Source organism: Aeromonas caviae, assembly GCF_000819785.1.
GTDB classification, from domain to species: domain Bacteria; phylum Pseudomonadota; class Gammaproteobacteria; order Enterobacterales; family Aeromonadaceae; genus Aeromonas; species Aeromonas caviae.
In genome coordinates, this window is the sequence record NZ_CDBK01000088.1 from 62,864 (window position 1) to 172,836 (window position 109,973).

Consider the following 109,973-nt stretch of genomic DNA (forward strand, 5'->3'; position numbering starts at 1 on the left):
CCATTCGCGAAGCCGAGCGGGGCGTGGTGCTGCGCTTTGGCGAATACTCCCACAACGTGGATCCCGGCCTGCGCTGGAAACCGACCTTCATCGACCGGGTGATCCCGGTGGACGTGGAGTCTGTCCGTTCCCTGCCGGCGTCCGGTTTCATGCTGACCCAGGATGAGAACGTGGTGCGGGTCGAGATGGACGTGCAGTATCGCGTGGTCGATCCCGAGCAGTACCTGTTCAGCGTGACCAATGCAGACGAGAGCCTGAGCCAGGCCACGGACAGCGCCCTGCGCTACGTGGTGGGTCACACCCGGATGGACGATGTGCTGACCACGGGTCGTGAGAAGGTGCGTCAGGAAACCTGGCAGGTGATCGACAGCATCATCGAGCCCTATCAGATGGGTCTGCAGATCGTGGACGTCAACTTCCTGCCGGCGCGTCCGCCGGAAGAGGTGAAGGATGCGTTTGATGACGCCATCTCCGCCCAGGAAGATGAGCAGCGTTTCATCCGTGAAGCGGAAGCCTATGCCCGTGAAGTGGAGCCCAAGGCTCGTGGCCAGGTCAAACGTCTGGAGCAGGAGGCCGAAGCCTACAAGTCCCAGATCGTGTTGAAGGCCAAGGGTGAAGTCGCTCGCTTCAACGAGCTGCTGCCCCAGTATCAGGCCGCGCCCGAGCTGACCCGTGATCGTATCTACCTGGAAACCATGGAAGAGCTCTATCAGCAGGCCAACAAGGTGGTGGTCGACATGCCGGCTGGCAACAACAGCATGATCTACCTGCCGCTCGACAAGCTCTCTGGCAAGGCGAATGCCGTGCAACCGGCACGTCCTGCGGGCACCCCGGCAGTCGAGGCGGCCCAGCCGTCCAACGAAGGGGCCAACTCCACTCCGACCCCGCTGCGTGGCGGTGATCGTTTCAGCACAGGGAGAAACTGATAGATGAAAAAGCTAGCTATTGGTGTCATCGCTGTGGCCGCCATGGTCTGCTTCTCTTCCATCTTCATCGTCGATGAGGGACAGAAGGGGATCGTGGTGCAGTTTGGCAAGGTGAAACGGGTCGACTCCGGTGAACCGCGCCTGTACGAGCCGGGCCTGCACTTCAAGGTGCCGCTCATCGACCAGGTACGTAAGATGGATGCCCGCATCCAGACTCTGGAAGGCCAGGCGGATCGCTTCGTTACGTCCGAGAAGAAGGATCTCATCATCGACTCCTACGTGAAGTGGAAGATCGAGGACTTCTCCAAGTACTACCTGGCGACCGGTGGTGGCAACAAGATCCAGGCTGAAGACCTGCTCAAGCGCAAGATCAACAACGGCCTGCGTTCCGAGATCGGTAACCGCACCATCAAGGACATCGTCTCCGGCGAGCGCAGTACCGTGATGGAAGATGCCCTGATGAAGATGGCGCGCTCCTCCGAGCTCGGCATCAAGGTGGTGGATGTGCGCATCAAGCAGATCAACCTGCCGGTGGAAGTTTCCAGCTCCATCTATCAGCGGATGCGTGCCGAGCGGACCGCGGTAGCCCGTGAGCACCGTTCACAGGGCCGCGAGCAGGCCGAGATCCTGCGTGCCGACATCGACCGCAAGGTGACCGTGATGATCGCCGACGCCGAGAGTAATGCCCGTCAGCTGCGTGGTGAAGGGGATGCCGAGGCCGCCAGGATCTATGCCGACAGCTACAAGAAAGACCCCGAGTTTTTCAGCTTCGTGCGCAGCATGGAGGCCTATCGCAAGAGCTTCGCCGGTGGCAACGACCTCATGGTCCTGAAACCGGACAGCGAGTTCTTCCGCTACCTCAAGTCGCCGCACGGCAACAAGCAGTAAACACGTGTTGATATGACCCAAGGGCCTGATGATTCAGGCCCTTTTGTTTGCCAGCCACAGACCGGCAGGGGATAAGGAGAGGTGATGCTGACATCCATGTTGATGGGGCTGGGGTTGCTGCTGCTCTTTGAAGGATTGGGGCCCTTGCTCGCTCCCAGGGCATGGCAGCAGATGCTGCGTCTGCTCGGGGAGTTACCGCCGGAACAGCTGCGCCGCATCGGCGGCTGTCTGGTGGTGGCAGGTGGCGTCATCTTGTGGGCGTTGGCCCGTTAGAGCCTGTGTTGATACGACAGTGGCACGGGGAATTCGGACAATAAAAAAGAGGCCAGAGGGCCTCTTTTTTATTGTCCGCCGGCTGGCATCAGGCGCTGCGCTGCACCGCCATATGTGCCAGAGTGGCCAGCGCCTGCTTGTGCTGGGAGTCCGGCAGGATGGCCAGCGCCGCGATGGCCTTGTCAGCCTCTTCCCGAGCTCGCTGGCGGGAGTATTCGAGAGCTCCGGTGCGATCCAGGATGCCCAGAATACGCTCCAGGTGATCCATCCCGTTGCGGTGCTCGATGGCATCGCGCACCAGTTGACGCTCTTCCGGGGTACCCACTTCCATGGCACGCAACAGCGGCAGGGTCGGCTTGCCTTCGGCCAGATCGTCACCCACGTTCTTGCCCATCTCCTCGCTCTGGGAGCAGTAGTCCATCACGTCGTCGATGATCTGGAACGCGGTACCCAGGTACTTGCCGTAGTCGGTCATGGCCTGCTCGACGGGCTCGGGCTGATGGGTCAGCACGGCGGCGAGTCGGGTCGCGGCTTCAAACAGCTTGGCGGTCTTGCAGTAGATGACCGTCATGTAGCTCTCTTCCGTGGTATCCGGATCGTTGCAGTTCATCAGCTGCAGCACTTCGCCTTCGGCGATGGTGTTGGTGGCATCGGAGAGGATCTCCATCACCTTCAGGTTGGAGAGTTCGCTCATCATCTGGAAGGAGCGGCTGTAGAGGTAGTCACCCACCAGGACGCTGGCGGCGTTGCCAAACAGGGCGTTGGCGGTTTCCCGGCCGCGGCGCAGGTCGGATTCGTCGACCACGTCGTCGTGCAGCAGGGTGGAGGTGTGAATGAACTCGATGATGGCGGCCAGTTTCAGGTGATCTTCACCCTCATAGCCCAGTGCGCGTGCGGCCATCACGGTCAGCATGGGGCGCATCCGTTTTCCGCCTGCACTGACAATATAGAAACCCAGCTGGTTGATCAGGCTGACATCGGACTGGAGTCTCGCCAGGATCAGTTCATTGACCGCCGTCATGTCGGCGGCACAGAGCGCACGGATAGTCTGTTGGTCCATAAGTCTCGTAACGTGACGGCAGCATTTACTGCGTTTTTAGCAATGGCGGGGATTCTACACGATTTCACAATGGGTTACAGTTAGGCGTTTATTCACGGGGGCAGATATGCGCACAAAATAAACTTTTTGCTAAATTGGCCTTGCCTCGGCAAATCGTTCTGCGTAGAATGCCCGCCCATTGTTATAGGTTTTTGTGCGTGTCTGGCCTTGAGCAAAAGACACGCCTTTACGGAGTTAATCAAATGTACGCGGTATTCCAAAGCGGCGGAAAACAACACCGTGTGGCCGAAGGTCAAATCGTTCGTCTGGAAAAGCTGAACGTTGAGACTGGCGCTACCATCGACTTCAACGAAGTGCTGATGGTTGCTGCAGGCGACACTTTCAAAGTAGGTGCTCCTTTCGTTGAAGGTGGCAAGGTTGTGGCTGAAGTTGTGGCTCACGGCCGTGGCGAGAAAGTGACTATCGTCAAGTTCCGTCGTCGTAAGCACCACCGTAAGCAAGCGGGCCACCGTCAGTGGTTCACTGAAGTCAAAATCACTGGCATCAGCGCTTAATTAGAGGAGTCCGATAGATGGCACACAAAAAAGCTGGCGGTTCATCCCGCAACGGTCGCGATTCTGAAGCTAAACGCCTGGGCGTGAAGCGTTTCGGCGGCGAAACAGTTCTGGCTGGCAGCATCATCGTTCGTCAGCGCGGCACCAAGTTCCACGCTGGTGAGAACGTTGGTCTGGGCAAGGACCACACTCTGTTCGCTACCGCGAACGGTAAAGTGCAGTTCGAAGTTAAAGGTCCGCAGAATCGTAAGTACGTCAGCATCGTTGCTGAGTAATTACGGACCGCAAGGATCCGAAGCCCCGCCAACCTGGCGGGGCTTTTGTTTTTCTGATGAGTTTGACGAAAAAACGGCACGCGGATGAGCCGGCGCTGACAGCCCTCATCGGCCAGATGCGCCTCGCCCGAAGGGGCCCGTATCACTATAATTGCGTATCGGTTTTTCGAATTAAGGTGACGGTTACCTATGAAGTTTGTTGATGAAGTCCAGATTCGAGTCGATGCCGGTGACGGTGGTAACGGTTGTGTGAGCTTCCGCCGCGAGAAGTACATCCCGAACGGCGGCCCGGACGGCGGTGACGGCGGTGATGGTGGCGACGTGTATCTGGTGGCCGATGAAAACCTGAACACCCTGATCGACTACCGTTTCGAGCGCTTCCACGCCGCCGAGCGTGGCGAGAACGGCCAGAGTGCCAACTGTACCGGTCGTCGCGGCAAGGACAAGATCCTGCGCGTGCCGGTGGGAACCCGTGCCACCGATGAAGACACCGGCGAACTGCTGGGGGATTTGACCAGTCACGATCAGAAGCTGCTGGTTGCCAAGGGCGGCTTCCACGGCCTTGGCAACACCCGCTTCAAGAGCTCGGTCAACCGGGCGCCGCGCCAGAAGAGCAACGGCACCCCGGGTGAAGTGCGTACCCTGAGGCTGGAGCTGCTGCTGCTGGCAGATGTCGGCATGCTGGGTCTGCCCAACGCAGGCAAGTCCACCTTCATTCGCGCCGTTTCTGCGGCCCGTCCGAAAGTGGCAGACTACCCCTTCACCACCCTGGTACCGAACCTGGGTGTGGTACGCGGTGAAAACTCCCGCTCCTTCGTCATTGCCGACATTCCCGGCCTCATCGAAGGGGCTGCCGAGGGAGCAGGCCTGGGGATCCGCTTCCTCAAGCACCTGGAGCGTTGCCGCGTCCTGATCCACCTGGTGGACATCTGCCCGGTGGATGGCTCCGATCCTGCCGAGAACGCCGTGACCATCGTCCGGGAGCTGGAAAAATACAGCCCCGAGCTGGCGGGCAAGCCGCGCTGGCTGGTCTTCAACAAGATGGACCTGATCCTGGAAGAAGAGGCTCAGGAAGTGATGGACAGAGTCAAGGCAGCCCTCAACCACGAAGGTCCGGTCTACGCTATCACCGCCATCAGCAAGGAAGGCACCAAGAAGGTGTGCTACGACATCCTGGATCTGCTGGACACCATGCCTCGTCAGCTGGCGGAGGATGCCAGAGACGCCATCGAGAAGGTGGAGTTCAAGTGGGACGACTATCACAAGAACCAGCTGGCCAAGGCGGAAGCCGATGCCCTGGCGGCGTCCAAGGCCTTCGATGATGGCCTGGACGATGACGACTGGGACGATGAGGACGACGACGGCGTCGAAGTCATTTACGTTCGCGATTGAGCATCATGTTCGTGACAAGACCGGAGCCAGACAGGCTCCGGTTTTTTTTATGGGAGGATCGACGGGATCACCCTATAGATATATTTTTCATGTCTCTTATTGCCTGACAGTGGCTGCGGATTATACTGCGCACCTGAATGTAACCTGTATGAAACATTATGCTAACCATTCAAATTGAATCGATATGCATGACTGTTTTGGTTTGTTCTTATGGATGGTTCGCCTGATAAAATATTTATGCTTGAAATGATCAATTAACGGCTTGTTTGTGCAGTTTTTTGGGTTATTCTTGCGCCCGTTTTCCGGGCGAGGGCATGAGTATGCAGGCGGCCCGGCTGAAGGAAAAGTCACATTTAAGGCTGTTTATATGTTGGAAAAGACCCTGGAAGCACCGGCAATCCGTACTCGCCGCAACGTGCTGATGTTTTTGATCCCGTCACTGATCGGGATCCTGCTGTTCATGACCCCGGTCATCTATGACGGCAATGTCACCATTCCCGTCGCCGTGTTGGCGAAGCTGGTTCAAACGGTGTTTGCCGATCATCTGGTGGCCATGGTCAGCGCCATCATCACCACCACCATGCTGATGACCCTGATCGCCTGGCTGTTCAAACCGGCGATCCTGGTGAAACGCCCCTTCCTCAACAGCCTGTTCAACGTCTCCCCCTTCTGGGCGTGCGTGCGGGTGCTGGGCGGGGTCTTCGTGCTGTTGACCTTCTTTGAAGCCGGTCCCGAGGTGCTGCGCTCAGGGGCGACCGGCGGCCTGGTGCTGCATGATCTGCTGCCGGTACTGTTCTCCGTCTTCATCTTTGCGGGCCTGCTGCTGCCCTTGCTGCTGGATTTTGGTCTGCTGGAGTTTGTCGGTACCATGATGACCCGCATCATGCGTCCGGTGTTCCGTCTGCCGGGGCGTTCTGCGGTGGACTGTTTCGCCTCCTGGCTCGGTGATGGCAGCGTCGGGATCCTGCTGACCAGCAAGCAGTATGAAGGCAAGTTTTACACCCAGCGGGAAGCGGCCGTCATCGGTACCACCTTCTCCGCCGTCTCCATCACCTTCTGTCTGGTGGTGATCTCCCAGGTGAAGCTGGAGCACATGTTCGTCCCCTTCTACCTGACCGTCTGCCTGGCTGGTGTGGTGGCCGCCATCGTGGTACCGCGCCTGCCGCCGCTCTCCTGGAAGAAGGATGTCTACAGCGACGGTACTCCCCTGTGCCGCAAGCAGGAGGCCATCCCCCATCAGCACAGCGTGCTGAGCTACGGCTACCATCGCGCCCTGACCAAGGCCGACAGCATGACGGATCTCGGCGCCGTGGCGCGTGAAGGGGTGAAAAACGCCCTGGACATGGTATTTGGCGTGCTGCCGGTGGTGATGGCCGTCGGGACCTGTGCCCTGATGCTGGCGGAGCACACCCCGGTGTTCAACTGGCTGGGGGCGCCCTTCGTGCCTTTGCTCGAGCTGCTGCAACTGCCGGAGGCGGAAGCTGCTTCCAAGACCATCATGGTGGGCTTCGCCGACATGTTCATCCCGGCGGTGCTGGCCTCCACTATCGAGAGCGACATCACCCGCTTTGTGATCGCCGCCATGTCGGTCACCCAGCTCATCTACATGTCGGAAGTGGGCGCTCTGTTGCTGGGCAGCAAGATCCCGGTCAAGTTGTGGGAGCTGTTCGTCATCTTCCTGCTGCGCACCCTGGTCACCCTGCCGGTGATTGCCGGTGTGGCGCACCTGCTGTTCTAAGGGGCGAAGTGGAACGAAAAACGGTCAACTTGGGTTGACCGTTTTTTTATGGGCGAGTGTCAGCGGAAGGTCAGTGTGATCCTGCCAGCAGGGCCTGGCATTCGACCTCGTCCAACTGCTCGGGGGCGAGGAAGCGTATGGCGTAGTCCCGCCAGATGCCGCTCTCGATGAAGAGGGCAAACAGGGCCGGGTCTATGTGCTGTTCCTGCACCATCTTCACCATGATGGCCAGGGACTGGGAGACCGTTTTGCCAGACTTGTAGGGGCGATCGCTCGCCGTCAGCGCCTCGAAGATGTCTGCAATGGCCATGATGCGGGCTGGAATGCTCATCTGCCCCCCTTGCAACTGGCGCGGATAGCCCGTGCCGTCCATCCGCTCGTGATGGCCCCCCGCAATCTCCGGCACCTTGCGCAAATGGCGGGGGAAAGGAAGCTTCTCCAGCATGCGTATGGTCTGGATGATGTGATCGTTGATCTTGTAGCGCTCCTCTTCGGTGAGGGTGCCGCGGCCGATGGCGAGATTGTAGCGCTCCCCCCGGTTGTAGAGGTGGGTGGGCACCCGCACCTTGAAGCCCCATGGGTTGTGTCGGGCGAGATTGTCGTGCTCGGGGCGAGGGATGAGATGGACCGCCTTGTCGGCGAGCAGCGACTCGCGGCAGGGGAGGGGAGAGGGGGCCTCCTGGTGGCGCTTGCGCTCCTCCTGACTGATGCCGAGCCGATCGTCCAGAGTGCGCAACCAGGTGCGGCTGGCAATGGTATCCAGCCTGGCGAGCTTCTCCGGCGCCATCCACTCGCCCCCCAGATTGCACTCGGCCACGAAGGCAAACTCCTGATCCAGGGTGTGCCAGAGGGGGATCACGGCCTCGAGGGCGCCCTGCTGCCCGGATGGAGGCAGCAGGGCGCAGAGCGCCTCGATGTGGGCATCCCGCTTGAGCACCTCGAAGCGGGTGCGGATCTCGTGGATCCTGTCGTAGATGGTCTCGAGCTTGGTCGCCTTGTCCACCACGAACTCCGGGGTGGTGACCTTGCCGCAGTCGTGCAGCCAGCTCGCGATATGGATGGCCTCCCACTCCTCTTCGTTGAGCCGGAAATCGGCAAAGGGCCCCGTCTGCTGTGCGCAGGCAGCCTGGGTCAGCATCCTGGCCAGTTCCGGCACCCGCTGGCAGTGGCCGCCGGTGTAGGGGCTCTTGGCATCGATGGCACCGGCGATGAGCTCGATGAAGGCTTCCAGCAGTTGCTTCTGCTCCTCCAGCAGGCGCTGGTTTTCGATAGCGGAAGAGGAGGTGCCCGCCAGCGCCTCGATGAGGCTGATGCGCGAGGCCAGTTCGCGGGCCGAGCAGTCTGGCAGGATCAGCAGCAGGCAGCCGATCAGTTCCTGACGGTGGTTGTGAAGGGGCTCGACCAGCAGTTGGCAGGCACCGGGGAAAGGGCCCCAGTCGGTGAGGAAGCGGGCCCACTGTGCCTCGTCGAGGGGCAGGCAGAGGCGCTCCGTGTGGTAGAGACCGCCGAGCAGCGCCGCCTGCCACTGTACCTGTTCGCACGCCAGCGGCTGCCCCTGCCAGATGGCGTGAACGGCCTGCATCTCGCTATCCTGGGCCAGGAATAGGCAGCCGCCCTCGGCCTGGGCTGCCGCCACCGTCTCGTGCAGGATGCGGCTGAGCAACGAATCGAAGCGATGCTCTGCCGCCAGCGCCCGGCCCATGTTCATGAAATTGCCGAGGGTCAGGCGCATGCTGGACATGGCGCGGGCGAGGTCGTCAATTTCGCGGATCGCCGAATCCGGCCCCGGGCTTTCGCCAAAGTCGAAGTGCTGGATCCGCTCAGCCTCCCCGGTCAATACCAGCAAGGGGGCGGCAGTGCGCCGGGCGGCCAGCCAGATGACGGGCAGCAGGAGCAGCAGACCGGCAAGGGCCCAGGCGAGATTGTGCAGCGCATCCTGGCGCGCCGGGGCGGTGAGCACCTCGGTGGGCACCAGGAGGGCGAGATAAAACGGAGACTCTTCCCCGAGGGAGGAGAGGTTGACCAGCCACTCCTGACCCTGAACCGTTGCCAGGGTCAGCTCGGCGGGGTGATGCAGCAGGGCAGGCCGCGCAGCCATCTCCTGTTGCAGCCTGGTGAGAATGGGGTGATTGAGGGCCGACAGCATGGGCAGGCGGCTCAGTTGCTCGAAGCTTGGAAGGCGCTCGGGATCCGTGGCCAGCAGGGTCCCGACCTCGTCAAACAGCACCAGCTGGCTGTGACCGGGCAGGGGCAACTCGCCGATGAGGGAAGAGAGTCCCTCCACGCCCGCATCGAGCCCGATCACCGCCCGGCGATCGTCGCTCTCCACCGCCAGTGTCATGCCTGGCTCCCGGGTAGTGAAGAAGAGGTAGGGGTGGGTCACTATGATGCCCGTGCTCCAGCGCGCCTCCTTGTACCAGCCCCGATCTCGCGGATCGAAACGGTAGTCCGGCATGGGGCGCCGCTCCAGCAGCCGCAGCCGCTGGTCGAAATAGAGGAACTCTCCCTGTCCCTGATGCAGGCTCTGGACCAGCAGGCGGCTCTCGGGCGGAGGCGCCTCCAGCGCCCCTCTCGCCCGTTCGGTCAGCTTGCGTACCAGAAAGAAATCGCCGTCCTCGTAACCGGCATAGATGGCACCGTAACTGGTGCTGTTGGCCAGCACTTCCGCCAGCTGGGGCAGGAAGGCTAGCCGCGTCTCGAGGTCTGTCATGGCGGACAGCTGGCCGCTGCGCAGCAGATTCAGGGACATGCGGGCCGGTCGCTGGTTCAGCTTGATGGCGAGGGCAAGCTGCTCCCGGTATTGCTGGAAGCTTTGACGTTCGTGCTCCAGTCCCTGCTGCATGCCCTGCTGGAACTGCAGCACGATGAGTGCGCCTCCCAGCAAGGAGAAGAGCAGGATGAAAAGGGTGGCAATGTGTACGTAAAAGGGTCTGCGACTGAGACTTGCGTTTGTCATGGACGGATCCTTGTCCCCTGGCGATCGCCGTATTGGTCACCTAACAGTGTGCTTGCTGGATGACAAAAAGCCTAGGACTCGATCTTGCGCTCTTCGGCCCGAAATCAACAGTCGGCCTCCGGGCTGCGCCCTTGCCCTGTGGTGAGATGATTCGTTCAGATATCTCGTGCTACATTGCTCCCCTGATAAACGCCCTGTGAACCAATGGAGTGTCCCATGTCTGTCGTCCCCTATTCCGTGCTGGATCTGGTGCCCGTTCCCGAAGGTGGTCTGCCGGCCGAGTCGTTTCGCCACTCGCTGGATCTGGCTCGCCATGCGGAGCGCTGGGGTTACCACCGCTACTGGCTGGCGGAGCACCACAACATGCCGGGCATTGCCAGCGCCGCCACAGCGGTGTTGATTGGCCACCTGGCCGGGGGCACCACGACGTTGCGGCTCGGGGCTGGCGGCATCATGTTGCCGAACCACTCCCCCCTGGTCATTGCGGAGCAGTTCGGCACGCTGAGTTCCCTCTATCCGGATCGCATCGATCTCGGCCTGGGCCGCGCCCCTGGCAGCGATCAGCGCACCATGCAGGCGCTTCGCCGCCAGCGCAGCGGCGAGGTGGATGACTTCCCGGCGGATGTGCGCGAACTGATGAGTTATTTTGGCGACGAGGTCGGTGCCGTGCAGGCGGTGCCGGGTCAGGGACTCCATGTGCCCATCTGGCTGCTGGGCTCCAGCCTCTACAGTGCCCAACTGGCCGCGGCCATGGGGTTGCCGTTCGGCTTTGCTTCCCACTTCGCTCCCGCCATGTTGCTGCAGGCGCTGGAGATCTACCGTACCCAATACCGTCCCTCTGCCCGCTGGCCCAAACCCCATGCGGTGGTGTGCGTCAATCTGATCGCCGCCGACACCGATCGTGAGGCCCGCTTCCTGTTCACCACCCTGCAGCAGCAGTTCCTGCGTCTCTACCGGGGGGATGCCGGCAAGCTGCCACTGCCGGTGCAGACGCTGGGGGATGAGTGGTCTCCCCGCGAATTGATGGCGATGGAGCAGACCCTGGCTCGCTCCCTGGTGGGGGAGCCGGATCGGGTACGCCACGGCCTCAAGGCTCTGCTGGCAGAGACTGGAGCGGACGAGCTGATGTTCAACGGCCCCATCGTCGATCATCAGGCGCGCCTGCGCTCCTTCGAGATTGGTGCCGAGCTGATGCAGGGGTTGTAACCCCCCGCGACGCCTGGCCGCCAGCGGCACGCCAAGCCTGGTTGCTCGGGGAGCAAGAGCCACGATTGCGTGGTAGTAAGATTTTGATTTTTAAAGGAAGTCAGGTGAGTGTCGGCCATCTGTCGTGTCGCCTCTCATCCCCTTTCCCTATGCTGGCCCTGTCAATCACCACAAGGAGCGCAAGATGATCGTCAGGAAGTTGAGATTGCAACGGGGATGGTCCCAGGAACAGCTGGCGACCCTCACAGGCCTGAGCGTTCGCACCATTCAGCGAATAGAGCAGGGACAACAACCCGGACTGGAATCCCTCAAGGCCCTGGCCGCCGTCTTCGAGCTCGATGTGACCCAACTGCAGGAGAGCGAGATGAAAGGGAATGAGGGCGAAGATCGGGGACGCGTGCAGGTGGCGCGGGATGAGCGGGAGGCGATGAAGTTCGTGGAGGGGCTCAGGGGCTTCTACGGCCACCTTATGAGCTATGTGCTGGTGATAGGGGGGCTGTTTGTCATCAACTACCTGAGCAACCCGGACTATATCTGGGCCTGGTGGCCCATGCTGGGATGGGGGTTGGGGCTGGCTTCTCACGCCATCAACCTGTTCCAGCCCTTCAAGCTGTTTGGCCCGGAATGGGAGCGGCGCCAGGTCGAGAAACGGCTGGGGCGCAGGCTCTGATCCGCTGATCATGAAAAAACGGGCCCGGCATTGCCGGGCCCGTTCTGTTTTCAGCTCCATTTCGCAGGAGAGGGCATTGCTCTCCTCTCAACGGCGGATCATTCCCTTGTTCCGCAGAGAACCGATCTACTTGGCATAGGCCGGGCAGGGGGTGGCGATCAGGGCGTCGTCCTCGTAGCGCCACAGGGTGAGGCTGTTGCCCCAGACGCACCCGGTGTCGAGTCCCTTGATATCGGATTTGCCGGTGTTGCCCATCAGGGCCGCCCAGTGGCCGAAGACCAGGATGGGGTCATCCACATGGTGCTCGCGCTGTTCGAACCAGGGGCGCAGGCCCGGGGTCGATTCGGTGGGGCCCTTCTTGCATTTGAAGTCGAGGCGCCCGTCGAAATAGCAAAAGCGCATCCGGGTGAAGCTGTTGATGATGTAGCGGTAACGCTCTATGCCCAGCAGGTTGTCGTTCCAGCTGTCGGGCTGATCGCCATACATGTTGTGCAGCAGCCAGCTGTACTGATCCCCGCGCAGCAGACTCTCCACCTCCCGGGCACAACTGCGGGCGGTGTGGGCGTCCCAGGCGGGGGAGAGGCCCGCATGCACCATCATGATGGGCAGGTCGGGGTGTTCTGCCAGCAGGGGACGGTGACGCAGCCACTCCAGCAGCTCGTCCCGATCCGGCGCCTCCATCAGCGCCTGCAACTTGTCTTTCTTCTTGAGCGGGGCGACCCCGTGGGCCACCGCCAGCAGGTGCAGGTCGTGGTTGCCGAGCACGGTGACGGCCTGCTGCCCCAGTGATTTGACGAAACGCAGGGTGTTGAGGGAGTCCGGCCCCCGGGCGACGAGATCGCCGCACAGCCAGAGCGTGTCGTTATCGAAGTCGAACTCGGCAAGATCCAGCAGACGGCGCAAATCGTCGTAGCAGCCCTGGATATCACCGACGAAACAGTTCGCCATGAAACCTCAGTTGATTATGTTGGGGACGGCCAGCGTGAAGGGGGCGATGGGGGCTTCGAATTGTTGCCCCGATTCATCCTGCAGGATGTAGCTGCCTTCCATCACGCCAAGCGGTGTGGCGAGGGGAACGCCACTCTGGTAGGAAAAGGTCTCGCCGGGGGCGATCAGGGGTTGTTCACCGACCACGCCGGGACCTTCCACTTCCATCATCTTGCCATTGGCATCCGTAATGAGCCAGCGTCGATGCAGCAGTTGCACCGTGCCCGGACCCAGGTTCTCAATCTCGATGCGATAGAGAAAATGGTAGGGATCTGCGGTTCCCGCCACATAGCTTGGGTGGGGGCGGACCACTATCCGGGCTTGGGTCATGGGATCAGGCCTGTTGCTGGTCGGCCAGCCAGTTGGCGATCGTGACGAACTGCTCGAGGGAGAGATTCTCCGGGCGCAAGTTGCCATCGATGCCAAGCTCGGTCAGCTGGGCGTCGGTGATGAAGTTGGAGAAGCTGTTGCGAATGGTCTTGCGACGCTGGCCGAAGCCTTCAGTGCAGACCCGGTTCAGGCAACGAATGTCTTTCGCGACGATAGTCGGGTTCTTGTGCGGGATCAGACGCACCACGGCAGAATCCACCTTCGGCGCCGGCTTGAAGGCGCCCGGGCCCACTTCCAGCACCGGCACTACCTGACAGTAGTACTGGGTCATCACGCTCAGACGGCCATAGGCCTTGCTGCCCGGGCCGGCGGCCAGACGCAGCACCACTTCCTTTTGCAGCATGAAGTGCATGTCCTCCACCCGGTCGGCAAATTCGCACAGGTGGAAGATGAGGGGGGTGGAGATGTTGTAGGGCAGGTTGCCGAAGATGCGCAGCGGCCCCTTGCCTTCCCCCATCAGGGTGCTGAAGTCAAAGCGCATGGCATCGGCTTCGATGACGGTCAGCTTCTCTTTCAGGGTCGGGTGTTCGCGCAGACGTGCCGCCAGATCCCGGTCCAGCTCGACCACGGTCATCTTGTCCATCTGGGCAGCGACCGGCTCGGTGAGCGCGGCCAGACCCGGGCCTATCTCCACCAGATTCTGACCCGGTTGCGGGTTGATGGCGGCCACTATCTGGTCGATCACATACCGGTCGTGCAAGAAGTTCTGACCGAAACGCTTACGGGCCGTGTGGCCCATGTGCACCTTACTGCTCATATCTTTTTTTCTCTACCATCTGGATGGCGTGGTTGATCGCGGTGGTGAGGCTGCCGGGGTCTGCCAGGTTCTTGCCTGCCAGATCCAGCGCGGTGCCGTGGTCCACCGAGGTACGGATGAAGGGAAGTCCGAGGGTGATGTTGACCGAGTTGCCAAAGCCCTTGTACTTGAGCACGGGCAGCCCCTGATCGTGGTACATGGCGAGTACCGCATCCGCATCCTTGAGGTATTTGTCCTGGAACAGGGTATCGGCCGGCAGCGGGCCGACCAGATCGATCCCTTCCTGGCGCAGGGCGACCAGGGCGGGTTCGATGACATCGATCTCTTCACGGCCCAGATGACCCCCTTCCCCGGCATGGGGATTGAGGCCGCAGACATAGATCCGGGGCTGTTCGATGCCGAATTTGCGCTTGAGATCCGCATCCAGGATGCGGATCACCTTGCCAAGGCGATCCTCGGTGATGGCCTTGGCCACATAGGCAAGGGGAATATGGGTGGTCGCGAGGGCCACTCTCAGCCCTTCGGTGGCCAGCAGCATCACCACATCGGCGGTGTCGGACTGCTGGGCGAAGAACTCGGTGTGACCGCTGAACGAGACGCCCGCCTGGTTGATGATCCCCTTGTGCACCGGCCCGGTCACCACGGCGGCAAATTCGCCGCTCAGGTTGCCGTCGCAGGCGCGCTGCAAGGTAGCCAGCACATAGGCGCCGTTGCCCTCATCCAGCTTGCCTGGCACCACGGGGGCGCCGAGCGGCACGGGGCAGACGGTCAGAGTCCCCGCCCGCTGCGGACGGGTGGGGGCGCTTTCGTCATAGGGTTCAAGCTCGACGGACAGCCCCAGCAGGGCGGCCCGTTCGCGCAACAGGGCGGGATCGGCGATCACAACCAGCTGATGGGGCCAGGCCCGCTGGGCAATCTGCAGGACCAGATCCGGGCCTATGCCAGCCGGTTCACCCGGGGTGATGGCAAGCCGGTGGCAGCTCAGCTGTGCCTCGGCGTGCCCTGGATGCGCCTTGTTCATCTGCTTGTCGCCCATCAATTGGGTTCGATCTGGATGTAGGCTTCGTCGCGCAGCTCATCCAGCCAGGCCTGGGACTCTTCGGCGAAGCGGCGGTTGAAGATGAGCTGGTAGGCGCGTTGCTCCTGGGCCTTGCCGGTGGCGTCCTGGCTGCGGCGATCCTCGAGCTGCACGATGTGCCAGCCGTGGCTGGTGCGGAAGGGTTCGCTGATCTGGCCCGGTTGCAGGCGACCCAGCATGTCGCGGAATTCCGGCACATAGACGTTGGGATCAGACCAGCCCAGCTCGCCACCCTGCACCGCAGAGCCCGGATCCTCGGAGTATTTCTCTGCCATGCTGGCAAAGCTGGCCTTGCCGCTCTTGATGTCGTGCAGGATGCCGTCCAGGGTGCCCTTGGCCTTCTCCTCGCTCAGGATGATGGAGGGCTTGATCAGGATGTGGCGCGCCTTGACCTCGGTCTGCATCACCTGTTGCTGACCCTTGGTGTCGAAGATCTTGATGATGTGCAGACCGGCGCCGGAGCGCAGCGGGCCGACGATGTCACCCTTGACGGCCCCTTGCACGGCTTCCGCCATCAGGGTGGGCATCTCCTGCGGGCTCAACCAGCCCCAGTCACCCCCTTCCAGCGCCTTGGGACCGTTACTCTCGGCAATGGCCAGCTTGCGGAAGTCGGCACCCTCTTTCAGGGACGCCAGAATGCGCTCGATCTTGGCCTTGGCAGCGTTGAGCTGCTCGGCATTCGGGTTGTCCGGCAGCGCGACCTGGATATGACCGATATGATATGACGTCTGTTGCTGGCCCTGTTTGCTCAGGGCCTCGACCACCTGCTTGACCTCCTGATCGGAGATGTTGATGCGACGGCGGACCTGGCTGCGGCGCACCTCGTTCATCAGGATCTCACGGCGCACCTCCTCACGGTACTGGGCGTAGGTCAGGCCTTCCCGCTCCAGTTGGGCGCGCAGTTGCTCCAGGTTCATCTTGTTGTCGGCGGCGATGCTCTGAATGGCCTGTTCCAGCTGGGTGTCACTGATCTTGAGCCCCTGGCGCTCCGCCAGTTGCAGTTGCAGGCTCTCCTGGATCAGGCGATCCAGCGCCTGCTTGCGCAGGGTGACGTCATCGGGCAGGGACTGGCCGCTCTCCTGGGCGGAGGCCTTGACCTTTTGCACCAGGGCCTCCTGCTGACTGGCCAGCACCACATCCTTGTTGACCACGGCCAGCACCTTGTCCATCAGCTCGGGGGCGGCGAGGGCACCCTGGCTCATGACTCCGAACAGGCCTGCGGTCAGCAGGGAAATCAACGTCTTCTTCATATCCATCTCTCAAGGCGTTTGCCAGACCGGTTACTGGTCTCGCAGGTTAAACGGACGAATGTAAGGCAGTGCTTCGGTGTCCAGGGAGGTGCCCTTGGAGCCGGTACCCACGCTACCCAATCCTTTCATTTCAAATTGAATGCCGAGGCTGCGCTCGGACGTCGGGGTCAGGTTCACGTTGTCTGGCGTGTTGACCCATTCCAGGTTGAAGTTGATGCTCCAGCAGCAGGAGTCGTATTTCAGACCCACCTTGCGGTCCACTTTGACGTTCTGGTTGAGCTCCTGATAGTAGCCGCCATAAAGGTGCCAGCGATCGTCCAGCGGGGTGGTCAGCAGCAGGCCGATCTGGTTGAGATCCGTCACCTGGCCCTTGTGGTCCAGGTCGTAGTTGGCATCCCGTACGAAGCGGTGGTTCAACTGGCTGATCAACTTCTCGTGACGGTATTCCAGTGCGCTGTTGGCAGAGCTTATCTGGCGCTGTTCCATATCATATTGTGCCCCCGCATGGGCATACCACTGCTCGTTGATCTTGGCGTCACCCTCGAACGACAGCGGGGAGCGGGTATTGGTACTCAGCTCATCGCTGCTGTAAAGCTTGACCCTGGGCGCCACGAAGTCGAAGGCTTGGGCAACGGCCAACCGGATTCGTTCATCCCCGGCCGGATCATAAATGCGGGTGGTGACCCCCAAGGAGAGCCGGTTGGAGTCGCTGATGCGGTCCAGACCGGCGAAGCGGCGATCGCTGAAGAGGCTGTAGTAGTCCTGGCGCATGGTGGTGGAGTCATAGACACCGATGTTGTCCTGATCCTTGTAGGGCACATAGAGGTACTGGAATTCAGGCTCCAGGGTCTGGTTGGCACCCTCGCCAAACCACTGCTGATCCCGCTCGAAGGTCATGCCGCCTTTGAGACGGAACGAGGGCAGTACCCGGGTGATGGTCCCCTCTTCCAGGGTGACGTCGCCGCCCTCTCTCGGGGTGAAACGATTGGTGAAGGTGCTGCTCATCTGGTCAGGCACCGTCTGGTCGTAACGGGTGTACATCAGCTTGTACTGGCTGTCGAGGAAGTAACCCGCCTCGTCAACGAGGGGGATGGTCAGGGTGGGGGCCGTGTAGACCCGGGTGCCGGTGTAGGCTTCACCCTTGTTCTGCTCGATGGCCTGATCGTTGTTGTAGCCGAAGTTGGTCAGCTCGGTATTCCAGGCCAGATCGTACCAGCTGCCCTGCTGGTAGTAGTTGTGGTTGATGCGCGGCATCAGCTCGTGGGGCTGCTGGGCGCTGGCCAGCAGGATCTGGTAGGTCCGTACCTCGGCATCGAGGTTCCAGTTCTGCTGGTAGTAACCCGCCTTCAGGGATTGCTGCAACTGGTTGTCGACCTGAGTCCCCACCTTGGGGGTGAAATCGTTGAAGTAGTTGTAGTCCTGGTCCCGTACCTTGGTGTAGTCCACCGACACCCGCATGGCGTTGTCCATGAACATGGAGGTGTGGCGGGCACTGAGCAGGTAACGGTGACCATCAGAGAGATGCTGATTGAGGCTGGCCGTCTCGTCGTACTGCTTGTCGTCCGCCAGGTTCTCGAAGTAGAGGCTCCCCACGTGGGCCGGGTCCGGCATGTAGCGGAACTCGACCTGTTCCATCAGGCCCCGTCTGTCCATGAAGCGGGAGGTGATGGTGGCATCGTAGTTGGGGGCGATGTTCCAGTAGAACGGCTGGGTGATGTCCATACCGTTCTTGGAGCTTTGGGTATAGCCCGGGTAGAGCAGACCGGTCTTGCGCTCATCCTTGATGGGGAAGTTGATATAGGGGAAGTAGAAGACCGGATAGTCATAGAGCCAGAGGCTGGCGTTCCAGGCCTCCCCAAATACCTCGGACTGATCGATGTCGATGCTGCCGGCCTTCAGGGTCCAGGCCTCCTGGCCCGGTGGGCAGGTGGTGTACTGGGCCCCTTCCAGAGTGATGTTCTGGTTGTTGTTGGTCATGGTCACCTTTTCGGCGAAGCCGCGCACCGGTGAGCCATGGACCTGATACTTGCCCTCTTCCAGCTCGGAGTTCTTGGTGTCCAGGTTGGATTTCAGGGTTTTGTCGCTGGTGACCGTGATCTGGCCATCGTTGTAATAGATGTTGCCGATGGCGATGACATCCCGGCTCTTCTGGTCGAGCTGGGCATAGTCGGAGTCGAACTTGCGCACGCCCTGGCGCACCTTGACGTCACCCTCGTAGACGGCGGTACCGCCCTGCTTGGCCTCCAGGCGATCGGCATCCACCTCGACGGGCTGGGCATTGGCGTCCTGGTCCGCACTGGGCTTCTCTATCTTGGGAACATAGTCATAGCAGAGGCTGTCGAGGATCCCGGTAGCGGGTGGCGCATTGAGTGGCGCTGCCTGGGCCATGAGCGGGCTCAGGGCAGGAACAAGGCTGATGGTCAGGGCGATGGGACAGGAGTATCCCAGTGTCCATTTTGTCATGTGAAAGGCTCGCGCAATCCGTAGTAAAAACGGTGGATTCAGGGCATGCATTTTATGTCAGGATCCATCGAGTTGACATTGCATGTCGTAGTTCTGTTGGATTATCTATTTAAAATCAATTGCTTAGATGGCGCGTGTGGTTAGTTTCCATAGCACGAAAAGCACACCATGCAGCCGATAATCTTAACACACAGCGATCATGTTGTCGCTACTCTCGCCAAGCTCCCTTTGTCCACGTTTGGCACTGCCTATACCAAGGAAGTCGCTCTGGTTCTGGCCCGCCACATGAATAAGGCGAAAGGGTGGTCCGCTTGTCTCTACCTCCGAACAATCGCTAAAGCAGCCGGTTGCACGACTAGAACTGTCCGCAATGCCCTACGCCGTCTCGAAGCCCTTGGGTTTATCAAGACTGAACACCGGAAGCACGACCAGATCGACAACTGGAATCTCGCCAGCGTGTATCGCCTAGGATCTGCCCTGCGTTCACTCTTTAACCAATCTTTCCGCACCCCCAGCACCCAGCGTCCGGCTAAGTCTTCGACTTCTTTTAAACAGAAACAAAGTAACAAGGATCACTCCCGCTCTTCGTTGTCTGTGAGTAAGTTCGCCATGTTTGACCCCCAACGTATCGTAAGGACACCCGAGGAATGGGAGGCCAGTAAGCAGGCAGGGATGGAGCACAACAGGAGCGCACTTCAGAAACTCAAAGCGATGCTGGGAGGCCGATGATGAACGGACAGGCAAAACTGGTATGTGTGGAGCCAGGGCTAGGAATTGCTGAAGGCCAGGTATTCCCTGTGTTGGGAGAGAATGGGGGCGTGTGGGAGATACTGCTGGGCGGTGAGTACCGGAAGGTGCACAAGCGGTCGGGCCGTGTGCAGGGCTGGAAGACAGGCCCACGATTTGACCTAGTAGGGTGAGCAGTTCCCTAAGTAAGAGCCTGATTACAAAACAGATTCCCCCAAATTGAACCGACATCAAAACATAGTTATTTTTAGGCGCACGGGCCCATGTGGAGTAGCTAAAATGTACCAACTCAAAGTAATCAAAAAAAACAATGTAGTCCAAGAAACCTTCGAGATAGCCCTTGATACAGCTATTCGCCGCATTGAGAACGAGATAGAAGGCTTTCAGCTACGGGCCATAGTCAAAGGTGACACAGTAACTATTGAGAGTATTGACCCCAAAGAGCTAATCACAGCAAATCAGGAGGAGCTGATGCGCAAAATTGAGACCTGTTTCTGCTATAACGGCAGGTTACTATCTGAAGGTTTTGGCAGCATTGTATGGTTATCATACTGGTCTTAAAGATGTTTCAAATTAGAGCGATTGCAATGAAGAAGGCGCAGCTATTTAAGAATACGAACGGTTGAGAGGAAAGGAAAGATAGAGATGGCGGCATCCGAGAGGGCGAGGAAATGGCTCAGAGGTTCGTCAAGTCTACCCTATGGAGGAAATTAGCTGCCGAGAGTAAGGACTACGGAACAAACGATCTGCCCTTGTACAGGGTTGGAAGAGAGGCCCGGGGTTGAATCCCGCGACTTTCTGCTGAGGGCTGCTTTGCCGATAGTTGCCCACGCCAACGTGTTCACAGAACCTGTAATTGGTCGAATCTCAGGTAAATGATAGTATGCCCTCTTACGAAGTATGTTATTGCTTTAAGGATTGTTTATGAGATTTGCATCTATTTGTTGTGCAGCCCTACTTGGTCTCTCAACTCCTTACGCTATCGCTGACTGTTGGATTGTCACAAACATTAGCGGCTATGGCACTACAGCACATGACCGCTATGACTTCACCGAAGATAAAATAACCGATGGGGTCTTCCAAGTGGCTGTAGATGGCGACAACAGTAAAGTGACAAGCGTGGGCAAGAGCTTGAGTGGGGACGGGTTGGTTTATGTCGCGGTATCAAGCAATACCTTAATTGGGTTTTACCACGATACGAACCTAACAACCGTTGAAACTTGGTCAATTACCAATGATAAGAAAGTGCTCTATACCAAAGTCATAAACTCGCCGGATAATAGCTGGACTACTTCACGATCAATGGTTGGCGACGTAGTGGGACATTGCAATCCCGCACAAACAAACTAAATTCCACCAATCGTACTCCTCCAACGGAGAGATGTTAGTTAGAACCTGCATACATAAAGGAATGTATGTTCTATTGTAACTTGCTGAAATGTTCTTCAGACCAAGCCTGCACCTCTTTCACCTCCTCAGTAGACAAATGGAGAGCAGCCCTATCTCGGAACTCAATACTGGCTGAATTACCGTTAGCTGCGGATAAAGAAAACCATAAGTAGGCAAGCTTATTATCTTTGGGGACTCCTTTTCCTTGGGCGTACAAAGCTCCGAGTAGGAGCTGTGCTCCTGCATCGCCTTGCTCCGCTGCCTTACGAGTCCATACCTCTGCCTGTTTATAATTCTGTGGTACACCTTTCCCTTCAAAGTACAACACCCCGAGCGCTCCTTGTGCTTGCGGATTGTTCTGAAGAGCAGCCTTCCGTGCCCAAAACGCTGATTTTCTATAATCAGGCGGAACTGCTATGCCTTGATAGTAAAAGACACTAAGGGCTAGCTGTGCGTTAACTGCTCCTTGCTCCGCAGCTTCATTTAACCAATACTCGGCTTTCTTAAAATCTCGGCTTACCTTTATTCCTTCAGAATACAACCGACCAAGGGCTATTTGTGCATCAACATCTCCTAATGATGCGTACTGCCTTATGACTTCGACAGGCTTGTTCATCAAATCCCTTGCGTGGGCAGTGACAGCAGAAACAAAAAGGGCTAAAAACAGCAAAACCATTTTATGCATTTCTTAATCATCCGTAATGCTGAGAGCCACGCCATGTTACCACTGACAGCAACATTAGATGAACTTCACCATCTGTAGATTTGATGATCTCCGGTAAATTCTCAAAAAATTCTGAACGTCCTCTTCAGTAATTAGACACCCGTGAGTTCCCCCCGTACCCCCCCACAAGAACCAGCCACCAGACAGCCCTGCCGTCCTCTTTCTCTCACCGCCTGAGCGTCTGTCTGTCCCTCTCCTTCTCCATACCCCAAGCCATCCCATTGCTAACAAATAGGCGAGCCCCTGCGTCTTCCTATTGCCTCCTGCCGTGTCTCTCTGCCTGCCCCTGCGTCCCATTAGGTATACCCTAATGAACTTCTTTCACACGGGGCTATTGACTGTCTCATTTATGTTTCATAATCTAAGTCCCATCGGGCTAAGACCTTAATGTGACAGCGTGATACCGACAAGGACACACGTTGAAGCAATAGGAAGAAGATGAAGGAGATTTCCGCATGAATGACTTGGTTATCAGGCTTCGCCGATTCAAGGACAGGAAGTCACTGGATAGAGTCGCCCCAAGGATGCTTGATAAGGCTGCGGCTACGGGCCTCCAAGAGGAACTGAAGGTCATCGCAGCGATTGACCACCGGCAAGCAGAGATAGCTGCTGGAAAGCATTACGATGCGGGGAAAGTCCCTATGACAGCTTGGGCATTGGTGGATTGAGTTGGAGAGAGTGATGGGACAGGTTATCGGTTATGCGCGTGTGTCTTCTGTCGGTCAGTCGCTGGATGTTCAACTGGATAAGCTGACAAAAGCCGGTTGTGAGCGTGTGTACCAAGAGAAGGTATCAGGGACCAGCACAGATGGCCGTGAGCAACTAGCCGAACTCCTGCGGTATGTCCGAGAGGGGGACGATGTGGTGATCACCAAGCTGGACCGTCTGGGCCGTTCTCTCGCTGACCTGCTGGACATTACGGAACAACTGGAAGCCAAGGGCGTGACCCTGCGTGTACTGGACCAGAACCTAGAGACGACGACTGCCCAAGGGAAGCTGATGTTCACCATGCTGGGCGCCTTTGCTGAGTTCGAGACGGCTCTACGCAAGGAGCGTCAGATGGAAGGGATCGCCAAAGCTAAGGCTGCGGGGAAGTACACAGGCAGGCCCAAGAGTATCGACGAGGATGCAATCAAGGCGACCCTGTTGGAAGGCGGTAAGTCTCTGCGGGAAATTGCTACGCTTCATGGCGTCAGCCGAGCGACTGTCCATCGCCTATCAACAAGGATGCGAGAGGATGGGGAGCTGAGTTGATCGAGTGTGTCTATCGGTTGACCCTGGGACCATCAAAAGGACCGATCACTGGGACTGTCCCAAAGAAAATTAGAGAAAGCTAATTTACCCTGACCAATAGAAAGAACTGATCGAGTAACCCACTTTGATCGGATCTTTCAATCGACCCCCGAGGCTGTTCACTGCGACACCTTGGGGGTTTGTCGTTTGGGAGGCGCTGGGGCCGACTCTGGGCTTGTTCGTCTGAGTGCCCCTGTTTGTTATCCGTGAGTCTGTCCCGACGACCATCATGGTGTTTTCGGAAAATCGGGAATCTCGAAAAACCGAAAGAGCACCCCGACGAGTATCCCGGAGACACTACCGAGACACCTTCCAGGGGCCTCCAGATCAGGGACAAATGAGGCTATCTGAATTTTCCCTGACCATTGAATGAAATGAAAGACCGGTCCCCTCTCTCTCCTTCCCTCCGCCCGTCTCTAAGACTATCTACAAGACATCTACTAGATACCCTAGATACTATCTCTCTATACATTACTAACTACAGGTATCTTTAAGACTACCCACCGACTACCCGAGGACGCCTCAATGGCTGTCCTGTTGTCGCTTCCTCAAGGCTTCCCCCCTGACCATCCCTAGGACAACCGAGTGACGACTTCAGGACAGATAGCTAGTAAGGATGATCAATCGACAGTATCCGTAGGTTGAACATAGTGAGTTCCTTATGAAGCTCTAAGGGATGACCTGTTGCAAAACCCTGAATCAGGAGAATGCAACACCCAGCGACTGACCCGAGGGGTCCAGAAATGTTCCCATAGCAAATCTGGACCACACCCAGCGACTGACCTTGGGACTGTCCGAAAATGCCCCGAGGGCAAATCTGGACACCTCCCCAGCGTCTCCCTCCACTCTCCCCTTTATTGCCTATCAACACTGTCCATCCAAGCAAGGGCAGGAGAGGGAGTTATCTATAAGTAATCTGTAGGTACTTATCCTGTAGCCCCTATGCACAGGGAAATCCGGAAGGGGGTCTGGAGGGGGCTCAAAATCCCAATTTGGGGAAATGTGCCCCCCGAGGTCTGTCTTGGTGAGTGGCGAAAATGGTGGCGTAACAAATCCGCCAGTACCCCGAGGTCCGCCTTGCGATACGCCGAAAATGCCCTTGGGGCAAATCCGGCGTAGTCCCGAGGTCTATCCTTGCGTTTCCGGAAATGGGATCAGCCCAAAACCGGAAGAGGTCCCGAGGTCCATCCTTGCGTTTCCGGAAATGCCCTCGCGGCAAAAAAGGAAGAGGACCCGAGGACGACCGCGAAATGTCCCAACGGCATTTGGCGGTGCCCGAGGACGACCTGAAGCCGTACTGGTAAAAAATCCTGAATCAGGAAAAATTACCACCCCCGAGTCCTCCATCTCCGCCGTCCCGATGGCATCCACTGAAGACCGCTCCGAAACCCGCGAGGACGCCCGTTCCTGAAGATGCTCTGGTCGGAAATCGGGAATCCCGAAAACCGACCACCCTCGAGGACGACCTGAAGACGCACCACTTAGAAAAATGCCCTTGGGACAAATTTCTAAGTCAGACCCGAGGACGGCCTGAAGATGCACTGGTTGAAAATGCGGATTCCGTAAAATCAACCACCCCCGAGGTCAGTCCCTCTGTTGTCCCGAGGATGGCCCTGCGTTTGCCTTACCGAAAATGTTAGCGCAACAAATCCGGTAGCCCCATGTGACCCTGAGCGAAAATGGCCCGAGGGCAAAACCGCTCACCCCAGCGTATGTCTGCGCGAAAATGGCCCAAGGACAAATCTGCGCACACCAAGAGTTGATGACACTGCCTTTATGGGTGTCATCAAGTATTGCGTCGCACATGCCACTTTGGTTTAATTTAAAACAATAGATGTCACAACCATAAGGAGAAGTCATCAAATGACCAAAAAGCAATCACGTCTTCTGCCCGCTGGCACTGTGCTCACCACCGAGGGGAAAGACAAGATCCTGACCGGAAAGCTCCAGCGCGACATCGTGTGGTTCCTATCCGATAACTGGCAGCCCTCGATGAAAGACTTGCTCGATTTCATGCGCCGAGTACACGGGACGCCACGCCAGAACGTATACCGTACAGTGAAAGCCCTTGAGGAAAAAGGAGTGTTGCTGACAGTGCAAGGTGCGAAAGGATCGACGGAGATTTACCACGCCATTGAGGTCAGCGACGACGGGAGCTTTGTAGTACATGAAGAGGTAGAAGAAAGCTTCAGGCCCGAGAGCAAGGCCCCAGGTGGTGCCGTCGTAAGTAACCTTGATTTCGTGGCGGCAATCCGGAAAGCCTTCGACGAAAAGAACCCTTCAGCGGTATTCAAGACGCTGAAAAAGGCACGAAGCGATTCTGGCCGCTGGTTCATCGTGTCGTTTAACAAGCCGTCGCTCTTCACACTCGCAGCAAATGCCTTCCACCGTCGCGTCGATCTTCTAGGGCTGTTGATCGCCATGGAAATCAGCGGCATCTATGACTTGGTGGAGCAGGCAGCCCGTGGCGCTTGGCAGCCATTCTTCGACACCCTGAAGAAGAACAAGGTGATCAGCTACCACGACCTACCAGAAGGCCGTGTGATGGCCTGGGACGCCCGTCGCTGGGCAGTCTATAGCGCCCGTGTGATGCAGCAGCGGGAAGCGATCATTCATTCCTGGGCGACCGAGTGATTAACAGAGGGGCCCGAAAAGAGAGCTTGTCTTTTGGGGACCACCAGCGTCAGACCCGAGGATGTCCTTGCTAACTACTCCAAAAATCGGGATTCCCGAGAAATGGAGTACCCAGTGCCACCCAGCCGAAAATGCCCTCGGGGCAAAAATCGGCACCTTCTGCATCCCCAGCCCGAAAATGCGGATTCCGTAAAATCGGGCACCCTCTCTCTCCCCCTGTCCGTAAATCGGGAATCCCGAAATCCGGTAGCCCCGCCCCCAGCGTCCCCCTGTAAGGAAATGCGGAATCCGCAGAATCGTACACCCTCTCGATCCCCTCTCGCCTCCCTCCGGATTTCCCTGACCTAAGAACGTAGGAAGACGCTCAAAAGTGCGCAATTCAAGGACCAGCCCGTGGGGAAACCTGCGGGCTCCCTTTTTCTACGTCCTGACTCCCTTTCCCTTTTTCTCTTTGGCCGAAGGGCCATCCACCTATCAACAAGGAAAAACAACTATGTCTGCTTACGGCACTTTCCCGACTTTTCAAAACGTAACCCATCTAGGTCAGAACAACGGTCAAGGCGATACCCGAGCCCTCTTCATGAAGCTGTTCGCTGGTGAAGTCCTGACGATGTTCCGCAATCAATGCGTCTCCTTGGGCACCACCCGAGTGATGACCCTGAAGGGCGGCAAAGCATTCGATTTCCCTGTACTTGGCATGAGCCACAATGCGAAGTACCACAAGCCCGGCGAACTGATCCGAGCTGGCGGCATCAAGAACGTCCTGCGCACTGTCACCGTCGATGACGTCGCCGTGGCTGCTGTGTTCGTGGCAGAACAAGACGAAGACCTGAGCAGCTTTGAGGTTCGATCTCACTATGCCCGTGAGCTGGCCTATGAGCTGTCGAACATGATCGACAAGAACGTCTTCCGGACCATCGCAAACGCTGCCTTCATTACCAACAAAGAGCTGGCTATCGCTCGCTTCGGTGAGAACGGCGTACTGGAGGACGAGACCTTCACCGACAACATTACCCTGCGAGCAACCGATGCGGCAGGCCGTCCGATGACCCGTGGTCAGCAAATCGTGGACGCCATCTTCCGTGCCCGTACCGAGTTCCGTAAGGCAAGCGTCCCAGGTATCCCTGTGTGTGTCCTGAAGCCGGACGACTACGAGGCCCTGACCAATGCAGCAGGCGACCTTGGCAACATGGCATGGCTGGATAAACGCTTCTTGGGTCAGACTGGCGAGGACAAGTCCAACGGTAACGCTGACACCGGCCTTCGCATTGCCGGTATGAAGATCTTCGAGTCCAACAACCTGCCGGACCAAGACGAAAGCAACGGACTGATCGGCTCACCGGAACCCCTGAGCGTGGAAGAAGGTGGCTCTGGCCGTACCGCTGCGTACCGTGGGAACTTCTCCAAGCTGCTGGGCTTGGTCTACACGAAGGACTGCGCGGCTACCGTGAAGGTACGCGACATTGCGACCAAGTGGGTCCCCGAGCCCCTGCGCGTCGGTAACACCGTGCTGGCTAAGATGTTCGTCGGTCACAACATCCTGCGTCCGGCCTGTGCGGTCGCTCTGCTGGAAGCGTAAGGGGATTTCCCTGACCAAAGGATGGAGAGAGGTTCCTGTCAGGGTCCTCTCTTCCTCTGCTGCCTTACTCGAAACCGATGGTCATGGTTGTGTTTCCTTAGACCCCCATGCGTAGCTCCTGTGTTCTTCACGGGGGCTGCCCTTGGGGGTTCTTTTTTGAATAACGTTACTCTGACCTATTACTTCCCAACTTCAAGGAGACCTTATGTCTACTCAAACTCAACACCCGAATCTGCAACGAAAGAAGCCGCAAGCCCGTACCACTGCAATCCTGTGGGAAGACGTTATCCCGAAGGCTGACGCTCTGACCCTCCACTTCTCCAAACAGGCAGGCTTTGCCCTGACCCGCACCCAGATGCTCAACGCACTGGTTAACCGCGAGTTCGACAAGCTGCGCTCTCAAGGTGAACTGGCTGGGGAGGTGCAGTGATGGACTACCAGACCGCCGACTACGGCTTCAGCGTGGAGACCTGCGACCTGCCCTCCTACTCCAGCGGCGTGAACGACCAAGGGGAAGCCCTCTATGAACTGGATGGGATCGAAATGACCAAGGCACAGGCCGAGGACTTCAAGGACTACTTCTTCGACGACGAGGACGATCACGCGCTCTCCCAGGACAACGACACCGAGTCCCTACCGGACGCCATTCTTTCAGGCTTGAACGCTGTGAATGACGCGCTGGGAGGCGGTGGAGTCGCTGAGTTCTACGCTGACGAGCTGCTGGGTCTAGGCGAAAGCCGAATGGACTCTGTGGTCTCTTCTTCCGGTATGAGTCGGGAGGAAATCCAGTCCCATGCAACAGCGGTAATGATCGACATGGCCGCACAGGTAGGAATGCCCAGCGACTACCTGATGAACGAGCTTCAGAACGACATCAACCGCGTCCGCTCGTTTAACTCCCAGTCTGGCTTGAAGCTGCTGCGAGAGGCTATCGCTGACGGTATCGCTGGGGAATACGACTCCGCGATGACCAAATGGGATCGCCTGCGTCGCGCCCTGCAATCCGTCAAATAACCCACTTTCTCTAACCCCTAGTTACCCCATACCACAGCCATCCGGAAAGCCTCTGCGGCCTTCTGGAGGGGCCACTGTGCCCGTCTCAACACACACATAAGGAAACCGACATGAACAAAATCACCATTGCTGACCTGTCCGAAGAACTGCTGGACGTAATCAACGGCCAACGCGCCCTTATCAACGAACTGGCCGAACGTGCAGGGCTGACCTCTGCGCAAGTCCAAACGATTCAGATGGACGCCTCCCAACGACACCAGCGAGCCAAAGTGGCAGCAGCAAAGGCCAAGGCCAACCGTGAAGCCTACGAAGAAGACTCCCGCCAGATGGCCGCTTGGGTCTACGCCACCCGCTTCGACTTCAACAATGCGAAGGAATGGGGCAAAGCAGCAGCGACCGAGTGGCTGGTTATCTGTGACCGTAGCGGCTCCGAGCATGGCCGTGATCACACCTTTAAGTACCACGAGCCGACCCAAGACGAACTGCTGGAAGCCCTGAAGGATCTGGGGCGGTGGAGTCGTGCGACTGAAGAACACAACAAGGACCGCCGCGAACATGCCCAGCGGACCCTTCCGAAGGTCAAGGCCAAGCTGGCCGCCCTGCTGACCGCTTAATGCAACCCACAGGGGAGGCCCAGCGTCTCCCCTGCTCTACCGAAGGAACCTATCAACATGACCGCTAATGAAACCTTTCTTGTCCATCCCAGCGACTTCGTGAAGCGCCTTCAAGCCTTCGCCACTCTGAGCCTTGGCCGCCGTCCGTCTACTGGTCAGGTGCAGAACGCAATCAACCGGTACGTCATGCAATCCCACGGGACAGACCAAGAGTCGATGCTTGCGCTTGTCCGTGAGCTGTTCCCGACAGCCGAACAGGAGGCCGCCTGATGATCACCAAACGCAAGATCACCATTGAGGACTGGAGCCACATACGCAAAGCCAAAGTCCGTCATGCCCTCTTCTGCGTGGCCTATCGGAGGCTCCAAGGGGACAGTTTCAGGACTGCCTGTCGGACTACCGCAAAGCGTCTGAAGCTCCATGAACCGACCCTGCGTCTTCTCGCAAGGCGTTACATCAAGACCACCGGAGACAACACCAAATGACCCAACCGTACACCTACACACTCGCCACTGATGGCGCTTGCAACACCAACCACACCAAAGCGTCAGTCCGTGTGGCTGGCTGGGGCTTCCTTGCTGTCCGTAGCGATGGCCGCAAAGTTGAACGCTGCGGCTACTGCGTGGGCGCTGGGGAGTCCAACCAGACCGGAGAACTGGAAGCAGTCATTCAAGGGCTGTCACTCCTTAAACCTGGCTCTGTCGTCGAGGTCCTGACGGACTCCGCCTATGTGATCAATGGGGCGACCCAGTGGTTAGCCGGATGGAAGGCGAAGGGCTGGAAGAGGGCCGACAACAAGCCAGTCCAGAACAGGGACCGCTGGGAACAGTTGGATGACCTGCTGAACACCCGCCAAGTGACCTTCAAGAAAGTGAAGGGACACAGCGGCCACCCGATGAACGAACGAGCGGATCAACTGGCCGTGACCGGTATGAATCGCGCTGGAATGTAAAACCGATCAACACACTCAACTATGTGCACTCCTACGTGAAATTTCAGGAAGAGACAGGGGGATTGACCCCGAGATTTCACGCAGCGATGCCTCCCCAAGGTCACTTCTCCCTGACCTAAGCAATACATCCGGTCACTCCCCGACCGTCAATCAACCAATTGCGTCTTTATGTCGTGCTTCTTCTGCTGCTCCAGCTTGCCTATGGGTTAAGCGATTGGGGGCTTGCTGGAGGGGGAACGGCATGAGAGGCACAACATAAGGAACCCATTCAATGAAACAAGTCGAATCTATCTCCCTGCACTTCATGGGCAACACGGTGACCGTCAACCAGAAGGACGGCTTGTTCTGTCTCAACGACCTGCACCGTGCGTACACTGGTGGTATGAGCCGTAAACAGAAGCCGCACGACTGGTGCAAAGGGATTCTTAATGGCGAGAAAAGTCGCCATTACAATTTGACCACCTTCAAGGGCAAGCACGGCGGCACCTATGCGAATGAGCAAGGGGTCTATGCCTACGCTTCATGGCTAGACGATGATTTCCACAACGCTGTCCTCCAGACCTTCTCCTCTGCTGCCCGTGGTGATGCTGAAGGGGCTGTGAAGATCGCTCAATCCTCTGTCACTCTGACATGGCGTGAAACCCTTCGTGAAGGCAATAAGGCTTTCTGTCACGCTATCTACACTGCACAAAAAGAAGGGAACGTGAAAGGCAACCTGAACCACGTCATGGCTAACATACAGTCTCTTGTCTGCAAGGCAGTGACTGGTCTGGACGGTACGGCATTCAAGAAGCGCTATGGTATGTCCGCGCGTGACTTCTTGGTGTCTCAAGATGATGGCAAGCGGCTTGGAGTGATGGCCCGCATTGAAGGCAAGGTGGAAGCGCTGCTGGAAGCGGGGATGGACTACATGATGATCAAAACAGCCCTTGCTAAAGATGTTATGAAGGCAATCGAAAGCTGGAAGTATGATGATCTTACTGTAAGCAATGGATGATGAGTGGCCAATGCAAGCGATTAGTGTTAATCAGCATGATTAACTCATTCTCGATGAGTGAACCGCGAAGATGATTACTCCATTGAATTTTGTCACTCAAGCTATTCATGAGAAAAAGGGAACCTTGCGGTTCCCTCTTCATCATTACTTGCCGCCGATCTTAAACCGGAAACATTCTGCCGTCTTAGGGTATACATACTCACCACTGCGCCAATGCTTGAAGCGCTTGCAGTAGACGTAGCCATCTTCTACGTAAGGGTATGTTTTATCGCTCATTGTAGCATTCCTCATGTCCAGAACTACTCATAGAACACCACAAGCAAAGCTGATGGTTTCTACATTGGCACACAGGGTTAGTTGCGACTTTGTCGAACTTAAACCTGTTTTTTAAAGCACCTGCGTTCAGCATCTTTGCCTCCCATAATGCAGGTGAACCAATTGAGTAGGATTGATTTCCAGGCGTTGACGGCATACTATCCAAGTCGAAAGTAACTGTGGGTTGTAGCCACTCCAGCATTGCAGTGCTGGTCAACGTGGTTCAATCTTACTCTCCTCAGAAGGCACCCCAACGGGTGCCTTTTGTCTTTCTAGAGCTCCTCTTCTTCCGAATCGACGAGGTCTAGCTGAAAGGTCAAGCAACCATCTTTGAACTCAATCAAATCATCTTTGTGCAGATACTTGACTCGACAGAACTGCTTGCGCGCTACCTTGCTCTCTTGAGTTAAGAAATCAGGCAATCCAGGGCGAAAAGAAAGTCGAATGATTGCAGGAGATGCCTCACTCTTCTTCGACTGCTGGCTCAAAGTAACGCAGCCTGGCTTATCCGATTTCTGAATGCGACAAACAGTGTTATCGCTGGCAAAGAGAATTTGTACTTTGTCCTGATACTGGAAGTTGCACTGCCCCATCACTTCGCTACTAATTCTAAAGAGCAACTCATTTTTCTTTGTCTTGAAGCTGTGGGTGATGCTGACCGGCTCAGATGTCGATTTGCCAGTTGTTGTCACGGCCTTAAATTTTAGGTTGTCGAACATAGGGCCTCCCTCTGTTGAGCTATGTGTACAATCCTACCCCCACTCAACAGGAAGATCAACACCGATCATTGCTTTGAAATCCAAAATCACGAAAATGTTTTTTAATTTGCGTTTTACAAACCAGTTTTTCCATTTTAAAAAAATAAGCGCAACTCATTACAACCAAAGACTCACCCCATCTCTCATCTCATGTTGCGATTAGCAACGTAATCACTTTTATTAAAAAATGAGTCAGTGATCATTGGCACATGCAAATTGGATAGCCTTCAGTCATTGGATAAGCGCGCTGGCGCCGGCAACATCATGTATTGGAGCGTTAACGACAAAGCCCCCTTGGCGGACTTCAGGACTGCCTGGGGTTCACCGAGGGGGCTTTTTATCGAGGTGGTTACTTATCGAACAACTTGAGGAACTGGGACATGTTTTCCTCTGCCAGCATCTTCTCGACAGCTTCAAGCTGATGGGCATAGTTGTAGCCGGAAGAGTAGAGCCCGTAGGACAACGTTAAGCCTTGCTTGCTGTGCCCGACGATCTGTGAGGTCATTCCCTCTTGTATCCCTGCGTTTTGGTAGGCGGTGATCGCCATTCCACGGAAGCTATGGAAGCACTGTCGCTTCTCTCGCTCGCCCGTTATCTTCCCTTTGAAAACACTGAATTTCGAAGACCACCCTGAAGGCGACGTTTTGCCGTGCCGGTCTAGCCATAGGCCGGAGCAGACGTGCCCTTTAAGCTCTTCCCAAAGGTATCGCGGCAGAGGGATCCCACGGACAGCATTGGCCGTCTTACCGTCTTTTATCCGTATGAGCGTAATGTTGCCCTTCACCTCGAAGTCTTCTGGAGTAAGAGAGACCAGCTCTCCAATACGGCATCCCGTCACCAGTCCGAACTTTATAAGCTGGTGCAAGGGGAGGGAGGCGGTCTCAGCCATGACCTTGAGCTGTTCGAAGGTAAATGGCTTGTACTTCTGTGGGGCTATTCCAGACTTGAAACGAGCGGCAATGAATGGGTTCGTCCCATCCACTTCTTTGTGCAGATAGCACCACTCCCAGCAGGAGGACAAGGCAGAGCGGTAGCCCTTGCGTGTCCAGTCGCTTTTCTCTGTGCTGATCGCCTGGAGCCACCTTGTGACGTCGCGAGGCTCGATCTGGGACAGATCAATGTCCTTCACCTTCAAGATGCTCAGAAGGCTTTTTGCTCCCTGACGTGCTTTGCTGATAACCGCCTTGTTGACGGAGTGGCTGTGCTCATTGGCAAACCCATCGACTGCTTCGAGCAGGGTCATTGCATAGTCTTGGGCGAGTGAGCTGTCACCGTGCAAGGCCACCCTGATTGCGTCGGCCTTCACGAGGTCCCCTGATGCGACTGCTGCTTCCACGTCATACGCATGGAAGAGGTGTTCGTCGTCATCATTAGGGCTGCTGTAGCGGTTGCTTTCTTCGACGGCTGCACGGATCTCGGCAAGGAGGTGATTGAAGCGGTGGCGGCGAGGTGCTGCCCTGACACGCTCTAGCAGCTCATTGAACTCTGCCACGATTGCATCACGCATTCGGCGGGCTTGCTGCAGGTCGCTGGTTTCGAGGGTTTTGGTGTAGATGGCACGACCACCGAAGAAGGGGTGATCCCTTAGTTCGGCGGGGACATTCCAGTGGAGGTAATAGCGTCGGCGGCGAAGTTGGAGATGTTTCATCATGTGATCCCTATGTGTTATCTTAGGGTCAGTAAAAATGACCCAATCCATAGCACACTTCGCATCACAAGCTATTGATTTATAGGGGATTCAACAACTTACCTACCGGCTGATTTGACATTGCATGTCATTGCTTTATGTTAGCCGGCAATGATAAAGCATTATTGCGGCCAGGGCTAACAGCCAAGTGCTGCTTTCCAATTTGGTTCCCGACTCATGCACGATCGCGCTTCCCTGCTTTTGCAATGGGCTCGCCGGATTTCCGGTGACGCCAACCTCTCGTTGACGCTTATTTCCGGTGACGCCAGTTTCCGCCGCTACTTCCGGGGCGGCGGTCTGGTGTGGGTGGATGCTAATCCGAAAACCGAAAAAAATCATGAATTCGTTCGCAATGCGGCCGCCCTGCACGATGCGGGGCTGCTGGCCCCCGAGGTAAAGGGGGTCGACTACGAGCAGGGATTGCTGGCGGTGACGGATCTGGGGGATACCCAGCTTATCGGCTGCCTGAACGAAGAGAGCGTACTGGCCTGGTATGGCAAGGCCATCGCCCTGCTGCCAAGGCTCGGCGCCGTGGCGCTCGAGCTCGAGCCCTTCGATGAGGCCTTCATGGCCCGGGAAAATGCCATCTTCCCCGAGTGGTTGCTGGGACATCACCTGCAACTGGCCCTGAGCGATGAAGAGCAGCAGTTGCTGGCGGAGACCTTCGCCTGCCTCACGGCGAGCAACCTGGCCCAGCCACAAGGAGTGATGCACCGGGACTTCCACAGCCGCAACCTGATGGTGTGCGGCGGGACGAACCCGAAGGAGAGCGACCTCGCCCTTATCGACTTCCAGGACATGGTCATCGGGCCGCTGAGCTATGACCTGGTCTCCCTGCTCAAAGATTGCTACGTGCGCTGGCCGGACGCGGTGATCGAGCAGGGCATGCGACTTGGCTTCGACACCCTGCAAGGGGCCGGTCTGCTCGGCAATCTGGACTATGCCGCGTTTCGTCGCGCAGCCGATCTCACCGGCATGCAGCGCCACCTCAAGGCGGCGGGGATCTTCACCCGCCTCTATCACCGCGATGGCAAGGCCGGCTACCTCAAGGACATTCCCCGTACCCTGGGCTACGTCGTTGATGTCTGTCGCAGCCATGGCGCCGCCTATCCGGTGCTGGCCCGCTTCGGCCAGTGGCTGGAGCAGGTGGTGCTGCCCGGATTGGCGCGCACCGGGGTGACACCATGAAGGCGATGATCCTGGCCGCCGGGCGCGGCGAGCGGATGCGTCCGCTCACCGATCTGCTGCCCAAGCCGCTGCTGGCGGCGGGGGGCAAGCCGCTCATCGTGCACCATATCGAAAAACTCAAGGCAGCCGGCGTGACCACACTTGTCATCAACCACGCCTGGCTCGGACACAAGCTGGTGGCGGCCCTCGGCGATGGCAGTGCACTCGGGGTCTCCATCCACTGGTCGGCCGAAGAGAGCGCGCTCGAGACCGCCGGCGGCATCGTGCAGGCGCTGCCCCTGCTGGGCTGCGAACCCTTTCTGGTGATCAACGGCGATACCTGGCTCGACCTGGATTATCGCGCTCTGGTGAACCAGCCGCTTGGGGAGGATCTCGCCCACCTCTGGCTGGTGCCCAACCCTCCCCAGCATCCGCAAGGGGACTTCTCCCTGCAAGCGGGTCGGGTGCTGGACACCCCGGCCCTCACCTTCAGCGGCGTCGGCCTCTATCAGCCCGCCGCCTTTGCCGGCTTGCCCTGCGGGGCGCGCAAGCTGGCCCCCCTGCTGCGCGACTGGATGGCGCAGGGACGGGTGGGTGGCAGCCTGCTGGCAGGCGAGTGGCGCGACATCGGCACAGTGGATCGGCTGCGCGAGCTGGACGAGCAACTGCTCGCCGGCACCCATTAACATCACGAGGTCTTGAACCATGCGTATTTGGGGCAAGGTGCTTGGCACCTTCTTCGGTTTTCTGCTCGGCAACATCTTCGGTGCCCTGCTGGGCCTGTGGATCGGCCATCGCTTCGATCGGGGCATGGGGATCCGCGGGGCCTTCCAGCGGGCGCCCAGCCAGCAGCAGCAGGCCGTCTTCTTCCATGCCACCTTCGCCGTCATGGGCCACATCGCCAAGGCGAGCGGCCAGGTCACCGAGCATGAAATACGGGTCGCGTCCAACCTGATGGACAGGATGCGGCTGGCCGGAGAGCAGCGAGTACGGGCCCAGGAGTCATTCCGCCAGGGCAAGGAGAGTGACTTCCCCCTGCGCGAGACCCTGGCGGAGTTTCGCCAGGCGAGCCTGGGGCAGCGTGACATCCTACGCTTCTTCCTCGAGGTCCAGCTGCAGGCCGCCTTCGCCGACGGTCAGGTGGAGGCGAACGAGCGGGCCATCCTGCAAACCATCGCCGACGAGCTGGGGTTCAGTCGCATCGAGCTTGCCCGCATTCTGGCCATGGCCGAGGCCCAGATGAACTTCTTCCACCGCCAGCAACAGCAGGGCAGTGGCCAGGGGCAGCAATACCGCCAGGAGCCCCCCTCCCGGGATCGCCTCAAGGATGCCTATCAGTTGCTCGGGGTGAGCGAGAGCGACAGCGATCAGGAGATCAAGCGCGCCTATCGCAAGGAGATGAGCAAGCATCACCCTGACAAGCTGGCCGCCAAGGGATTGCCCCCCGAGATGATGGAGATGGCCAAAGAGAAGACCCAGGAGATCCAGCAGGCGTGGGAGTGGATCCGCGAGGCCCGCGGCATTCGCTGAGCCCTGTACCCGCCATAAAAAAATGCCCGTCGATGACGGGCATTTTTGTTTTCAGAGTCTGGTTTTTCTTTTCATGGAAGAAAAATCAGTGGGCATCGACCCAGACAAACTTGAGGACGAAGAGCAGGGCCACCACCAGCACGCAGGGGTTGATCTCGCGCCAGCGGCCGGTGCCCGCCTTCATCACGCAGTAGGAGATGAAGCCCACGGCGATCCCCTCGGTGATGGAGAAGCTGAACGGCATCATCACCGCGGTCATGAAGGCCGGCACCGCTTCGGTCAGGTCTTCCCACTTCACCCGGGTCAGCTCGGAGCACATCAGCACGCCCACGTAGATGAGGGCCCCCGCTGCGGCATATGCCGGCACCATGGCGGCGACCGGAGAGAAGAAGATGGCCAGCAGGAACAGGATGCCCACCACGATGGCGGTCAGACCGGTGCGACCGCCGACGGCGACGCCGGAGCTGCTCTCGATGTAGGCCGTCACGGACGAGGTCCCCATGAAGGCGCCGCCGACGGAGCTGACGCTATCCACCACCAGGGCCTGCTTCATGCGCGGGAAGTGCCCCTTGTCATCGGCCAGCTTGGCGCGGTTGGTCACGCCGATCAGGGTGCCGGAAGAGTCGAACAGGTTGACCAGCATGAAGGAGAAGATGATCCCGGCGAGGCTGATGTCCAGCGATCCCATCAGATCCAGCTGGCCGAAGACCGGGGCAATGCTCGGCGGCACGGAGACGAAGCCCTTGAAGGTGACGTCGCCAAATAGCCAGCCCAGGGTGGTGGTCACCACGATGGCGATGAGCACGGCGGAGTGGACGCCGCGGGCGGAGAAGATGCAGATGAGGAAGAAGCCGAGCAGCCCCAGCAGGCAGGGCAGGGAGGTGAGGTTGCCCACGGTCACCATGGTGGCGGGGCTCGCGACCACGATGCCGGCATTGTGCAGGCCGAGCAGGGCGATGAGCAGACCGATGCCGGCGGTGATGCCGACCCGAAGTGTCAGGGGAATGTTGGCGATGAGCCAGTAGCGTACCCGCAGCAGGGTCAGGATCAGCAGGCCCAGCGCACCCCAGAAGATGGTGCCCATGCCCACTTGCCAGGAGTAGCCCATGCCGGCCACCACCACGAAGGCGAAGAAGGCGTTGAGGCCCATGGCGGGAGCCAGGGCGATGGGCAGGTTCGCCAGCAGACCCATCAGGATGCTGCCGACACCGGCGATGAGGCAGGTGGTAACGAACACGGCCTGGGTGTCCATGCCTGCAGCAGAGAGGATCTGCGGGTTGACGAAGACGATGTAGACCATGGTCAGGAAGGTGGTGATGCCGGCGATCACCTCGGTGCGGGCCGTGGTGCCATGACCGCGCAGGGCAAACAGGCGCTCGAGCAATCCCTGCCCGGCAGCCGGGCTGGCGGTCTGCCCGGTAGCGTGATGTGGTTGATTCATGTTGGATTCCAATGGGTGACGTGAAATAGGCAGCAGGAGGCCCGGCCCATCCATGCGGGGCTACGGACCCTGATTCTGGCGGTGAAGTGACCAGACTCGTCCTGATACCGTGACAGCGCGCACATTTTCACACAGGCGGCCAGGTTTACAAACCCCGGATGTGCGAGGCGGATCAATGAATAGAGTAAAAATTCAAACGTTTTCCCTCGGAGGCAGGAAAAAGGGGACCAATAGAGCCCCGTTTCCACATCGGGATCAACGGTTTTTCTGGTAGCGTTCGATAAGCTGGCTCAGCACGGCATCGCTCTGCTCCAGCAAGGGAGCGAGGGCCAACCCCATGCGTTGTAGCAGCAGGGTGGCCTGGGTTTCGCTCAAGGGACGGCCATCGAGGAAGTAGGCCTGCTCGGCCAGTTGCTTGTCATGGCGGGGCAGCAGCACCCAGTGCACCCGTTGGGGTTCGATGGCGGCGAGGATCCGGTTGGCGGCCGCGCAGAAGGTATCGATGTGCTGCTTGCCATCCGGCCCCAGACAGCCGGGTTCGAGCCGGATCTGGATGGTGAGTCTGGTGGTGGAGGCTTGGGTCATGGGTCGCTATCGCTGGGGTAGAGGTGGAGATTGTAAGTCAGAAGAGGCAAAAAAGGGGAGCCCCGGCTCCCCTTGTGACGTCATGCCTGGCGGCGCGGCTGTTGCCTCGCCTTACTTGGCAATGCGCTTGTACTTGGCGCGGCGCGGCTGGATAGCCTCGGCACCGTAAGTCTTCTTCTTCCACTCTTCGTATTCGGTGAAGTTGCCTTCAAAGAATTCGATCTTGCCCTCGTCCTGGTAGTCCAGGATGTGGGTGGCGATGCGGTCGAGGAACCAGCGGTCGTGGGAGATGACCATGGCGCAACCCGGGAACTCCAGCAAGGCGTTCTCGAGGGCGCGCAGGGTTTCGATGTCCAGATCGTTGGTCGGTTCATCCAGCAGCAGCACGTTGCCGCCGGTCTGCAGCAGCTTGGCCAGATGCAGACGGCCACGTTCACCACCGGAGAGCTCGCCGACCCGCTTCTGCTGGTCGGAACCCTTGAAGTTGAAGCGGCCGATGTAGGCGCGGCTCGGGAACTCGTAGTTGCCGATGCGCAGGATGTCCTGGCCGTCGGCGACTTCCTCGAACACCGTCTTCTTGTCGTTCATCTGGTCGCGGAACTGATCCACGGAAGCCAGCACCACGGTGTCACCCAGGGTGATGGAACCGGAATCCGGCTGCTCCTGACCCGACATCATGCGGAACAGGGTCGATTTACCGGCACCGTTCGGACCGATGATGCCGACGATGGCACCCTTCGGAATGGAGAAGGAGAGATCGTCGATCAGCTGGCGGTCGCCATAGGACTTGCAGAGGTTGGCCACCTCCACCACCTTGTCGCCCAGGCGCGGTCCGGGCGGAATGAACAGCTCGTTGGTCTCGTTGCGCTTCTGGTAGTCGTTGGTGTTGAGCTCTTCGAAGCGAGCCATACGAGCCTTGGATTTGGCCTGACGGCCTTTCGGGTTCTGACGGACCCACTCCAGTTCCTTCTCGATGGACTTGCGACGGGCGGCTTCGGAACTCGCTTCCTGGGCCAGACGGGCATCTTTTTGCTCCAGCCAGGAGGAGTAGTTGCCCTCCCAGGGGATGCCTTCGCCGCGGTCCAGCTCCAGGATCCAGCCCGCCACGTTGTCGAGGAAGTAGCGGTCGTGGGTGATGGCCACGACGGTGCCTTCGTAGTCGTGCAGGAAGCGCTCCAGCCAGGCCACGGATTCCGCATCCAGGTGGTTGGTCGGTTCGTCCAGCAGCAGCATGTCCGGCTTTTCCAGCAGCAGACGGCACAGGGCCACGCGGCGGCGCTCACCACCGGAGAGGTGCTTGATCTGGGCATCCCAGGCCGGCAGGCGCAGGGCGTCGGCCGCGCGCTCCAGCTGGTTTTCCATGTTGTGGCCGCCCTGGGCGGCGATGATGGCTTCCAGCTCGCCCTGTTCGCGGGCCAGCTTGTCAAAATCCGCATCCGGGTCGGCGTAGGCTGCATAGACCTCGTCGAGGCGCGCCATGGCGCGTTTGACGTCGCCGACCGCCTCTTCGACCGCTTCGCGTACGGTCTGCTCCGGATCCAGCTTCGGCTCCTGGGGCAGGTAGCCGATCTTGATGCCGGGCTGCGGACGGGCTTCCCCTTCGATCTCGGTGTCGATGCCCGCCATGATGCGCAGCAGGGTCGATTTCCCGGCGCCGTTCAGACCCAGCACGCCTATCTTGGCCCCCGGGAAGAAGGAGAGGGAGATGTTCTTGAGAATATGACGCTTGGGCGGCACGACCTTGCCAACCCTGTTCATGGTGTAAATAAATTGAGCCATTGGCTAATTCTCTTTAATTTACAGGTTGTTATTGTGTTGCTTTGAAATCTTGGGGCTGTATTGGGGCCAAATCTGAAAAGTTGGCTCCAAGCCTGCCCCAAACCCTGTCCGCTTCGTCGCGGTCTTGTTCGGGGATCCATTTGCCATAGACTGTTCGCACCATGGTGCTGTCCTCGTGCCCAAGGTAAGACGCAACCCATTCAGGGTTTGCGCCAGCGGTCAGCATCCAGCAAGCAAATGTATGGCGCATATGGTATTGGGTTCGGCGGCGAATGCCAGCCCTCTTTATCAACCTGTCCCATTTGTCACCCAAGGTGAAGGCCGTGTAGCAGATGCTGAGCCCGGGTGTCTTGCTGGTTACATCGGGGCTGAACACGAACGTGACCTTTTCATCTACCTGCCGGCGGTCCCGCAGCGTCTTCTTGATGTAGTGGGATTGGCGCATGGCTGTCATTGGCCGCATGCGTCTTAGTGCCTCAATTGCCGGTGGGAGGAGCACAATCGTTCGCTCATGACCTGTCTTCGGCACCTTGAAGTTGCGGGCCTGGGTGATGTTGCGGCGGATCTGCAATTCCCCGCGCTCCAGGTCAACATCCTCCCATGCCAAGGAGCAGAGCTCCCCAGTACGCATGCCTGTCCAGCAGGCGAGCTGGACCCACATTGCGTCCATGTCGTGCCTGGCAGACTCCTGCAGGCGACGAAACTCATCTTGATCAAATGGGTCTGGTTTATCCCGGATCACTTCCACCTTGGTCAGCACTGAAGAAAGGTCCTGATGGGTGTAGCCGTTCTGCTTGGCGAAGTTGAACAGCCCAGCGGCGACCATCATGTAGTAGTTGACCGATCTCGGAGCCAAGGGCTTGCTGGTTCTGTTACGCGGCTCGGTCATCAGGTACCGGCGCCATTGCTGCAGGTCTTCGGTCCGGAAGGTGCTGACGACCCGGGTGTGGTCCAGGTCAGATGCCAGCATCCCCAGGATTGAGCGATATCGGCCACGGGCGTTATCGCCTATGTCCACATCCTTGATCTTCAGGTAGTGCTCTACCAGGTCGCCCAGAGAGATGTCCCGGCTTGCGGTCGTGCCGGCGAACCGGTGGGCGTTCTTACTGTCTGGGAAGTGTTTGGCGTAGTCGAAGACACCGATGGCGATTTCATGCAGGATAGCCTCCCGCTTGCGGGAGGCGTGCTTGATGTTGGCTTTGGTGGCCGGCATGTTGAGCGTTTCCCGGCATCGCTTGCCGTGGAATCGGAAGTCGATGCGAAGACTCTTGCCGTGCAGTTCGACACCTGGTGTTTCAGCAACGATGTCGATCAGTTCTTGGTTCCGGTCAGCCAATCCTCATATCTCCGCCAGTGATAGACATACTTCCCATCCGGGGCCAACTTGTAGTGGACCCCCTCTATAAGCTGGCCCTTCTTCCGCTTCTCGCTGATGGCCTTCTCAGTGTACCCGAACATCTCTCCCAAAACTCGAGGCAGAACCCAGCTGGGGCGTTCCATCACAACCACTTTCTGATGCATATTCATGTCTCCTTTACGCCTCACGGCGAGAAGAGCGGCCCCATGGGGCCACTGTCTTTCGTTACGCTAGAACGGCAGATCGTCGTCATAAGCGATCGGTTGTTCGGTGTAGGCCGGTGATTGCGCCGGCTGTGGCGTTGGCCTTTGCTGGCTGCCTGCCGCTTGCTGTTTCCCTCCTCCGTTTTGCCCGCTTCCTCCAAGCATCTGCATCACCCCTGTGAAGCTGTCCACGAGCACCTCGGTGGTGTAGCGCTCCTGGCCGCTCTGGTCCTGCCATTTGCGAGTCCGCAGTTTGCCCTCCACATAGACCTGAGAGCCCTTCTTCAGGTGCTTCCCTGCCACCTCAGCCAACATTCCCATGAACACGACACGATGCCACTCGGTGCGCTCCTTGGCCTCGCCGGTCTGCTTATCGCGCCAGGTGTCGGAGGTCGCCAAAGTGATGCTGGTGACAGCGTTCCCGCCGGGCATGTAGCGCACTTCGGGATCCTGGCCGAGGTTGCCGATCAGGATGACCTTGTTGATACCGCGGCTGGCCATCAGCGATGCTCCTGGGTTTGATAGAGCTGCTGGAACTTGGTGTTGACCTGCCTCCATTGGGGGTCCTTTGCCTGCTTGAGGCAGTGGATACGGCGAGCCATCGCGAACTTGGCCTTTTCCAACATATTGGCGCTGGTGGCGTGGTGCTGGGCTTTCTTGTAGGAGAGGGCCGCATCCTGATGGTTGCCGGCATGCTCCTGCTGGATGGCCTGCTTGAGATCATCCCGGTAATTGCGCTGGTAAAGTTTGATATGCATCGTGTCCTCCCGGACAGTCGTGGTTCGTTACATCCAGGCCTGCATGGCCGGGCATTCAATTCAGGGGGCATTCAATCTCCTGGTACTCCAGTTCGTTGAAATTCAGATACTGGGCCGGGGCCTTGTCGATGGCGGCCAGCCGGATCTGTTGGTGGGTCATCGGGTGGTGCGCCTCGATGGTCCCGGTCAGGCGATCCGGCGCAGCCCCCAACTCTGTGGCCGCATTCAGGGTGTAGGTGTAACGGTGCATTGGCCTGCTCCTTTGGTTGTGTCGATTTGCCAGCGATAACCGCCGTGTTGTTTCTGCTGGCCGGCAAGACAGCGGGTGATGCCGACCCTGACAAAACCGCCTTTGGTCTCTGCATCAGTGACACTGTCGAACCGGACGACCTGATCCCCATTGATGCCGATCACCGGGGTCTTGCGCCATTGCGGCGGTTTGACTGCATCAACGAAGAGGCGGCGGGTATGGCGCCCGCGACCGTTGTCCCCAACCATGCAGAAGTGTTCAATCCGGGTGGTGAAGCGGGCCTCCCTGTGGATCTGGCCCATCACGATGCTGGCCTCACTGACAGTGAGGGAGAACTCGGCGGCTACATCGGCACTGATGGCGCCGCCGGTGCGGGCATGAATCCACTCGGCAACGTCCTGAACAACGCTCATGCTGCCCTCCTGGCTTGCAGCTGCTTGTACGGGTTATTGGCTCTGGCGATGGCCGCCATCGGCGGCGGGCTGACGCTGTTGCCCACCATCAACACTTGATCGGTGATGGAGAGCGGGGTGCCGTCGTGGCCGCGGTCATGGATGTAGTGGCGCGGCATGCCCTGGCAGCCATAGAGCTCTTTCGGTACCAGCATGCGCAGGCCGATATCCACGATCACCCAGGTGTTGCCGCACCAGGTCACGGTCACCAGTGCCAGCCGGTCCTTGGTGGTGATGGTGTGCATCGGCTCGGTGACAGCACCCCACTGCCCGCCGCTCGAGTAGTAGCGCATCAGGAAGGCGCTGACCCGCAGGGCTCCGGCCTCTTGCTCCGGTGTCAGGCCGCACTCACCCGGGCTCGCCATCACGGTCTGCACCAGGGCGTGGTGCTGGCCCGCTGAGACGATGGTGGGGAGCTGGCTTTCTGGAGTGCTCGGTGGCAGGTTCTTGCGCAGGTGCACCATGAAGGCTGAGGCCAGTTGCTGCTGGCTGCCGCTCGAGGTGATGGTGCTGCATGGGTCAGTCACGGATCTGGCGGGCACGGTGTTGAACCCACCATTGGCCTGCACCATCAAGGGAGCCGCCAGCATGGACTTGCCACCGCCGCCGGCCATGATGGCTGCTGCAGGTTCATCCACCCCGTGCTCACCCCCTTTTCCGAAGTGGCGCACCACCAGAGGGGCCAGACTCGGGTTGCACACGGCGAACGCGCCACCCTTGGGCCAGCCTGTAATAGTGCGCAATGGGGCATCAACCGAATCGACACCGCGCCCTGACCAGTTGGCCAGCTCGATGACGAAGGGCTTGGGATTGGTCAGCACCTCGCGGATCACCCCGATTGCCACGCGCTCCAGGGTGGCATCGGCCAGTGGGCGTTTGACGTTCAGCCCCTGTGCCCGGGCTTCTTCCTTGGTGAGGAAGATGCTGGGGCAGGGGATAGACCAGTCGATGTGATCCGCCGTTACCCGATAGGGCTTGAGGTGGCTGCCTGGTGCCGGGGCCTTGCAATGCGTCGGGGCGGGCCAGCAAACGGGTTCCCCGTCCCGGCGGGCAACGAGGTAGAGGCGCTGGCGGCTGGTGGCCGCACCGTAATCGGCTGCATTCTTCACGGTATGGTCAAGCTCATACCCCATGCGCTCGATGCTGGCCAGAAAGCGGCGCCAAGTCTGGCCTGCCCGCTTGGGATCCGGCACAAGGTATTGCTGCTGGCGTGGCACCCGCTCCCCGGGCTCGGCGATATGCTGCTCGATCTTGGTCTTCTTGCCGCGCTGAACCTCGACCAGCTTGATGACCCGGCCAGTGGCCTTGTCCCGCTTGGCGATGAGGGGCCCCCAGGTGCGCATCTGCTTGACGTTCTCCATGGAAAGCACGGCAGGTTTGCTCAGGGCAAGCCATTTGGTGATCACCCATGCCAGGCTGCGGATCTCCTGCTTGCGCGGCTGACCGCCGGCGGCCTGTGAGTGGTGGGTGCAATCCGGGCTGGCGTGCAGCCAACCGACCGAGCGCCCTGCCAGCACAGCAACCGGGTCCACGGCCCAGATATCCTCCTGCAGGTGCAGGGCCTCCGGGTGGTTTGCCTGGTGCATGGAAAGAGCCTTCGAGTTGTGGTTGATGGCGATGTGCACCGGGCGCCCCAGCCCACGCTCGATCCCGGTGCTGGCACCGCCGCCGCCGGCGAACAAGTCCACGTTGATGGCAGAGTCCAGGTTAAGCGGGGCCCCGGTCACCTTGGCCCTGACGGCGCGGGAGCGGCGAAGTGATTTGCTCATGCCATCACCTCATTCACTCGGGTAATGGCGTTGATCATCACGCTCTTTTGCGTGACGGGGCTGAGGGTCGGCTCGTTATGCAGGGCGTTCAGCAAGGCGATGACGGCCTCCTGGCGGTGCAGGTCGAGCATGGTGAAGGCCTCTGTGAAGTTGTATCCCTCAACCTGCTTCAGAGTGGAGACAGTCTTGCGCAGCAGCGCTTTGGTTTCCTCGTCCAGAGTGGTGTATTCGTCCATGAGCTGCTCGTCGCTGACCGAGATGGCGATCGCTACCTCCCGGGCGGTGTAGTGCTCCTTGGCGCCGTAGAGCACGGTCAGCACGGCGACGAAGCACGACCACTCGGCGCCACCCAGATTGAGCTCGTCGTTCTGGTAGTCGAAGGCCCAGTCTTCCAGCGGCTTGATGTTGGGGGCCTCGTCTTGCTGGTGGCTATCCGGTTCTGGCTCAGACAACAGCTCGAGCTGCAGTTCGCTCTGCACAGGTTCGGCACTCTGCGCCAACAGCTCGGCGGCTTTGGCGGTGGCCTGTGCCAGCAGATCGCCGGGGGCCGTCAGGTTGTCGATGATCCAGGCGGCCAGCTCGGCGGTCCTGGCCGGGGTCAGGATGTCCGCATCGTCGATCTGGTAGATAACCCCCTTCACTGCGGGGTGGCGCTGCCAGTGGGGCAGGGCGGGTGATCGATTATCTTCTGCGACAAAGCCCTGATGGATAGGCTTACCGGCCAGCAGGTTGGCGACGGCCAGATCAAGCCGATAGAAGATCTCGGAGAGTGGATAGGGCTCGTCCAGCCAACCCTGCACATAGCCCCTGACCGTGGCCAGCTGCTCTTCGCTCAGGTCGCTGCACTCGAGCTGTTTGCCCATGATGCTGCCAGCATCGGAATAGCCCTGCTCGGCCAGCATGGTGCTGTCCGTGATGGGCAATACCAGCTCCAGCATTGCCAGCTCGTCAGCCGCAGCGGCGTTGGTCGTGTCATCGCTGGCCACTGGCGGTTCCCACGCTGTCGGCTTGGCGACGGCAGGTTCGTCCAGCAGCATGGCTGGCTCGGTAGAAGTGGCCTTGGCGATGGCCTGGCTGGCTTCTTCGTTGAGGGCAACCGCCTGGCGGTGGATCATGTCGAGGATGATCTGGCCGGTGGTGATGAGGTCATCCCGGCGCAGGCGTGCCTCGGGTCGACGCTCGCCCTGCCAGCTTGCATCGAAGATCGCCACGGCAGAGGCAAAGCCGCTGGCGCTGGGTTTGTCCTGCTTCGGATCGCGGGGCACGTACCAGCTCGGGACTTCAAAGCCGATGCGGCCGCTGATGAACTGGATGAAGTCGGCATCCTCCGGCCACCAGGTCTCGCTGGTGGCTGCCTTGATGAGCAGCATGATCTTGGCGCCCTGTGCCCGCTGCTCGCGGCAGTAGTTGAGGATGGCCTCCATCCCGGTGATGGGGTTGCCCTCGCTATCCGTGCAAGGGCGGGAGTAGGGCGGGTTGCCGAAGGCGGCACCACCGAAGCAGCGCAGGTCGGCGGCCAGCTCCTGGGTGAGGGCATTGTCTTCGGCGTCGTAGTAGTGCGGCACCAGAGCGTTGCAGTCATCGGCGAACATGTCGAGCACTACCGGCCCCAGGGTGGGGGCGAACTGGTGGAACAGGCCCCAGGCCAATGCCTTGGGGGTCTGCCATTGGTCGCCAATCTGCTTGAGCTCGTGGTCAGGCTGGGCCTGCAGTTCTGCCAGCGCTTGGGCGTAGTGGTTCATCGTTGCCTCTTCGTTGAGATATGACCCGCTCCCCGGATCAGGGCTTGGCCTTCTTTGCGACCCTGGCTACTGCGCGGGCCGCCTTGAGGCACTCATCGAACACCTTCCCCTTGGCGAAGCTGGGCGTCCGGTCAAAATAGAAGGTGGCTTCTTTCACCCCCAGCGAGACCGCATGGGGGGGGAATTCCTCCTTCTCCAGCGTTGCCTTGATGTGCTTGGCAATGAACTCGCGTGGGTGCATGGCTGCCTCCGCTATGTCTGAAATTGGTCTCATCACGCAAGCGACAGGCAATAGGAGGCCGTGACCCGCTGTTGGGCCGCTATCGCTTGTGGGATAAGGGCCCCGTTGCCGGGGCCAGGAGAGAACAACTCGGGCTGATTGGTCAGGGCCCGGAGCCCTGTGCCAGCATGGGCAGTGGTGCTGCCCTTGATGGCGCCGTCAGGTGGGTGACGGCTGGTATTGCAAGTTGGTCAGCTGCCAGCCCGAGCAGCCAGATCAACATCAGGAGTAGTAACCACATGCGTTGCACCTGTGGTGGTGGCTTGAGCACTTCACAGTGAGTCAGCCGTTCTTGCTATTGGTACCGGTGCGCCCTCACGGGCAGACCTACCTATCGAAACTGTCGCCTCTCGGCGAGGGCCTGGGTGGCGCTTCACAGCGGGACCAGGCGACCGCGTAACCCTGCGGTGGGAGATATGATCACCTCCTTGGGGTGGTCAAATCGGTTGGCTGTGGAGGCCGGTGATGTCTTCTCATGCACCATCTCGTCATTCGCGTGTGTTTCCACCCCAACAGGGTCTTGTTGTCACACGGTTTCGTCCGGCAGCTGCGCTCGCCATCACCACAACTGCGGATTGCACTGGCATCATTGCGGTGTACCGAAAGAACCGGCAGGCCTACCATTTCCAATGCAATCCCAGTTGTGTCCCGGCCTTTCACCGGGGGGTGGCTGGGGAGTCAGACCCGCCACTCGCTTCGTTCGCTATCACTTCAACAACGCTGTCTTTCCAGCTGCCAGCCGGTCACTGACTGTGTTTTCCGGTCACCTTGGTCGGCACGCATACCAGCCTTGCCAAGGGAGAGCGGGGAGGTGAGTCAGCCCGGTTGCCGGTGTTATGTCCCCAAGCGGTTTGTTGCCACCGCTGCCAGTGTTGTTCTGGCCCTCCGGCTGGGGTCGTCTTTCGCACTGAATTCAATTCCTAACTTTTGGTTAGCATATATCAGGTTTGTTTTCGATCAATACCCGAAAGTTAGGTTTTTTAGTTTTTTTTCATTCAGGCTCATTCGGTGCAAAACTGGGACGTGCTGAAGGGAGGGATGCCGAGTGAGCAGGTTGATGGAGTGCCAAGCGTGTCATGCGCTGATTGAGGAAGGAGAGAGCCCGTGCCCGCAATGCGGGTCCACGCTGCTTGGCGGGGTGGGGGCCGACCTGGCCCATCAGTTGGCGGTGAAGCAGCAGCAAGAGGCGTTTGTGGCCACGTACCACACCTGGTCTGATGGGGGCTGGGAGGGGATAGGGATAGACATGGTCCGCCACCGGTTGGCGGTGCGCTTTTTTGATGGGCATATCCGTGCCCGCAAGATCATCCAGGGTACGCAGGTGATCGGGGTCAAGGTCAGGGAGACGGCCGGCGCCACGCACACCAAGACGCAGGGCGGCAGTCAGCTAGGTCGGGCGTTGGTTGGCGGTGTGTTGATGGGCGGTGTCGGCGCATTGCTGGGCGGCCTGAGCGCCAAGCAAACCAGCACGGGGACCGTGTCGTTGGTGCAGGTGTTGATCACCACCCAGGAGCCCGATTATCAACTGCTGAGCATCACCCTGCTGGCCGGGGAGTTCAGGGCAGATTCGGCTGCGGTGGCGCAGGCCAGACGGTCTGCAGAGGTGTGGGTGGCGCGAGTAGAGGGATTGATCCATCAGTGCGCCGCTCAGGCGGTGAGGCCTGAGCACGGCGGCAGTGTGGCAGATGAACTGGGCAAACTGGTGTGGCTGCGTGAGCACGGTGAGATCACCATGCAGGAGTTCGACCTGCTCAAGCGGCAGTTGCTTGCAAATCGCGATGCAGATTCATAACCCGATTGCGGATTGGCGTTACTCGACCATCACCGAGCAGACCAGTACGGCGCAGATCTGCACGTCTTCATTGACCGGCAGCAGGGGGTATTGCGGGTTGAGGGGTTTTAACCACCAGGAACCGGAATCCATCACCAGCTCTTTGAAGGTCATGTCGCTGCCATAGCGGGCTATCACCTTCTTGCCATGGGCAGGTTCCACTTCTGGATCCACGATGATGATAGTGCCGTCAGGGTATGACTTTCCCCCCATGGGCGCGACCATGGAGTCACCCTTCACCCGCACGGCATAGGCCCGGGTGCTGACGCGAACTGGGCTGATGGTGACCTCTTCTGCCTCTTCCAGACTCGGGATGTCGCCGCAGTCCTTAAACTCCCCGGCACTAACCCACGAAATCAAGGGCACCTGGTAGATAGGGAACGGTTGTGGCTCGATATTGCCGTCACCCGGATCGGTGCCTGTCAGCAACCACTGCACACTCTTGCCAGTGATGCGCGAGAGCTCTCCCAGGCGCTTTACTTCAGGCAACCCCTCACCTTTGAGCCATTTGCGTACAGAGATTTCAGACAGGCTTTCCCTCAACGTGCGTTTAAGTCGAACTATCCGGCCTCGAGCAGGCCAGCCCAATTCATCGAGAGCGGCATTAAGTCGCTGCGAGAATGCAATTTTGTCGGCTTCAAAACGCGCCATTGGTGTCTGTTTCTCATCCATTTCCTAACGTCCAGTTATTGTTTGTCAATTTCGCCTAACTTTAACCTCTTGCGAATTTTACTAACCAAGAGTTATGATTTGGTGTGTGTTAAACGCCAGAGGACGCCATGCATACCCTGTTAACTCGATTCGGTACCAAGAGTGCCATCGCGGCTGCGCTCGGCATCACCCCGGAGGGGGTAAGCAACGCCTTCAGGCGTGGCAAAGTGCCAAGCACCTGGGTGGCCAAGCTCAAGCAGCAAGGTTTGAGCCAATCTGAGCTTGCTGAATTGCCTCTGACCGACGAAGGGCGGGCGATTGTATCAGCATTCACCGGGCATTTATAACCAACCGTTAGGGATCACTATGACAGAGCAACGGAATGACACCACGGCAAAAGTCAGTGCGGTTTTCCGGTCATCGGACGTGATGGCGGCGGCTTATGGCATTGGCCATCGCTTCAACGCCAGCGAACTGGCGCGGCTGATGGGGCGCAAACCGGCGGAGTTTTGCAAGAAGCTCAACCCGGATTGCGACGACCGCCATCTCACCCTGGCCGAGGCGGTTGCCGTCACCGAGATCACCGGTGATAACGCCATCCTCGATGCCTGGGCCGTCAGTCGGGGCAAGGTGCTGGTGGACTTACCAGCGGGGGTCGTGAGCGATGACGACCTGGTAGAGCAGGTGCTGCTGGCGCAGGCGGTGTTCGGCAAGTTGATGCAGGCCATTCACGACGCTCGGGCAGACGGGGTGATCGACAGGATAGAGCAGGGACAAATCGAGCGCATCGGTACCCAGGCCGCCGAGCATGTGCTGGGGCTGATCAGCAGCACTGGCGCAAATGTGCGGCAACTGCCGACGACTTCCAGCAAGTAGATACAAGGCGGCCCCGCGCTGCGTCAACAGCCGAGGCCATGGTTCAGTCATCGATTGGGGATGAGAACATGGAAAAGCATACGGTTAACAATGCCTTTGAGCAAGGTGCCAATAGCATGTCTTTGGTCGGGCATCAGCGGCCAGAGCTGCCTCGGCCTTCACTTCCGCGTCAGCGTCGACCCAGTGTCATTCCCAGCATGCTGCCACGACTGGTTTGTAGCCAGTGCGGCACATTCCTGGTTTATGGCGGGTTCCGTGGCGGAATCAAGATCCCCGTTTCCCCGGAGCAGGCAAGGCGCCACCTTGACTGCCTGATGCAGCATCTACGGGAGGTGGGCCATGGGTGAGGTGATCAGACTGGCGGCCCCGGTGGCCGCCTCAACGCAACGAGGTTGCAACGTGGACGACAATGCCCGCACCGGTTTTCGCCTGTTCTACCGCAGCATGAAGAACGCGGCCTGGTACCGGGATGTCGCCAAGAAGGCGGTGATGTTTCACCTGATCCTCGAGGTGGCGCACGAGCAGCGCACCGTGGTGTTTGGCGGCAAGCGGGTGCAGCTTTCCCGCGGGCAGTTGGTGTGCTCGGCCAAGAGCCTGGGGCAGGAGTGCGGCATTTCGGAAGATCAGGCCCGCCGGGCGCTGGAGTTCTTCAAGGCAGAGGGGGCAATCAGCTGTGTGGGGGCCCGTGGCAAGGGGGGCTATACCGTGGTGAGCCTGCTCAATTTCGATGCCTATCAGCGCGGATTATCGCAAATATTTAGCGCGGAATATGGCGCGGATTCTGAGGCCGCGCCAGCACTGGGGTTGGAGGCTGGTTCGCAAAGTGGCGGCGCGGATTTACCCGCCGAACAACACGCCGAAGACTATATCAGTAAGAACATAAAGACAGATCTTAAAGACTCTTCGTCTCAACTCGCTGTCGCGACTTTCGACCAGCAGAGTGAACAGCCTATCGCTGATGAGCCTGTCACTGCTGACCCCCTCCCTGATGAGCCCACTGTTGCCGAGCCCAAGACCAGGGTTATCCCAGGGGCTGCGATCCAGACGCCCAATGGCAAAGCCTGGGGTACGGCGGAAGACCTGACGACCGCCCAGTGGATGTTCAAACGGGTGCAAGTGATCGCGCCCACCGCGCTTGAACCGAACTGGGCACAGTGGGCAAATGTGATCCGCCTGATGCGCGAGCTCGACCAGCGCAGCCACCGGGATATCTGCGAGCTGTATGACTGGGTGAGCCGGGATGCATTCTGGTGCACCAATGTGCTGTCCCCGCAGAAGCTGCGCCAGCAGTGGACCCCGTTGACGGTGAGACGCAACGCCCCCACCCATCGGCCCGTCAGTGGACAGCATACCGACCTGACCCAATCCATGACCGCCGACGAGCTGAATCGCCGGATGCAGGAGGGCTTCTGATGAGCATGAAACCACTGAGCGCAGTGCTCGAGGACATGACGAGTTGTGGTCTTGCTGCACATGTCGGAGAGCAGCAGCAGCGGGTTTTGACCGACCACGACTCGCAGATGGTGTCGATGTTGTTCGAACAGTTGAAGATCGTGTTCCCTGCCTGGAAGCATGCTTTCCCGACCGATGACGCCCAGCGCCGAGCCCTGGCCGAATGGACCCGAGCTCTGGTGGATGCTGAGTGCACCAGTCGCGAGCAGCTGCAGCTGGGCATGCGGGTGGCTCGCGAGCAGGAGATCCCGTTCTTCCCCAGTACCGGGATGTTCATCAAGTGGTGCCAGATCACGCCGGAGTCGCTTGGACTGCCGACGGTCGATCAGGCGTTGGCCGATGTGGTACGCCACCGTAAGAGCCACCCGGCCGTGGTGATTGCCGCTCGCGCTACCCGCTTCGAACGCCAGACGCTGACCGCTGACGAGTACCGCAAGGTGTTCGCTCAAGCCTATGACCAGGTCGTGCGCCGTGTGATGGCCGGGGAGGATATCGAGGCGGAGGTGCTGAAGGGGTTGCCCACTCGTGAGCAGATCCGCCACAGCCCCGAGTTCTACCAGCAAGCTGGGCAGCGCGGCGTCGCCAGCTTGAAGGCGTTGTTCAAACGCGGGGGTGGTGCGTGATGGCCAGTCAATTCAATGCGAACGTCGAGCGCGATGTCCGTGAGGCGCAGTTCTGCCGGGTGGCCATCTATCCACCGGTGCGGGGCTGGGTGGGGGAGCGGGTGCACCTGGAGGTGTCGAATTCGCTGGATACCCTGGGCAAGACCGATGCCGCCACCGGCGCCGGTTATTACCTGGTGTGGGATGGGGCCGAGGAGGCACGGGCAGAGGCTGCGCGGATCCGGGGCCAGGCGGTGGAGCTGGTGAGGGTAGGGGGATGATGCACTACTACGCCCAGCACACCCCGACCCGGGATTGGCAAGCGCCGCTGCTGGGCATCGAGGAGCTGGCGAAGGCCCAAGAGGGTGGCATCTGTGTGTCGATCGGGATGTGGGTGATCCACGATATCGGGTTTGGTGCCTGGAGCACCGAGATAGGCGTGATTGTCGGGGCTGCCATGCACAAGGCAGCCCTTCAAGCCACCACCGGGAGGGGGAGGAAGGGATGAACATAGGCATGCTGTTTGGGATGTTGATCGTCGGCTGGGCGCTGCTGCTGGCCGTGTTGCTGGTGCTGATATGGGTAGCGCTGCGGGCATGGCGGGAAGAAGTGCAAGAGGACGAGGCGGCGTTACTGGATGAACCACGGCTGGTGTCGGCGTGCCGTGAGCTCTCAGAGCTGGCGGCGAAGACCAAGGAGGCCAGCCATGGCTAAGGCCTTCTTCGTGCTGATGTACCTGTTCGTGGCGCTGTTTGTGCTGGCCATGGTGCCCTATGAGGGGGGTATGGGCTGGCAGATGCTGCAGGCGCCGGTGGTGTGGGTGATCCTCGCGGGCTGGGTGTTGGTGATGTTCCCGTGCCCTGTGGTGCGCCTGCTGCTGGCACCGCTGCGGGCCATCCTGTTGCTGCTGGTGTGGTTGGGCACTCTGCTGCTGGCGATCACCAAGGTGGTGCTGGTGGCGCTCAACCGTGTGAATCGCGATCTGGCCGGGGAGGCCCATCATGACAGTTAAACCGAAGGAACTGAATGAACGTGGCCTGATCGACCTGGCCGGGGTGAAGGTGTATGTGGCAGGGCCCATGACTGGCCTGCCACAGTTCAACCGGCCTGCGTTCTTTGCCGCCGAGGCCTACCTGCAAGGGCAGGGGGCCAGGGTGATGAACCCCGCCGTGCTGCCGGATGGCTGGGATCATGATGCCTATATGCGGATCGCCATCCCGATGCTGATGGAGTGTGAGGCGGTGGCGTTTCTGCCCGGCTGGCAGCAGAGCAAGGGGGCGCGGCAGGAGTTCACCCGGGCTCACGCCTTCGGCTTGGTGCTGCTGCAGCTGGACGTCGAGGAGATCCCCCTGGGGTTGCTGGTCAGGCAGCATCTGCCGTTGATGGTGTAGGTCATATCCCGCCGTGAGAACATAACAAACGGTGATTGATGGCTGTATAAATACACAGTATCTTTTGGGGCTATGCCAAGGACATGACAATCGGGAGAGTGACATGCAGGTGTTGAGTTTTGACAGTATGGAGTTTGGCAAGGTGCGCCTGATCGATGAAGCCGGGCGCGTGCTGTTCTGTGCCGTCGATGTGTGCAAGGCGCTGGGCTACAGCAACCCGAGGGATGCGGTGAAGCGCCATGTGGACGAGGGGGATGTCGTGAAACGCGACACCCCCACGACCAGCGGGATGCAGGAGGTCAGCTTCCTGTGCGAGAGCGGGGTCTATGCCCTGATCTTCGGCAGTAAGCTGCCCGCGGCCAAGGGGTTCAAGCAGTGGGTCACCGGTGAGGTGCTGCCCAGCATTCGCAAGACGGGGCAGTACGCGATCGGCCAGTCCCCGGTCATCAACGTGGAGGCGGTACAGGTCGAGCTGCTGTTCGTTGAGACCGCGGCCCGCATGCTGAACGTCAGCAATTCCGGCAAGCTGGGCATGCTGCAGACCATCCAGCGCCAACACGGTCTGCCTAACCTGCTGCCAGCCTACGCCATCGACGCGCCGAGCGATGCCACCGATGGCAGTTCGCGGCCGACCTTCTCGGCTACCGAGGGGCTGAAGCAGCACGGGGTGAGCATGGGGGTGCGCTACTTCAACGCCCTGCTCGAGTCGAACGGGTTGCTGACCAAGATGCGGCGCCCCTCCACCAAGTCACCGGATAAGCAGAAGGAGTTCTGGGCGATAACACCCAAGGGGCTGCTGTACGGCAAGAACATCGTGGATCCGCGCTGCCAGCGCGAGACGCAGCCGCACTGGTACCAGAGCAGGTTCGCCGAGCTGCTGGCCAAGGTCGGGTTGGGGAAGGTGGCGGCATGAAGACAACCATATCAACCAAGGAACATGCAGTATGAATAACCCCAAAAAGGTCGCCGTCGTGGATATCGAGACTCTCGGCCAGGGTGTGGATGCGGTGATCGGCACCATCGGAGTGGTCATTGTCGATGTGGGGCAACTGCGTGCTGTGGATGAGTTCTACTGCCGGGTCGATCTGGCACAGGGCCGCCAGCGTGACGACGACACCCTGGCTTTCTGGGAACGGCAGAAGGTGGATAGCCCGGCCGCCTGGGAGGAGATGTTCGGCAATGCCGGTCGCCTGTTCCTGGTGGATGCGCTGCAGGCGTTGGCCAACTTCCTCGGACGCCATTTTGAGAAGGTGGCAGCAGTCGAGTTGATGGGCAATGGCAGTGAGTTCGACAACGTGCTGTTGACGCATGCCTATCAGCAGTGGGGAGTTGAGCAGCCCTGGTGGTTTCGTGGCAACCAGAGCCTACGCACTGTGGTCTGGATGGGGCGGCAACTGCTGGGTATTGACCCCAAGTATCAGCTGTCTTTCGAGGGGACCCGCCACCACGCTCTGCACGATGCCCGCCATGAAGCGGCATACCTGATCCACATACTGAACGCCTTCAAGCAGGGGCTGGCAGGGGTAGTGAGCGCTGGTCATGACATTCAATCTGGCGCTGCTACCTGATCAGGAGCGTCAGCGGATAGAGTTGAATAAGCAGGCGGCTTTGCTGGTTTGGCAGTGCCGCCGCAACCTGGCGACCCGAGAGGATGTTGCCAGGGCAATCATCAATCAGCCCGTGGATAACCAGGAGTATTTTCGCGATCGGCTGAACCACTACCGTGAGGTAAAGGGGTCACATGAGCAAGTTTACTAGCCGCAGTGCGGCCAGAGTGCAGCACCTGCAGCAGCAGGCCAGCAACCCGGTCGGGGCTGCCATCAATGCCAGCGCCGAGCTGTTCCGTTCTATCGACACCGCCTGCCCGGGCATGACTGCCGCGGAGGCTGCCCGTCGGATCATTGCCTCAGAGTCCCTCTCCGTGCGCCGCACCGCCAGCTATCAGCTGCTTGCCCGCCTGGGCCCGCTGCTCGACAAGCTGGAGATGGTGGAGAAGCTGGGATGATGCCGACCCATCCGGTCTTTGTGCCAGAGATGGGGATGGTGCTGCTGAAGGTAGGGGAGGGGCTGGCACAGCTTCGCACCTCCCTGGCCAACCGCCCGGCGGTACTGGTTCCTGCACCAGACGGTGGCGACCTGCTGACCCAGTTCCCGGAGCTGGCCATTGCCCTGCTCAACCCTTCCATCGTCAACGCCGCCGGCGGCGAGCTGGCCTTGCGCAGCGTGGGCCAGTGCCTGATCGGCCATGGCTGTATCGGGGAGTCGGTCACCACCGAGATGGGGGGCCTGCCGCTCCCATTGTGCTGGCACCATGACAACGCATACCGGGATGGCCAGTTGCCGTTCAACCAGGGTGAGTACGCCGCGGCGATCGCCCGGGCACTGCTGACCCGGGTGGCTGGCTGGTGTGGGGTTGCCCTTGCCCAGTTGCAGGCACGGGATCTCTGCTGGTGGGCCAGCGTGTTCAAGGTGCAGCAGCATCTGCCGATCGCCGTGGTGCGCCACGCCTGCCGTTTGCCGCCGCTGGAGCCGGAGCGGTTGCTGGTGCCAGGACGCGGCTATCGCGAGACGGATGCCCGCTATCGGGTGAATCGCATCGAGCTGCTGGAGCAGGATCCGCTGGCCGAGCTGCGCGGCCGGCTGCGTATCAAGCCAGCGGTAAAGGCCATCGACCCGGAGCCGCCGATGCTGCATATCCCCCGCCCCAAGATGCGGCGCTGGGAGTCGGCCAACTATCTGGCGTTCGTCCGCCAGTTGCCGTGCGTGGTGACCGGCCAGACCGATGGCATCGAGGCGCACCACGTGGTGGGGCACGGGCTCAGCGTGATGGGCAGCAAGGCCCATGACCTGATGACCTTTCCGCTCTGCCACCAGGCACACATGGAATTGCACAACAAGGGCTGGCAGCAGTGGGAGCAAGCCCACGGCAGCCAGCTGGATCACGTCGTGATGACGTTGAACAAGGCCGCCGGCCTGGGAGTGTTTGGATGACGCCATATAGTGGAAGTGGGGTGAAGGCGCGGGCCCGCCCGCAGCCGGTACCGGGATCCATGAACAAGACCGAGGAAGCCTATGCCGCCCACCTGCGCACTCTGATGCTGGCGGGCGAGGTGCTGCACTACGAGTTTGAGCCGCTCAAGCTGCGGTTGGCCGACAAGACCTTCTACACCCCGGACTTCATGGTGGTGCGCCGGGATGGGCTGATCGAGCTGCACGAGGTGAAGGGGTTCTGGGAGGACGATGCTAGGGTGAAGATCAAGGTGGCCGCCAAGCAGCACTGGATGTTCACCTTCGTCGGGGTTCAGCGCAAAGGCGCCCACTGGTCACTGGAGGCATTCTGATGCGACTCGAATATGCGCTTTCGATAGGGGAACCCCGTTCGGCGATGATCCAGGCCATCCAGTCCCGCTCTACCGGGCCTTCTCACTTGACGCAGGCCGATGTGCTGGGGGCGCTGGGGCTGGTGCAGAAATATGAAGGGGTGGGGTTGGCACTGATGATGGCCCGCTACACCAAGGACAAATCCAGCCACCACAAGGCTGTGATCGGGGTGATGGCCCAGTGCAGCAAGCTGGCACCCAAGTATGTGGGGGCCATCAAGGAGCGTGGCCAGGGGATGGCCCTGAAGGCGATCGCCGCGCTGGCGGTGCAGCACTATTGTCGCACGGTGGATACCCCAGGGGCGGCCTGTCACCCGCAGTTCTGCCATGGGCGGGGGGTGATCCGCGACCTGGAGCTGAGCCGCCTGCACGGCAAGGCCGTCGACAAGGTGTGTCCGCGCTGCGGTGGTACCGGGCTGCGGCCCATCCCCGGCACCCAAGTGCGCCGTGCCATCGAACCCTTGCTGGGGACGCTTAGCCGCGGCGAGTGGGAACGGCAGTGGTACCCGCTCTATCAAGCGGTGCTGGCCTGGTGCCATGTGCAGGAGAGTGAGGTGGATACACTTTATAAGAAAATGATTGATTTAAGAGAAGAATCAATGATTTAGGCGCAAAAAAAGGAGGCGTAGCCTCCTTTTTTTAGCAATCTACTCGTGCATTAGCACGCGACATCTTGCCAGGCAGTGTGCTCTGTACCGAGATATCGGAACAGACTTTTGTTTTCTGATACCAATTTGATAATAGCTTCATTTTGCTTTTCAAATTTTACCAGAGGACCGCGGCCATTTGCATACTCCGAAACCACAGCTTCCAGTGCTTTCATGAGCTCACGATTTGCCATAGCATACTCCAAATAGTCCACACTATTGGTGGTAAAAGTGTACACCCTGTTAAGCTAACGTGTTAACAACGTGTGCGTAAAAAATTTTAAAAATTAAGGGGGAGTAATCATACCGATGGAAAAGCCGATGGTCAATTTATAAACCATTATTCCTGTAGGTTACCACAGCGGGGATTCCTTTCGTGTAGTTATCTACATGGTTAAATCCAACGGCTTTGAAGGCGATGATGTCACATGGAGCTGGTGATGTAAATGCGAACTGTTGTACCTGGATCTCATTTTGAGTAATGCGCTCCATACCTAAAGATAGGTCGTCAAGTGAGGCTGTTAAGATGGGGAGCCAGTACACAACAATCTCATCTGGAGCCATTCGGCTGACTTCCCAGAAAGTGAGGTCGATGCTGACATTTGTCATATACCCTACGGCATAAGCAACAGGAGCACGATCGTAGTAGACAACGAGACGAACTGGCATTCCGAGGCCAGAGGTCATCTCGATAGGCATGATGTCAACTGGGTTGAATGTGAAGTGGCCAGCACCTCGGAATGCCGCAATGTCCTTCATTGCTTGTTCGTCACCAACGCCAATAGCCAGTTGCTTCGGCAACTCTAGTTGCCCTCCAAGGATCGTACCAGTGAAACCGAAGACAGATCGTTGAATATCAATAAAATCAGCATTTCGAATATTACTTGGATTCATTGTCGTCCTCGATTTTCCTAGTCCTGTCATTGAGATTCATGCATTCTAATCAGGTACATCTGAGTCGGCAATACGCCATGGTTTTTATATTTATACTCAACGATGTATGGTGTCATATGAGGTTGAGTTTGGCGGTGGTGAACCATGTATGAAATCAAACATCAGGTGACTATTTATGCATGATTTAATTGTTTACACTCGATTGATCGAGGCTGTGAATCGTTTACTGTCAACCTACCCAGTTGATGGTGTCGGAGTATTGGCGTGGTTGGAGGCTGCTGATGTCGAGGTTCAACAGAAAGGAGGTGACATCACTGACGTACTAGTTGCGTGGTCTGAATCTTCAAGCCTAACTGTATGTTTTGACTGCGAGTCTAGGTTGGTTGTGTCTAGTTGAGGTTGGTGGCTTTGTGTGGTGGGCATATTGGCGGAATTGCCTATGCCCAGTAATTTGACATCCTCGCAACTTAAGGTTTCTGGCTGGGGTTCTCACACGGTCATTTTTCTACCACTGTGCTGTAACTTAGACATTTGAAATCCCGCTTCAGGGCTCGGCGCCCCCCTTTTGCGGAGCTTTAAACCTGAACAGCCTTCATCGGGTACAATGTGGGTCCCATATCGTCCAGGAGCGTCCCAATGTCAGCTCTTATTCCTGAACTGATCGCCATGGCCAGTGATCCCGCAGTGGCCACTTCTGATCTGCTACGCCGCGCTTTTGTGGCTGCTCACCGCTTAAATCTGCCAGAGTGGATCGATTGGATAACACATGAGTTGCAGGGCTACCCTGAGGGGGTGCCGTTGCCCCCATATAGGCAGCTTCAGGGAGAAATAGTGGCTGACCACCCTATGCGAGGTTTGACACAGGTATCATTCTCATCTGCGCAGAGTGCAAGCGAATGGGGGTTTTGCAACCTGGACACTCCTGTGGAAGAGATCGAGGGGTGGATTAATGAGGGGGATGATGTGGTGATGACGTTTCCCCCTGGGGCTGAAGATGCTTTGAGGAAGGCTATACGCCCTTCTTGTCGTCCCCTTCGTCGTTTCCACCTGAGCATGTTTAAAGCGCTGATCGGCGCAGTCAGAAACAAGGTGCTGGACTGGGCTCTGAAACTGGAAGGTCAAGGCATCCTGGGTGAGGGATTGAGTTTTACCGCTCGAGAACAGGCTCAGGCCCAACAGCTGACACCGGTGACCCACATACACATCGGCCGGGATTTCACCGGTGGCCAACTGATGGTGAGCTCACCTGGTGCTCAGCAGCAACAGACCATCACAGACGAACAGAAAAAGGCGGCCTTAGCGGCCCTGTTGCCGTGGCTGCAGCAGGTGATCGCACATGGGCAACTGCAGCAGGAGGTCTGTGCAGAACTGCAAGCAGAATTGGACACGCTCAAGGCACAGGCCGCCTCTCCAAAACCCAAGTGGCCGGTGATCAGTGCCGTGGCCAGCAGTGTGCGGGAGATTCTGGTAGGGGCAGGTGGTGAAGTGTTGGCTGCAAATGCGTTGGGCTTGTTGGCGACCTTATCTGCGGGTTAAGCAAGGCCGTGATGATTAAGAGTTTCTGTTGGTACATGTAAGAGGTTATTACTGAAGGGATGGGTAGCAAATTGGAAACGCCAGCTCTGAGGATGGCGGGCTGGGGGCTACTGTACGGCGATTTCTTCGACCTGTACGACGTTGTCGAAGTGCTTGAGATTCCCAGTGGCCTGGCGGGCCAACTCATGATTTACCTGCGCACGATGCGCTGTGTGGAGCTGGTGGCCGAAGTTCGTGTAGGGCTTAAAGAGGAGGGGAGAGCCCACAAACGGATTTTCATCAAGGTGCTCTGCATCCATCCAGAACCCCCCAGTAAAGCCCCCCCTGCCAAACTAAACGTCCTGCGCTCTAAGTTGGTTCATCTATCCAAGGTCATGCCTTCACCGCGGGGAGTTCGCTGATTCAGTTGATGCGGCGGGAGGATGGCCAAGGGCCATTTGGGGAGCTAGGCGAACGACCAAAGTAGGGCCGATCCCCCTCCTTTCAGGGCTGACGGGATCCTCCCCTTTGCAGCACTGCAAACTACACGGCCCAAAACGAGTACAATGGGGCCCTATTTCACTTAGGAGTGCCTCAATGCCCGACCTTATCCCTGAACTCATCGTCATGGCCAGTGATCCGACCGTCAAGACTCCCGATCTGCTACGTCGTGCCTTAGTGGCTGCACGACGGCTGAAGTTACACGAGTGGGTAAAGTGGATCGGTTATGAGCTCAGAGGATACCCCAATGAGCAGGAACTCCCACCGTACCGCGAAGTTAGTGTACCGTTAATGGGGCAAGACAATCTTGGGCAGCTCTGGCCGATCACCAACCCTGCATTATGGAATCTAGGTAAGTACCAGTCTGTTGCTATCAAGCAGCCGATCGGTGAGATCGAGGCGTGGGCTATTGGAGGCATGGATATAAAGTTGAGATTTCCCGATAGGGTAGAGCAACAGCTTTTGGACTGCATTGGTCATGCTGCCCTCCCTGTCCGTGTACTAACGATAGGGAGCATCAGCAGCATCCTCGACATGGTGCGTAATGAGGTTCTGGAGTGGTCACTTGCATTAGAGGCAGAAGGAATCTTGGGAGAAGAGATGAGTTTTACAACGCAGGAACAGGACCAGGCCAAGCAGTTGGCACCGGTGACAATTCACATCGAAGGGGGGATTCACGGTGGCCAACTGATGGTGAGCTCGCCCGGCAGCCAGCAACAGCAGACGGTGACCAGTGAACAGAAGGTCGAGGCACTGGAAGCCTTGCTGCCTTGGCTACAGCAGGTGATTGAACAAGGGCAACTGCAGAAGGATGCCTGTGGTGAGTTGCAGGCTGAGCTTGCGACCCTCCAAGCTCAGGCCGCCTCACCCAAGCCGAAATGGCCGGTGATCGGCGCTGTGGCTGGCAGTGTGCGGGCGATCCTGGAAGGGGCCAGCGGCGGGGTGCTGGCTGCAGAGGCGTTGGGCTGGTTGGCTACCTTGGCTACAAGCTGAGTGATAGGTTTTCTGCATGCCACCTGCCTTTATACCTTTACTCTCGGAAGCTCGTTAATGCAGGTGGTATAGCGGGGACTGAGCTGATCTCGCTTCATCATCCACTCGCTGGCGTCCCGGCCCCTGGCGGCAAAGTAGACCTTTCCCAACCTTCCCTGATTTATCTGGTCAATCACCTTCATCAGAGCCTCGCTGCGGGGATCCTGCTGCTGGTCAGCGAAAAGGTCTCCCTGGTGCATGCTGGCCGGGGTGAAATCGGCCAACATGACGCCCCCCTTCATATAGCGGACATCATCTCGCCAGATCCGGCGCAGCAGCGGCTCAACCAGGGCCAGCAGGTCACGGGTATCTGAGGTGGGTGTCTGCAACCGGGTCGATACCTGGTTGCTGTAATAGGTCTCTCGCTCCGAGAAGGGGCTGCTCCTTATAAAGAGGGTGACGTGCTGGCAGCACATGCCCTCCGCTCTGAGCTTTTCCGCGGCCCGCTCCATGTAGCCGGCCAGCGCCTCCAGCATGGGGCCAAACGCGGTGATGCGCTCACCAAAACTCCGGCTGCAGATGATCTGCTGCTTGGCCTGGGCCATCGGCTCCAGCTCGGCACAGGGGATCCCCCGTAGCTCCTGCACTGTGCGCTCGACGACGACCCCATACTGTCGACGCAGGCTCTTGGGGTCGGCCGCCACCAAGTCGGCCACGGTGTTGATGCCCTGTTTGTTGAGCTTGGCTGTCAGTTTGCGCCCTATCCCCCAGACTTCCTCAACCGGGGTGATGGCCATCAGCTTGGCGCGGCGCCCCTCATCGCGCAGATCCACTACACCGCCGGTGGCGGGCCACTTCTTGGCGGCGTAGTTCGCCAGCTTGGCCAGGGTCTTGGTCGGTGCAATGCCCACCCCGACGGTGAGGCCGGTCCACTGCTGCACCCGCTCGCGGATCTGGCGGCCATAGGCCAGCAGGTCACCGGCCCAGCTTTCGCTGAGCTCGACGAACGCTTCATCAATGCTGTAGACCTCGACGGTTGGGGCCATGCTCTCCAGGGTGGTCATCACCCGGTTTGACATGTCGCCGTAGAGGGCGTAGTTGGAGCTGAACCAGATACCGCCCTGTTCCTCATAGAGCTCGCGGATCTGGAAGTAGGGCACCCCCATCTTGACCCCCAACCGCTTGGCCTCTGCCGATCTGGCGACGACACAGCCATCGTTGTTGGAGAGCACCACGATCGGCACCCCCTTGAGGTCGGGGCGGAACAGACGCTCACAGGAGGCATAGAAGTTGTTCACGTCGACCAGGGCAATGGCGGTTGGCATGGCTACCCTCGCCGGGTTTTGTGCAGAACGAAGGTGACGACGCCGAATATATCCAGCTCCTGCCCTTCTTGCAGAATGATGGGGGCGAAATCCGGGTTGGACGGTAGTAGCGCGGGTGGGTCGGACTGCAAGATCTTGACGGTGAACTCGCCATCCAGGCAGGCGAGCACGATGTCGCCGTGGCGAGCCGTGATGGCGCGGTCGATGATCAGCATATCGCCGTCGTTGATGCCTTCTCCGACCATGCTGTGTCCGCTGGCCCGCACATAGAAGGTGGCCGCCGGGTGGGGGACACAGTGTTGATTGAGGTCGATGGACTGTTCCACATAGTCCTGAGCCGGGGAGGGGAATCCGCAGGCGGCAGGGGTGAGGAATAATGGGATCTCTATGATAGGTGCATTGGTTGCGTGGGGGAGCATGGTAAAGGTCACTGTATGAACATACAGTGATTCTAACCGAGGGATCCGGAAAGATCACTGGTCGTCGTTCGGGTCTTGGCATGGCAAGGGGGACGCGGCCAATTATGCTTGGCAGAGACTGACCAGGTGAGTTTGAGCTCTCATACGACGGAGGGGCAGCGCATGTGCATCAACTACATCCCGACCACCAAGGCGGTGCTGGTGGAATACTTCGGAGTTGATGATCCCGGGTTCGGCTGGAAGGAGGAGGTGTGGCAGGACTACCTGGCCCCGATCCTGATCCAGCGAGACGGACGGCGGCAGGCGCTGATCGCCAGTTATGGGATGGTGCCCAAGAGGAAGGTTCAGCCAGGCAACAAGCACTACACCACGATGAACGCCAGGGCTGAGACGGTGGGTGAAAAGCCGACCTACCGCCACGCCTGGCAGCAAGGGCATCTCTGCCTGGTGCCCATGTCCGGTTTCTTCGAGCCCTGCTACGAGAGCGGCAAGGCTGAGCGCTGGCGGATCAGCATGGCCGACGGCAGGCCCTTCGCGGTGGCCGGCATCTGGCGGGCATGGCAGGAGGAGCAGGGCTACACCTTCAGCTTCTCCCAGCTCACCATCAATGCCGACACGCACCCGCTACTGCGGCGAATGCACAAGCCCGGAGACGAGAAGCGTAGCCTGGTCATCGTGTCGCCGGATGACTACGACACCTGGCTGGGGTGCAAGGACCCTGAACTGGCGCGAACCTACCTGGTGCAGCAGGATATCTGTCAACTGAAGGGAATATCTATGCCGATCCCGTAGAGTCATTGAACAGGGTCTTGTTCTGGGTAGCAGATATCTTACAGGTAAGCTGTCGCCTACAGCTTTACTAGAAGTCTAGGTTGGCGGACTGACTGGAGTACGATGAATATCAGTACTATCCAATGATATTGGCTAGATGCTATCAGCGGGAGGTGGTTGGGTATTCTACGAGCAGATGATGGCTCAAGTGGTTTAGGCCAGGCTTCACTTGCTCAAACAACTGTAAAGGAGGAGAGAGGGGACAAAGCCCCTCTCTCTGATTACTACGTCTTCCTTTTCGGAAAAGGCAAGAACATTGGCGTCGTTCCTATACTGCCATCTTCCGCTTCGCACTTAACAAAGCCCAGTTTTTCGTAAAATCCGATGGCCCCAGGGAGTGCATCGACAAAGACTCCAAACGACCCAACCTGCTCTGCTGATGCTAATGCTATCTCGACAAGATGCCCTATAAAAAACGAGCCAACACCTTGTCCAGCATAGTCTTTGTCAACTGCGAAGCGTCCTATTAGAACAAAAGACACTTCTCGGTACGGAAGACCTTTACCAAATGCACCTAGCTTCGATTTTTCAATCTTGGTTGCGGACATGGTAGCGAATGCAATTACTCCGTCGCTGTCACTAACAACCTCGTGCCCTGCTAGTACATTTTTTTGCCACTGCTTTACAAATTTCTTGTGGTAGAAGTCATCCAAAGATGGCTCACCACTGGAAAAATCAGCATCAATCTTGCCTGAAAACGGCTGTACTCTTACTTCTAGTTCTTCGTTCAATCTTCAGTACTCCACTACGGGAGCTTTCGATAGCCGCGGTCATTCTTGTGTTGAACTCTGGCGGATTTGTCAGAAGCTCGATCATCTTGGCATAGGACTGAGTGGTTAACCTCAAAGTCCGTTCGCTTTCGATAATCTCTTCGGCAACCTTGCGTCCTGCCATCTTGACGAAAGCCGACACACTGACACCGCTGATGCTTGCTGCTTGCTCGAACAGCTCTTTTATTTCATCAGTTACCCGAAACTCGAATCGCTCTTGTTTCGGCCTCTTCATTGCCGAACTCGCTACTGCGTTAGCGGCATTTTTCATAACGTCCTACCTCTAAATCGTCTTATTCACCTCGATGGGCGATGCGATGATATTTGTATTTATCTATGCGTATAAAACTCCTTATTCAGGGCTCATATAGGACCCTATTCTGGTGTGTTTTCATCAGTTTCTCCCTACTTGCAATGACTGGTTTCTAGTTAGATGGACGTTCCTAGAGGCTTTGGGTCACCCTATGAACGCCTCATTTTGTCCGTAAATTTACCGGACACAATGATGCTATCATCGACTTCAAAAATCGTCAACTAAATTGTTGACATGTGAGTTTATGTATGAATTTTTGTCTCAGAATGTCCCCGGATTTGGTCCATAGCCTAGGTTTTAGCCTGCTCAGAGCTTCTTGAGCTACTCGGTTACTGATATGGAGAAGTTGGGGTGGCGTGGGGACAAGTATTTCCATCACAAAGTACAGTGTGTTGACAGGGGATTGCACAATTGTGTAAGTTAAAAGCTAATGATGGAGGACTGCACCCGAAAGGGTTCAGTCCTTTTTTATTCCCCTTTCAAACCTCGGCCTTGCCGGGGTTTTTTCATTTCTGAGTCCCTGCGGGGTGGTGGGTATGCAGATGCCTGATAAAGACCTTGGTCTGTTGGCCTGGCTGCTGGCGTGGGCCGATTCTCACTGGCCCGCGCTGTATGGCTTCATTCTGTCCGTGGTGATCTCCTGGTTGCGGGTGACTTACTCCGGCGGCGGTGTTCGACAGCGGCTGCTCGAGTCGCTGCTGTGTGGCGCCATTTCTCTCTCAGTGATGTCTGGGATGGAGTTGTTTGGGATTGCGGCCACCGCATCTGGGTTTGTAGGCGGTTCGATCGGGTTCCTCGGGGTCGAGAAGATCCGTGAGTTTGCCGGTCGCGTGCTGGATAGGAGGTTTGGCAATGGTCCGAGTTGAGCGCACATCACCGCACGGCATCAGCCTTATGCACTACTTCGAGACCTGCAAGTTGAGGGCCTACCCAGACCCTGGCAGCAAGAATGGGGAGCCGTGGACTATCGGGTGGGGGCACACAGGGCCAGAGGTGAAGCCCGGGCTGGAGTGGTCGCAGCAACAGGCTGACAGCGCGTTCGTTGATGACCTCCGCCGCTTTGAGCGTGATGTGTTGTCGCTGGTCAAAGTGCCACTGACTCAAGGCCAGTTCGATGCACTGGTGTCGTTCGCCTACAACGTCGGTTCTGATATCGATGCCGACACCATCCCGGAAGGGTTGGGAGATTCCACGCTGCTGCGCAAGCTGAACACCGGTGATTACGATGGTGCAGCCCGTGAGTTTCGGAAGTGGAACAAGAACGATGGCAAGGTGATGCGCGGGCTGACCCGCCGGCGTGTCGCAGAGGAATGCCTGTTCAGGGGAATGGATGCCGCTGCGGCCATCAAAAATGGGGTAGCTGCAGCATGAACCCCGTCAGGCAGTTCCTCAATGCGTATCCCGTGGTGTGGTTCTTCGCTCGCCTGACCGCGGTAGCGCTGCTGGCGTGGTGGATTCACCACTCAGGCTACAGCTCCGGAGCTCATGACAAGGGGCTTGAGTGGTCAGAGAAGTGGAACAAACAGGCGGCCGAGCTGGCCACTGCACGAGCGGATGCGGTAACCGCTGCGCGAGAGGTTGAGCAGCGTCGCCAAGCGGACATAGAGAAGGTGAGACAGGATGCAGAACAAGAGATTGCCCGGGCTGAGAGTGACGCTGCTGCTGCCAGTGCTGTTGCTGCTGGGTTGCACGAGCAAGCCCGCCGCTTGGCAGCACGAGCAAATCAGTGCGCCAGCCATACCGGTGCTGCCCAGCCAGGCGAAACAGCCAGACAGCCCGCCGTGGTGCTCGCCGACCTGCTCAGCCGGGCTGATGCGCGAGCGGGAGAGCTGGCAAGAGCGTATGACCGAGCTCGAGCCTCCGGTCTGGCCTGTGAAAGAGCCTACCACTCACTGATTTCCCAGCAGTAACCGAATCGCCGCACCGGGTCACTCTCCCACCTGGCGGGTCGTCCCGCGTTAATGTGTGCCGGTGCGGCACCAACCAGGTAGCAGCCATGCCTCTACGAGTTCCCAAGGTGTGCAGAGAGCGCACCTGTCACCAGTTGACCACCGAGCGGCATGGCTACTGCCCAGCCCATATACATCTGCTCGATGGGTGGAAGACGGTGGCCAAAGTCAGCGCCGATGAGCGCGGCTATGACTGGGCGTGGCGCAAGCGACGCAAGCGGATACTGGAGAGGGACAAGTACCTGTGCCAGGTGTGCCTTGCCTTGGGCATCGTGACACCAGCGACTCAGGTCGATCACATCGTCAACAAGGCCGCTGGCGGCACCGATGATGACGATAACTTGCAGAGCATCTGCGACCCTTGCCACGCCACCAAGACGCGGGCAGAGGCGCTGGCAGCCCGCCGGGCGGGGCGGGGTAGGGGGTAGGGGGGATCAAATCCTCCCAGCTTTGCGACCTCACCACTGCTCCGCCCCGCGAAATTTTTATACCCGCGAAATTAAAAATTTAAATGGAGGGCGCGATGGCCGGTGCAGCTGCCGTGCCCGGGCGCGGCAGAAAGCCCAAGCCGACCGCACTGAAGCGCCTGGGAGGCAATGCCGGCAAGCGGGCACTGAATAAAGACGAACCCATCTTCACCCCTCTCATCGGGGTCGCCTGCCCTGAGTGGCTGGCAGAGGATCCATGGGCTCCCACGCTGTGGGATATGGTCATCAAAGAACTGTGCGCCGCCGAGGTGCTGTGCATCACCGATCTGCACAACCTGGAGGCGTTCTGCGCCGCTTACTCCCGCTGGCGCAGAGCCGAGATTGAGATCACCAAGCACGGCCTGGTGGTTGAAGGGGCCACTGGTGGTCCAGTCAAGAATCCGGCCTGTACCGTCGCCAACGAATCACTCAAGCAAATGACCACATACGGGGCCATGCTCGGGCTGGACCCTTCCAGCCGCTCGCGCTTGATCGGCGGCAACAAGAAGAAGGGAGGCGGCAACCCGTTCGCTGCTTTGTAGGGATAGACCATGGCCGCACGCAAAAGCTATCCCTACGTCAACGTGGCCAATGGCTACGCCCGCGACATAGTGCGCGGCAAGATCCCTGCCTGCCGCTATGTGATCCAGGCATGCCAGCGTCATCTCGATGATCTGGCCAAGGAGAAGTCGGCCAAGTTTCGCTACCGCTTCGACAAGGACAAAGCCGAGCGGGCCGCCAAGTTCGTCCAGCTCATGCCCCACACCAAGGGGGAGTGGGCCTTCAAGCGCCAGACCCTGAACCTTGAGCCGTGGCAGCTGTTCATCATCTGCTGCGTGTTCGGATGGGTGCGCAAAGGAAGCGGCCTGCGGCGCTTTCGCGAGGTTTACAACGAGATCCCCCGCAAGAATGGTAAGTCGGCGCTCTCCGCCCCGGTTGGCCTCTACTGCTTCGCGGCGGATAACGAATTTGGCGCCGAGGTTTACTCCGGCGCCACGACAGAGAAACAGGCGTGGGAGGTATTCCGCCCGGCCCGCCTGATGGCCAAGCGTACCCCGGCGCTGCTCGATCATTACGGCATCGAGGTCAACGCCAGCAACATGAACATCCCTGCTGACGGCGCCCGTTTCGAGCCGCTGATCGGCAACCCTGGTGACGGCCAGTCACCATCCTGCGCCATCGTGGACGAATACCACGAGCACGACAGCGACGATCTCTATACCACCATGATCACCGGTATGGGGGCCCGCAAGCAGCCCCTGATGTGGATCATCACCACCGCGGGCTACAACATCGACGTGCCCTGTTACGACAAGCGGCGGGAGGTCATCGAGATGCTGGCCGGCACAGTGCCGGACGATGAGCTGTTCGGGATCATCTACACCATCGACGAAGGTGATGACTGGGCAGATCCTGCGGTGCTGGCCAAGGCCAACCCCAATATGGGGATCTCGGTCTACTCAGATCACCTGCTGGCGCAGCAGGCCAAGGCAATTAAGTCGGCCCGCTTTGCCAACATCTTCAAGACCAAACACCTCAACGTCTGGGTCTCGGCCAAGACGGCGTTCTACAACATGCAGCGCTGGGCGGCCTGCGAGGACAAGAGCCTCACCCTTGAGCAGTTTGCCGGTGACGAGTGCATTCTCGGCTTCGACCTGGCACGCAAGCTCGACATGAACTCCATGGCGCGGTTGTTCTGGCGCGATATTGACGGCAAGCGCCACTACTACTCGGTCGCCCCCCGATTCTGGGTGCCGGAAGATACCGTATTCGATAACGATAACCGGCGTCTGGCGGAGCGATACCAGAAGTGGGTCAACCTGGGTGAGCTCAGCACCACCGATGGGGCAGAGATCGACTATCGCGAGATCTTCGAAGAGGCCAAAGAGGCCAACCTAACCAATAAGGTGCTGGAGACTCCACTCGACCCGGCAGGGGCAATTGCCCTGTCTCACTCGCTGGCAGATGAGGGGATGACCCCCATCACCATCACCCAGAACTATCAGAACATGTCCGCCGGGATGAAGGAACTGGAGGCTGCGATCCAGGCCGGCCGCTTCCACCATGACGGCAACAGCTTGATGACCTGGTGTATCGGCAATGTGATCGGCAAATACCTGCCCGGAAACGATGACATGGTGCGCCCGATCAAGGAGAGCGCGGATCAGAAGATAGACGGCGCGGTGGCGCTGATCATGACCATCGCCCGCGCCATGGTGCCGGATCGCGGCGATGACCGCTCCATCTACGAAACCTCGGACGTTTTATGCTGACACAACTTTTCATTTTCATCGTGGGCCTGCTGGGGGCTGCGGCGCTGGCCTATGGCGCCAGCCTCTACGCCCCGCCGCTCGGCTGGATAGTGGGCGGTCTGCTCTGCCTGATCTGGTCATTAATGATGAGTCGAGCAGTGGCTGCCGCCGAGTTCGCCAAACGCCACAAGGGGGATAGCTAATGTTCCTGCCAATGATGTTCGGCAGCGGGCGCAAGGGCGGCAACTTCAGTCAGTGGATCAGCAGCATGGCGGGTAAGACGACCAAGGCCGGAGTGCTGGTAACGCCGGAGACTGCCCTGGCGCAAGGGGTAGTGCGTGCCTGTGTCACCCTGCTGGCCGAGTCCGTGGCGCAGCTCCCCTGTGAGCTCTACCGTCGAGATGATGACCAGCGGCTGCGTGCAACTGACCACCCGCTGTACGACCTCATCCATAACCAGCCGAACCAGAAAGACACAGCGTTTGAATTCAATGAGCAGCGCATGGGCCACCTGGGCCTGCGTGGCAACAGTTACAGCTTGATCGACCGGGATGGGCGAGGCTTCATCACCGAGCTCATTCCCATCAACCCGGACAAGGTAGCTGTGCTCAAGGGGCCGGATGGGTTGCCCTATTACCAGTTGCTGGATGGCAGCAACCAGATCTTGCCGATGCGGATGGTGCACCACGTCAAGGCGTTCAGTCTTGACGGCTACCTGGGGCTGTCACCAATCCAGACCAACCCTGACACCATCGGACTTGCGATGGCGGTGGATGAGCATGCGGGAAGGGTGTTTGCCAATGGCACGACTCTCTCGGGCGTCATCGAGAGCCCGAAGGATGGAGCCAAGTTTGACACACAGGCCAAGGTGGATGCGTTCCTCGGCAAGTTTGTAGAGCGCCACTCTGGGCTGCGCAACGCCTTCTCAGTCGCATTACTGCAGGAGGGGATGCAGTACAAGCAGCTCGCCATGAACAACGAGCAGGCGCAGCTGCTGGAGTCCCGCAAGTATGGCGCAAACGAGATCTGCCGGCTCTACAAGGTGCCGCCGCACATGATCGGCGAACTGGAGCGGGCGACCAACAACAACATCGAGCACCAGGGGCTGCAGTTTGTCATCTACACCCTGCTGGCCTGGGTCAAGCGGATCGAAGGCGCCATGATGCGCGACCTGCTGTTACCAGCGGAGCGCAAGAACCTCTACATCGAGTTCAACGTCTCCGGGTTGCTACGGGCAGATCAGAAGTCCCGCTACGAGGCCTATGCCCTCGGTCGCCAGTGGGGCTGGATGAGTGTCAACGATATCCGCCGGCTGGAGAACCTACCGCCGGTAGCAGGTGGAGATATCTACCTGACTCCGCTCAACATGGTGAGCACCGGCTCCCTCCCGCCAGGCATCACCAAAGCCAGCGCCGAACAACTCAACGATATCGAGGCCATCCTATGCCGAAGCTGATCAATTACCCCCATCTGGCCAGCATGGCGTTTGGCCAACCACTCTATGCCACTCAGGATGTTCTGGCTGGAGTGAAGAGCCTGCTGCTACCACGCATGCTGGGCAACCATCGAGACATCATGGCGGCCGACGAGTTGCCGGACGGGTTCGAGCCTGCTCCGCTGGAGGCCAAGGGCGAGTTCAAGAACCGCATCGGCGGGCTGGCTGTGATCCCTGTACACGGCATCCTGATGGCGCGGCGTGGTCACATCGATGCCACCTGCACCGAGCTGACCAGCTACGAGTGGGTGAGGATGCAGATCGCCACCGCGCTGGCTGACGAACGGGTCAAGGAGATCGTGCTCGACATCAACTCTGGCGGCGGCATGGCGGTGGGCTGCAAGGAGCTGGCGGAATACATCTATTCCAAGCGCAGCGTCAAACCGATTACCGCCCTGGTCAATTTCGCCGCCTACTCGGCCGCCTACTTCATCGCTGCTGCTTGCACCAGGGTGGTGGTGAGCGAGACCGGCGGCTGCGGCTCGGTGGGCGTCATCATGGAGCACATGGAGGTAAGCAAGTGGGAGCAAGAGGTGGGGCTTACCTTCACCACCTTCTACCGCGGCGAGCGCAAGAAAGACGGCACCCCGCACGAGCCTCTCTCCGAGGGGGCGATGGCCGCCATTGACCACCGGATGGATCAGGCCTACGAGCTGTTCGTGAGTTCGGTCGCTCGATATCGCAGCTTGTCAGCAGAGCAAGTGCAGGCCACTGAAGCTGCCCTCTTCAGCGGCAGTGAAGCCGTGGCCAACGGCCTAGCAGACGAACTGGCCAATCCCCAGGATTATCTCAACGCCCTTGCCGCCAGCGTGGCCAACCAGGGTAAACCTCAACAGTCCGTAGGCCTGCGGGCCAGGGCCATCGAATTGCAGAACCAGCTCTAGCCCTGCGGCGGAGCCCATCCCAATAAGCCCCTTTTGGGGCTTTTTTTATACCCAAAGGAAACCACTCGATGAAAACTATCGAAACCCTCCGCCGCGAGCGTGGCGAAATCGTCGCCCAGATCACCGTCCTGGCTGATATCGAAAAGCAGGGCGGGACTCTGAGTGCTGAGCAGTTGGCCGAGTTCACTTCACTCGAGAGCAAAGTCGCGGAAATCAGTGCCCAGATCACCCGACTGGAAACTGCAGAGCGGCTGGCAGCTCAGCAGGCAGTGCCAGTCACGGCCTCTGCATCAATGATTGGCTCGCCTGCCGTTCATGTGAAGCAGGAGCTGAAGCAGTACCCCGGTGCTGGCATGGCTCGTATCGCCATGGCCATTGCTGCAGGCGAGGGGGACATGGAGCTGGCAGAGCAGTTTGCCGCCAACGAGATTGGTGATGCCGGGATTGCCATGGCTATCAGCACCGCGGCTGGTTCCGGCGGTGCTCTCATCCCTGAGAACCTGCACTCCGAGGTGATCGAGTTGCTGCGCCCCCGCACCATCGTTCGCAAACTCGGGGCCCGGCCGGTGCCGCTGCCCAACGGCAATCTGAGCATGCCGCGCATGTCCGGTGGGGCCACCTCCAGCTACGTGGGGGAAGGCGTTGATGCCAAGGCTACCGGTGGCAGCTTCGATGACGTGAAGCTGGCGGCCAAGACCATGATCACCCTGGTGCCGATTAGCAACCAGCTGATCGGGCGTGCCGGGTACAACGTCGAACAGCTGGTGCTGGGTGACATGCTCGCGGCCATGGGCGGTCGTGAAGACAAGGCGTTCCTGCGCGATGACGGCAGCAACAATACCCCGATCGGCTTCAAGAAAGTGGCCACCGACGCGGGCCGTACTGTTGCCTGGACCGGCACGGCGGATCTGGACACCATCGATGCTTACCTCGACTTGCTCATCCTGAAACTGATGAGCTCCGACTCCATGATGATCAACCCGGGTTGGGGCATGAGCCCGCGCTCCTGGATGAAGCTGTTTGGCCTGCGCGATGGCAACGGTAATAAGGTCTATCCGGAAATGGCCCAAGGCCTGCTGAAGGGCTACCCGGTTGCCCATACCAACACCATCCCGGTGAACCTCGGCGCGGGTACCAACCAGACCGAGATCTACTTCGCCGACTGGAACGACGTGGTGATCGGCGAGCAGGACAACATGACCATCGACTTCAGCCGCGAAGCCACCTATGTGGATGCTGCCGGCGAGCTGGTCAGCTCCTTTGCCCGCAACCAGTCCCTGATCCGTCTGGTCGGTAACCACGACGTGGGCTTCCGTCACGTAGAGGGGCTGGTGCTGGGGACTGCCGTTACCTGGTAAACCCTGCCATGGGGCTGCTTCGCGGCCCCTTCCATTTCCCTATCAAGACCGTTCAGGAGAGCCATCATGGCCAAACCAGACAAGGCGGGGAGCGAACCCACCGTAATGCTTATCAAGGTGATCCGCCCCTTCAAGAACTACAGCCCCGGCGACATCACCGGATTTGACGCAGCCAAGGCGCAGGCCTTGATCGACGGTGGCGTGGCTGAGGCCTACACCGCAGCCGAGGGTGAGGAGTAAACATGTTGCTGATCACCGTGGTTGAAGCCAAGGCTCAGTGCCGAATCGAACCGGAGATGACCGACGAAGATGCGCTTCTGACCGGTTTGATTGAAGCGGCGATCAGCCACATCCAGTCCGACATCAACAAGCCGCTGGTGGCAGCAGGGGAGGAGGGACAGCCCCTCACTCCTGCGCTCAAGCTGGCGGCCTTGCTACTGATCGGTCATTGGTACACCAACCGGGAGGCCGTGGTGACGGGCACCATTGCCACGACTCTGCCGCTGGCGTATGACTCGCTGATCCACCCCTACCGTGACATCGTGGTGGGCTAGGGGGACGCATGCTTAAAAGTGGCGAACTCGACACCCGGCTGACGCGCTTTGGCGCCGCAACCGGCACGCCCCCAGAATGGCCGCTGCTTGGCAAACTGTGGGCGAAGATCATTGACCCGAAGGCGGCAGGTCGCGAGGCCCAGGCCAGTATCTATGCAACCGGTTCGACTTTGATCACGGTGCGGGCTCGGGGCGATATCCTGCCCGGGCAGTTGCTGAAGGGAAATGCCTGCTGGTACTTGATCGAAGACACCGCCAGCGAGCCTGGCGCCTTGCAGATCTCGGCCCGCAAGCTCTCCGGCGAGCCAGCGACCTACACCCCGAAGCAGGGGGATCCTTATCCGGTCACCGCCTTCTTGGCGGCTGAGAACGTGATGGTGGGGGCCCGCAGCGAACCGCGACACCAGATAGACCTGATCCTGCCTGAACTCGTCCCCCCCTTTGCACGACAGGGTGACCAGATCACCTTGCGGGGACGGCAATATCGTATCGATGGGCTGATTGAGGGCAGTGACAACGGCACCACGCTCCGAGTTATGGTGGTCTGATGCCGGGCGGACTTAGCCGCAAGCGCAGGGCCAGGGCGATCAACGTCACCGGCCTGAGCGAGAGTATTGATGCATTCAAGGCGCTCCCTGCCACGATCCGCAAGCAGCTGGTGGCCGTGGTCAATGAAGTGGCTTCCAACACCCGTGGTGACATCGTGAACCGGATCTCAGCGGATGGTTTCAATACAGCCTCGGTCAGGGCGCGGATCCGGCTCGACAAGGCGAACGCCAGCAACGACGTTGCCACTATCAGCCTGGACCTGAAGAAGATCCCGTTCAGCCGAGTCAAATTTGCCAGTCAGCGTACCGATGGTACCGGCACCCGGGCCAGCGTCTGGGTGCTGCGGGGCGGCAAGCGAGTGCAGGTCTACGGCTTTATCAACCCCTACGGCAAGAAGCGACGCCCGATGATCCGCTATGCGAAAGCCGGTAAGCCTCGGCTGGTGATGGCGGGTGGTGTGGGCCTGCGGGGCTGGTGGAACGACATCATCACCGAGCAGTTCCTCGATGAGCTGCAAGCCAACCTTGCCAGCACCTTCAGCAGGAGAGTGACATGAACGAAGCGACCGTCATCATCGATGCGCTGCTGGCCAAATTGCGCAGCGTGCCAGCACTGTCGCCAGAAGACAGGGTATGCGACAGCGACCCGCAGATCGACCAGCACACCCCGCTGCCGCTGGCCCATTTTCGGGAACTGACCGAGGGTAAACCGGACCGCCGGGGGCGGGAGTGGAAGCGCACCCGCAACATTCAGGTGGACCTCTATCAGTCCGTGAGTGACGGGCGGGCAGGGCGTGACCAGTTGCTGTCCGAGGTGCTGGCGGCGCTGGTGCCCTCGACGGCGGGGATCCCCCTGCCTGGCACGACGCTGCTCGCTATCTCTGTTGGCACCATCAATCTGGAACCCGAAGAAATCGGCAGCGACACCCTGCTGACCTCCATCCAATTCAGCCTCACTTACACCGCCAGCCTCTAGGTTGGCACCACCATCTGGATACCATAGGAGCATCCAAGCATGTCATTTACCGACAAAGGCCTGCTGCTGGCCGGTGATGTCTACATCGCCGAAATCACCAATGGCGTGAAAGGGCCCCTGATTGGACCCATCAACGTCAACGAGATCACCGTCACCCCGCCGACCACCGAGGAGAAGTCGCGCATCTCCAAGAAGCGCAGCACCTTCGGGCAAGCGCTGGACTCGGTCCAACTGCCGAAAGACCCGGCCAAGCTCTCCCTGAAATGGGACTCCATGACCAAGCAACTGCTGGCCGATGCCATCGCCGGCAAGCAGGTGGCCTTCACCCAGACCGAGGCCGCGGTCGTGGATGAACCTGTGACCCTCAGTAAAGAGGGATGGGTCGAGTTGGGCAACGCCTACATCAAGCCCGGCACCATCGTCGTGAAACTCGCCAGCGGCAGCACCACGCTGGTGCTCGACACCGATTACAAGGTGAATGGCAACATGGTGATGGCGCTGAACGACACGGCGGCTGTCGCTTGCAAGGTGAGCTACACCAAGGCGGCCGTGACCGGCACCACTTACACCGGCACCACCGAGACTCTCAAGCCGCGCTACTTCCTGATCGACGGCGAGAACCTGGCCAACCCCGGCCAGCGGGTGCGCGTCACCATCGATCAGGCCATGCTGGCCGCACAGGGCGCCCTGGCGCTGATGAGTGGCGAGTTTATGGAAGGGGAACTGGAAGGCTCGCTGGTCACCCAGCCCGGCAAGTCCGAGCCGTATCGGATGGAGATCCTTAACTGAAGATATCTAGCTGAGTCTCAGTTACGCCGAGACTCAGCTCCGAAATTCCCTTACTATAACGCCATATTGAATTTCTAAGGGAATAAAGATGAGCGTAAAGAATAATTATATTTTGGCGGATAGGATTCCGTTTATTATTTCATTTTTGACTGTGTATATGTTGATCGCAGGTGCAGCATATACTTTGGGGTTCTGGGCTTTATTTCCGGTTAATATATTTGATTTTATAGGGGTGGTCGACATTGCTAAATCATCCGTACCCGGATTGATGGTTTCAGTTTTAGTGATTTTTAGCGTCTATGTTCACCATTCCTTTAAGAGTGAGTTTCGAAAGGAAATCACTCCAACAGCTGATAACAAATATGCTGATTTCTTAATAAATAACAAGAATATATTTGTCTCTATTTTCATGCTGATGCCAATAACCCTATATGCATTTATGTCCTACACTCCTAGTTTCGTAATTGAGTACTCGAGTATCTTTGAGTATTTGTTATGGGCATTTGTTTTGCTTAGTTGTGTAGTGGTATATATTTATTTTGTTTCAAATGGTTATGTGCGTAGGTTGAACAATCGAAAATACATGACGGGTGTGACCATCATTACTATGATCTTCGTTCCATTAGCTAGTTTTACGATTGGCTTTGGACAGGCTAAAAATTTAATACTGGGTGTTAAATATAACTATGTACTTTCAACTTTGAACGCTGTTGAAGTAAATGTTAGCGGAAGCGATAGGTATCTCGGATACTACGGTGGTAAATATTTCACTTGGGATCCTAATGTCGGATTGGTGAAAATCAACTCTGATAAAAATATGTTGTATGTTAAATCATTTGAATATAAGCCTCGAGAATAAAATTCAAAATAAACAATAACATTTGAAATAATTGTAAAAAACCGCTTCGGCGGTTTTTTCATTTCTGAGGATACCCCATGGCCAGCAATGATACCGATATCCAGCTGCGGATCCGTGCCGCCGTTGAGGGGCTGGCCGAGATCAGCAAGCTCATCACCGAGGTGGATACCCTGGGTGGGGAGACCGAATCGAGCAGCGAACAGGTCAGCGGCTTGGGCGATGAGCTGCAACGTCTCGGTGAACAGAACGCCACCCTGACCCAGTTCGCCAACCTCAAGCGCAGCACCGCCGATCTGGGGGAGGGGCTGGAGGATGCTCGCTCCCGGGCCACCGGCATGGGCAAAGCACTGGCGGATGCCAAGAAAGAACTGACGGCGTCCAATGCTGCCTACAGCACCAGTCGGCAGGAGACCGAGCGGCTGGCGAGCGCTCATGCGGAAGCCAAGGCCAAGGTGGATCTGCTGCGCCAGGCCAACAGTGAGGCAACCAGCGTCACCAAGGAGCAGCGCCAGGCGCTCAAGGATGCGCGGGATCAGGTTCGTCTGCTGGGGGACCAGTACAAAGAGAGCGCGGGGCAAACCAATGCCCTCAAGAACGGATTGGATGCCAGCGAGAAGGCGCTGCGTCAGCAAGCTCGGGAGTTCAACGCTGCTCGCCGGGAAGTGCAATCCCTCGATAGTCAGTATCAGCGGCAGAACAGCACGCTCAATGGGCTGCGCCGCGCCCTGACCGAAGCAGGGGTCGACACCCGCAAGCTGGCCAGCGAGCAGAAGCGGATTGAAACGGCCAGCCAACAGGCCGGAACCCAGGTGGCTTATCTGAAAAGCCAGCTTGCAGGACAGGCAGGGCAATTGCGTTCCAATGCCGCCGGGATGGAGGCATACAGCAAGAAAGCCAAGCAGGCGGAGCAGAACACCGAACAGCTGCATGAAGCGGTTCAGAGTGGCGAGCAAGGATGGGCAGCTCTGGCGGGCAAGATCACCGGCGTTGCAGCAGCCTTTCTCAGTTTTGATCAACTGGCTGCCCGCACTACCGGGATGGTCAGAACAGCGGATGAGATTGAGCGCCTTGGCGTCTCGCTCAAGAGCGTGGAAGGGAGTGCCGCCGGCGGTGAAAAGGCACTGGCCTGGTTACGGGAGTTCAACGAGAAGACCCCGTTCCAACTCAACGAGATTACCACTGCCTTTATCAAGGCCAAGAACTTCGGATTGGATCCCTATAACGGGGTGCTGCAGGCCACGGCTAACTACACCGCCAAGACGGCCGGCACCTATCAGGATCTTGAAGGGATCATCACCGCCCTCGGGCAAGCCTATGTCAAAGGCAAGCTGCAAGCCGAGGAGATGAACCAGCTCAATGAGCGCTCGGTGGCAGCGGCCAAACTGCTGGCGAAAGCCATGGGCAAGACCACTGACGAGATCATCGCCATGGCCACGGCAGGCAAGCTGGGTCGAAACGAGATCGAGTTGCTGATCAAGGCGATGGGTGAGGATGCGGCCGGTGCGTCGGAGGAGATGGCGCAGACTTTCAGTGGGATATGGTCGAACTTTCTCGAGCAGCTCAACCAGGTCGAGCTGGCCGTGGCCGATGCAGGCATCTTTGCCTTCATCAAATCCGAGTTGGCAGAGGTCACTGCCCAGATCAAAGCCGCGGCGGCAGATGGCAGTCTGGCAACCTGGGCGCAAGGTGTGTCCGATGGCATGAGATCTGGTGCCATCGCCATTCGTGGGATCACCGAAACCCTTGTCGAGATGAGAGACGGGATCGGACTGGTGGTGAAGGTCTGGGGCACCATGAAGGTGATCCAGTGGAGCTCCCAATTGCTCGGCTTCGGGCAGGCGATGAAAACCGGGGTGGTCCAGCCGACAGCAGAAGCCGGCAAAGAGCTCGACAAGACGACCAAGAAAGCGGTCAAGCTCAATGGGGTGCTGGGGGCGCTTACCCTGGGTAATGGTGCCGTTGCGGCTGGCCTCTCTGTTCTTGTCTACGAGGGTGGAAAAGGGCTGGCCAAGCTGGCCGAAGACGCCGGGGTCTGGGCGGCCAAGATGGGCGAGGCTGGGGAGGTTGAGCAGCGAGTGGCCGAGCAGTCTCGCGCCTTCTTCGCCCAACTGCAGCGACAGGGCATGACCACCATGGCGCAGTTTGACGAGTTCAAGAATGTGCAGATCCTCACTGCACAGGAGGTCGCCAACCTCTCTGCCGTCGAGCGGGCAGCCTACGAGCAGCGGCTCAAAGGCCATCGCGAGTACCTGACGGGCCAGTTGCAGGTGCAAAAGGCGCTTGAAGCCTCCGGGCTCAAGGCAGAGTCCATGCAGTATCAGGCCGATGCTGCACTGGCCAGCATGCGACAGGGATTTCTCGATCTGGCGGCTGGCGCCGACATGGCTGGCCAGGCCATTGACGCCAAGACTCGGCCAGCCGTGCTGAAGCTGGTGGCCGACTTTGACTTGCTCAAGGCAAAAGGGAAGGAAACGGCTACCGGGATCAGCGAGATGTTCAAGGGGCTGCAATTGGGGGATCCCACCTCCCTGCAGAACATTACCCTGGCGCTCGAGTCGCTGCGTGAGCAGGGCAAGGTCACCCAGACCGAGATTGATGCGGGGCTGCGCAAGAGTCTGCAGGACATGAGCCTACAGGATCTCGAGGTACTGAAGGCCCAGTCAATGGCGGCTTTTGACACCATGAAGAATGGTGCCATCAGCACGGCCCAGATCACCGAGTCGGTGCTGTCAGAAAAGCTGCGCCGCTTGGGCGTGGATTATCAAGCGCTCCATACCGGAATTGATGCCGTAGGCCGCCAGACCATCGACACCTTCCGCGCTGTTGCTACCGATGTGAATGCCACCTCGCAAGACATTGCCGCCGCCATGAAGGCGGCCGTCAACAAGGCAGACACGGTGCAAGAGCTGGAGGAGCTGAGAGAGGTCTGGTTATCGGTAGGGCAGGCGGGAAAGGTCTCTGCACAGGAGCAAGGACGCGGGCTTACCTATCTGGATGATCATATCCGCCAAACCAAAGCGAAAGCAGCAGAGATTGGTGATGGCTTCAACACCGCGGCGGATAAGTCGAAGAAGGCCACCGACACCATGAGGGAGAACCTCAAAGGGGTGCAAGAAGAGGCCAAAAAGACCAAAGCCGATGTGGAAGACGCCATCAGCAGTACGAGTGGTGGCAGCTCTGCCCTGTCGGGGGCGGGGCGAGGGGATGTGACTCGCACGGTTGGTGCTGGCTCCTTCTTCTACAAAACGGTGGATATCAACCAGCTCCGCGGCAACGCCGATGCCCTGGCCAACACCCTAGCCGGAGTGGAGGACGAGCTGGCCCGCTACAGCCAGAAGGTCAGGGACATCCCCGCCTACAGCGAGTGGAGCAAGTGGTACGCAGAGAAATTCCAGAAGGAGATGGAGGCCATGCGTGCCCAGCTCCAGAAGGAGTTGAATAAGGCGCAGCAGAAGGAAGCGGAGAAAGCGACGACTCAGCCGACTGTAGGGACCACGCAGCCACAACAACAGAGTGCACCGACGCCATCAGGCAGTAATAAAACGGTCACCATCTATCTCAAATCCGACACTCACAGCGCAGAACTCCAGTCCGATGAGGAAAACCTGGATGCGTTGCTGCGTCTGTTGAAACAGCAAGGACTCAGAAGCTGATGATCACATTAGCGGGTATCGAATTGCCAGATGACCTGGATTGGGAAGATGAGTTCGCGTGGGAGCCTGTTGGACAGGTCATAACCCCAACGCTTTCAGGGGCCATCATCGTCGAAGAGTCCGTCCAATCCGAGGGGCGCCCCATCACTCTTCGCTCTGATGGTGAGGCATGGGTAAGGCGTTCGACCGTGTTGGCATTGCAGTCATTGGCTGCGGCCCCGTCTACTCGGATGCAGCTCTTCCTCAACGGGCGCATCTTCACCGTCATATGGCGTCGAGAAAACAGCGGTGGGCTGGAGGCAAAGCAACTCTACCGGATCGCGGATCCGGATGCCCAGACCCCTTATGAAATCACCCTTCGCCTTCTTGAGGTAACCCCATGACCATTCATTCCGGCGACATCAAACTGATGGCCAGTCAGCGGTTGACTGACACCACGGACGGCGGCGGCCGCATCACCGGTCAGGAGATCGTGAGCGGCGAGCACAATGGCCTGTTTCAGGACATCAGCGATCTCGACCGCACTTATGGGGTGGTCAGCATGCGCAAGGCGTTTCTGGCGGTGCAGACGGATGACACGGACACCTATCGGGGTGCCCATATCATCGTGCAGGTGCCCCCGGCTGACCCGAACGTGGGGCTATGCCTCATCAACACCCGGGATCATCACGACACCCGCGCCAATGCCCGCGACGTGCTGGAGCGCTATCTGGCCCGTGGTCCCAAGTGGCGCGGCTTCCTGTACGACACCCAGCTCGAAGGCCAGCGGGCGATCCGCTTCTTCCAGCGCGTCGAAGTGCGCCTGCCGGAAGTGGGGGAGACCCTGGTGCTGGTCGGCAACGAGGGCAAGGCAGGGGAGTTCGAGCAGTATGTGCGGGTGCTGGAAGTCACCCAGCAGCTTGCCAAGTTCCAGGTGCCAGGAGTGCCCGAGTTCACCCGCAACGTGGTGACCTGCAAGCTGGCTGACCCGCTGCGCTACACCTTCGAGGGGGAGCAGCCGACCCCCTACGATGTGGTGACCAACGTCAAAACCGCCCTGCGGGAAACCGTGGTGGCCGATGCCGCCAACTACTTCGCCACCACCAAGCTGGCGGAGGCGGTGAACCTGGGCGCCATGCAGGTGCGGGCCAAGACGATCTTTACCCAGATCGTGCCGTCTGCCCGCACCGAGACCCCAGCGGTGGATCTGACAGCGGCTGGCGAAATGGCCAGCCTGGTGGATTCGGGCAAGGGCCTGGTCAGCTTTTCGACCGTGGTCAGCATTGCCCCCAGCCGGGGCCTGTTCCTCGGCACGGGCGTGAAACCCGGCACCCTGACCATCACCATCGGTGCGGCCGTCATCATCGACAAGGGGGGCGAGCTGGTTGTGGCCGGGTCCGTGGTGGGTGCTATCGACTATGGCCGTGGTCAGCTGGAGTTCAACGCCCAGTGCCCGAACTACGGGGCCGCCAGCAAAACCATCAGCTTCTGGCCAGCGTCTCGCCCGTCCCGTATCGCTGACACGGCCAGGATCGACATCAAGGCCAACAATCGGGGCTATGCCTACACCATCACCCTGCTGCCGACTCCGGCACCGGGCACCCTCACGGTGTCGTTTATGGCGCAGGGGAAATGGTACGACTTGAAGGACAACGGGCGCGGCGAGCTGTTCGGCGCGGATCGCTCGTTCGGCACCGGGATCGTCAACCTGGCCACCGGGTCGGTCATGCTGACCCTGGGGGCCCTGCCGGACGTGGACACCGCAATCCTGTTCAGCTGGGCGACCCCGGTCAACTACACCAACCGCAGCAACCAGCCCATCAGCATCAGCAAGTCGGCATGGCAACTGCCCCACACCGGGATCACCCCCAAGAGCGTGATCCTGACCTGGGGCAGCGGCCAAACGGCCAACGATGCGGTGGGGGATGGGAGCCTGCGCGGCGACATCACCGGCACCATCAACTATGCCGAGGGGGTGATCATCCTCGATCACATCACCCTGCCGGCGCTGGGCCAGGAGTACATCGCCCAGTACCAGTACGGTGAGCCGGTGGCCGAGCGCCACGTTGAACCGGGGCGCCTGAGTACCCCCGGCCAGGTGGGGCACCTCTCCATCACCCTGGACGGGGCAGGGGGCGGGGCCACCAACCTGACCCCCGGGTCGGTGCATGTCAAATTCAACGCGCTCTATCACAAGTTCGATGTGGACGATCAGGAGCTGGTGATCCAGACCCGCGACCCGGTGATCACCCTGCTGGATGACGGCCAGGGCAACCTCAAGGACGCCAGCGGCAACACCCTGGGGGCCATTAACTACGCCGCCGGCACCCTGCATTTCATGCCGGATGGCAGTGCCCCCTTGCCCAAGCCGACCTATGCCTGGGTGACCGTGGGCACCAAATGGGTGGGCAACAACCAGGTGGCGGTGCAGCGCTGGACCATGACCGGCATCGAGTACCACAACACGGCGTACACCTTCCCCGATGGCGAGGGGGGCTGGGTCGAGGTGACCTACCGCAACAACAACAGTGCCCTGGCGCAAAACGCCACCCTGACCGCCCAGGCGCTGCGCATTGATGTCACCCCCGGGTTTGCGGAGGCCATTCTGGAAGGGTCGCTGCGCTTCACCCTGGGGGGGGCGGTCTATGTAGACCGCCAAGGCTTGCTCTACCGCAACCCGGACCCGGAGACGGGATCCGGTATCCAGGCAGGGACCATCGACTACTCGAACGGGTTGGCGGTGCTGTCTGACTGGGCGGCCGGGCAGACGGCGCAGCCGTCGCTGCAGTCCCTGGCCACCTCGTTCAGTGCCCAGTCGGTGGATGAGGTGACCTTCCGCACCCCGGGGGCGCCGGTGGCGCCGGGTAGCCTCTACATCAGCGCCAACACCGCGAGTGGGCGGCGCATCGAGGCCACGGCGGACGGGGACGGCTATTTCACCACCACCGACATGGATGGCCGGGTGAACTACCAGACCGGGGTGGTGACGGTGCGCTTTGGTCGGTTCGTCACCGCTGCGGGCAACGAAAACCAGCCCTGGTATGACATTGACCAGGTGGGGCTGGACGGCAAGATCTGGCGGCCCATCAGCGTGGTGGCCGACACCATCCTGTTTAACTGTGTGGTGTTCAGCTATCTGCCCCTCGATGCCGACATCATCGGGCTGGATCCGGTGCGCCTGCCGTCCGATGGCAGGGTGCCCTTCATCCGCAAGGGGACCACGGTGGTGGTTCACAGCACCCGCAAGTCGGCGTTCCCGCTGGGGGTCAGTGCAGGGCAGCAGCTCAGCACCGGCCGCACCCGCCTGGCGCATGCCCATGTGGAGGACAAGAACGGCAAAGCGCTGGCGACCACCCTCTACAGCGTCAACCTGGATAGCGGCGTGGTGACGCTCGGCACCCCATTAGACCTGACCGGCTATGTCGAACCCCTCTATGCCGTGCATCGCATCGAGGACATGAGCCTGGTCAGCGACGTGGAGATCTCGGGCCGCCTGCTGCTGACCAAGGCGCTGTCCCATGCCTATGACCCGGCAGATACCTATGTCTCCAGCGCCCTCATCATCGGCGACCTGTGGGCCAGGTATACCAACCTGTTCGATCAGAAGGCGTGGACCAATGTCTGGTCTGATTTCCTCATCGGCGACCAGTCAACGGCGCAATACAACGACACGGTTTACCCGCTCCTGGTCACCAACCGGGGCGCCCTGCAGGAGCGCTGGGCGGTGATATTCACCTCCAGCACCAACTTTGTGCTGGTTGGGGAGCATGTGGGCCAGATCGCGGTGGGGGACGTGAACACCGACCTGGCGCCCATCAACCCCAACAACGGCCAGCCCTATTTCCGGCTGGACGCGAGGGGCTGGGGGGCAGGATGGGCTAGTGGCAACGTGCTGCGTTTCACCACCGAGGCAGCCGGCGCCCCCTTCTGGCCGATCCGTACCGTGTTGCAGTCGGTGGCGTCACAGGATACCGACAAGTTCGAGCTGGCCCTGCGCGGCAACATCAACACCCCATAAGGGACCAACCAGGTGGGGCAATCTGCCCCACTCCATAGGAGATCATCATGGCGTTTCCGGTGAAATGGTACAGCAATGCAATGCAGGGGGCCCCGAGTCTGGGGGATACCGCTCCCGGCGCCTTGGCCGCTCTGCTCAAGGCGTGTCTCATCACGGGGTTTGGCAATCTGACGGTCAGCAGCCTGGCATGGGATGCCGCCATGGGGTGCGCGGTGGCCACCATCGACAGCGGGCACAGCTACCTGCCTGAATCGGTGATCGCTATCAGTGGCGCCAGCCCGGCCGCCTACAACGGCGAGCACCGGGTCAAACAGGTGAATGCGACCAAGGTGTGGTTTGAGCTGGACGGCGGCAACCCGGGCAGCAGCGCCACCGGCACCATCAGCATCAAGATCCCGGGGTTGGGATGGACGCTGCTGGCGGAAAGCGCTGATGGACAGACCATGATCATCCGCAGCCCGGAGTCGGTGGATCAGTACCCGGTGTGCTACCACATCGACAACACGGCATTCAGCGGGTGGACAAATGGCACCCTCAACTACTATTTTGCCAAAGTCAGCATGGTGGAGGATGTGCAGGATCTGACGACCTACACCCAAATCAGTATGCAGGCTTGGCCGGCTACCAAACGTTACTCTGATGGTCGCTGGGATTTTATCGGGGATAACCTGTTTTTTTATTTTATCCCTGCGTTCACGGCGAGAAACGGCCGTGCTTGCCTCCCTGCGGGGTATATCAATTCGGTCAGACCGGGGGATCGCTATCACGCGGTGCTTGGGGGGATCCCGAATGCCATCGGTGCCACCAGTGGTATGAGTTGGTCGATTCCTGCGAATTACGCCCCCTGTAACGCCTTTAATGACTTCCTCACTCATGGTGCAACGGGTCAGCGCACCCTGGCCAGGCCGCATAGCCAGCTTTTTGGCGCCATGAGCTGGCAAACTCTGGGTATCTTCTCAAGGATGGGGAGTGGCTTTGCTGTGCCCAACCCCGCCGACAACGGTTTTTATCTGGCCAAGGAACCCACCATGGTGTTGGAAAACGGCAATACCCTGCGCGGTTCATTGCCTGGGCTCATCAACCCCTACGGCGACATTTCCGACTACGACAGCAAGACGTTCAGCTCGCTGCCGTTGCTGGGAGGGAAAGGGGTGCGCTTTATCCGGGCCAGTTATAACGCCAATATCAACACCTCATTCCTCGCCACCTTGGTGGGGTTTGATATTACCGGTCCCTGGAGGTAGCGATGGACCCGCTCTATCCGTTCGCTGTCATTGGTCCTGGGCTGGTGTGGGGCAATCAGGAAACCCCGACCGAGGCATTTCCCCTGCTTGAAACTCGGCATCTGCCGCTGACCTGCCAACCTGGTCTGGGGGCTTACGATGCCTTGATGATGGTGACACAATATGGCCGTTCCCGCGCCATGGGCTACATCGAGAGCACCGTCACCATCAACGGTGAAGGGGTCGCTCGCCGTGTGCTCTGCTTCACCCAGTCGGGGGATCTGATCGCCGAAACCATGAGCCGGGAAGGAGATGGCAAATATCGGTTCGACAGTCTTTGGCTGGCCCAACGTTACATGCTGGTCGCCCAGGACGATCCGGCGTTCGGCCCGGCCGATTACAACGCCGTGGCGGCCGACTACCAGCTCCCCACCCCCTACGCCCCCGGTGAGGGGGTCGGCCTGTCAGGAGGTTGATATGTTCACCTACTCCGATACGTTGCGCACCGCTCGCGCCGATCTGCTGGCCACGGCCATCGACTCAGGCAGTGCGGGGCCGGCGACCCTCACCATTTACACCGGGCCACGGCCCGCCCCGGGGGCCGCCGTCACCAGTCAGGTGCTGCTGGTCACCATGCAGTTTACCCACCCCTGCGCCCAGAGCGTGACGGGCGGGGTGCTGACCCTCAAGCCGCTTGCCGAGAAGATGGTCACCGGCAACGGAGTCCAGGCGTGGGGGCGGTTGGCCAACCGCGATGGGGTCTTTATCGCAGACCTGGATGTGGGGCCACCGGGCAGCGGGGCCGACATCGAGATCCCGGCCAACGAGCTGTATGCGGGCGCCTTGGTGCGCATCAACAATGCCACCTTCACCGAACCCTAACCGCTCTGCGTGAGCCAAGAGGTCAGCATGGCCAGAACCGACGCCCGCCTGGAGCTGCAGAAGGCCCGCAAGTCGTCCGCTGCCCTGGAGCTGAACCCGGCCATGGTGGTGCGCTATGTGGCCGTGCTGCAGGGCACCTGTCTGCCGCCCACCTTCGCCAGCTCCCCCGGGCTGGTGCTGCCTGCCGTCTTGCAGGGGCAGGGGCAGGCACTGCTGACAGATGTCACGATCACGCCCATCCATCCGGCTACCCTGGCCAGCACGGCCCCTGCCACGGTCACGGACATCACCGCCAGCGTGGTGATCGATGCGACGTTGGCTGTGACGGCGCGGGCCGCGCTCAACCAGATTGAGGCGGGCTATGACATCAACGTGTTTAGGGGGCCGAGCCACACCAGCCGGGGGCAATGGCAGCAAGCCCAGGATGTAGTGACCAGCGTCACCAGCCACTGGGAGCGGCCCGGGGTGGCCCAGGCGCACCATCAGCAGTCCTGGCAAGAGGGCACGGTGCTGGAGAGCACCCTGGTGGGTGTCGCGGCCCCGATGCCGCGCTGCGATAACCTGGTGCAGGATCGCTTTGAAGAAGGCCCGGCACTGGGCACGACCCACGGCACCGGCTTTACCAGCCTTCCGCGCTGCGATGTCACTCCGCGCTCGCCGTGGCGTGAGGCCACCAGGGCGGGGTGCTGGCAGGTGAGCGGTTATCGTGACCTGCCGCGCCTGGACAACGAGTGGCAGGGCGGCTGGTCCCAGGGTATCGGGCTGGGGTTCACCCTGACCGGCCAGCGCTGGCAGTGGGGCCTGCCTCTTCGCAAAAGCTGGCGGGATGGGTGGGACGAGGCGATACAGCCCCCCTGGGGCATCACGCCGCCCCCCAAGCCCCCCATCACCCCGGAGCGCCCGGACAAGCGCAGCCGCAAGCTGGTGTTCGGCCGCCCCCGGGGGGATGCCTCCCTGGAGTTTGTCTGGTTCGGGCAAGCCCACATCGTTATTCCAACCCGGAGGGTTTACCTGGTGAGCAACGCAGCACAGATAGTGCGAGTCAGGGACGGGCTCGACATTCCCGCCACCTCGCTGAGCATCGAGCTCGACACCGACTCCTGGGCCTGGCAGTTCACGGCCCAGATCCCCCGCATCGCGGCAGCCGAGATGACGGACGAGGAGGAGGTAAGCATCTTCGTCAACGGCCAGCAGTGGGATTGTGTGTGCGATGGTTGGCAATCAAGCCAGAGTTTCGCCCGAGAGTCGGCGACCCTCACCGGGCGCTCTCGCACCGCCTATTTGTCACCGACCCATGTCTTACCCCAGGCAGTGAGCGAGATCGGTGCTGCGACCATGGCCCAGCTCGCAGAGGCGCTGCTGCCGTTCGGCTGGACCCTGGACTGGCAGGCGCCGGATTGGCTGGTACCTGGCGGCTTCTTCAGCCTCGATAGCCAGACTCCCATCGAGGCGATCAAGTACCTGGCCGAGGCGGCAGGTGGGTTCGTGTTGCCGCACCAGTGCGATCGGCACCTGGTCATCAAGCCGCGCTATCCGACCGTGCCCTGGCAGCTTGATGGGGCGCTGGCCGACGTGGCCATCCCCCGCGCCATCATTACGACGCTGGGCAGCGACTTCCAGCCGGGGCAGCCGGCAAACGGCATCTATGTCAGCGGTGGCCATCAGGGCATCAATGCCCGGGTGCTGCGCCAAGGCACAGCAGGGGAGCGGCAGGCTTTGGCCATCACCCACCCGCTGGTGTGCGATGTGGTGGCGGCCCGCGCCCAGGGTGTGGTGGGGCTGGCCAAGACCATGCCGAAGCGCACCCAGACCATCCAGCTGCCGTTGTCTGCCGATACGGGGCTTATTCTGCCCGGGGCGTTGCTCGCGGTGGATGGCTGGAAGGGATACAACCGGGGCGTCAGGGTCTCTGCTGAGCTACAGAACAAGGCCATGACGGTGCGCCAGCAACTGAGTGTGGAGCGATTTGTATGAACCTGTTCAAGCAGTTCCGGGAGCTGATACCCGGTGCCGACCCGTTGCTGGTCGGTACCGTCACCGCAACGACGGGTACCAGTACCACGCTTGAGACCCCGGGCGGGGGCGTGGTGATTGTGCGTGGGGGAGGTGTGGCCATCGGCCAGAAGGCGTTTTATCAGGGAGGCGCCATCATTGGGCCCGCACCTGATTTACCAACCTATGAAATCGAGGTTTAAACCCCTGTTAAACGTTGGCTTTTTCTGGCGATATGGCAATCAGTGGTTAGGCTTTATTTGTTCAAGGAGGATATCGCTATGAAGAATGTGAAAGGATTCACATTGCTTGAACTGATGATAGCGGTCAGTTTGGGCGTCATTTTACTCGGTATTGGGGCCCCGGCTTTATCCAGCTTGCTCAGCGGAAACGCTCTGCATTTCGAGTCCCGTAACATACTGAAAAACATGATATTCGCTCGTAGCCAAGCAATTGACAATCAGACGGTAGTGACTGCGTGTTTGGCTGATGCCAACGACAATTGCGTAACGGCAGACCCCTCGCATTTCTTGGTGTTCATTGACGACAATGCAAATGACGTCTTGAACAATGGAGAGCAGGTTTTGGTAAGAAGTGCAGATTTCCCCAGCTCACTGACAGCAACCAACAGCATCACCTCTAGCACTTTCAGCCCGGATGGTACTCGGGATATCGATGATGAAGATGAACATGTCATCAGCCTCTGTATCTCAGGTAATGCACAGGTCAATCTTGTGACGCCGCCAAGTGGCCGAACCCGTCAAGAAACTCAAGCATTCATCTGCCAATAGCATCTTTCATTCTCGGCGGAATCTGCATCGCCGAGAATGATAAATACCATGCTCCAGTCGATAGTCATTTTCCCCGTAAGAATTTCGCATTTTTCGCGGCGGGCTACACGGGCGGGGACGTGGTGATCGTGCGAGGGGGGAGGGGTGGCCATCGGCCAGAAGGCGTTTTACCGAAGTAGTGAGATGGCAGGATGGGCCCCTGATCTACCAACATTTGAGATGGAAGTTTGAGTCCATGTCTTTGAGGTCGGACTACAATTGATGCCTGAAATTGACCAATACACCTCTGACAAGGAATGGCTATGAAACAATGGATGCTGTTGTGTGTGATTGCTCTTGTGCCACTGACATCTCATGCAGGAGCAATGCGTTGTAAGAACGCGCTCATCAGTGAGGGAGATTCATCTTTCAACGTGCAGAAGAAGTGCGGTCAACCGCAGATGAAAGAGGACATCATTGATGAACGCCTTCTGGATGCCCCGAAGATTGGGGAACGTTGGACCTATCAGGCCCGCGAAAGTGACATCCCTCAGGCCGTGACCATCATCAATGGCAAGGTGACCCAGATAGAAGACCTCACCCGCTGATGTGACAATGGCCACGCAATGTGGCCATTCCTGCCTCAGGTAAATCAATGAGCCATTCACTCACGGCACACTTCCCCCCTCTTTCCATCTTGGCAACTGTCAGATCTAACAGTGCTGTATCTCATGGTAATTGGAGCCATCATCTCCAGCAAAAGGCCTAAAAAAATGGGGCCATCCTGGGGCCAAAAAATACAGAACTGATGGGTTTGGGGCCAAAATGGGGCCACGAAAAGAGCTGTGGAAAGCCGAGGTTAGCTGATGGGGAGTGAGCCTAAGATTATGAATTAGCCAGCTTTATGCGGCTCTTGGTAGCTCTATCTAGCTTTCGTTCTGCCTCAATGGTTCATCGTGTAAATAAATTGAGCCATTGGCTAATTCTCTTCCTTTCAGCAGTTTAATGTCTTGGCATTAACAAACTGATGTCGTGGTGGGGCCGGGTCGACGGGTCGTCAACCCGGTTCCAAAAAACCCGTCGATTGTAAACCAATGGGAGAGGGGCGGCAAAGCCGGGCGCCGCAGGCCGGGACGGTCGACAGGCGCGAGGGAAGAGGGGCAACCGGGCAAGCTCAGCGCGGTGAGCTGCGACGGGCAGGTTTGTCAGGATCCTGCCCCGAGTAGTAGAGCACCCGCTGCACATACTCCTGGGTTTCCTGATAGGGAGGCACACCGCCGTGGCGCAGCACGGCTTGCTCCCCGGCGTTGTAGGCGGCGCTGATCCTCACCCAGTCCGGACCGAACTGCTTCTCCAGCCACTTCAGGTAGATCATGGCACCACGGATGTTCTGCTGGGCATCGAACGGCCGGGTCACGCCGAAGCGGGCCTGGGTTTCGGGAATGAGCTGCATGACGCCCTGCGCCTGCTTGGGGGAGACGGCGGTACTGTTCAGATTGGATTCGGCGATGGCGATGGCCAGGGCGAGTTGAGGGTCCACTTTGTGACGCTGGGCGGCCTGGCGGATCATGACGGCCAGCTTTTGCTTGGCCTGTGACTGTCTGGCCAGGTAGCGCTCCTGATCGAAGGGGGCACTGGGGCGCACCCAGGGGGCTCCGCCACCGCCTCCAATGCCGCAGGTACCCAGGGGCGCATTGCCGACCCGCTCGTTGTAGTAACGGGCGGCTTGCTGGTTGCCAAGGCGCATGGCCATGGCCAGGTAGGCGTTGGCGCTGCGGGCATTGCGGATCCCCTGGGGGCCGCGGGCCAGCAGGCGGCCGATGCGGTAATAGGCTTCCGGGTTGCCAAGGTTGGCGGCGGTGCAGTAGTGGGCGATGGCCTGCCGCGGGTTTCCCTGTTCCATGGCGGCACCCTGGCGCAGTGCGCTCATGGCCTTGGGGGCCTGACGAAAGGGATCTGCGTGGGAAGTGGTGGCGAGCAGTATCAGGAGTCCCCAGCCCCAGAGTCGTTTTTTCATGGAAACCTCGTCGTTGGTATCCGCAACATATAGGCCCGATCCGGGGAGGGACGCCAGCCAGCAGATGGAACATCTGGTTATGTGGGTGAGCGGCAGAGATGAAAACGGTATGGAACTTTTGGTGCAGGGGAGGAGCGGCAGGCTCCCGGGTCAGTGACTGCTTTGATAGATTTGTTAATTGAAGTTCAATATGCTGACAGAGTTGTTTTCTAACGCCTTGTATTTGCATGATGTCAGCCAGGCCATCGATGCAATGTCGTCGGGTCTGCCGGGTGAATCGATAGCGCCTCTGATGAGGGCAGGATGTGCATATGGTCGAATCGGTCGATATCTCTGTCGTGGTGCCTGCCAAGGATGAGCGGGACAATCTGGCCCCGCTTGTCGGCGAAATAGATGCCGCCCTTGGGGGCAGGTTCGAGTACGAACTGATCTATGTGGACGATGGCAGTGTGGACGACAGCCATGTGGTACTGCGCGATTTGCAGACGCGTTTCACCAGGCTGAAGGTGCTACGCCATGTCCATGCCGTGGGCCAGAGCATGGCGGTGCTGAGCGGAGTGCGCCACGGGCGTGGCGACTGGCTGGTGGTACTCGACGGCGATGGTCAGAACGATCCCGCCGACATTCCCGCCATGCTGGAGGAGGCGATGCGCCGCTACCAGAGCGATCCATACCAGGTGGGCCTCATCGGCCACCGGGTCAACCGCCGTGACGACTGGGTCAAGCGCCTCTCTTCAAAGCTGGCCAACGGCTTTCGCGATCTGCTGCTGCGCGACGGCATTCCGGATACCGGCTGCGGGCTCAAGGTGGTGCGTCGCGACTGGTATCTGAAACTGCCCGCCTTCAATCACATGCACCGCTACATCCCCGCGCTGATCCAGGCACAAGGGGGGCGCATGGCGCCCTGGCCGGTCAACCACAGGCCACGCCAGGCGGGCATCTCCAAATACGGGGTCTGGAACCGGCTCTGGGTCGGGCTGGTGGACGTGGTCGGGGTCTGGTGGTTGCAGCGCCGATCCAAGGTGGTTGAAATCCGGGAGATGCTGGAGTGATGGACGCCTGGCTGTCTGCCCCCATCGACTGGCTGGACTGGACCGGGGTGCATGTCACTGGCTGGAAGCTGATCGGCTATACAGGGGCGCTGATGTTCGGCGGACGCTGGCTGGTGCAGTTTCTGGCGTCCAGGCGGGCGGGACGACCCGTCATCCCGCGCCTGTTCTGGTACATGAGCGTGATCGGCAGCCTGATGACGCTCAGCTACTTCACCTTCTCTCCCAAGCAGGACTCTGTCGGCGTGCTGCAAAACCTCTTCCCCACCTTCACCGCGCTCTACAGCCTCTATCTCGATATCCAGCATCGGGGCTGGCGGCGGGACAAGGCAGTGACCGGGGAGGCCCGTCATGGTGAGTGATCGCACCCTGCTCAATCAGACGTCCCTTGGCTGGTTGCTGCTGATCGCGCTGGTGGTGCTGGGGGCCGGGCTGGGTCTGCGGGATCCCTGGCCGGCGGACGAGCCGCGCTTCGCCCTGATCGCCCGGGAGATGGTGGAGAGCGGCCAGTGGCTCTTCCCCATGCGCGGCGGGGAGCTCTATCCGGACAAGCCGCCGCTATTTATGTGGGGGATCGCGATCGGTTATGTGTTGACTGGCTCCATCAAGGTGGCCTTTCTGCTACCCTCCCTGCTGGCGGGGTTGCTGACCCTGGTACTGGTGTGGGATCTGGGGCGCCGCCTGTGGGATCCGGCGACGGGATTTCTGGCGGGCTTGCTGCTGCTCTTTACCGTCCAGTTTACCCTGCAGGCCAAGACGGCGCAGATCGACGGCCTGGTCACCTTCTTCATCACCCTCGGTCTCTATGGTTTTCTGCGCTTCCTCCTCTGCGGTGGCGGGTGGCGCTGGTACTGGCTCGGCTGGTTTGCCGCAGGGCTTGGCGTCATCACCAAGGGGGTGGGAGTACTGGCCCTGCTGGTGCTGCTTCCCGCGCTCTGGACCCACAGGGCACAAATCCGCGCCGCGCCTTTGTCAGCCTGGCTGAAGGCCCTGCTCGGGCCGCTGGCCATGGCCCTGGCGATGGGCCTCTGGCTGGTCCCCATGCTGGAGGCCGTGACCCGAAGCGGGGATCCCCTCCTGCTGGCCTACAGAGACAACATACTGCTGCGCCAGACGGTGACTCGCTATACCAGCGCCTGGCACCACGTCAAACCCTTCTGGTACTACATCACCTCGGTGATCCCGCCGTTCTGGCTGCCGCTCTCCCTGCTGCTGCCCTGGCTGGTGGTGGCCTGGCGGCGCGCCATCCGGGCGCAGGACAGGCGTATCCTGCTGCTGCTGGGTTATCTGGTGCTGGTGGTGCTGTTTTTCTCCTGCTCGCCGGGCAAGCGGGGCGTCTACATCACACCCGGTACGCCCGCCCTGGCGCTCCTTACCGCACCCTTCATCGGCACCCTGCTGGTCCGGGTCTGGCCGGGGCGACTGCTGGCCGGGCTCGGCTGGCTGCTGGGGGAGGCAGGGCTGGTGGGGGCTCTGGTGCTGGCATTTAGCGACAGAGTGGCCAGCCGTCTGGGGGAACTGGGGCCGGATCCCTGGCTTCCCCTGCTGGTGCTGGGGGGATCCTTGCTGCTGATCAATGCCTGGCTTCGCCGGGCGCCACTGACCGCCATTCTCAGCTCCCTGGCAGTGGGGTGGCTGATCTACTCCTGCTGGATCAGCGTGCGCCTCAACGAGGTGCGCACCCCTCAGGCAGTCATGGCATTGGCGGCGCAGAAGGTGCCTGTGGGGGATGAACTGCTGCTGGCGGGCTTCAAAGAGCAACATCTGCTGTTTAGCCTGCAACCAGTGAAACATTACCCTTATCTGATGGGAGACGGGGAGCAGGCCCGGGAAGCTGCCGCCTGGATAGGGGCTGCCCCCGGGCGCTGGGTACTGGGGAGCGCCGACCTGATGGTGAGGTGTTTTGACTCCGCGAAGATGGAAAACCTCGGCAACCGTCACCGCACCGACTGGCTGCTGGCAGGCCCGCAGGCCCTCAAACCCGCCTGTCGTGGGCTCTCCCCCACCATGGTGCCCTTCAGCTATACCCCTTCATCCTGAGCGCAGGGTCTGAGCCAGGGGACCCTGCCACCTCGTTTGGCTCAGACCCGGTAGTAGTCCCGATACCAGCGGACAAAGCTGTCGACCCCTTCCTTGAGTCCGATACGGGGGCGATAGCCCGTGGCGTCGAACAGCGAGCGGGTGTCGGCCCAGGTGGCGAGCACGTCGCCGGGCTGCATGGGCAGCATGTTGCGGATGGCCCGTTTGCCGAGGGCCGACTCGATGGCATTCACGAAGTCCAGCAGCCTGACCGGGCTGCCGTTGCCGATGTTGAAGAGGCGATAGGGGGCCGGGCTGGCATCCGGGGCCCCCTGCCAGTGGGCATCGCCCGCGGGGGGGCTGTCTGATATGCGCACTATCCCCTCGACGATGTCGTCGACATGGGTGAAATCCCGGCTGAGCTGGCCCTGGTTGTAGAGGTCGATGGGGTCGCCGTTCAGGATGGCGTGCACGAACTTGAACAGGGCCATGTCGGGCCGGCCCCAGGGGCCGTAGACGGTGAAAAAGCGCAGCCCGGTGGTGGGCAGGCCGTAGAGATGGGAGTAGGAGTGGGCCATCAGCTCCCCCGCCTTCTTGCTCGCCGCATAGAGGGAGACGGGATGATCCGCCCCATCGGACGGTTTGAACGGCATCTGTTCGTTCAGCCCGTAGACCGAGCTGGAGGAGGCATAGACCAGATGCTGCACCCGGGTCTGGCGACACCCCTCCAGCACTGTAAGGTGGCCGGTGAGGTTGCTGTCGGCGTAGGCGAAGGGGTTGTCCAGGGAGTAGCGCACCCCGGCCTGGGCCCCCAGATGGATCACCCGGTCAAACTGCTCGCGGGCAAAGAGCGAGGCCATGGCCGCGCGGTCCGCGAGATCGGTGCGCTCGAAGCGAAAGCCGGGTAGAGGCGTGAGCAGGGCGAGGCGCGCCTCCTTGAGGCTCACCGCGTAGTAGTCGTTGAGGTTGTCTATCCCCACCACCTGATGGCCGTCGCCACAAAGCCTGCGCGCCACATGAAATCCGATAAACCCGGCGGCGCCGGTGACGAGGTACTTCATCGCTCCTCCTGATGAGCCAGGCTGTCGCCACGGCCGATGGCATAGTAGGTGAAACCGCGCTGGCGCAGACGGGCCGGATCATAGAGGTTGCGGCCGTCGAAGATGATGGCCTGCTTCAGGGTCTGGCGAAGCAGGTCGAAATCCGGTGCGCGGAACTGTTGCCACTCTGTGCAGACGAGCAGGGCATCGGCCCCCTGAAGGGCGGCTTCCTGGGTGTCGCACAGGGTCAAGTCCGCCCGCTGGCCATAGAGGCGGGCGGCCTCGGTCATGGCCTCGGGGTCGAACGCCTGCACCTTGCCTCCTGCCGCCCAGATCGCCTCCATCAGCACCCTGCTCGGGGCTTCGCGCATGTCGTCGGTATTGGGTTTGAAGGCGAGTCCCCATAACGCGAAGGTGCGCCCCGACAGACTGGCACCAAAATGGTGGTGCAGCCGGGTCATGAGCCTGTGCTTCTGCGCCTCGTTGACCTGCTCCACCGAGCGCAGCAGGGGGGTCTCGCACCCCGCCTCCTTCGCGGTGTGGATCAGCGCCCTGACATCCTTGGGGAAGCAGGATCCGCCATAACCGCAGCCCGGGTAGATGAAGTGGTGGCCGATGCGCGGATCGGCACCAATGCCCTTGCGCACCTCCTCGATGTCGGCGCCCAGGGCTTCGGCCAGGGTGGCCATCTCGTTCATGAAGGAGATGCGGGTCGCCAGCATGGCGTTGGCGGCGTACTTGGTCAGTTCGGCGCTGCGTGCATCCATCCGCAGGATGCGGTCTCGCTTGCGGTTGAAGGGGGCGTAGAGCTCCTCCAACAGAGAGAAGGCGTGATCGGAGTCGGTGCCGATGATGATGCGATCCGGCCGCAGGCAGTCGGCGACGGCGGCGCCCTCCTTGAGAAATTCGGGGTTGGAAACCACGTCGAGCGGAAGGTCGAGACCACGGTCGGCGAGGCGCTCCGCAATGTGTCGCTGTACCCGGCTGGCGGTGCCGACAGGCACAGTGCTCTTGTTGACCACCACCTTGCCCCCTTGCATCAGGCGGCCTATGGTGTCCGCCACCGTCATCACCTGATGGAGGTCGGCGGACCCGTCCTCGTCCGGCGGCGTTCCGACCGCGATGAAGATAAGCTCGGCAAACTCCACCGCCCGGGCCGGGTCTGTGGTGAAGATCAGGCGACCGGCCTGATGGTTGCGCTGCACCAGGGGGGCGAGACCGGGCTCGAAGAGGGGAATGCGCCCCTCTTTCAGGCCCGCGACCTTGTCGGCATCCACATCCACGCAGGCCACCTTGTGACCCATCTCCGCCAGTACGGCGGCCTGAACCAACCCGACATAACCTATTCCGAATACGGTGACTCTCATCCGCTGTTGTTCCGCTGGCAGTGACAAGCGACTCATTCTAGAACGATTCGGGCGCAGGGGCAGCGGCCCGTTTCAGGTTTTTCAGCATCAGGCCGGCGGTGAGCGTGGGACATTTTGGTGCAAGGATTGTAACGCCTGGATGACGCGCACCATTTTGGCGCGTGAAGGGCGGGACTTGTGATCCATCTCACTCAAAATGGAGACTGTCGGCAGAACGAAGCCCCGGTTCACGGGGCTCGCTCCGCCCGACGGGCGGCCAATACTCTCTTGCTTCGCGACTGGATACCTGGTTATGGACAACACTTCACGCTCTGCGCATCCACTATATGAGGATGTGCTCGCCTTGCTGACCGCAGCAGGCTTCGTTTCCCTCGGCATCTTCCTGTTCCATCAGGTCGGCCTGCTCACCGGTGGCACCGCCGGCCTGGCGCTGCTGCTGCAGCAGGTGACCGGCATCAGCTTCGGCCTGCTGTTCTTCGCCATGAACCTGCCTTTCTATGCCCTGGCCTGGCTCAGAATGGGGCCGCGTTTCACCCTCAATACCTTTGCCGCCGTGGCCACCGTCTCCTTCATGACGGATCACCTCAACGCCGTGCTGCAAATCGGCAAGATCGAACCCGTCTATGCGGCGCTGATCGGCGGCACCCTGATCGGCATGGGGCTGCTCATCATGTTCCGCCACAAGGCGAGCCTGGGGGGCTTCAACATCCTGGCGCTCTTCATTCAGGACAGATGGGGTGTGCGGGCAGGCAAGCTGCAAATGGGGCTGGATTGCGCCATCGTGGTCGCCTCTTTCTTCGTGGTCTCCCCCTGGCTGCTGGTGCTTTCCGTGGTGGCAGCCATCATCTGTAACCTAGTGTTGACACTCAATCACAAGCCGGGGCGCTACCAGATAGCCTGATGTGCCCAGGGGAGTTGCCCAGCAGGTCAGCCCAGGGCTGGATACCGAAAAAAGACAGAGCGCCTGATGGCGCTCTGTTGCTATCTGCCCCTGGGGGTCACACCACCATGGGGACGCCGCTCTCGGGGTGGTGGATCACCTGTGCGGGGTAGTCGTAGAGTCGCGCGATGAGCGCCGGGGTCAGCACCTCGCCTGCGCTGCCGTCAGCCATCAGCCTGCCCTGCTCCAGCATCACCAGCCTATCGGCGTAGCGGGCTGCCAGATTGAGGTCGTGCAACACCACCAGCACGGCGGTGTTGCGACCGGCCAGCGCCCGGGCCATGGCGAGCAACTGGTGCTGGTATTTGAGATCCAGCGCCGAGGTGGGCTCGTCCAGCAGCAGCAGCCGCGCTTGCTGCGGTTCCTCCGGGGCCTGCCAGATCTGGGCCAGCACCCGGGCGAACTGCACCCGTTGACGCTCCCCGCCGGAGAGGCCGGGATAGAGGCGGTTCGCCAGATGGTCGACTCCGGCGTGGGTCATGGCGGCGCGGACAATCTCGTCGCGCCGGCTGGCAGGCTCGCTGTGGGGCAGCCGGCCCATGGCCACCACCTCTTCGCACAGGAAGGGGAAGCTCAAGGAGGAGCTTTGCGGCAGCACACCGACCCGGTGGGCCAGAGCGTTGTCGGCCCACCCCCTGCGGGTCTGGCCGAACAGGTGGATCTCCCCTTCATGTTCCAGCTCGCCGGTCAGGCACTTGAGCAGCGAGCTTTTGCCCGCCCCGTTGGGGCCGAGCAGGGCGGTCAGGCTGCCGGCATGCAGGTCGAGATCCAGGCTGTCCAGGATAAGTCGGTTGCCACGACTGAGGCGAAGGCCCCGGCAACTGAGCAGGGGGGAGGGGGATCCGGGCAAGGTGGCGATCTCCTGTTACAGGGTTCGGCGGCTCTTGACCAAGAGCCAGATGAAGAAGGGGGCACCCAGCAGAGCGGTGATGATGCCGACCGGCAGCTCGGCCGGTGCGAGCAGGGTACGCGCCAGCATGTCGGCCCCCAGCAGCAGGCCAGCCCCCAGCAGGGCAGACAGCGGCAACAGGCGGACATGGTTGGGTCCGGCCAGCAGCCGTACCAGATGGGGAACCACCAGGCCGACAAAGCCGATCATGCCGGCCACCGCCACCGCCACGCCGACACCGGCAGCGGTGAGCAGGATGAGGCGACGCTTCAGCGTCTGCACGTTCACCCCCAGGTGCCGTGCCTCTCCCTCTCCCAGCAGCAGGGCGTTGAGGGGATTGGCATCGCGCATGAACAGCAGCAGCAAAGCGGCCAGGGTCAGCAGCGCCAGTGTCACATCGACCGGCTTGCCTGCCGCCAGGGAGCCCATCTGCCACAGGCTCAAGTTGCGCAGCATCTGATCGTCGGCGAGATAGGTGAGCAGTCCGATGACGGCACCGGAGAGCGCCGTGATGGCCACCCCGGCCAGCAGCATCACGGTGACCGAGGTGCCCCCTTCCCGGGTACCCAGCAGATAGACGAGGGTGGTGGTGAGGGCTCCGCCGAGAAAGGCGAGCAGGGGCAGCAACCCCAGGCCGAGCAGGCTCTGCAGGTGCGAGCCCAACGGGGCGAGCAGCACGATGGCCAGGGCCGCGCCGAGTGCCGCCCCACCCGACACCCCTATGATGCCGGGGTCTGCCAGGGGGTTGCGAAACAGTCCCTGCATGACGGCGCCGCAGAGGCCGAGAATGCCCCCCACGGCGATGCAGAGCAGGGTTCGTGGCAGACGGATCTCCTGCACGATCAATAATTTGTGAGCCTCAATCCCGCTCTGTGGTCCGGCAAACAGGGCGCGCAGGCTCTCGCCAAGGGAGAGGGACATGGGGCCGGTCGCGAGGGACCCGACCAGCAGCAACGCCAGCGCGCAGCCGGTCAGGGCGAGCAGCCAGGGCAGAGGCAGGCGCATCAGGAACCCTGCTTGATCCACTGGGCGATCTGGTTCGCCTGTTGCAGGGAACGAAGGCTGAGGCCCCCTTGCAGGGCATGTCCGTCGATGGCGTGGATGGCCTTGTTCTTGCCTGCCGGGGTGGCTGACAGGGCGGGCACCTGGCTCAGAACGGCGTCAGGATCCTGATACTGCTGCCAGTCGCGGCCGCTCACCAGCACCAGATCAGGTTGCAGCTCGATGAGGGATTCGGTGGAAACGGGCTTGTAGTCGTGGAGCCCAGCCACCGGATTGACGCCGCCCGCCAGGGTGACGAGGGCGCTGGCGGTGGTGTTGCCACCGGCGATGCTGGTGGGCTGACCCTTGTGCAACAGCAGGAAGGCGACCTTGAGGGGCTTGTTCTGCTTCGCCTGCGCCGCCAGGGTGTCGCTCTGGGCGGCAATCTCCTCCTTGAGCTTGCTCCCTGCCGCCTGGTCACCCAGGAGATGGGCCAGGGTGTCGATACGCTCGTTGAGGTTGGCCAGCGTAGGGGCTGTGGCCATGACCTCGACCTTGACGTTGGCACGGCGCAACTGATCAAGCGTGCTGTTCGGGCCCATCTCGTCGCTGCCGACCACCAGGGTCGGAGAGAGGCTCAGGATCCCTTCGGCGGCGAGGGCGCGGTGATAGCCGACCTTGGGCACGCCTCTGGGCTCCGGACTGCTGACATCGGTGGCGACCAGGCTCTGCTCGCCCCCCAGCGCCAGGATGAGTTCCGTGGTGGCGGGGCCTATGCTGACGATACGCTCCCCCGCCATGACGGATGGGGAAGAGAGGGAAAGGGCACAGCCGAGCAGGCTGAATGTGAGGGCAATACGACGGCCCATGCGAACCTCCGAAGGGTGAATGAAATAGGGTTGCCGCCGAGAATATCAAGTCGTCCATCAAAATGCACTGAGAATGAAAGCGATTATCAATTGCGTTACTTGGGGCGCTTTATTACAGTATCCGCCGCGACACCGAGCACCATCGCCAGATCATCCAGGGAGAACCGATGAGCATTGCACAACGCATTCACGCGCTGCTGGAGCAAGACCCCAGCGCCCACCCGTCCACCCTCGCCACCGAGCTGGCCGTCAGCGAATGGGAGGTGGTACGCCATCTGCCTGCCGCCCTGATGGCGCAAGTGCCGGCCGGGGAGGCCGAAGCCCTGCTGGCGGACCTGGCCAGTTGGGGTCAGGTGACCACCATCGTCGAATCCGATGGCTCCATCTTCGAGGTGAAGGCTCCCTTCCCCAAGGGCAAGAACGCGCGCGGCTACTACAACCTGATGGGGCGGGACGGGGAGCTGCACGGCCACCTCAAGCTCGACAACGTGGCAGGCATCGCCCTGGTCAGCAAGCTCTTCATGGGCAAGGAGGGGCACTCCTTCCAGTTCTTCGGCCACAGTGGCCGCTGCATTTTCAAGATCTACCTGGGCCGGGACGAGCAGCGTCAACTGCTGCCTGAGCAGGTGGAGCGTTTCATGGCCCTGCGCCGTCAGTATCAAGAGGAAGTGAAAGCATGAGTGAACGTCAGGAGCGCCTGCAAAACCGCCTGCAACCGGAGATCCGCGAGTTCCGCGACGGTTGCCGTACCCTGCAGCTCGCCACTGTGGATGGCGAAGGCAACCCCAATGCCAGCTATGCCCCCTTCGTGCTGCAGGAAGATGGATACTATGTGCTCATCTCCGAGATAGCTCGCCACGCCCGCAACCTGCAACAGGTGCCCAAGGTATCGCTGATGCTGATTGAGGACGAAACCGGTGCCCGCGAGCTGTTTGCCCGCAAGCGTCTGACCTTCGATGCGGTCGCCGAGGTGGTGGCCCGCGACGACGCACGCTGGGAGAAGGCCGTTGCGGCGCTGGAAGGGCGCTTCGGCGAGATAGTCAAAGGGCTCTCCAACCTCAAGGACTTCGTGCTGTTTAGGCTCAAGCCCGAGCAGGGATTGTTCGTCAAGGGATTCGGTCAGGCGTTCCGTGTCTCCGGCGACGAACTGGTGGACTTCGTTCACCTGGTGGAAGGGCACAAACGCATCGACAATGGCGCCGAGCTGACCAGCCCGGCGGATGAACCCGTTTGAGGGGACAGTTAGCGAGATGAGAAAACGGGCAGCCTGGGCTGCCCATTTTGTTGTTATGTCCCGGGTTACTCTTGCCAGCCTGCCTGGTTGGGGAAGGCATCGCGATCGGCCTGGGTGGCGCTCTCGTTGCATTCCCCGCGGATCTTCCAGGAGGTCTGGCTGAGGACGATATAGCCGCTTCGGCAATACTTGCGCGTGGCCAGCATCTGGGTGAGCTGCTCGTCCTGCAGGGCTTCCCGGCGTTCCAGCAGGCTCTTGTCGCGGCGGCTCAGCCGGTTGTCATCTCCCTCCTGCAACCGGGTTGGCAGGACGTCGAGAGGGGCGGCCTCAAAGGTGAAGCGCTTGCTCCCGTCGTCGCTGATATGGGTGTGGAACAGGGGGGCCGGGCCATCGGGGGCCGCCCCCGGCAATCCGGAGCAGGCGGTGAGCGCCGGTAACAGCAGCGTGAGGGCAACGGCAGAGAGTAGACGCACACAAGACTCCAATCGGGTGTTCACATCAGGACGGGCAGCTTAACACGCCCGCTCGGGTTGAATGGTGGCCAGCAGCTCATCCGTCGTGAGCAGGGTCACGCTTCTGCCCTGAGGCAGGCTCAGATGCCGCCACATGAAGTGGTGGTGCTGGATGATCTGCTCCGCACTCAGGTGCGGCCTGTCCGCCGTGGTATGGGCGTCGGTCACCGCAAAGGCGTCAAAGCCCCTGGCGGCGGCGCTGCGCAACGTGGTATCGACGCAAAAGTCGGTGGCACAGCCGCAGATGAGCAGTCTGTCTACCGACTGCTCTGCCAGCAGGAAGCCGAGCTCGGTGTCGAGGAAGCTGTCACAGGCGGTCTTGCGCACCCGGCTGTCGTGGGGAGACGGGGCCAGATCGGCGTGCAATTGCCAGCCCGCACTGCCAGGTTCCAGCTCGGAACCCGGTTCGTCGTGTTGCACATAGATGACCCGTCCGTGTTGGCCCCGCACGCGATCGGCCAGACGATTGATGTTGGCGATGACCTGGGCATCCTGATGGCGGGGGTTATCGAACAACCCCTGTTGCATGTCGATGACGAGTAACACATCCATATGAAATCCTTGGGCTATTTTGAGGGTTGCAACCATTGGCTGCAGTCACGGCTTCGGGATTGATGCAGTGCGCCCATATCTTGCTTCATTTCCTTTGCATTTAGCCAGCGTTCCGGCAGGGGAGCTATGTGGACCCTGACGTCTGCGTCTCTCCCGGGGGCTGTCTCGTCACCGGTTTGCGGCACGATGAGTGCCACCTTGAGTGCCGGATTGCGGCTGGCGATGCGACTGGCGATCCCGAGTCCCCCCTCCACGTGGAAGTTGCCTGCGATATGCATGATGCGCCTGCCGGGATGCTTGCCCAGATAATCCACCATGCTTTCGGCCATGGTGTCGTCCCAGCTGGTCTGGGCGGCGAAGCGACGGGCGTTGCCGTCCGCATCCCCATGGTGCATGGAGGCCATGAACTTCTGGCGGTAGCCGTCATCCCCCAGAGTCAGCTCGCGGGCAAGCTGGCTGCGGCGATTGGCCGGCAGTTTGTCGAGCCAGGCCGGTCCCTCCTGACCGACGCAGCTCACCAGGGGTTTGGGGGCATTGGCGGCGATCACTGGCAGGTGCTGCGCCTTGGCGAACTCCACCAGAGGGCGGTAATCACTCTGGTAGTTGGGCCAGGCATGGCCATCTCGAATGAGGGCCGATTCGCCGATGCGTCCGGCCAGGTAGGCATCCAGCACCGGCTGATCGGCGCGGCTGAACTGCTCCATTGAGAGCACCAGGGCCCGGCCATCTGCCTGCGACGTCTCGTCAAGCCCCGCCAGCAGACGGGCCTGCAACAGATGGATGGCCGGGTGAGTGTGAAGTTCCCCCACCAGCACGATGTCGGCATCCGCCACCCGCGCCACCGCCTGCTCGAGGGTCAGTGCATGCCCCTGGGCCGTATCGAGCCGAGCGTGATAGAGGGTCTCGGGTGGGGTGTTCTGCGGCGTGGTGGCGCAGGCGGCCAGCAGCAGGGGCAGGGCGAGCAGGGGGAGTCGTCGGATCATGGTTACTCACTCACGAAACAGGGGATGGGAAAAGGCTGCACCATGGGATGGCGGCATGGCGAGCGAAAAAGTGGCGCCAGTGTAAGGGGGAATGACGATAAAGTGAAATGAGAATGATTCACTTTATTATTGATCTTTGTCTCTGGCGGGGTAATATGCCTTCCGCTTGATAATAATTCTCAATAAGGACTTTGCAGTGGCGCACAACAACACCCCCTCCCTGATAGCCCTCGCCGTGGCGGCCGGGCTGATCTCCCCCGCTTTCGCCGCAGACAAGAAAGCCGATGAAGTCATGGTCGTCAGCGGCTCACGGATGGAACAGAAGCTGGAAGATGTTTCCGGTCCCATCGCTGTCATTACCTCGGAGCAGATTGAAGAGCAGGTCGTCAGCAACGTCGCCGATCTGTTCCGCTATGAGCCCGGGGTGAGCGTGCAGGGAGGCGCAGGAGATGCCCAGACCTTCACCATTCGCGGCATGAGCGAAAACCGGGTCAAGGTGGTGCAGGACGGTGTGCGCCAGAACGATGCCTACAAGAATGGCGGCGTGGGTCAGACCTACTTCGACACCGACATGATCAAGCAGGTGGAAGTGGCCAAAGGGCCGGCCTCTGCTGCTTACGGTTCCGATGCTCTGGGAGGCGTCATTGCCATCACCACCAAGGATGCTGGCGACTTCCTCAAGGGCCGCGACAGCTATCTGGATGCGACCACGGGTTATGCCTCCAGCAGCCACCAGAGAATGGTCGGCATCACGGGGGCGCTGCGCACCGGGGAAGTCGAGAACCTGCTGCGCTACACCTGGCGCGATGGCGGTGTCACCCAGAATTATGACGGCGACAAGAACGAGTTCGACATCGTCAGCCAGGCCGTGCTGTTCAAGAGCAAGTGGAATCTCTCCGATGATCAGTTCCTGAAACTGACGGTGGATTACTTCACCGAGGGGCAGGATCCGGATGCCATCGATCTGACCAAGGCGGGCTCCGTCTTCAACCAGCCCATTACCGACAAGGAGACCGACAACCTCTCCCTGATACTGGATCATGGCCTCGCCCTGAACGCCCCCTGGGCGGATCGCGTGGACAGCAAGATCTACTACAGCCGCGCCAAGCAGACCCTGGATCAGTACGCTTCGTCCAAGTATCCGGTCATGCCGGGCAACCCCTATGTGACCAAGAACTCCCTGGATCACAACGGTTTCGAGCAGGAGAGCCTGGGCGCCCAGGTGAAGTTCAACAAGGCGCTCGCCAGCCAGCGTCTGGCCTGGGGCCTGGAATACGAGCATACCGACAACGAGCGCACCCGCTTCAAGGGGCCGACCGTTCCGGGTGACTTCGTCGGCTACAACGAGCTGAGCTTCCCCTCCACCACCAGCGAGCGCAGTGCGCTCTGGGCCTTTGACGAGATCAAGTTCGGCGAGCGTTGGGTGCTGACCCCGGGCGTGCGTTACGACTACTACAAGATGACCCCGGACGAGGATCCCGCCTACACCGGCGAGAACATGAAGAAGATCTCCGAAGGGGAGTTCTCTCCCAAGCTGGGGCTGGTGTTCAAGGCGCACGAGGCGGCGAACCTGTTCGCCCAGTACAGCCACGGCTTCAAGGCGCCCATGTATGACAACGCCTTCTCCACCCTGAACCACCAGGCGTATGGCTATCGCATCGAGCCCAACCCGAACCTCAAGCCAGAGAGCAGCGACGGCATCGATCTGGGGGTGCGCGGCAGCCGTGGCGGGTTCAGCTATGAAGTGGCCACCTTCTACAACAAGTTCGACGACTTCATCGAGCTGACGGCCGTGGGCACCGAAGGCCGTACCGCCCTCTATCAGTACCAGAACCTGGACAAGGCGACCACCAAGGGGGCCGAGGCCAAGGCGGACTACTGGTTGAACGAGCTGGTCAACGTCTGGGGCAACCTGGCCTACATCGAGGGCAAGGATGGCGAGGGCAACTACATCAACAGCCTGAGCCCCCTGAACGGCAGCGTCGGGGTGCGTCTGGAGCAGCCGAACTGGAACATCAACACCGCATTGCGCTTTGCCGACGACATGGACAAGGTGGGCAAGGATGCGCGAGGCAACGACAACATCAAGAGCGCAGGCTGGGGCGTGGTGGATCTCTATGCCCAGTTCAAGCCGGTGCAGGACCTGCAGCTCAACGTGGGGGTATTCAACCTGTTTGACAAGGAGTACGTGAGCTACGAGAGCATCACCGGCCTTGCCGCCACCGCGGATACCAGCAAGCAGACCGAGCCTGGCCGCAACCTCAGTGCACGGGTCAAGTACGTGTTCTGATGGTCGTCGACCAGCATGAAGGAAAAGGGGCCCTCGGGCCCCTTTTGACATGAAGGTCGGCGTCTGCAAAAAAGAAACCCGCCAGGGGCGGGTGGAAGGATTGCAACACTCATCAGGAAGCGGTGTTACCCAATAGACAGGGGGATGTGACAAAGGTTCAACTTTATTGATATTTATGGTTTTTATCTGTCATGCCGCCTGGGGATCCCCGTCCCGAAATCGGTTATCATTTGTGCCCCTTGTCATGCAGCCCGAGCCTCTATGCCCGCGTTCTCCTGGTTAGCCCTGTTTTTTGGCGCCTTCTACTTCGTTTATGGCGCCTATCTGCCGTTCTGGTCGCTCTGGCTGGAAGGCATCGGGGTGAGTACTGAACAGATAGGGTTGTTGCTGGGGGTGGGCATGGCCATCCGCTTTGCCGGCAACCTGATGGTGATGGGGCGAGTCAAGGGGGCCGGCCAGTTGCTGCCCGTCACCCGGCTGCTCTGTCTGCTGAGTCTGCTGGCCTTCCTCGGTTTCTATCTGGGCCACAGCCTCTGGTGGCTGGTGGTGCTGACCCTGGCGGCCAACTTCATCTACCCGACCCTGATGCCCATGGGAGAGGCGCTTGCCACCCGCATGGTGGTGCAGACCCACCTCGACTACGGCAAGGTGCGGCTGTGCGGCTCCTTTGCCTTTATCGTCGCCTCCACCCTGGTGGGGGCCCTGGTGGGCAACTTTGGCAGCGACTGGGTGCTGCACACCATGGTGGCCGGGCTGCTGATCATGCTGGGGCTCAGCCTGCTGCCGCTGCGACCCGCCCCTCGGGAGCTGCAAGGGGAGCGGGCCAAGGCCTCGCTGCTCGTCACGCTCAGGTCGGCCCCGGTGCGCCGCTTCCTGCTCATCACCGCCCTGCTGCAGGGGAGCCACGCGGCCTACTACGGTTTCAGCGCCATCTACTGGAAAAGCGCCGGCTACAGCGGCACCCTGATCGGGTATCTCTGGGCTCTGGGAGTGGTGGCGGAGATCGCCATGTTCGCCGCGGACAAGCGCTTCCTCCAGCGCTTTGGCGCCCAGACCCTGTTTCTGGTGGGGGCCCTTGGCTGCGTGGTGCGCTGGGTGCTGCTCGGCAGTTCTACCGACCTGGCGGTGCTGGTGCTCGGCCAGCTGCTGCACGGGGTCACCTTCTGCGTCAGTCACCTCGGCGCCATCCGCTTCATGACCCGCCAGTTGCCCGCGGAGCAGCAGATCCCCACCCAGGCGCTCTATGCGGCCCTGGGCCTTGGCATGACGGTGGCGGCCCTGATGGCGATCTGCGGCGTGCTGTTCGAGCCGCTGGGAGGCGGCATCTTCTTTATCATGGTGCTGGTAGTGCTGCCGGTCTTCGTGTTGCGGCTGCGTGAAGAGAGCCCTGAACAGGGCCGATGACACAGGTCTGCCGGTCTCTGGCGCGGCAGGCCTCCGACTTATCTGGACAAGGGAAGTAGAGAGATGCACCAAGGATGGCTGCTGATCGGGTTGTCGCTCGCCTATCTGGGCTTGCTGTTCCTCATCGCCTATGTGGCGGACAAGAACAAGCGCCGTCGCCCCAAGGGGCAGCCTCTGCTCTACAGCCTGTCGCTGGCGGTCTATTGCACCTCCTGGACCTTCTTCGGCACCGTGGGCCAGGCCAGCGAATCCCCCTGGTCGCCGGTGCCCATCTACCTGGGCCCCATGCTGGTGTTTCTGTTTGGCTGGCGCCTGCTGGCCCGCCTCATCCTGGTGGCCAAGCGCGAGCACATCACCTCCATCGCCGATTTCATTGCCGCCCGTTATGGCAAGTCCCAGCGCCTGGCCATGGTGATCAGCCTCATCGCCGTCATGGGGATACTTCCCTATCTGGTGCTACAGCTCAAGGCGATCGTCACCGGGCTCGATCTGCTGATGGCCAACAGCACGGGGGTCAGTCCCACCAGCAACATGGCGGAGCTGGCGCTGGGGGTCACCCTGCTGCTGGCCCTGTTCAGCATTCTATTCGGCACCCGCAACCTGGATGCCACCGAGCACCACAGGGGCATGGTGGTGGCCATCGCCTTCGAGTCCGTGGTCAAGCTGCTCGCCTTCATGGCGGTGGGGGGCTTTGCGCTCTGGCTCATCATCGCCAGACCGAGCGAGGCGCGTACTCTGGTGGCGGGCGACTTCCTCGATGCGGTGGTGGCGGTGACGCCGGGCAGTCTGCTGGAGCTCGCCATCTACACCCTGATCGCCATGTGCGCCGTCATCTGCCTGCCGCGCCAGTTTCACGTGACCGTGGTGGAGAACAACCAGGGGCAGGATCTGCACTGGGCCCGCTGGATCTTCCCCCTCTATCTCTTCCTGATGGGGCTCTTCATCTGGCCGCTGGCGCTGGCAGGCAAGCAGTGGGTCGGGGCAGACATGGCCTCGGACACCTATGTGATAAGCCTCCCCATGTCCCTCGGATTCGACGGCATGGCGATGCTGGCATTTCTCGGCGGTACCTCGGCGGCCACCGGCATGGTGATCGTCTGCACCATCGCCCTGGCCATCATGGTGAGCAACGATCTGGTGTTGCCGGTCCTGCTGCGCCGGGTCTGGCAACAGGGGCGGGACGAGCGTCTGATGCGGTTGCTGCTGCAGGTGCGTCGGGGTGCCATCTTGCTGATTTTGCTGGCGGCCTGGGCGCTCTATCTCTGGCTCGGGGATCTCACCAGTCTGTCGCGCATCGGCTATCTCTCGTTCGGGGCCGTGGCCCAGTTCGCACCGGCCCTGCTGCTCGGCCTGTACTGGCGTCATGGCAATCGCAAGGGCGTCTATCTCGGGCTCGCCCTCGGGGTCAGCCTCTGGTTCGTGACCCTGCTGGCGGAGAGCGGACTGCTGGCTGGCTCCCCCCTCGAAGCCCTGCTGGCGCCCCCAGACTGGCCGGCGGTGCGGGATCTGAGCCTGGGGGCCTGGTGCCTCTTCCTGAGTCTTCTGCTCAACCTCGCCGGCTATGTGGCGGGCTCCCTGCTGTCACGGGCGGCGGTGAGTGAGCGGCTGCAGGCAGCCAACTTCGTCGGCAAGACGAGCCGGGATACCTCGGCGCTTTATCATGCGCGGGTCTCGGTGAAGGAGCTGGAGATGCTGGCGGCCCGCTTCGTCGGTTCCAGCCGCGTCAAGCGGGCCTTCGGTCGTTTCGCCGGCGAGCGGGGAGGCACCCTGGCGCCCCAGATGCAGGCCTCCGCCGAGCTCATCGCCCACACGGAGCGACTGCTGGCCGGGGTGTTCGGTACCTCGTCCGCCCGCCTGGTGCTAGCCTCCGCCCTGCAGGGACGCAACATGCAGCTCGAGGAGATCGCCACCATAGTGGACGAGGCCTCCG

Annotated in this window: 122 protein-coding genes (2 of these 122 running past the window's edge); 83 read left to right on the plus strand and 39 right to left on the minus strand. The window is 59.9% G+C overall.

Translation table 11 applies throughout. From position 1 onward, the window contains the following. The 3 genes from hflK to BN1120_RS15105 all read left to right on the plus strand — a co-directional run. Positions 1-926, plus strand: partial view of an FtsH protease activity modulator HflK gene (hflK, locus tag BN1120_RS15095; protein WP_010673195.1) — the 3' portion only. It extends 226 nt beyond the left edge of the window; the window shows 926 of its 1,152 coding nt (coding positions 227-1,152); the start codon falls outside the window, past its left edge; it ends in the stop codon at positions 924-926. A gap of 3 nt (positions 927-929) precedes the next feature. Beyond that, complete coding sequence (hflC, locus tag BN1120_RS15100; RefSeq protein WP_010673196.1) at positions 930-1,814, plus strand: protease modulator HflC; 885 nt, start codon at positions 930-932, stop codon at positions 1,812-1,814. An 84-nt stretch (positions 1,815-1,898) separates the two neighbouring features. Beyond that, a complete protein-coding gene (locus tag BN1120_RS15105) occupies positions 1,899-2,087 on the plus strand; it encodes a DUF2065 domain-containing protein (RefSeq protein WP_010673197.1) in 189 nt (62 codons plus the stop codon). Positions 2,088-2,175: 88 nt separating this feature from the next. On the opposite strand, the gene ispB is transcribed toward BN1120_RS15105, so the two are convergent. Then, the gene (gene ispB, locus BN1120_RS15110; RefSeq protein WP_042016694.1) at positions 2,176-3,147 is read right to left on the minus strand and encodes an octaprenyl diphosphate synthase; all 972 of its coding nucleotides are present in this window, start codon (positions 3,145-3,147) and stop codon (positions 2,176-2,178) included. Between the two features lie 242 nt (positions 3,148-3,389). On the opposite strand from ispB, the gene rplU reads away from it, so the two are divergent. The 4 genes from rplU to BN1120_RS15130 all read left to right on the plus strand — a co-directional run bounded on the left by rplU (position 3,390) and on the right by BN1120_RS15130 (position 7,106). Beyond that, entirely contained in the window at positions 3,390-3,701 is a 312-nt protein-coding gene (gene rplU, locus BN1120_RS15115) for a 50S ribosomal protein L21 (protein WP_005304210.1), read from the plus strand. Positions 3,702-3,718: 17 nt separating this feature from the next. Continuing rightward, a complete protein-coding gene (rpmA, locus tag BN1120_RS15120) occupies positions 3,719-3,976 on the plus strand; it encodes a 50S ribosomal protein L27 (protein WP_010673199.1) in 258 nt (85 codons plus the stop codon). A 189-nt stretch (positions 3,977-4,165) separates the two neighbouring features. Continuing rightward, complete coding sequence (gene cgtA, locus BN1120_RS15125; protein ID WP_010673200.1) at positions 4,166-5,368, plus strand: Obg family GTPase CgtA; 1,203 nt, start codon at positions 4,166-4,168, stop codon at positions 5,366-5,368. Positions 5,369-5,735: 367 nt separating this feature from the next. Beyond that, positions 5,736-7,106, plus strand: a complete 1,371-nt coding sequence (locus BN1120_RS15130; RefSeq protein WP_010673201.1) for a YjiH family protein — start codon at positions 5,736-5,738, stop codon at positions 7,104-7,106. A gap of 70 nt (positions 7,107-7,176) precedes the next feature. Here the strand turns inward: BN1120_RS15130 and BN1120_RS15135 are convergent, their stop codons facing one another. After that, positions 7,177-10,062, minus strand: a complete 2,886-nt coding sequence (locus BN1120_RS15135) for an HD domain-containing phosphohydrolase (RefSeq protein WP_042016695.1) — start codon at positions 10,060-10,062, stop codon at positions 7,177-7,179. 216 nt (positions 10,063-10,278) lie between these two features. On the opposite strand from BN1120_RS15135, the gene BN1120_RS15140 reads away from it, so the two are divergent. Both BN1120_RS15140 and BN1120_RS15145 read left to right on the plus strand, forming a co-directional pair. Then, a complete protein-coding gene (locus BN1120_RS15140; protein ID WP_010673203.1) occupies positions 10,279-11,268 on the plus strand; it encodes a luciferase-like monooxygenase in 990 nt (329 codons plus the stop codon). Between the two features lie 184 nt (positions 11,269-11,452). Beyond that, positions 11,453-11,938, plus strand: coding sequence for a 2TM domain-containing protein (locus BN1120_RS15145; protein WP_041211140.1), 486 nt, complete (start codon positions 11,453-11,455; stop codon positions 11,936-11,938). 126 nt (positions 11,939-12,064) lie between these two features. Here BN1120_RS15145 and BN1120_RS15150 read toward each other — a convergent pair whose 3' ends face one another. From BN1120_RS15150 to lptD, 6 genes are read right to left on the minus strand one after another with little or no spacing between them, the layout of a single operon-like run. Then, positions 12,065-12,886: a symmetrical bis(5'-nucleosyl)-tetraphosphatase gene (locus BN1120_RS15150; protein WP_039040022.1), complete on the minus strand. Its 822-nt coding sequence runs from the start codon at positions 12,884-12,886 to the stop codon at positions 12,065-12,067. Positions 12,887-12,892: 6 nt separating this feature from the next. Then, the gene (gene apaG / locus BN1120_RS15155; RefSeq protein ID WP_042016696.1) at positions 12,893-13,255 is read right to left on the minus strand and encodes a Co2+/Mg2+ efflux protein ApaG; all 363 of its coding nucleotides are present in this window, start codon (positions 13,253-13,255) and stop codon (positions 12,893-12,895) included. A gap of 4 nt (positions 13,256-13,259) precedes the next feature. Next, positions 13,260-14,072 carry a 16S rRNA (adenine(1518)-N(6)/adenine(1519)-N(6))-dimethyltransferase RsmA gene (rsmA, locus tag BN1120_RS15160; protein ID WP_010673207.1) on the minus strand — a complete coding sequence of 271 codons (813 nt, stop codon included), beginning with the start codon at positions 14,070-14,072 and terminating at the stop codon, positions 13,260-13,262. Then, positions 14,062-15,057, minus strand: a complete 996-nt coding sequence (gene pdxA, locus BN1120_RS15165; protein WP_042881321.1) for a 4-hydroxythreonine-4-phosphate dehydrogenase PdxA — start codon at positions 15,055-15,057, stop codon at positions 14,062-14,064. Before pdxA ends, rsmA begins: the two co-directional genes overlap by 11 nt. A gap of 50 nt (positions 15,058-15,107) precedes the next feature. Beyond that, positions 15,108-16,400: a peptidylprolyl isomerase SurA gene (surA, locus tag BN1120_RS15170; RefSeq protein ID WP_042016698.1), complete on the minus strand. Its 1,293-nt coding sequence runs from the start codon at positions 16,398-16,400 to the stop codon at positions 15,108-15,110. A 30-nt stretch (positions 16,401-16,430) separates the two neighbouring features. Continuing rightward, entirely contained in the window at positions 16,431-18,863 is a 2,433-nt protein-coding gene (gene lptD / locus BN1120_RS15175) for an LPS assembly protein LptD (protein ID WP_039040025.1), read from the minus strand. A gap of 168 nt (positions 18,864-19,031) precedes the next feature. Here lptD and BN1120_RS21775 point away from each other — a divergent pair, with 168 nt between their 5' ends. From BN1120_RS21775 to BN1120_RS20930, 3 genes are all read left to right on the plus strand, one after another. Continuing rightward, positions 19,032-19,592 carry a helix-turn-helix domain-containing protein gene (locus BN1120_RS21775; RefSeq protein WP_042016699.1) on the plus strand — a complete coding sequence of 187 codons (561 nt, stop codon included), beginning with the start codon at positions 19,032-19,034 and terminating at the stop codon, positions 19,590-19,592. A gap of 297 nt (positions 19,593-19,889) precedes the next feature. Continuing rightward, entirely contained in the window at positions 19,890-20,171 is a 282-nt protein-coding gene (locus tag BN1120_RS15185; protein ID WP_042016700.1) for a hypothetical protein, read from the plus strand. Between the two features lie 363 nt (positions 20,172-20,534). After that, positions 20,535-20,960: a hypothetical protein gene (locus tag BN1120_RS20930; protein WP_080768055.1), complete on the plus strand. Its 426-nt coding sequence runs from the start codon at positions 20,535-20,537 to the stop codon at positions 20,958-20,960. Between the two features lie 70 nt (positions 20,961-21,030). Here BN1120_RS20930 and BN1120_RS20935 read toward each other — a convergent pair whose 3' ends face one another. Further along, positions 21,031-21,684, minus strand: a complete 654-nt coding sequence (locus BN1120_RS20935; protein WP_080768056.1) for a tetratricopeptide repeat protein — start codon at positions 21,682-21,684, stop codon at positions 21,031-21,033. A 494-nt stretch (positions 21,685-22,178) separates the two neighbouring features. Between BN1120_RS20935 and BN1120_RS15195 the strand changes: the two genes are divergently transcribed. The 11 genes from BN1120_RS15195 to BN1120_RS15245 all read left to right on the plus strand — a co-directional run bounded on the left by BN1120_RS15195 (position 22,179) and on the right by BN1120_RS15245 (position 30,806). Beyond that, on the plus strand, positions 22,179-22,391 hold the full coding sequence (locus tag BN1120_RS15195) for an Hha/YmoA family nucleoid-associated regulatory protein (protein WP_024946490.1): 213 nt from the start codon (positions 22,179-22,181) through the stop codon (positions 22,389-22,391). A gap of 13 nt (positions 22,392-22,404) precedes the next feature. Further along, positions 22,405-22,977 carry a recombinase family protein gene (locus BN1120_RS15200; RefSeq protein ID WP_017779893.1) on the plus strand — a complete coding sequence of 191 codons (573 nt, stop codon included), beginning with the start codon at positions 22,405-22,407 and terminating at the stop codon, positions 22,975-22,977. Positions 22,978-24,879: 1,902 nt separating this feature from the next. Beyond that, positions 24,880-25,650 (plus strand): hypothetical protein, encoded by a 771-nt coding sequence (locus BN1120_RS15205; protein ID WP_042016702.1) that lies wholly within the window; start codon positions 24,880-24,882, stop codon positions 25,648-25,650. Positions 25,651-26,143: 493 nt separating this feature from the next. Beyond that, complete coding sequence (locus BN1120_RS15210) at positions 26,144-27,229, plus strand: major capsid protein (protein WP_042016704.1); 1,086 nt, start codon at positions 26,144-26,146, stop codon at positions 27,227-27,229. A gap of 205 nt (positions 27,230-27,434) precedes the next feature. After that, positions 27,435-27,659 (plus strand): hypothetical protein, encoded by a 225-nt coding sequence (locus tag BN1120_RS15215; protein WP_042016706.1) that lies wholly within the window; start codon positions 27,435-27,437, stop codon positions 27,657-27,659. Continuing rightward, positions 27,659-28,243: a hypothetical protein gene (locus BN1120_RS15220; protein ID WP_042016708.1), complete on the plus strand. Its 585-nt coding sequence runs from the start codon at positions 27,659-27,661 to the stop codon at positions 28,241-28,243. The genes BN1120_RS15215 and BN1120_RS15220 overlap by 1 nt, the downstream gene beginning before the upstream one ends. Positions 28,244-28,353: 110 nt before the next feature. Beyond that, positions 28,354-28,857, plus strand: coding sequence for a hypothetical protein (locus tag BN1120_RS15225; RefSeq protein ID WP_042016710.1), 504 nt, complete (start codon positions 28,354-28,356; stop codon positions 28,855-28,857). A 57-nt stretch (positions 28,858-28,914) separates the two neighbouring features. Then, complete coding sequence (locus tag BN1120_RS15230; RefSeq protein WP_042016711.1) at positions 28,915-29,127, plus strand: hypothetical protein; 213 nt, start codon at positions 28,915-28,917, stop codon at positions 29,125-29,127. Next, positions 29,127-29,342 (plus strand): hypothetical protein, encoded by a 216-nt coding sequence (locus BN1120_RS15235; protein WP_042016712.1) that lies wholly within the window; start codon positions 29,127-29,129, stop codon positions 29,340-29,342. The genes BN1120_RS15230 and BN1120_RS15235 overlap by 1 nt, the downstream gene beginning before the upstream one ends. Then, entirely contained in the window at positions 29,339-29,809 is a 471-nt protein-coding gene (locus tag BN1120_RS15240; protein WP_042016714.1) for a ribonuclease H family protein, read from the plus strand. Before BN1120_RS15235 ends, BN1120_RS15240 begins: the two co-directional genes overlap by 4 nt. 271 nt (positions 29,810-30,080) lie before the next feature. Then, on the plus strand, positions 30,081-30,806 hold the full coding sequence (locus BN1120_RS15245) for a KilA-N domain-containing protein (RefSeq protein WP_042016716.1): 726 nt from the start codon (positions 30,081-30,083) through the stop codon (positions 30,804-30,806). Between the two features lie 587 nt (positions 30,807-31,393). On the opposite strand, the gene BN1120_RS15250 is transcribed toward BN1120_RS15245, so the two are convergent. Further along, positions 31,394-31,840 carry a hypothetical protein gene (locus tag BN1120_RS15250; RefSeq protein WP_042016717.1) on the minus strand — a complete coding sequence of 149 codons (447 nt, stop codon included), beginning with the start codon at positions 31,838-31,840 and terminating at the stop codon, positions 31,394-31,396. A 388-nt stretch (positions 31,841-32,228) separates the two neighbouring features. Next, positions 32,229-33,527: a DUF6538 domain-containing protein gene (locus BN1120_RS15255; protein ID WP_052455417.1), complete on the minus strand. Its 1,299-nt coding sequence runs from the start codon at positions 33,525-33,527 to the stop codon at positions 32,229-32,231. 216 nt (positions 33,528-33,743) lie between these two features. Here BN1120_RS15255 and BN1120_RS15260 point away from each other — a divergent pair, with 216 nt between their 5' ends. From BN1120_RS15260 to djlA, 3 genes are read left to right on the plus strand one after another with little or no spacing between them, the layout of a single operon-like run. Further along, positions 33,744-34,754 (plus strand): aminoglycoside phosphotransferase family protein, encoded by a 1,011-nt coding sequence (locus BN1120_RS15260; RefSeq protein ID WP_042016720.1) that lies wholly within the window; start codon positions 33,744-33,746, stop codon positions 34,752-34,754. Then, positions 34,751-35,419, plus strand: coding sequence for an N-acetylmuramate alpha-1-phosphate uridylyltransferase MurU (gene murU, locus BN1120_RS15265; RefSeq protein WP_042016721.1), 669 nt, complete (start codon positions 34,751-34,753; stop codon positions 35,417-35,419). The genes BN1120_RS15260 and murU overlap by 4 nt, the downstream gene beginning before the upstream one ends. A 19-nt stretch (positions 35,420-35,438) precedes the next feature. Next, entirely contained in the window at positions 35,439-36,263 is an 825-nt protein-coding gene (gene djlA / locus BN1120_RS15270; protein WP_042016722.1) for a co-chaperone DjlA, read from the plus strand. 85 nt (positions 36,264-36,348) lie between these two features. On the opposite strand, the gene BN1120_RS15275 is transcribed toward djlA, so the two are convergent. From BN1120_RS15275 to BN1120_RS15330, 12 genes are all read right to left on the minus strand, one after another. Further along, complete coding sequence (locus BN1120_RS15275; RefSeq protein ID WP_010673214.1) at positions 36,349-37,704, minus strand: NCS2 family permease; 1,356 nt, start codon at positions 37,702-37,704, stop codon at positions 36,349-36,351. A gap of 255 nt (positions 37,705-37,959) precedes the next feature. After that, positions 37,960-38,289: a hypothetical protein gene (locus BN1120_RS15280; RefSeq protein WP_042016723.1), complete on the minus strand. Its 330-nt coding sequence runs from the start codon at positions 38,287-38,289 to the stop codon at positions 37,960-37,962. A gap of 111 nt (positions 38,290-38,400) precedes the next feature. Continuing rightward, entirely contained in the window at positions 38,401-40,068 is a 1,668-nt protein-coding gene (gene ettA / locus BN1120_RS15285) for an energy-dependent translational throttle protein EttA (RefSeq protein ID WP_039040030.1), read from the minus strand. A 28-nt stretch (positions 40,069-40,096) separates the two neighbouring features. Continuing rightward, entirely contained in the window at positions 40,097-41,404 is a 1,308-nt protein-coding gene (locus BN1120_RS15290; protein ID WP_052455418.1) for a site-specific integrase, read from the minus strand. Next, the gene (gene xisR / locus BN1120_RS15295; RefSeq protein ID WP_033130544.1) at positions 41,380-41,589 is read right to left on the minus strand and encodes an excisionase family protein; all 210 of its coding nucleotides are present in this window, start codon (positions 41,587-41,589) and stop codon (positions 41,380-41,382) included. The genes BN1120_RS15290 and xisR overlap by 25 nt, the downstream gene beginning before the upstream one ends. Before the next feature lie 66 nt (positions 41,590-41,655). Beyond that, entirely contained in the window at positions 41,656-42,129 is a 474-nt protein-coding gene (gene ssb, locus BN1120_RS15300) for a single-stranded DNA-binding protein (RefSeq protein ID WP_042016725.1), read from the minus strand. Beyond that, entirely contained in the window at positions 42,129-42,386 is a 258-nt protein-coding gene (locus BN1120_RS15305; protein WP_042016726.1) for a hypothetical protein, read from the minus strand. Before BN1120_RS15305 ends, ssb begins: the two co-directional genes overlap by 1 nt. A 55-nt stretch (positions 42,387-42,441) precedes the next feature. Next, positions 42,442-42,636: a hypothetical protein gene (locus BN1120_RS15310; protein ID WP_042016727.1), complete on the minus strand. Its 195-nt coding sequence runs from the start codon at positions 42,634-42,636 to the stop codon at positions 42,442-42,444. Further along, on the minus strand, positions 42,612-43,049 hold the full coding sequence (locus BN1120_RS15315) for a hypothetical protein (RefSeq protein ID WP_042016728.1): 438 nt from the start codon (positions 43,047-43,049) through the stop codon (positions 42,612-42,614). Before BN1120_RS15315 ends, BN1120_RS15310 begins: the two co-directional genes overlap by 25 nt. Further along, the gene (locus BN1120_RS15320; RefSeq protein ID WP_042016730.1) at positions 43,046-44,857 is read right to left on the minus strand and encodes a DNA cytosine methyltransferase; all 1,812 of its coding nucleotides are present in this window, start codon (positions 44,855-44,857) and stop codon (positions 43,046-43,048) included. Before BN1120_RS15320 ends, BN1120_RS15315 begins: the two co-directional genes overlap by 4 nt. Then, entirely contained in the window at positions 44,854-46,599 is a 1,746-nt protein-coding gene (locus BN1120_RS21780; RefSeq protein WP_231959417.1) for a phage N-6-adenine-methyltransferase, read from the minus strand. The genes BN1120_RS15320 and BN1120_RS21780 overlap by 4 nt, the downstream gene beginning before the upstream one ends. A 37-nt stretch (positions 46,600-46,636) precedes the next feature. Then, on the minus strand, positions 46,637-46,840 hold the full coding sequence (locus tag BN1120_RS15330; RefSeq protein WP_042016732.1) for a hypothetical protein: 204 nt from the start codon (positions 46,838-46,840) through the stop codon (positions 46,637-46,639). Positions 46,841-47,924: 1,084 nt separating this feature from the next. Here BN1120_RS15330 and BN1120_RS21625 point away from each other — a divergent pair. Next, entirely contained in the window at positions 47,925-48,671 is a 747-nt protein-coding gene (locus BN1120_RS21625; RefSeq protein WP_197713271.1) for a hypothetical protein, read from the plus strand. A gap of 18 nt (positions 48,672-48,689) precedes the next feature. Here the strand turns inward: BN1120_RS21625 and BN1120_RS15340 are convergent, their stop codons facing one another. After that, a complete protein-coding gene (locus BN1120_RS15340) occupies positions 48,690-49,382 on the minus strand; it encodes a LexA family protein (protein ID WP_080768057.1) in 693 nt (230 codons plus the stop codon). A gap of 107 nt (positions 49,383-49,489) precedes the next feature. On the opposite strand from BN1120_RS15340, the gene BN1120_RS15345 reads away from it, so the two are divergent. From BN1120_RS15345 to BN1120_RS15420, 16 genes are all read left to right on the plus strand, one after another. After that, the gene (locus tag BN1120_RS15345) at positions 49,490-49,708 is read left to right on the plus strand and encodes a hypothetical protein (RefSeq protein ID WP_042016734.1); all 219 of its coding nucleotides are present in this window, start codon (positions 49,490-49,492) and stop codon (positions 49,706-49,708) included. A 19-nt stretch (positions 49,709-49,727) separates the two neighbouring features. Then, positions 49,728-50,237, plus strand: a complete 510-nt coding sequence (locus BN1120_RS15350) for a phage regulatory CII family protein (RefSeq protein ID WP_042016735.1) — start codon at positions 49,728-49,730, stop codon at positions 50,235-50,237. Between the two features lie 339 nt (positions 50,238-50,576). Further along, the gene (locus BN1120_RS21380; RefSeq protein ID WP_052455420.1) at positions 50,577-51,650 is read left to right on the plus strand and encodes a hypothetical protein; all 1,074 of its coding nucleotides are present in this window, start codon (positions 50,577-50,579) and stop codon (positions 51,648-51,650) included. 107 nt (positions 51,651-51,757) lie between these two features. Continuing rightward, complete coding sequence (locus tag BN1120_RS15365) at positions 51,758-52,312, plus strand: replication protein P (RefSeq protein WP_162183361.1); 555 nt, start codon at positions 51,758-51,760, stop codon at positions 52,310-52,312. After that, positions 52,312-52,572, plus strand: a complete 261-nt coding sequence (locus BN1120_RS15370; RefSeq protein WP_042016737.1) for a hypothetical protein — start codon at positions 52,312-52,314, stop codon at positions 52,570-52,572. The genes BN1120_RS15365 and BN1120_RS15370 overlap by 1 nt, the downstream gene beginning before the upstream one ends. Continuing rightward, positions 52,569-52,799 carry a hypothetical protein gene (locus BN1120_RS15375; RefSeq protein WP_231959418.1) on the plus strand — a complete coding sequence of 77 codons (231 nt, stop codon included), beginning with the start codon at positions 52,569-52,571 and terminating at the stop codon, positions 52,797-52,799. Before BN1120_RS15370 ends, BN1120_RS15375 begins: the two co-directional genes overlap by 4 nt. Continuing rightward, positions 52,796-53,005, plus strand: a complete 210-nt coding sequence (locus tag BN1120_RS15380) for a hypothetical protein (RefSeq protein ID WP_042016738.1) — start codon at positions 52,796-52,798, stop codon at positions 53,003-53,005. The genes BN1120_RS15375 and BN1120_RS15380 overlap by 4 nt, the downstream gene beginning before the upstream one ends. Next, complete coding sequence (locus BN1120_RS15385) at positions 52,998-53,303, plus strand: hypothetical protein (protein WP_042016739.1); 306 nt, start codon at positions 52,998-53,000, stop codon at positions 53,301-53,303. The genes BN1120_RS15380 and BN1120_RS15385 overlap by 8 nt, the downstream gene beginning before the upstream one ends. Continuing rightward, entirely contained in the window at positions 53,293-53,682 is a 390-nt protein-coding gene (locus BN1120_RS15390) for a DUF4406 domain-containing protein (protein ID WP_052455422.1), read from the plus strand. The genes BN1120_RS15385 and BN1120_RS15390 overlap by 11 nt, the downstream gene beginning before the upstream one ends. 103 nt (positions 53,683-53,785) lie before the next feature. Further along, positions 53,786-54,595, plus strand: a complete 810-nt coding sequence (locus tag BN1120_RS15395) for a BRO-N domain-containing protein (protein ID WP_042016741.1) — start codon at positions 53,786-53,788, stop codon at positions 54,593-54,595. A 31-nt stretch (positions 54,596-54,626) separates the two neighbouring features. Beyond that, positions 54,627-55,250: a 3'-5' exonuclease gene (locus BN1120_RS15400; RefSeq protein ID WP_042016742.1), complete on the plus strand. Its 624-nt coding sequence runs from the start codon at positions 54,627-54,629 to the stop codon at positions 55,248-55,250. Further along, positions 55,222-55,440 (plus strand): DUF3283 family protein, encoded by a 219-nt coding sequence (locus BN1120_RS20950; RefSeq protein WP_080768058.1) that lies wholly within the window; start codon positions 55,222-55,224, stop codon positions 55,438-55,440. The genes BN1120_RS15400 and BN1120_RS20950 overlap by 29 nt, the downstream gene beginning before the upstream one ends. Continuing rightward, entirely contained in the window at positions 55,424-55,687 is a 264-nt protein-coding gene (locus BN1120_RS15405; RefSeq protein WP_042016743.1) for a hypothetical protein, read from the plus strand. The genes BN1120_RS20950 and BN1120_RS15405 overlap by 17 nt, the downstream gene beginning before the upstream one ends. Further along, a complete protein-coding gene (locus BN1120_RS15410; RefSeq protein ID WP_042016744.1) occupies positions 55,684-56,673 on the plus strand; it encodes a DUF968 domain-containing protein in 990 nt (329 codons plus the stop codon). The genes BN1120_RS15405 and BN1120_RS15410 overlap by 4 nt, the downstream gene beginning before the upstream one ends. Positions 56,674-56,732: 59 nt before the next feature. Continuing rightward, complete coding sequence (locus tag BN1120_RS15415) at positions 56,733-57,023, plus strand: DUF1064 domain-containing protein (protein WP_042016858.1); 291 nt, start codon at positions 56,733-56,735, stop codon at positions 57,021-57,023. Next, positions 57,023-57,670 carry an antitermination protein Q gene (locus BN1120_RS15420; RefSeq protein ID WP_111736012.1) on the plus strand — a complete coding sequence of 216 codons (648 nt, stop codon included), beginning with the start codon at positions 57,023-57,025 and terminating at the stop codon, positions 57,668-57,670. Before BN1120_RS15415 ends, BN1120_RS15420 begins: the two co-directional genes overlap by 1 nt. 50 nt (positions 57,671-57,720) lie before the next feature. Here BN1120_RS15420 and BN1120_RS21385 read toward each other — a convergent pair whose 3' ends face one another. Together BN1120_RS21385 and BN1120_RS15425 are read right to left on the minus strand one after the other, a co-directional pair. Next, on the minus strand, positions 57,721-57,903 hold the full coding sequence (locus tag BN1120_RS21385; protein ID WP_145983732.1) for a hypothetical protein: 183 nt from the start codon (positions 57,901-57,903) through the stop codon (positions 57,721-57,723). A gap of 136 nt (positions 57,904-58,039) precedes the next feature. Then, on the minus strand, positions 58,040-58,603 hold the full coding sequence (locus BN1120_RS15425) for a hypothetical protein (RefSeq protein ID WP_145983733.1): 564 nt from the start codon (positions 58,601-58,603) through the stop codon (positions 58,040-58,042). A gap of 636 nt (positions 58,604-59,239) precedes the next feature. On the opposite strand from BN1120_RS15425, the gene BN1120_RS15430 reads away from it, so the two are divergent. From BN1120_RS15430 to BN1120_RS15440, 3 genes are all read left to right on the plus strand, one after another. Then, entirely contained in the window at positions 59,240-60,139 is a 900-nt protein-coding gene (locus tag BN1120_RS15430) for an AbiTii domain-containing protein (protein WP_052455423.1), read from the plus strand. 59 nt (positions 60,140-60,198) lie between these two features. Continuing rightward, on the plus strand, positions 60,199-60,540 hold the full coding sequence (locus tag BN1120_RS15435) for a hypothetical protein (RefSeq protein ID WP_197713272.1): 342 nt from the start codon (positions 60,199-60,201) through the stop codon (positions 60,538-60,540). A gap of 175 nt (positions 60,541-60,715) precedes the next feature. Further along, positions 60,716-61,612, plus strand: coding sequence for an AbiTii domain-containing protein (locus tag BN1120_RS15440; protein WP_052455424.1), 897 nt, complete (start codon positions 60,716-60,718; stop codon positions 61,610-61,612). Positions 61,613-61,641: 29 nt separating this feature from the next. Here BN1120_RS15440 and umuC read toward each other — a convergent pair whose 3' ends face one another. Together umuC and umuD are read right to left on the minus strand one after the other, a co-directional pair. Continuing rightward, the gene (gene umuC / locus BN1120_RS15445; protein WP_042016748.1) at positions 61,642-62,916 is read right to left on the minus strand and encodes a translesion error-prone DNA polymerase V subunit UmuC; all 1,275 of its coding nucleotides are present in this window, start codon (positions 62,914-62,916) and stop codon (positions 61,642-61,644) included. Positions 62,917-62,918: 2 nt separating this feature from the next. Next, positions 62,919-63,335, minus strand: a complete 417-nt coding sequence (gene umuD / locus BN1120_RS15450) for a translesion error-prone DNA polymerase V autoproteolytic subunit (protein WP_042016749.1) — start codon at positions 63,333-63,335, stop codon at positions 62,919-62,921. A gap of 162 nt (positions 63,336-63,497) precedes the next feature. Between umuD and BN1120_RS15455 the strand changes: the two genes are divergently transcribed. Further along, a complete protein-coding gene (locus tag BN1120_RS15455) occupies positions 63,498-64,127 on the plus strand; it encodes an SOS response-associated peptidase (RefSeq protein ID WP_042016750.1) in 630 nt (209 codons plus the stop codon). A gap of 263 nt (positions 64,128-64,390) precedes the next feature. Here the strand turns inward: BN1120_RS15455 and BN1120_RS15460 are convergent, their stop codons facing one another. Beyond that, positions 64,391-64,897: a GNAT family N-acetyltransferase gene (locus BN1120_RS15460; protein WP_145983734.1), complete on the minus strand. Its 507-nt coding sequence runs from the start codon at positions 64,895-64,897 to the stop codon at positions 64,391-64,393. Beyond that, positions 64,848-65,207 carry a type II toxin-antitoxin system TacA family antitoxin gene (locus tag BN1120_RS15465; protein WP_052455425.1) on the minus strand — a complete coding sequence of 120 codons (360 nt, stop codon included), beginning with the start codon at positions 65,205-65,207 and terminating at the stop codon, positions 64,848-64,850. The genes BN1120_RS15460 and BN1120_RS15465 overlap by 50 nt, the downstream gene beginning before the upstream one ends. Positions 65,208-65,785: 578 nt before the next feature. Between BN1120_RS15465 and BN1120_RS15470 the strand changes: the two genes are divergently transcribed. From BN1120_RS15470 to BN1120_RS15600, 27 genes are all read left to right on the plus strand, one after another. After that, complete coding sequence (locus tag BN1120_RS15470; RefSeq protein WP_231959419.1) at positions 65,786-66,115, plus strand: phage holin, lambda family; 330 nt, start codon at positions 65,786-65,788, stop codon at positions 66,113-66,115. 28 nt (positions 66,116-66,143) lie between these two features. Next, on the plus strand, positions 66,144-66,620 hold the full coding sequence (locus BN1120_RS15475) for a lysozyme (RefSeq protein ID WP_236754843.1): 477 nt from the start codon (positions 66,144-66,146) through the stop codon (positions 66,618-66,620). Then, positions 66,617-67,159 (plus strand): DUF2514 domain-containing protein, encoded by a 543-nt coding sequence (locus BN1120_RS15480; protein WP_042016754.1) that lies wholly within the window; start codon positions 66,617-66,619, stop codon positions 67,157-67,159. The genes BN1120_RS15475 and BN1120_RS15480 overlap by 4 nt, the downstream gene beginning before the upstream one ends. 86 nt (positions 67,160-67,245) lie before the next feature. After that, on the plus strand, positions 67,246-67,626 hold the full coding sequence (locus tag BN1120_RS15485) for an HNH endonuclease (protein ID WP_042016756.1): 381 nt from the start codon (positions 67,246-67,248) through the stop codon (positions 67,624-67,626). Positions 67,627-67,721: 95 nt separating this feature from the next. Further along, positions 67,722-68,207, plus strand: coding sequence for a phage terminase small subunit P27 family (locus tag BN1120_RS15490; protein ID WP_042016758.1), 486 nt, complete (start codon positions 67,722-67,724; stop codon positions 68,205-68,207). A gap of 9 nt (positions 68,208-68,216) precedes the next feature. Next, positions 68,217-69,938, plus strand: coding sequence for a terminase large subunit (locus tag BN1120_RS15495; protein WP_042016759.1), 1,722 nt, complete (start codon positions 68,217-68,219; stop codon positions 69,936-69,938). Next, positions 69,932-70,120, plus strand: coding sequence for a hypothetical protein (locus tag BN1120_RS15500; protein ID WP_033130572.1), 189 nt, complete (start codon positions 69,932-69,934; stop codon positions 70,118-70,120). Before BN1120_RS15495 ends, BN1120_RS15500 begins: the two co-directional genes overlap by 7 nt. Next, complete coding sequence (locus tag BN1120_RS15505; RefSeq protein ID WP_042016760.1) at positions 70,120-71,373, plus strand: phage portal protein; 1,254 nt, start codon at positions 70,120-70,122, stop codon at positions 71,371-71,373. The genes BN1120_RS15500 and BN1120_RS15505 overlap by 1 nt, the downstream gene beginning before the upstream one ends. Next, entirely contained in the window at positions 71,361-72,296 is a 936-nt protein-coding gene (locus BN1120_RS15510; RefSeq protein ID WP_042016761.1) for a S49 family peptidase, read from the plus strand. The genes BN1120_RS15505 and BN1120_RS15510 overlap by 13 nt, the downstream gene beginning before the upstream one ends. A 68-nt stretch (positions 72,297-72,364) precedes the next feature. Then, positions 72,365-73,654 (plus strand): phage major capsid protein, encoded by a 1,290-nt coding sequence (locus BN1120_RS15515; protein WP_042016764.1) that lies wholly within the window; start codon positions 72,365-72,367, stop codon positions 73,652-73,654. Positions 73,655-73,720: 66 nt separating this feature from the next. Beyond that, positions 73,721-73,894: a hypothetical protein gene (locus tag BN1120_RS21390; RefSeq protein ID WP_154676067.1), complete on the plus strand. Its 174-nt coding sequence runs from the start codon at positions 73,721-73,723 to the stop codon at positions 73,892-73,894. 2 nt (positions 73,895-73,896) lie between these two features. After that, complete coding sequence (locus tag BN1120_RS15520) at positions 73,897-74,208, plus strand: head-tail connector protein (RefSeq protein ID WP_042016765.1); 312 nt, start codon at positions 73,897-73,899, stop codon at positions 74,206-74,208. 8 nt (positions 74,209-74,216) lie between these two features. Then, positions 74,217-74,756: a head-tail adaptor protein gene (locus BN1120_RS15525; protein ID WP_042016766.1), complete on the plus strand. Its 540-nt coding sequence runs from the start codon at positions 74,217-74,219 to the stop codon at positions 74,754-74,756. Next, entirely contained in the window at positions 74,756-75,313 is a 558-nt protein-coding gene (locus tag BN1120_RS15530; protein WP_042016767.1) for a hypothetical protein, read from the plus strand. Before BN1120_RS15525 ends, BN1120_RS15530 begins: the two co-directional genes overlap by 1 nt. Beyond that, complete coding sequence (locus BN1120_RS15535; protein WP_042016769.1) at positions 75,310-75,732, plus strand: hypothetical protein; 423 nt, start codon at positions 75,310-75,312, stop codon at positions 75,730-75,732. The genes BN1120_RS15530 and BN1120_RS15535 overlap by 4 nt, the downstream gene beginning before the upstream one ends. Before the next feature lie 39 nt (positions 75,733-75,771). Next, complete coding sequence (locus tag BN1120_RS15540; protein WP_042016770.1) at positions 75,772-76,521, plus strand: phage tail tube protein; 750 nt, start codon at positions 75,772-75,774, stop codon at positions 76,519-76,521. An 88-nt stretch (positions 76,522-76,609) separates the two neighbouring features. Continuing rightward, positions 76,610-77,380 carry a hypothetical protein gene (locus tag BN1120_RS15545; protein WP_042016772.1) on the plus strand — a complete coding sequence of 257 codons (771 nt, stop codon included), beginning with the start codon at positions 76,610-76,612 and terminating at the stop codon, positions 77,378-77,380. 77 nt (positions 77,381-77,457) lie between these two features. Further along, complete coding sequence (locus BN1120_RS15550; RefSeq protein ID WP_042016773.1) at positions 77,458-81,033, plus strand: tape measure protein; 3,576 nt, start codon at positions 77,458-77,460, stop codon at positions 81,031-81,033. Further along, positions 81,033-81,416 carry a hypothetical protein gene (locus BN1120_RS15555; protein ID WP_231959421.1) on the plus strand — a complete coding sequence of 128 codons (384 nt, stop codon included), beginning with the start codon at positions 81,033-81,035 and terminating at the stop codon, positions 81,414-81,416. The genes BN1120_RS15550 and BN1120_RS15555 overlap by 1 nt, the downstream gene beginning before the upstream one ends. Next, positions 81,413-85,030, plus strand: coding sequence for a hypothetical protein (locus tag BN1120_RS15560; RefSeq protein WP_042016776.1), 3,618 nt, complete (start codon positions 81,413-81,415; stop codon positions 85,028-85,030). Before BN1120_RS15555 ends, BN1120_RS15560 begins: the two co-directional genes overlap by 4 nt. Before the next feature lie 47 nt (positions 85,031-85,077). Then, positions 85,078-86,274, plus strand: a complete 1,197-nt coding sequence (locus tag BN1120_RS15565; protein ID WP_042016777.1) for a hypothetical protein — start codon at positions 85,078-85,080, stop codon at positions 86,272-86,274. Between the two features lie 2 nt (positions 86,275-86,276). Beyond that, complete coding sequence (locus BN1120_RS21785) at positions 86,277-86,729, plus strand: hypothetical protein (RefSeq protein ID WP_042016778.1); 453 nt, start codon at positions 86,277-86,279, stop codon at positions 86,727-86,729. A 1-nt stretch (position 86,730) separates the two neighbouring features. Beyond that, a complete protein-coding gene (locus BN1120_RS20445; RefSeq protein ID WP_052455426.1) occupies positions 86,731-87,135 on the plus strand; it encodes a hypothetical protein in 405 nt (134 codons plus the stop codon). 27 nt (positions 87,136-87,162) lie between these two features. Further along, positions 87,163-89,109 (plus strand): hypothetical protein, encoded by a 1,947-nt coding sequence (locus BN1120_RS15585; protein ID WP_042016779.1) that lies wholly within the window; start codon positions 87,163-87,165, stop codon positions 89,107-89,109. Then, positions 89,106-89,330 (plus strand): hypothetical protein, encoded by a 225-nt coding sequence (locus BN1120_RS15590; RefSeq protein ID WP_042016781.1) that lies wholly within the window; start codon positions 89,106-89,108, stop codon positions 89,328-89,330. The genes BN1120_RS15585 and BN1120_RS15590 overlap by 4 nt, the downstream gene beginning before the upstream one ends. 78 nt (positions 89,331-89,408) lie before the next feature. Beyond that, positions 89,409-89,918 carry a GspH/FimT family pseudopilin gene (locus BN1120_RS15595; protein WP_042016783.1) on the plus strand — a complete coding sequence of 170 codons (510 nt, stop codon included), beginning with the start codon at positions 89,409-89,411 and terminating at the stop codon, positions 89,916-89,918. A gap of 302 nt (positions 89,919-90,220) precedes the next feature. After that, positions 90,221-90,505, plus strand: a complete 285-nt coding sequence (locus BN1120_RS15600) for a DUF2845 domain-containing protein (protein ID WP_158654933.1) — start codon at positions 90,221-90,223, stop codon at positions 90,503-90,505. Between the two features lie 566 nt (positions 90,506-91,071). Here BN1120_RS15600 and BN1120_RS15605 read toward each other — a convergent pair. Further along, positions 91,072-91,914 (minus strand): lytic transglycosylase domain-containing protein, encoded by an 843-nt coding sequence (locus BN1120_RS15605; RefSeq protein WP_042016785.1) that lies wholly within the window; start codon positions 91,912-91,914, stop codon positions 91,072-91,074. Between the two features lie 311 nt (positions 91,915-92,225). Between BN1120_RS15605 and BN1120_RS15610 the strand changes: the two genes are divergently transcribed. The 3 genes from BN1120_RS15610 to BN1120_RS15620 are packed head-to-tail and all read left to right on the plus strand — an operon-like array spanning position 92,226 to position 95,003. Next, positions 92,226-92,966 carry a glycosyltransferase family 2 protein gene (locus BN1120_RS15610; RefSeq protein ID WP_042016786.1) on the plus strand — a complete coding sequence of 247 codons (741 nt, stop codon included), beginning with the start codon at positions 92,226-92,228 and terminating at the stop codon, positions 92,964-92,966. Further along, entirely contained in the window at positions 92,966-93,325 is a 360-nt protein-coding gene (locus BN1120_RS15615; protein ID WP_039040033.1) for a lipid-A-disaccharide synthase N-terminal domain-containing protein, read from the plus strand. The genes BN1120_RS15610 and BN1120_RS15615 overlap by 1 nt, the downstream gene beginning before the upstream one ends. Next, the gene (locus BN1120_RS15620) at positions 93,315-95,003 is read left to right on the plus strand and encodes an ArnT family glycosyltransferase (protein ID WP_042016787.1); all 1,689 of its coding nucleotides are present in this window, start codon (positions 93,315-93,317) and stop codon (positions 95,001-95,003) included. The genes BN1120_RS15615 and BN1120_RS15620 overlap by 11 nt, the downstream gene beginning before the upstream one ends. A gap of 41 nt (positions 95,004-95,044) precedes the next feature. Here BN1120_RS15620 and BN1120_RS15625 read toward each other — a convergent pair whose 3' ends face one another. Both BN1120_RS15625 and BN1120_RS15630 read right to left on the minus strand, forming a co-directional pair. After that, positions 95,045-96,043, minus strand: a complete 999-nt coding sequence (locus BN1120_RS15625) for an NAD-dependent epimerase (protein ID WP_039040035.1) — start codon at positions 96,041-96,043, stop codon at positions 95,045-95,047. Next, positions 96,040-97,389, minus strand: a complete 1,350-nt coding sequence (locus BN1120_RS15630) for a UDP-glucose dehydrogenase family protein (RefSeq protein ID WP_042016788.1) — start codon at positions 97,387-97,389, stop codon at positions 96,040-96,042. Before BN1120_RS15630 ends, BN1120_RS15625 begins: the two co-directional genes overlap by 4 nt. A 292-nt stretch (positions 97,390-97,681) precedes the next feature. On the opposite strand from BN1120_RS15630, the gene BN1120_RS15635 reads away from it, so the two are divergent. Next, positions 97,682-98,290, plus strand: a complete 609-nt coding sequence (locus tag BN1120_RS15635; protein ID WP_010673223.1) for a YitT family protein — start codon at positions 97,682-97,684, stop codon at positions 98,288-98,290. Between the two features lie 97 nt (positions 98,291-98,387). Here BN1120_RS15635 and BN1120_RS15640 read toward each other — a convergent pair whose 3' ends face one another. Genes BN1120_RS15640 through BN1120_RS15650 form a run of 3 tightly spaced genes read right to left on the minus strand, consistent with a single transcriptional unit; the run spans position 98,388 to position 101,068 of the window. Continuing rightward, entirely contained in the window at positions 98,388-99,179 is a 792-nt protein-coding gene (locus tag BN1120_RS15640) for a heme ABC transporter ATP-binding protein (RefSeq protein WP_042016790.1), read from the minus strand. Between the two features lie 15 nt (positions 99,180-99,194). Further along, positions 99,195-100,226, minus strand: coding sequence for a FecCD family ABC transporter permease (locus tag BN1120_RS15645; RefSeq protein ID WP_039040072.1), 1,032 nt, complete (start codon positions 100,224-100,226; stop codon positions 99,195-99,197). Beyond that, the gene (locus tag BN1120_RS15650; RefSeq protein ID WP_042016793.1) at positions 100,223-101,068 is read right to left on the minus strand and encodes a heme/hemin ABC transporter substrate-binding protein; all 846 of its coding nucleotides are present in this window, start codon (positions 101,066-101,068) and stop codon (positions 100,223-100,225) included. The genes BN1120_RS15645 and BN1120_RS15650 overlap by 4 nt, the downstream gene beginning before the upstream one ends. A 167-nt stretch (positions 101,069-101,235) precedes the next feature. Between BN1120_RS15650 and hutX the strand changes: the two genes are divergently transcribed. Next, positions 101,236-101,748, plus strand: coding sequence for a heme utilization cystosolic carrier protein HutX (gene hutX / locus BN1120_RS15655; protein ID WP_042016794.1), 513 nt, complete (start codon positions 101,236-101,238; stop codon positions 101,746-101,748). Further along, a complete protein-coding gene (gene hutZ / locus BN1120_RS15660) occupies positions 101,745-102,302 on the plus strand; it encodes a heme utilization protein HutZ (RefSeq protein WP_010673228.1) in 558 nt (185 codons plus the stop codon). The genes hutX and hutZ overlap by 4 nt, the downstream gene beginning before the upstream one ends. Before the next feature lie 65 nt (positions 102,303-102,367). On the opposite strand, the gene BN1120_RS15665 is transcribed toward hutZ, so the two are convergent. From BN1120_RS15665 to BN1120_RS15675, 3 genes are read right to left on the minus strand one after another with little or no spacing between them, the layout of a single operon-like run. Beyond that, positions 102,368-102,775 carry a hypothetical protein gene (locus BN1120_RS15665; protein WP_041211184.1) on the minus strand — a complete coding sequence of 136 codons (408 nt, stop codon included), beginning with the start codon at positions 102,773-102,775 and terminating at the stop codon, positions 102,368-102,370. A gap of 39 nt (positions 102,776-102,814) precedes the next feature. Continuing rightward, entirely contained in the window at positions 102,815-103,366 is a 552-nt protein-coding gene (locus BN1120_RS15670) for a cysteine hydrolase family protein (RefSeq protein WP_039040040.1), read from the minus strand. Between the two features lie 14 nt (positions 103,367-103,380). Next, positions 103,381-104,349 (minus strand): ChaN family lipoprotein, encoded by a 969-nt coding sequence (locus BN1120_RS15675; RefSeq protein ID WP_042016797.1) that lies wholly within the window; start codon positions 104,347-104,349, stop codon positions 103,381-103,383. Positions 104,350-104,545: 196 nt separating this feature from the next. Between BN1120_RS15675 and BN1120_RS15680 the strand changes: the two genes are divergently transcribed. The 3 genes from BN1120_RS15680 to BN1120_RS15690 all read left to right on the plus strand — a co-directional run. Continuing rightward, on the plus strand, positions 104,546-106,639 hold the full coding sequence (locus BN1120_RS15680; protein ID WP_042016798.1) for a TonB-dependent hemoglobin/transferrin/lactoferrin family receptor: 2,094 nt from the start codon (positions 104,546-104,548) through the stop codon (positions 106,637-106,639). A 261-nt stretch (positions 106,640-106,900) separates the two neighbouring features. Further along, positions 106,901-108,043, plus strand: a complete 1,143-nt coding sequence (locus tag BN1120_RS15685; RefSeq protein WP_010673233.1) for a 3-phenylpropionate MFS transporter — start codon at positions 106,901-106,903, stop codon at positions 108,041-108,043. A 63-nt stretch (positions 108,044-108,106) separates the two neighbouring features. Next, positions 108,107-109,973, plus strand: partial view of a hybrid sensor histidine kinase/response regulator gene (locus BN1120_RS15690; RefSeq protein ID WP_010673234.1) — the 5' portion only. It continues 1,595 nt past the right edge of the window; 1,867 of the gene's 3,462 nt are visible here — the first part of the coding sequence; its start codon is at positions 108,107-108,109; its stop codon lies off the right edge, out of view.

Bases quoted from the DNA above. Each gene is read 5' to 3' on its own strand.
- BN1120_RS15555 (WP_231959421.1), top strand. From the start codon at position 81,033: ATGATCACATTAGCGGGTATCGAATTGCCAGATGACCTGGATTGGGAA.
- BN1120_RS15595 (WP_042016783.1), top strand. From the start codon at position 89,409: ATGAAGAATGTGAAAGGATTCACATTGCTTGAACTGATGATAGCGGTC.
- BN1120_RS21775 (WP_042016699.1), top strand. From the start codon at position 19,032: ATGCAGCCGATAATCTTAACACACAGCGATCATGTTGTCGCTACTCTC.
- BN1120_RS15250 (WP_042016717.1), bottom strand. From the start codon at position 31,840: ATGTTCGACAACCTAAAATTTAAGGCCGTGACAACAACTGGCAAATCG.
- BN1120_RS15350 (WP_042016735.1), top strand. From the start codon at position 49,728: ATGACAGAGCAACGGAATGACACCACGGCAAAAGTCAGTGCGGTTTTC.
- lptD (WP_039040025.1), bottom strand. From the start codon at position 18,863: ATGACAAAATGGACACTGGGATACTCCTGTCCCATCGCCCTGACCATC.
- BN1120_RS15305 (WP_042016726.1), bottom strand. From the start codon at position 42,386: ATGCATATCAAACTTTACCAGCGCAATTACCGGGATGATCTCAAGCAG.
- BN1120_RS20930 (WP_080768055.1), top strand. From the start codon at position 20,535: ATGAGATTTGCATCTATTTGTTGTGCAGCCCTACTTGGTCTCTCAACT.
- BN1120_RS15390 (WP_052455422.1), top strand. From the start codon at position 53,293: ATGACAGTTAAACCGAAGGAACTGAATGAACGTGGCCTGATCGACCTG.
- rsmA (WP_010673207.1), bottom strand. From the start codon at position 14,072: ATGAGCAGTAAGGTGCACATGGGCCACACGGCCCGTAAGCGTTTCGGT.
- BN1120_RS15520 (WP_042016765.1), top strand. From the start codon at position 73,897: ATGTTGCTGATCACCGTGGTTGAAGCCAAGGCTCAGTGCCGAATCGAA.
- BN1120_RS15490 (WP_042016758.1), top strand. From the start codon at position 67,722: ATGGCCGGTGCAGCTGCCGTGCCCGGGCGCGGCAGAAAGCCCAAGCCG.
- BN1120_RS15415 (WP_042016858.1), top strand. From the start codon at position 56,733: ATGAACAAGACCGAGGAAGCCTATGCCGCCCACCTGCGCACTCTGATG.
- BN1120_RS15550 (WP_042016773.1), top strand. From the start codon at position 77,458: ATGGCCAGCAATGATACCGATATCCAGCTGCGGATCCGTGCCGCCGTT.
- BN1120_RS15625 (WP_039040035.1), bottom strand. From the start codon at position 96,043: ATGAAGTACCTCGTCACCGGCGCCGCCGGGTTTATCGGATTTCATGTG.
- BN1120_RS15675 (WP_042016797.1), bottom strand. From the start codon at position 104,349: ATGATCCGACGACTCCCCCTGCTCGCCCTGCCCCTGCTGCTGGCCGCC.
- BN1120_RS21390 (WP_154676067.1), top strand. From the start codon at position 73,721: ATGGCCAAACCAGACAAGGCGGGGAGCGAACCCACCGTAATGCTTATC.
- ispB (WP_042016694.1), bottom strand. From the start codon at position 3,147: ATGGACCAACAGACTATCCGTGCGCTCTGTGCCGCCGACATGACGGCG.
- hflC (WP_010673196.1), top strand. From the start codon at position 930: ATGAAAAAGCTAGCTATTGGTGTCATCGCTGTGGCCGCCATGGTCTGC.
- BN1120_RS15245 (WP_042016716.1), top strand. From the start codon at position 30,081: ATGAAACAAGTCGAATCTATCTCCCTGCACTTCATGGGCAACACGGTG.
- BN1120_RS15515 (WP_042016764.1), top strand. From the start codon at position 72,365: ATGAAAACTATCGAAACCCTCCGCCGCGAGCGTGGCGAAATCGTCGCC.
- BN1120_RS15330 (WP_042016732.1), bottom strand. From the start codon at position 46,840: ATGCACCCACGCGAGTTCATTGCCAAGCACATCAAGGCAACGCTGGAG.
- BN1120_RS15345 (WP_042016734.1), top strand. From the start codon at position 49,490: ATGCATACCCTGTTAACTCGATTCGGTACCAAGAGTGCCATCGCGGCT.
- BN1120_RS21780 (WP_231959417.1), bottom strand. From the start codon at position 46,599: ATGAACCACTACGCCCAAGCGCTGGCAGAACTGCAGGCCCAGCCTGAC.
- BN1120_RS15375 (WP_231959418.1), top strand. From the start codon at position 52,569: ATGATGCACTACTACGCCCAGCACACCCCGACCCGGGATTGGCAAGCG.
- BN1120_RS15685 (WP_010673233.1), top strand. From the start codon at position 106,901: ATGCCCGCGTTCTCCTGGTTAGCCCTGTTTTTTGGCGCCTTCTACTTC.
- BN1120_RS15400 (WP_042016742.1), top strand. From the start codon at position 54,627: ATGAATAACCCCAAAAAGGTCGCCGTCGTGGATATCGAGACTCTCGGC.
- BN1120_RS15365 (WP_162183361.1), top strand. From the start codon at position 51,758: ATGGTGTCGATGTTGTTCGAACAGTTGAAGATCGTGTTCCCTGCCTGG.
- BN1120_RS15145 (WP_041211140.1), top strand. From the start codon at position 11,453: ATGATCGTCAGGAAGTTGAGATTGCAACGGGGATGGTCCCAGGAACAG.
- hutZ (WP_010673228.1), top strand. From the start codon at position 101,745: ATGAGTGAACGTCAGGAGCGCCTGCAAAACCGCCTGCAACCGGAGATC.
- BN1120_RS15315 (WP_042016728.1), bottom strand. From the start codon at position 43,049: ATGAGCGTTGTTCAGGACGTTGCCGAGTGGATTCATGCCCGCACCGGC.
- BN1120_RS15565 (WP_042016777.1), top strand. From the start codon at position 85,078: ATGGCGTTTCCGGTGAAATGGTACAGCAATGCAATGCAGGGGGCCCCG.
- djlA (WP_042016722.1), top strand. From the start codon at position 35,439: ATGCGTATTTGGGGCAAGGTGCTTGGCACCTTCTTCGGTTTTCTGCTC.
- BN1120_RS15510 (WP_042016761.1), top strand. From the start codon at position 71,361: ATGCCGAAGCTGATCAATTACCCCCATCTGGCCAGCATGGCGTTTGGC.
- BN1120_RS15535 (WP_042016769.1), top strand. From the start codon at position 75,310: ATGAACGAAGCGACCGTCATCATCGATGCGCTGCTGGCCAAATTGCGC.
- BN1120_RS15525 (WP_042016766.1), top strand. From the start codon at position 74,217: ATGCTTAAAAGTGGCGAACTCGACACCCGGCTGACGCGCTTTGGCGCC.
- BN1120_RS15195 (WP_024946490.1), top strand. From the start codon at position 22,179: ATGAATGACTTGGTTATCAGGCTTCGCCGATTCAAGGACAGGAAGTCA.
- BN1120_RS15455 (WP_042016750.1), top strand. From the start codon at position 63,498: ATGTGCATCAACTACATCCCGACCACCAAGGCGGTGCTGGTGGAATAC.
- BN1120_RS20950 (WP_080768058.1), top strand. From the start codon at position 55,222: ATGACATTCAATCTGGCGCTGCTACCTGATCAGGAGCGTCAGCGGATA.
- ssb (WP_042016725.1), bottom strand. From the start codon at position 42,129: ATGGCCAGCCGCGGTATCAACAAGGTCATCCTGATCGGCAACCTCGGC.
- BN1120_RS15130 (WP_010673201.1), top strand. From the start codon at position 5,736: ATGTTGGAAAAGACCCTGGAAGCACCGGCAATCCGTACTCGCCGCAAC.
- umuC (WP_042016748.1), bottom strand. From the start codon at position 62,916: ATGCCAACCGCCATTGCCCTGGTCGACGTGAACAACTTCTATGCCTCC.
- ettA (WP_039040030.1), bottom strand. From the start codon at position 40,068: ATGGCTCAATTTATTTACACCATGAACAGGGTTGGCAAGGTCGTGCCG.
- BN1120_RS15105 (WP_010673197.1), top strand. From the start codon at position 1,899: ATGCTGACATCCATGTTGATGGGGCTGGGGTTGCTGCTGCTCTTTGAA.
- BN1120_RS15410 (WP_042016744.1), top strand. From the start codon at position 55,684: ATGATGCCGACCCATCCGGTCTTTGTGCCAGAGATGGGGATGGTGCTG.
- BN1120_RS15480 (WP_042016754.1), top strand. From the start codon at position 66,617: ATGAACCCCGTCAGGCAGTTCCTCAATGCGTATCCCGTGGTGTGGTTC.
- BN1120_RS15405 (WP_042016743.1), top strand. From the start codon at position 55,424: ATGAGCAAGTTTACTAGCCGCAGTGCGGCCAGAGTGCAGCACCTGCAG.
- BN1120_RS15320 (WP_042016730.1), bottom strand. From the start codon at position 44,857: ATGAGCAAATCACTTCGCCGCTCCCGCGCCGTCAGGGCCAAGGTGACC.
- BN1120_RS15395 (WP_042016741.1), top strand. From the start codon at position 53,786: ATGCAGGTGTTGAGTTTTGACAGTATGGAGTTTGGCAAGGTGCGCCTG.
- BN1120_RS15205 (WP_042016702.1), top strand. From the start codon at position 24,880: ATGACCAAAAAGCAATCACGTCTTCTGCCCGCTGGCACTGTGCTCACC.
- BN1120_RS15635 (WP_010673223.1), top strand. From the start codon at position 97,682: ATGGACAACACTTCACGCTCTGCGCATCCACTATATGAGGATGTGCTC.
- BN1120_RS15150 (WP_039040022.1), bottom strand. From the start codon at position 12,886: ATGGCGAACTGTTTCGTCGGTGATATCCAGGGCTGCTACGACGATTTG.
- BN1120_RS15255 (WP_052455417.1), bottom strand. From the start codon at position 33,527: ATGAAACATCTCCAACTTCGCCGCCGACGCTATTACCTCCACTGGAAT.
- BN1120_RS15475 (WP_236754843.1), top strand. From the start codon at position 66,144: ATGCACTACTTCGAGACCTGCAAGTTGAGGGCCTACCCAGACCCTGGC.
- BN1120_RS15140 (WP_010673203.1), top strand. From the start codon at position 10,279: ATGTCTGTCGTCCCCTATTCCGTGCTGGATCTGGTGCCCGTTCCCGAA.
- BN1120_RS15185 (WP_042016700.1), top strand. From the start codon at position 19,890: ATGTACCAACTCAAAGTAATCAAAAAAAACAATGTAGTCCAAGAAACC.
- BN1120_RS15620 (WP_042016787.1), top strand. From the start codon at position 93,315: ATGGTGAGTGATCGCACCCTGCTCAATCAGACGTCCCTTGGCTGGTTG.
- apaG (WP_042016696.1), bottom strand. From the start codon at position 13,255: ATGACCCAAGCCCGGATAGTGGTCCGCCCCCACCCAAGCTATGTGGCG.
- BN1120_RS15590 (WP_042016781.1), top strand. From the start codon at position 89,106: ATGAACCTGTTCAAGCAGTTCCGGGAGCTGATACCCGGTGCCGACCCG.
- BN1120_RS15585 (WP_042016779.1), top strand. From the start codon at position 87,163: ATGGCCAGAACCGACGCCCGCCTGGAGCTGCAGAAGGCCCGCAAGTCG.
- BN1120_RS15610 (WP_042016786.1), top strand. From the start codon at position 92,226: ATGGTCGAATCGGTCGATATCTCTGTCGTGGTGCCTGCCAAGGATGAG.
- BN1120_RS15435 (WP_197713272.1), top strand. From the start codon at position 60,199: ATGGGTAGCAAATTGGAAACGCCAGCTCTGAGGATGGCGGGCTGGGGG.
- BN1120_RS15600 (WP_158654933.1), top strand. From the start codon at position 90,221: ATGAAACAATGGATGCTGTTGTGTGTGATTGCTCTTGTGCCACTGACA.
- BN1120_RS15215 (WP_042016706.1), top strand. From the start codon at position 27,435: ATGTCTACTCAAACTCAACACCCGAATCTGCAACGAAAGAAGCCGCAA.
- BN1120_RS15420 (WP_111736012.1), top strand. From the start codon at position 57,023: ATGCGACTCGAATATGCGCTTTCGATAGGGGAACCCCGTTCGGCGATG.
- BN1120_RS21380 (WP_052455420.1), top strand. From the start codon at position 50,577: ATGGGTGAGGTGATCAGACTGGCGGCCCCGGTGGCCGCCTCAACGCAA.
- BN1120_RS15500 (WP_033130572.1), top strand. From the start codon at position 69,932: ATGCTGACACAACTTTTCATTTTCATCGTGGGCCTGCTGGGGGCTGCG.
- rplU (WP_005304210.1), top strand. From the start codon at position 3,390: ATGTACGCGGTATTCCAAAGCGGCGGAAAACAACACCGTGTGGCCGAA.
- BN1120_RS15425 (WP_145983733.1), bottom strand. From the start codon at position 58,603: ATGAATCCAAGTAATATTCGAAATGCTGATTTTATTGATATTCAACGA.
- BN1120_RS15465 (WP_052455425.1), bottom strand. From the start codon at position 65,207: ATGAAAAATGCCGCTAACGCAGTAGCGAGTTCGGCAATGAAGAGGCCG.
- rpmA (WP_010673199.1), top strand. From the start codon at position 3,719: ATGGCACACAAAAAAGCTGGCGGTTCATCCCGCAACGGTCGCGATTCT.
- murU (WP_042016721.1), top strand. From the start codon at position 34,751: ATGAAGGCGATGATCCTGGCCGCCGGGCGCGGCGAGCGGATGCGTCCG.
- BN1120_RS15380 (WP_042016738.1), top strand. From the start codon at position 52,796: ATGAACATAGGCATGCTGTTTGGGATGTTGATCGTCGGCTGGGCGCTG.
- cgtA (WP_010673200.1), top strand. From the start codon at position 4,166: ATGAAGTTTGTTGATGAAGTCCAGATTCGAGTCGATGCCGGTGACGGT.
- BN1120_RS15230 (WP_042016711.1), top strand. From the start codon at position 28,915: ATGACCGCTAATGAAACCTTTCTTGTCCATCCCAGCGACTTCGTGAAG.
- BN1120_RS15650 (WP_042016793.1), bottom strand. From the start codon at position 101,068: ATGGGCCGTCGTATTGCCCTCACATTCAGCCTGCTCGGCTGTGCCCTT.
- BN1120_RS15670 (WP_039040040.1), bottom strand. From the start codon at position 103,366: ATGGATGTGTTACTCGTCATCGACATGCAACAGGGGTTGTTCGATAAC.
- BN1120_RS15260 (WP_042016720.1), top strand. From the start codon at position 33,744: ATGCACGATCGCGCTTCCCTGCTTTTGCAATGGGCTCGCCGGATTTCC.
- BN1120_RS15630 (WP_042016788.1), bottom strand. From the start codon at position 97,389: ATGAGAGTCACCGTATTCGGAATAGGTTATGTCGGGTTGGTTCAGGCC.
- BN1120_RS15605 (WP_042016785.1), bottom strand. From the start codon at position 91,914: ATGAAAAAACGACTCTGGGGCTGGGGACTCCTGATACTGCTCGCCACC.
- BN1120_RS20445 (WP_052455426.1), top strand. From the start codon at position 86,731: ATGTTCACCTACTCCGATACGTTGCGCACCGCTCGCGCCGATCTGCTG.
- BN1120_RS15235 (WP_042016712.1), top strand. From the start codon at position 29,127: ATGATCACCAAACGCAAGATCACCATTGAGGACTGGAGCCACATACGC.
- BN1120_RS15370 (WP_042016737.1), top strand. From the start codon at position 52,312: ATGGCCAGTCAATTCAATGCGAACGTCGAGCGCGATGTCCGTGAGGCG.
- BN1120_RS15225 (WP_042016710.1), top strand. From the start codon at position 28,354: ATGAACAAAATCACCATTGCTGACCTGTCCGAAGAACTGCTGGACGTA.
- BN1120_RS15210 (WP_042016704.1), top strand. From the start codon at position 26,144: ATGTCTGCTTACGGCACTTTCCCGACTTTTCAAAACGTAACCCATCTA.
- BN1120_RS21385 (WP_145983732.1), bottom strand. From the start codon at position 57,903: ATGGCAAATCGTGAGCTCATGAAAGCACTGGAAGCTGTGGTTTCGGAG.
- BN1120_RS15280 (WP_042016723.1), bottom strand. From the start codon at position 38,289: ATGACCCAAGCCTCCACCACCAGACTCACCATCCAGATCCGGCTCGAA.
- BN1120_RS15240 (WP_042016714.1), top strand. From the start codon at position 29,339: ATGACCCAACCGTACACCTACACACTCGCCACTGATGGCGCTTGCAAC.
- BN1120_RS15485 (WP_042016756.1), top strand. From the start codon at position 67,246: ATGCCTCTACGAGTTCCCAAGGTGTGCAGAGAGCGCACCTGTCACCAG.
- BN1120_RS15310 (WP_042016727.1), bottom strand. From the start codon at position 42,636: ATGCACCGTTACACCTACACCCTGAATGCGGCCACAGAGTTGGGGGCT.
- BN1120_RS15615 (WP_039040033.1), top strand. From the start codon at position 92,966: ATGGACGCCTGGCTGTCTGCCCCCATCGACTGGCTGGACTGGACCGGG.
- BN1120_RS15505 (WP_042016760.1), top strand. From the start codon at position 70,120: ATGTTCCTGCCAATGATGTTCGGCAGCGGGCGCAAGGGCGGCAACTTC.
- BN1120_RS15200 (WP_017779893.1), top strand. From the start codon at position 22,405: ATGGGACAGGTTATCGGTTATGCGCGTGTGTCTTCTGTCGGTCAGTCG.
- BN1120_RS15495 (WP_042016759.1), top strand. From the start codon at position 68,217: ATGGCCGCACGCAAAAGCTATCCCTACGTCAACGTGGCCAATGGCTAC.
- BN1120_RS15530 (WP_042016767.1), top strand. From the start codon at position 74,756: ATGCCGGGCGGACTTAGCCGCAAGCGCAGGGCCAGGGCGATCAACGTC.
- BN1120_RS15540 (WP_042016770.1), top strand. From the start codon at position 75,772: ATGTCATTTACCGACAAAGGCCTGCTGCTGGCCGGTGATGTCTACATC.
- BN1120_RS15470 (WP_231959419.1), top strand. From the start codon at position 65,786: ATGCAGATGCCTGATAAAGACCTTGGTCTGTTGGCCTGGCTGCTGGCG.
- hutX (WP_042016794.1), top strand. From the start codon at position 101,236: ATGAGCATTGCACAACGCATTCACGCGCTGCTGGAGCAAGACCCCAGC.
- BN1120_RS15385 (WP_042016739.1), top strand. From the start codon at position 52,998: ATGGCTAAGGCCTTCTTCGTGCTGATGTACCTGTTCGTGGCGCTGTTT.
- BN1120_RS20935 (WP_080768056.1), bottom strand. From the start codon at position 21,684: ATGCATAAAATGGTTTTGCTGTTTTTAGCCCTTTTTGTTTCTGCTGTC.
- BN1120_RS15340 (WP_080768057.1), bottom strand. From the start codon at position 49,382: ATGGATGAGAAACAGACACCAATGGCGCGTTTTGAAGCCGACAAAATT.
- umuD (WP_042016749.1), bottom strand. From the start codon at position 63,335: ATGCTCCCCCACGCAACCAATGCACCTATCATAGAGATCCCATTATTC.
- surA (WP_042016698.1), bottom strand. From the start codon at position 16,400: ATGAAGAAGACGTTGATTTCCCTGCTGACCGCAGGCCTGTTCGGAGTC.
- BN1120_RS15135 (WP_042016695.1), bottom strand. From the start codon at position 10,062: ATGACAAACGCAAGTCTCAGTCGCAGACCCTTTTACGTACACATTGCC.
- BN1120_RS21785 (WP_042016778.1), top strand. From the start codon at position 86,277: ATGGACCCGCTCTATCCGTTCGCTGTCATTGGTCCTGGGCTGGTGTGG.
- BN1120_RS15560 (WP_042016776.1), top strand. From the start codon at position 81,413: ATGACCATTCATTCCGGCGACATCAAACTGATGGCCAGTCAGCGGTTG.
- xisR (WP_033130544.1), bottom strand. From the start codon at position 41,589: ATGCATCAGAAAGTGGTTGTGATGGAACGCCCCAGCTGGGTTCTGCCT.
- BN1120_RS15275 (WP_010673214.1), bottom strand. From the start codon at position 37,704: ATGAATCAACCACATCACGCTACCGGGCAGACCGCCAGCCCGGCTGCC.
- BN1120_RS15440 (WP_052455424.1), top strand. From the start codon at position 60,716: ATGCCCGACCTTATCCCTGAACTCATCGTCATGGCCAGTGATCCGACC.
- BN1120_RS15220 (WP_042016708.1), top strand. From the start codon at position 27,659: ATGGACTACCAGACCGCCGACTACGGCTTCAGCGTGGAGACCTGCGAC.
- BN1120_RS15430 (WP_052455423.1), top strand. From the start codon at position 59,240: ATGTCAGCTCTTATTCCTGAACTGATCGCCATGGCCAGTGATCCCGCA.
- BN1120_RS15545 (WP_042016772.1), top strand. From the start codon at position 76,610: ATGAGCGTAAAGAATAATTATATTTTGGCGGATAGGATTCCGTTTATT.